The sequence below is a fragment of the Streptomyces sp. NPDC102283 genome (genome assembly GCF_044766265.1).
Taxonomy (GTDB): Bacteria; Actinomycetota; Actinomycetes; order Streptomycetales; family Streptomycetaceae; genus Streptomyces.
In genome coordinates this window covers 512,461-620,781 of the sequence record NZ_JBIWLQ010000001.1, presented here as the reverse complement: position 1 = coordinate 620,781, position 108,321 = coordinate 512,461, and the positions used below count along the sequence as shown (strand labels likewise).

92 protein-coding genes and 2 pseudogenes are annotated in these 108,321 nt (G+C 72.3%); 32 read left to right on the top strand and 62 right to left on the bottom strand.

Annotation, left to right across the window (positions count from 1 at the left end):
- Positions 1 to 189: 189 nt before the first annotated feature.
- Together ACIRJT_RS03015 and ACIRJT_RS03010 are read right to left on the bottom strand one after the other, a co-directional pair.
- The gene (locus ACIRJT_RS03015; RefSeq protein WP_403903648.1) at positions 190 to 492 is read right to left on the bottom strand and encodes a hypothetical protein; all 303 of its coding nucleotides are present in this window, start codon (positions 490 to 492) and stop codon (positions 190 to 192) included.
- Between the two features lie 134 nt (positions 493 to 626).
- Positions 627 to 1,781, bottom strand: coding sequence for an adenosine deaminase (locus tag ACIRJT_RS03010; RefSeq protein ID WP_403903646.1), 1,155 nt, complete (start codon positions 1,779 to 1,781; stop codon positions 627 to 629).
- Positions 1,782 to 1,884: 103 nt separating this feature from the next.
- Here ACIRJT_RS03010 and ACIRJT_RS03005 point away from each other — a divergent pair, with 103 nt between their 5' ends.
- Positions 1,885 to 2,646 carry an alpha/beta hydrolase gene (locus ACIRJT_RS03005; RefSeq protein WP_403903643.1) on the top strand — a complete coding sequence of 254 codons (762 nt, stop codon included), beginning with the start codon at positions 1,885 to 1,887 and terminating at the stop codon, positions 2,644 to 2,646.
- A 24-nt stretch (positions 2,647 to 2,670) separates the two neighbouring features.
- Here ACIRJT_RS03005 and ACIRJT_RS03000 read toward each other — a convergent pair whose 3' ends face one another.
- Positions 2,671 to 3,624, bottom strand: a complete 954-nt coding sequence (locus tag ACIRJT_RS03000) for a LysR family transcriptional regulator (protein ID WP_403903640.1) — start codon at positions 3,622 to 3,624, stop codon at positions 2,671 to 2,673.
- 62 nt (positions 3,625 to 3,686) lie between these two features.
- Between ACIRJT_RS03000 and ACIRJT_RS02995 the strand changes: the two genes are divergently transcribed.
- The gene (locus ACIRJT_RS02995; RefSeq protein ID WP_403903638.1) at positions 3,687 to 4,994 is read left to right on the top strand and encodes an MFS transporter; all 1,308 of its coding nucleotides are present in this window, start codon (positions 3,687 to 3,689) and stop codon (positions 4,992 to 4,994) included.
- A gap of 147 nt (positions 4,995 to 5,141) precedes the next feature.
- Here ACIRJT_RS02995 and ACIRJT_RS02990 read toward each other — a convergent pair.
- Positions 5,142 to 5,333: pseudogene (locus ACIRJT_RS02990) on the bottom strand (SAM-dependent methyltransferase); the annotation flags it as partial.
- A gap of 333 nt (positions 5,334 to 5,666) precedes the next feature.
- On the opposite strand from ACIRJT_RS02990, the gene ACIRJT_RS02985 reads away from it, so the two are divergent.
- Positions 5,667 to 6,383: a L,D-transpeptidase family protein gene (locus ACIRJT_RS02985; protein WP_403903636.1), complete on the top strand. Its 717-nt coding sequence runs from the start codon at positions 5,667 to 5,669 to the stop codon at positions 6,381 to 6,383.
- A gap of 179 nt (positions 6,384 to 6,562) precedes the next feature.
- The gene (locus tag ACIRJT_RS02980; RefSeq protein ID WP_403903634.1) at positions 6,563 to 7,588 is read left to right on the top strand and encodes a sigma-70 family RNA polymerase sigma factor; all 1,026 of its coding nucleotides are present in this window, start codon (positions 6,563 to 6,565) and stop codon (positions 7,586 to 7,588) included.
- Between the two features lie 74 nt (positions 7,589 to 7,662).
- On the opposite strand, the gene ACIRJT_RS02975 is transcribed toward ACIRJT_RS02980, so the two are convergent.
- Positions 7,663 to 8,037, bottom strand: coding sequence for an STAS domain-containing protein (locus tag ACIRJT_RS02975; RefSeq protein ID WP_403903632.1), 375 nt, complete (start codon positions 8,035 to 8,037; stop codon positions 7,663 to 7,665).
- Between the two features lie 261 nt (positions 8,038 to 8,298).
- On the opposite strand from ACIRJT_RS02975, the gene ACIRJT_RS02970 reads away from it, so the two are divergent.
- A complete protein-coding gene (locus tag ACIRJT_RS02970) occupies positions 8,299 to 11,583 on the top strand; it encodes a S8 family peptidase (RefSeq protein ID WP_403904448.1) in 3,285 nt (1,094 codons plus the stop codon).
- Between the two features lie 80 nt (positions 11,584 to 11,663).
- On the opposite strand, the gene ACIRJT_RS02965 is transcribed toward ACIRJT_RS02970, so the two are convergent.
- The 8 genes from ACIRJT_RS02965 to ACIRJT_RS02930 form a co-directional block, all read right to left on the bottom strand.
- Positions 11,664 to 12,254, bottom strand: a complete 591-nt coding sequence (locus tag ACIRJT_RS02965; RefSeq protein WP_403903630.1) for a Uma2 family endonuclease — start codon at positions 12,252 to 12,254, stop codon at positions 11,664 to 11,666.
- Positions 12,255 to 12,351: 97 nt separating this feature from the next.
- Complete coding sequence (locus ACIRJT_RS02960) at positions 12,352 to 13,629, bottom strand: thymidine phosphorylase (protein ID WP_403903627.1); 1,278 nt, start codon at positions 13,627 to 13,629, stop codon at positions 12,352 to 12,354.
- Between the two features lie 119 nt (positions 13,630 to 13,748).
- Positions 13,749 to 14,177 (bottom strand): cytidine deaminase, encoded by a 429-nt coding sequence (locus tag ACIRJT_RS02955; RefSeq protein ID WP_403903624.1) that lies wholly within the window; start codon positions 14,175 to 14,177, stop codon positions 13,749 to 13,751.
- Positions 14,174 to 15,436, bottom strand: coding sequence for an ABC transporter permease (locus ACIRJT_RS02950; protein ID WP_403903621.1), 1,263 nt, complete (start codon positions 15,434 to 15,436; stop codon positions 14,174 to 14,176). The genes ACIRJT_RS02955 and ACIRJT_RS02950 overlap by 4 nt, the downstream gene beginning before the upstream one ends.
- Positions 15,433 to 16,551 carry an ABC transporter permease gene (locus ACIRJT_RS02945; RefSeq protein ID WP_403903619.1) on the bottom strand — a complete coding sequence of 373 codons (1,119 nt, stop codon included), beginning with the start codon at positions 16,549 to 16,551 and terminating at the stop codon, positions 15,433 to 15,435. Before ACIRJT_RS02945 ends, ACIRJT_RS02950 begins: the two co-directional genes overlap by 4 nt.
- The gene (locus tag ACIRJT_RS02940; RefSeq protein ID WP_056702554.1) at positions 16,548 to 18,131 is read right to left on the bottom strand and encodes an ABC transporter ATP-binding protein; all 1,584 of its coding nucleotides are present in this window, start codon (positions 18,129 to 18,131) and stop codon (positions 16,548 to 16,550) included. The genes ACIRJT_RS02945 and ACIRJT_RS02940 overlap by 4 nt, the downstream gene beginning before the upstream one ends.
- A 352-nt stretch (positions 18,132 to 18,483) precedes the next feature.
- Positions 18,484 to 19,533, bottom strand: a complete 1,050-nt coding sequence (locus ACIRJT_RS02935; RefSeq protein WP_403903616.1) for a BMP family protein — start codon at positions 19,531 to 19,533, stop codon at positions 18,484 to 18,486.
- Positions 19,534 to 19,707: 174 nt separating this feature from the next.
- Positions 19,708 to 20,943, bottom strand: coding sequence for an amidohydrolase (locus tag ACIRJT_RS02930; protein WP_403904446.1), 1,236 nt, complete (start codon positions 20,941 to 20,943; stop codon positions 19,708 to 19,710).
- A gap of 355 nt (positions 20,944 to 21,298) precedes the next feature.
- On the opposite strand from ACIRJT_RS02930, the gene ACIRJT_RS02925 reads away from it, so the two are divergent.
- Positions 21,299 to 22,804: a N,N-dimethylformamidase beta subunit family domain-containing protein gene (locus tag ACIRJT_RS02925; protein ID WP_403903613.1), complete on the top strand. Its 1,506-nt coding sequence runs from the start codon at positions 21,299 to 21,301 to the stop codon at positions 22,802 to 22,804.
- A gap of 92 nt (positions 22,805 to 22,896) precedes the next feature.
- On the opposite strand, the gene ACIRJT_RS02920 is transcribed toward ACIRJT_RS02925, so the two are convergent.
- The 4 genes from ACIRJT_RS02920 to ACIRJT_RS02905 are packed head-to-tail and all read right to left on the bottom strand — an operon-like array spanning position 22,897 to position 27,549.
- Positions 22,897 to 23,931, bottom strand: coding sequence for a hypothetical protein (locus ACIRJT_RS02920; protein ID WP_403903610.1), 1,035 nt, complete (start codon positions 23,929 to 23,931; stop codon positions 22,897 to 22,899).
- A gap of 10 nt (positions 23,932 to 23,941) precedes the next feature.
- Entirely contained in the window at positions 23,942 to 24,874 is a 933-nt protein-coding gene (locus tag ACIRJT_RS02915) for an N-acetylneuraminate synthase family protein (protein WP_265599740.1), read from the bottom strand.
- A gap of 12 nt (positions 24,875 to 24,886) precedes the next feature.
- On the bottom strand, positions 24,887 to 26,125 hold the full coding sequence (locus ACIRJT_RS02910) for a cytidylyltransferase domain-containing protein (protein WP_403904444.1): 1,239 nt from the start codon (positions 26,123 to 26,125) through the stop codon (positions 24,887 to 24,889).
- A gap of 41 nt (positions 26,126 to 26,166) precedes the next feature.
- Positions 26,167 to 27,549, bottom strand: coding sequence for a DUF6716 putative glycosyltransferase (locus ACIRJT_RS02905; RefSeq protein ID WP_403903607.1), 1,383 nt, complete (start codon positions 27,547 to 27,549; stop codon positions 26,167 to 26,169).
- Positions 27,550 to 27,756: 207 nt separating this feature from the next.
- On the opposite strand from ACIRJT_RS02905, the gene ACIRJT_RS02900 reads away from it, so the two are divergent.
- Positions 27,757 to 28,740: a glycosyltransferase family 2 protein gene (locus ACIRJT_RS02900; RefSeq protein WP_403903604.1), complete on the top strand. Its 984-nt coding sequence runs from the start codon at positions 27,757 to 27,759 to the stop codon at positions 28,738 to 28,740.
- Positions 28,737 to 30,071 (top strand): polysialyltransferase family glycosyltransferase, encoded by a 1,335-nt coding sequence (locus ACIRJT_RS02895; protein WP_403903601.1) that lies wholly within the window; start codon positions 28,737 to 28,739, stop codon positions 30,069 to 30,071. Before ACIRJT_RS02900 ends, ACIRJT_RS02895 begins: the two co-directional genes overlap by 4 nt.
- Positions 30,072 to 30,143: 72 nt before the next feature.
- Here the strand turns inward: ACIRJT_RS02895 and ACIRJT_RS02890 are convergent, their stop codons facing one another.
- The 5 genes from ACIRJT_RS02890 to ACIRJT_RS02870 form a co-directional block, all read right to left on the bottom strand.
- On the bottom strand, positions 30,144 to 31,226 hold the full coding sequence (locus tag ACIRJT_RS02890) for an acyltransferase (protein ID WP_403903598.1): 1,083 nt from the start codon (positions 31,224 to 31,226) through the stop codon (positions 30,144 to 30,146).
- Positions 31,227 to 31,284: 58 nt separating this feature from the next.
- Positions 31,285 to 33,645 carry a polysaccharide pyruvyl transferase family protein gene (locus tag ACIRJT_RS02885; protein ID WP_403903596.1) on the bottom strand — a complete coding sequence of 787 codons (2,361 nt, stop codon included), beginning with the start codon at positions 33,643 to 33,645 and terminating at the stop codon, positions 31,285 to 31,287.
- A complete protein-coding gene (locus tag ACIRJT_RS02880; protein ID WP_403903594.1) occupies positions 33,642 to 34,997 on the bottom strand; it encodes a hypothetical protein in 1,356 nt (451 codons plus the stop codon). The genes ACIRJT_RS02885 and ACIRJT_RS02880 overlap by 4 nt, the downstream gene beginning before the upstream one ends.
- 118 nt (positions 34,998 to 35,115) lie before the next feature.
- Positions 35,116 to 36,498: a polysialyltransferase family glycosyltransferase gene (locus ACIRJT_RS02875; protein WP_403903591.1), complete on the bottom strand. Its 1,383-nt coding sequence runs from the start codon at positions 36,496 to 36,498 to the stop codon at positions 35,116 to 35,118.
- Between the two features lie 3 nt (positions 36,499 to 36,501).
- Positions 36,502 to 37,467 (bottom strand): glycosyltransferase family 2 protein, encoded by a 966-nt coding sequence (locus ACIRJT_RS02870; RefSeq protein WP_403903588.1) that lies wholly within the window; start codon positions 37,465 to 37,467, stop codon positions 36,502 to 36,504.
- Between the two features lie 182 nt (positions 37,468 to 37,649).
- Here ACIRJT_RS02870 and ACIRJT_RS02865 point away from each other — a divergent pair, with 182 nt between their 5' ends.
- Complete coding sequence (locus ACIRJT_RS02865; protein ID WP_403903587.1) at positions 37,650 to 38,111, top strand: MarR family winged helix-turn-helix transcriptional regulator; 462 nt, start codon at positions 37,650 to 37,652, stop codon at positions 38,109 to 38,111.
- A gap of 28 nt (positions 38,112 to 38,139) precedes the next feature.
- Here the strand turns inward: ACIRJT_RS02865 and leuE are convergent, their stop codons facing one another.
- On the bottom strand, positions 38,140 to 38,847 hold the full coding sequence (gene leuE / locus ACIRJT_RS02860; protein ID WP_403903586.1) for a leucine efflux protein LeuE: 708 nt from the start codon (positions 38,845 to 38,847) through the stop codon (positions 38,140 to 38,142).
- 242 nt (positions 38,848 to 39,089) lie between these two features.
- On the opposite strand from leuE, the gene ACIRJT_RS02855 reads away from it, so the two are divergent.
- Positions 39,090 to 40,184: a L,D-transpeptidase family protein gene (locus ACIRJT_RS02855; RefSeq protein ID WP_403903584.1), complete on the top strand. Its 1,095-nt coding sequence runs from the start codon at positions 39,090 to 39,092 to the stop codon at positions 40,182 to 40,184.
- A 383-nt stretch (positions 40,185 to 40,567) separates the two neighbouring features.
- Here the strand turns inward: ACIRJT_RS02855 and ACIRJT_RS02850 are convergent, their stop codons facing one another.
- The 10 genes and pseudogenes from ACIRJT_RS02850 to ACIRJT_RS02805 form a co-directional block, all read right to left on the bottom strand.
- A complete protein-coding gene (locus ACIRJT_RS02850; RefSeq protein WP_403903581.1) occupies positions 40,568 to 41,713 on the bottom strand; it encodes a hypothetical protein in 1,146 nt (381 codons plus the stop codon).
- Entirely contained in the window at positions 41,713 to 42,558 is an 846-nt protein-coding gene (locus ACIRJT_RS02845; RefSeq protein ID WP_403903578.1) for an RNA polymerase sigma factor, read from the bottom strand. Before ACIRJT_RS02845 ends, ACIRJT_RS02850 begins: the two co-directional genes overlap by 1 nt.
- Positions 42,559 to 42,880: 322 nt before the next feature.
- A pseudogene (locus tag ACIRJT_RS02840) lies at positions 42,881 to 43,243 on the bottom strand (histidine kinase); the annotation flags it as partial.
- Positions 43,244 to 43,310: 67 nt separating this feature from the next.
- Positions 43,311 to 43,982: a potassium-transporting ATPase subunit C gene (locus ACIRJT_RS02835; protein ID WP_403903575.1), complete on the bottom strand. Its 672-nt coding sequence runs from the start codon at positions 43,980 to 43,982 to the stop codon at positions 43,311 to 43,313.
- A gap of 6 nt (positions 43,983 to 43,988) precedes the next feature.
- Positions 43,989 to 46,097: a potassium-transporting ATPase subunit KdpB gene (gene kdpB / locus ACIRJT_RS02830; RefSeq protein ID WP_403903573.1), complete on the bottom strand. Its 2,109-nt coding sequence runs from the start codon at positions 46,095 to 46,097 to the stop codon at positions 43,989 to 43,991.
- Entirely contained in the window at positions 46,094 to 47,758 is a 1,665-nt protein-coding gene (kdpA, locus tag ACIRJT_RS02825; RefSeq protein ID WP_403903570.1) for a potassium-transporting ATPase subunit KdpA, read from the bottom strand. The genes kdpB and kdpA overlap by 4 nt, the downstream gene beginning before the upstream one ends.
- 8 nt (positions 47,759 to 47,766) lie before the next feature.
- Entirely contained in the window at positions 47,767 to 47,856 is a 90-nt protein-coding gene (kdpF, locus tag ACIRJT_RS02820; protein ID WP_018955984.1) for a K(+)-transporting ATPase subunit F, read from the bottom strand.
- Entirely contained in the window at positions 47,853 to 48,005 is a 153-nt protein-coding gene (locus ACIRJT_RS02815; protein WP_403903567.1) for a hypothetical protein, read from the bottom strand. Before ACIRJT_RS02815 ends, kdpF begins: the two co-directional genes overlap by 4 nt.
- A gap of 154 nt (positions 48,006 to 48,159) precedes the next feature.
- Entirely contained in the window at positions 48,160 to 49,494 is a 1,335-nt protein-coding gene (gene lysA / locus ACIRJT_RS02810; protein WP_403903564.1) for a diaminopimelate decarboxylase, read from the bottom strand.
- 38 nt (positions 49,495 to 49,532) lie between these two features.
- Positions 49,533 to 49,868 (bottom strand): SAV_915 family protein, encoded by a 336-nt coding sequence (locus ACIRJT_RS02805; protein WP_403903561.1) that lies wholly within the window; start codon positions 49,866 to 49,868, stop codon positions 49,533 to 49,535.
- 229 nt (positions 49,869 to 50,097) lie between these two features.
- Here ACIRJT_RS02805 and ACIRJT_RS02800 point away from each other — a divergent pair, with 229 nt between their 5' ends.
- Positions 50,098 to 50,610, top strand: a complete 513-nt coding sequence (locus tag ACIRJT_RS02800; protein WP_403903558.1) for a universal stress protein — start codon at positions 50,098 to 50,100, stop codon at positions 50,608 to 50,610.
- 60 nt (positions 50,611 to 50,670) lie between these two features.
- Here the strand turns inward: ACIRJT_RS02800 and ACIRJT_RS02795 are convergent, their stop codons facing one another.
- The 3 genes from ACIRJT_RS02795 to ACIRJT_RS02785 form a co-directional block, all read right to left on the bottom strand.
- Positions 50,671 to 51,249, bottom strand: coding sequence for a hypothetical protein (locus ACIRJT_RS02795; protein ID WP_403903555.1), 579 nt, complete (start codon positions 51,247 to 51,249; stop codon positions 50,671 to 50,673).
- Positions 51,250 to 51,361: 112 nt separating this feature from the next.
- Entirely contained in the window at positions 51,362 to 52,207 is an 846-nt protein-coding gene (locus ACIRJT_RS02790; RefSeq protein ID WP_403904441.1) for a DUF4328 domain-containing protein, read from the bottom strand.
- A 140-nt stretch (positions 52,208 to 52,347) separates the two neighbouring features.
- Positions 52,348 to 53,958 carry a family 20 glycosylhydrolase gene (locus tag ACIRJT_RS02785; protein ID WP_403903553.1) on the bottom strand — a complete coding sequence of 537 codons (1,611 nt, stop codon included), beginning with the start codon at positions 53,956 to 53,958 and terminating at the stop codon, positions 52,348 to 52,350.
- Between the two features lie 461 nt (positions 53,959 to 54,419).
- Here ACIRJT_RS02785 and ACIRJT_RS02780 point away from each other — a divergent pair, with 461 nt between their 5' ends.
- The 9 genes from ACIRJT_RS02780 to ACIRJT_RS02740 all read left to right on the top strand — a co-directional run bounded on the left by ACIRJT_RS02780 (position 54,420) and on the right by ACIRJT_RS02740 (position 61,120).
- Positions 54,420 to 54,989, top strand: a complete 570-nt coding sequence (locus tag ACIRJT_RS02780; protein WP_403903551.1) for a 2-oxo-4-hydroxy-4-carboxy-5-ureidoimidazoline decarboxylase — start codon at positions 54,420 to 54,422, stop codon at positions 54,987 to 54,989.
- Between the two features lie 166 nt (positions 54,990 to 55,155).
- Positions 55,156 to 55,536: a succinate dehydrogenase, cytochrome b556 subunit gene (gene sdhC / locus ACIRJT_RS02775; RefSeq protein ID WP_355871581.1), complete on the top strand. Its 381-nt coding sequence runs from the start codon at positions 55,156 to 55,158 to the stop codon at positions 55,534 to 55,536.
- A gap of 5 nt (positions 55,537 to 55,541) precedes the next feature.
- The gene (locus ACIRJT_RS02770; protein ID WP_093690555.1) at positions 55,542 to 56,024 is read left to right on the top strand and encodes a succinate dehydrogenase hydrophobic membrane anchor subunit; all 483 of its coding nucleotides are present in this window, start codon (positions 55,542 to 55,544) and stop codon (positions 56,022 to 56,024) included.
- Between the two features lie 30 nt (positions 56,025 to 56,054).
- Positions 56,055 to 57,809: a succinate dehydrogenase flavoprotein subunit gene (sdhA, locus tag ACIRJT_RS02765; RefSeq protein ID WP_403903547.1), complete on the top strand. Its 1,755-nt coding sequence runs from the start codon at positions 56,055 to 56,057 to the stop codon at positions 57,807 to 57,809.
- A complete protein-coding gene (locus ACIRJT_RS02760; protein ID WP_215110459.1) occupies positions 57,809 to 58,585 on the top strand; it encodes a succinate dehydrogenase iron-sulfur subunit in 777 nt (258 codons plus the stop codon). Before sdhA ends, ACIRJT_RS02760 begins: the two co-directional genes overlap by 1 nt.
- 140 nt (positions 58,586 to 58,725) lie before the next feature.
- Complete coding sequence (locus tag ACIRJT_RS02755; RefSeq protein ID WP_403903544.1) at positions 58,726 to 59,328, top strand: hypothetical protein; 603 nt, start codon at positions 58,726 to 58,728, stop codon at positions 59,326 to 59,328.
- Between the two features lie 112 nt (positions 59,329 to 59,440).
- Positions 59,441 to 59,875, top strand: a complete 435-nt coding sequence (locus tag ACIRJT_RS02750) for a hypothetical protein (protein WP_403903541.1) — start codon at positions 59,441 to 59,443, stop codon at positions 59,873 to 59,875.
- 5 nt (positions 59,876 to 59,880) lie between these two features.
- Positions 59,881 to 60,354, top strand: a complete 474-nt coding sequence (locus tag ACIRJT_RS02745; RefSeq protein ID WP_403903538.1) for a thiol-disulfide oxidoreductase DCC family protein — start codon at positions 59,881 to 59,883, stop codon at positions 60,352 to 60,354.
- Between the two features lie 10 nt (positions 60,355 to 60,364).
- Complete coding sequence (locus tag ACIRJT_RS02740; RefSeq protein WP_403903536.1) at positions 60,365 to 61,120, top strand: TetR family transcriptional regulator; 756 nt, start codon at positions 60,365 to 60,367, stop codon at positions 61,118 to 61,120.
- A 10-nt stretch (positions 61,121 to 61,130) separates the two neighbouring features.
- Here ACIRJT_RS02740 and ACIRJT_RS02735 read toward each other — a convergent pair whose 3' ends face one another.
- The 3 genes from ACIRJT_RS02735 to ACIRJT_RS02725 form a co-directional block, all read right to left on the bottom strand.
- Entirely contained in the window at positions 61,131 to 62,684 is a 1,554-nt protein-coding gene (locus ACIRJT_RS02735) for an ABC transporter substrate-binding protein (protein WP_403904439.1), read from the bottom strand.
- A 272-nt stretch (positions 62,685 to 62,956) separates the two neighbouring features.
- Positions 62,957 to 64,321, bottom strand: a complete 1,365-nt coding sequence (locus ACIRJT_RS02730; protein WP_403904437.1) for a metallophosphoesterase — start codon at positions 64,319 to 64,321, stop codon at positions 62,957 to 62,959.
- A 33-nt stretch (positions 64,322 to 64,354) separates the two neighbouring features.
- Positions 64,355 to 64,600, bottom strand: coding sequence for an SCO4848 family membrane protein (locus tag ACIRJT_RS02725; RefSeq protein WP_403903533.1), 246 nt, complete (start codon positions 64,598 to 64,600; stop codon positions 64,355 to 64,357).
- Between the two features lie 133 nt (positions 64,601 to 64,733).
- Here ACIRJT_RS02725 and ACIRJT_RS02720 point away from each other — a divergent pair, with 133 nt between their 5' ends.
- Positions 64,734 to 66,095 (top strand): D-alanyl-D-alanine carboxypeptidase family protein, encoded by a 1,362-nt coding sequence (locus ACIRJT_RS02720; protein WP_403903531.1) that lies wholly within the window; start codon positions 64,734 to 64,736, stop codon positions 66,093 to 66,095.
- Here the strand turns inward: ACIRJT_RS02720 and ACIRJT_RS02715 are convergent.
- Positions 66,092 to 67,033 (bottom strand): YihY/virulence factor BrkB family protein, encoded by a 942-nt coding sequence (locus ACIRJT_RS02715; protein WP_403903529.1) that lies wholly within the window; start codon positions 67,031 to 67,033, stop codon positions 66,092 to 66,094. The genes ACIRJT_RS02720 and ACIRJT_RS02715 overlap by 4 nt on opposite strands.
- Positions 67,034 to 67,206: 173 nt before the next feature.
- On the opposite strand from ACIRJT_RS02715, the gene ACIRJT_RS02710 reads away from it, so the two are divergent.
- Together ACIRJT_RS02710 and ACIRJT_RS02705 are read left to right on the top strand one after the other, a co-directional pair.
- A complete protein-coding gene (locus ACIRJT_RS02710; RefSeq protein WP_403903526.1) occupies positions 67,207 to 68,571 on the top strand; it encodes an FAD-binding protein in 1,365 nt (454 codons plus the stop codon).
- A gap of 53 nt (positions 68,572 to 68,624) precedes the next feature.
- Positions 68,625 to 69,380, top strand: coding sequence for a decaprenylphospho-beta-D-erythro-pentofuranosid-2-ulose 2-reductase (locus ACIRJT_RS02705; protein WP_403903523.1), 756 nt, complete (start codon positions 68,625 to 68,627; stop codon positions 69,378 to 69,380).
- A 38-nt stretch (positions 69,381 to 69,418) separates the two neighbouring features.
- On the opposite strand, the gene ACIRJT_RS02700 is transcribed toward ACIRJT_RS02705, so the two are convergent.
- On the bottom strand, positions 69,419 to 70,018 hold the full coding sequence (locus ACIRJT_RS02700) for a 2'-5' RNA ligase family protein (RefSeq protein WP_403903520.1): 600 nt from the start codon (positions 70,016 to 70,018) through the stop codon (positions 69,419 to 69,421).
- Between the two features lie 124 nt (positions 70,019 to 70,142).
- Positions 70,143 to 71,135 carry a tryptophan--tRNA ligase gene (trpS, locus tag ACIRJT_RS02695; protein WP_403904434.1) on the bottom strand — a complete coding sequence of 331 codons (993 nt, stop codon included), beginning with the start codon at positions 71,133 to 71,135 and terminating at the stop codon, positions 70,143 to 70,145.
- Between the two features lie 311 nt (positions 71,136 to 71,446).
- Here trpS and rocD point away from each other — a divergent pair, with 311 nt between their 5' ends.
- Complete coding sequence (gene rocD, locus ACIRJT_RS02690; RefSeq protein WP_403903518.1) at positions 71,447 to 72,652, top strand: ornithine--oxo-acid transaminase; 1,206 nt, start codon at positions 71,447 to 71,449, stop codon at positions 72,650 to 72,652.
- Positions 72,653 to 72,700: 48 nt separating this feature from the next.
- On the opposite strand, the gene ACIRJT_RS02685 is transcribed toward rocD, so the two are convergent.
- The 3 genes from ACIRJT_RS02685 to ACIRJT_RS02675 form a co-directional block, all read right to left on the bottom strand.
- The gene (locus ACIRJT_RS02685; RefSeq protein ID WP_403903516.1) at positions 72,701 to 73,888 is read right to left on the bottom strand and encodes a glutathionylspermidine synthase family protein; all 1,188 of its coding nucleotides are present in this window, start codon (positions 73,886 to 73,888) and stop codon (positions 72,701 to 72,703) included.
- Between the two features lie 5 nt (positions 73,889 to 73,893).
- Positions 73,894 to 74,166, bottom strand: coding sequence for a hypothetical protein (locus ACIRJT_RS02680; RefSeq protein WP_403903513.1), 273 nt, complete (start codon positions 74,164 to 74,166; stop codon positions 73,894 to 73,896).
- Positions 74,167 to 74,269: 103 nt separating this feature from the next.
- Complete coding sequence (locus ACIRJT_RS02675) at positions 74,270 to 75,670, bottom strand: PLP-dependent aminotransferase family protein (protein WP_403903510.1); 1,401 nt, start codon at positions 75,668 to 75,670, stop codon at positions 74,270 to 74,272.
- A gap of 47 nt (positions 75,671 to 75,717) precedes the next feature.
- Here ACIRJT_RS02675 and ACIRJT_RS02670 point away from each other — a divergent pair, with 47 nt between their 5' ends.
- Entirely contained in the window at positions 75,718 to 76,233 is a 516-nt protein-coding gene (locus ACIRJT_RS02670; RefSeq protein WP_403903507.1) for a carboxymuconolactone decarboxylase family protein, read from the top strand.
- A gap of 85 nt (positions 76,234 to 76,318) precedes the next feature.
- Here ACIRJT_RS02670 and ACIRJT_RS02665 read toward each other — a convergent pair whose 3' ends face one another.
- The 4 genes from ACIRJT_RS02665 to ACIRJT_RS02650 all read right to left on the bottom strand — a co-directional run bounded on the left by ACIRJT_RS02665 (position 76,319) and on the right by ACIRJT_RS02650 (position 80,771).
- Entirely contained in the window at positions 76,319 to 77,308 is a 990-nt protein-coding gene (locus ACIRJT_RS02665) for a malate dehydrogenase (protein WP_403903504.1), read from the bottom strand.
- 233 nt (positions 77,309 to 77,541) lie between these two features.
- Positions 77,542 to 78,759 (bottom strand): helix-turn-helix domain-containing protein, encoded by a 1,218-nt coding sequence (locus tag ACIRJT_RS02660; RefSeq protein ID WP_403903502.1) that lies wholly within the window; start codon positions 78,757 to 78,759, stop codon positions 77,542 to 77,544.
- A 513-nt stretch (positions 78,760 to 79,272) separates the two neighbouring features.
- Complete coding sequence (locus ACIRJT_RS02655) at positions 79,273 to 79,866, bottom strand: DUF3017 domain-containing protein (RefSeq protein ID WP_403903500.1); 594 nt, start codon at positions 79,864 to 79,866, stop codon at positions 79,273 to 79,275.
- A 23-nt stretch (positions 79,867 to 79,889) separates the two neighbouring features.
- Positions 79,890 to 80,771, bottom strand: a complete 882-nt coding sequence (locus tag ACIRJT_RS02650; protein WP_403903497.1) for a bifunctional methylenetetrahydrofolate dehydrogenase/methenyltetrahydrofolate cyclohydrolase — start codon at positions 80,769 to 80,771, stop codon at positions 79,890 to 79,892.
- Positions 80,772 to 80,991: 220 nt separating this feature from the next.
- On the opposite strand from ACIRJT_RS02650, the gene ACIRJT_RS02645 reads away from it, so the two are divergent.
- Positions 80,992 to 81,618: an RDD family protein gene (locus ACIRJT_RS02645; protein WP_403903494.1), complete on the top strand. Its 627-nt coding sequence runs from the start codon at positions 80,992 to 80,994 to the stop codon at positions 81,616 to 81,618.
- Between the two features lie 82 nt (positions 81,619 to 81,700).
- Here the strand turns inward: ACIRJT_RS02645 and ACIRJT_RS02640 are convergent, their stop codons facing one another.
- From ACIRJT_RS02640 to purN, 3 genes are all read right to left on the bottom strand, one after another.
- On the bottom strand, positions 81,701 to 83,233 hold the full coding sequence (locus ACIRJT_RS02640) for a DUF2079 domain-containing protein (protein WP_403903491.1): 1,533 nt from the start codon (positions 83,231 to 83,233) through the stop codon (positions 81,701 to 81,703).
- Between the two features lie 180 nt (positions 83,234 to 83,413).
- The gene (purH, locus tag ACIRJT_RS02635) at positions 83,414 to 84,967 is read right to left on the bottom strand and encodes a bifunctional phosphoribosylaminoimidazolecarboxamide formyltransferase/IMP cyclohydrolase (protein WP_403903489.1); all 1,554 of its coding nucleotides are present in this window, start codon (positions 84,965 to 84,967) and stop codon (positions 83,414 to 83,416) included.
- Complete coding sequence (gene purN / locus ACIRJT_RS02630) at positions 84,954 to 85,610, bottom strand: phosphoribosylglycinamide formyltransferase (RefSeq protein ID WP_403903487.1); 657 nt, start codon at positions 85,608 to 85,610, stop codon at positions 84,954 to 84,956. Before purN ends, purH begins: the two co-directional genes overlap by 14 nt.
- A 261-nt stretch (positions 85,611 to 85,871) precedes the next feature.
- On the opposite strand from purN, the gene ACIRJT_RS02625 reads away from it, so the two are divergent.
- Positions 85,872 to 86,909, top strand: coding sequence for a hypothetical protein (locus ACIRJT_RS02625; protein WP_403903485.1), 1,038 nt, complete (start codon positions 85,872 to 85,874; stop codon positions 86,907 to 86,909).
- Here ACIRJT_RS02625 and ACIRJT_RS02620 read toward each other — a convergent pair.
- Positions 86,899 to 88,704: a DUF6350 family protein gene (locus ACIRJT_RS02620; RefSeq protein ID WP_403904431.1), complete on the bottom strand. Its 1,806-nt coding sequence runs from the start codon at positions 88,702 to 88,704 to the stop codon at positions 86,899 to 86,901. The genes ACIRJT_RS02625 and ACIRJT_RS02620 overlap by 11 nt on opposite strands.
- A 126-nt stretch (positions 88,705 to 88,830) precedes the next feature.
- Between ACIRJT_RS02620 and ACIRJT_RS02615 the strand changes: the two genes are divergently transcribed.
- On the top strand, positions 88,831 to 90,141 hold the full coding sequence (locus tag ACIRJT_RS02615) for a helix-turn-helix domain-containing protein (RefSeq protein ID WP_403903482.1): 1,311 nt from the start codon (positions 88,831 to 88,833) through the stop codon (positions 90,139 to 90,141).
- A 128-nt stretch (positions 90,142 to 90,269) separates the two neighbouring features.
- Here the strand turns inward: ACIRJT_RS02615 and sucD are convergent, their stop codons facing one another.
- From sucD to ACIRJT_RS02575, 8 genes are all read right to left on the bottom strand, one after another.
- Complete coding sequence (sucD, locus tag ACIRJT_RS02610; RefSeq protein ID WP_018955930.1) at positions 90,270 to 91,154, bottom strand: succinate--CoA ligase subunit alpha; 885 nt, start codon at positions 91,152 to 91,154, stop codon at positions 90,270 to 90,272.
- 21 nt (positions 91,155 to 91,175) lie between these two features.
- Positions 91,176 to 92,357: an ADP-forming succinate--CoA ligase subunit beta gene (gene sucC / locus ACIRJT_RS02605; protein ID WP_403903480.1), complete on the bottom strand. Its 1,182-nt coding sequence runs from the start codon at positions 92,355 to 92,357 to the stop codon at positions 91,176 to 91,178.
- 390 nt (positions 92,358 to 92,747) lie between these two features.
- A complete protein-coding gene (locus ACIRJT_RS02600; protein ID WP_403903478.1) occupies positions 92,748 to 93,752 on the bottom strand; it encodes a hypothetical protein in 1,005 nt (334 codons plus the stop codon).
- Positions 93,753 to 93,858: 106 nt separating this feature from the next.
- Entirely contained in the window at positions 93,859 to 94,944 is a 1,086-nt protein-coding gene (locus ACIRJT_RS02595; RefSeq protein ID WP_403903476.1) for a hypothetical protein, read from the bottom strand.
- An 8-nt stretch (positions 94,945 to 94,952) separates the two neighbouring features.
- A complete protein-coding gene (locus ACIRJT_RS02590; RefSeq protein WP_403903474.1) occupies positions 94,953 to 96,317 on the bottom strand; it encodes a VWA domain-containing protein in 1,365 nt (454 codons plus the stop codon).
- Positions 96,314 to 98,758, bottom strand: coding sequence for a DUF5682 family protein (locus ACIRJT_RS02585; RefSeq protein ID WP_403904429.1), 2,445 nt, complete (start codon positions 98,756 to 98,758; stop codon positions 96,314 to 96,316). The genes ACIRJT_RS02590 and ACIRJT_RS02585 overlap by 4 nt, the downstream gene beginning before the upstream one ends.
- Positions 98,759 to 98,871: 113 nt before the next feature.
- Positions 98,872 to 99,996, bottom strand: a complete 1,125-nt coding sequence (locus ACIRJT_RS02580) for an AAA family ATPase (protein ID WP_403903472.1) — start codon at positions 99,994 to 99,996, stop codon at positions 98,872 to 98,874.
- 175 nt (positions 99,997 to 100,171) lie between these two features.
- Positions 100,172 to 100,636 carry a hypothetical protein gene (locus ACIRJT_RS02575; protein ID WP_403903469.1) on the bottom strand — a complete coding sequence of 155 codons (465 nt, stop codon included), beginning with the start codon at positions 100,634 to 100,636 and terminating at the stop codon, positions 100,172 to 100,174.
- A 154-nt stretch (positions 100,637 to 100,790) separates the two neighbouring features.
- Here ACIRJT_RS02575 and ACIRJT_RS02570 point away from each other — a divergent pair, with 154 nt between their 5' ends.
- Entirely contained in the window at positions 100,791 to 102,197 is a 1,407-nt protein-coding gene (locus ACIRJT_RS02570; protein ID WP_403903467.1) for an SWIM zinc finger family protein, read from the top strand.
- A gap of 275 nt (positions 102,198 to 102,472) precedes the next feature.
- Positions 102,473 to 104,203 (top strand): DUF5691 domain-containing protein, encoded by a 1,731-nt coding sequence (locus ACIRJT_RS02565; RefSeq protein WP_403903465.1) that lies wholly within the window; start codon positions 102,473 to 102,475, stop codon positions 104,201 to 104,203.
- 225 nt (positions 104,204 to 104,428) lie between these two features.
- On the opposite strand, the gene ACIRJT_RS02560 is transcribed toward ACIRJT_RS02565, so the two are convergent.
- The gene (locus tag ACIRJT_RS02560) at positions 104,429 to 104,842 is read right to left on the bottom strand and encodes a cobalamin B12-binding domain-containing protein (RefSeq protein ID WP_319598284.1); all 414 of its coding nucleotides are present in this window, start codon (positions 104,840 to 104,842) and stop codon (positions 104,429 to 104,431) included.
- A gap of 352 nt (positions 104,843 to 105,194) precedes the next feature.
- Between ACIRJT_RS02560 and ACIRJT_RS02555 the strand changes: the two genes are divergently transcribed.
- Together ACIRJT_RS02555 and ACIRJT_RS02550 are read left to right on the top strand one after the other, a co-directional pair.
- Positions 105,195 to 106,145, top strand: a complete 951-nt coding sequence (locus ACIRJT_RS02555) for a lipase family alpha/beta hydrolase (protein ID WP_403903463.1) — start codon at positions 105,195 to 105,197, stop codon at positions 106,143 to 106,145.
- Positions 106,146 to 106,350: 205 nt separating this feature from the next.
- The gene (locus tag ACIRJT_RS02550; RefSeq protein ID WP_403903461.1) at positions 106,351 to 108,186 is read left to right on the top strand and encodes a M23 family metallopeptidase; all 1,836 of its coding nucleotides are present in this window, start codon (positions 106,351 to 106,353) and stop codon (positions 108,184 to 108,186) included.
- The last annotated feature ends 135 nt before the right edge of the window (positions 108,187 to 108,321 follow it).

Below are 108,321 nucleotides of genomic sequence, written 5' to 3'. Positions count from 1 at the left end.
GGGGGCGGGGGGGGCGCTGGTGCGGGGGGCCTCCCCCCCCGCCGCCCCCGGGGCCTGGCGCCCCCCCGACGCTGGGGGTGCCCAACCCGCGCGGTGGGGCGCACACCCTGGATCAGGGTGTGCGCCCCACTGGCATGTACGGGTGGCGCCGGTGGCCCGGCGCGCGGGCCGGAGTGACCCGGCAGCCTCTCAGCCGCCGAGCGGGATCCCGTTGGCGGTGAGGCCCTTGGTGGGCAGTCCGCCGAGCAGACCGGCGACCGGGGCGGCCGCGTCGGTGGCGTCGCCGCCGAGGACCTTGCCGACGGTCTCCTGGACCGGCGCGTTCTGGGCCGACTTGGCGACGGTGTCGAGCGCCATCGTCGAGACGGGGAGCACCCCGGCCGCGGCCTCCAGCGGCAGCGCGGGGGCGGCGGAGGCGCTGCCGGCGGCGGCAGCGGCGAAAGCGGCGCCGAGAGCGGCGACACCGAGAGTCTTGGCAGCAGACTTCTTCATGGAGAATTCATCCTTGGGGAAGGGGATGTGAGCGGCTCTGCAAGCTAGCCACCCCGCCGCCCCTATCGCAAACGTCCCGACACGCGGAAAAGGGCCGGGATTTCACTTCCCGGCCCTTTCACCTGTTGGGACCCTCAGCCCGCCGAAACTGCGGAACCGCTGGTCACAGAGGTCTGACGGAAGAGCCACTCGGACTTCAGCTCCGCGTATCCGGGCTTGACGACGTCGTTGATCATGGCGAGACGTTCGTCGAAAGGAATGAAAGCTGATTTCATCGCATTGACTGTGAACCACTGCATGTCGTCGAGCGTGTATCCGAAGGCCTCGGTCAGCCGCTCGAATTCCCCGGTCATGCTCGTGCCGCTCATCAGCCGGTTGTCCGTGTTCACGGTGATCCGGAAGTGCAGTTTGCGCAGCAGTCCGATCGGGTGCTCGGCGTACGAGGCGGCCGCACCGGTCTGGAGGTTGGAGGTCGGGCACATCTCCAGCGGGATGCGCTTGTCCCGTACGTAGGAGGCGAGGCGGCCGAGGGTGACCGAGCCGTCCTCGGCGACCTCGATGTCGTCGATGATCCGCACCCCGTGGCCGAGGCGGTCGGCGCCGCACCACTGGAGGGCCTGCCAGATCGACGGCAGGCCGAAGGCCTCGCCCGCGTGGATCGTGAAGTGGTTGTTCTCACGCTTGAGGTACTCGAACGCGTCGAGGTGGCGGGTGGGCGGGAATCCGGCCTCGGCGCCCGCGATGTCGAAACCGACGACGCCCTGGTCGCGGTAGCTGTTGGCGAGTTCGGCGATCTCCAGCGCGCGGGCGGCGTGCCGCATCGCGGTGAGGAGGGCGCCGACGCGGATGCGGTGGCCGCCCGCGCGAGCGATGCGCTCGCCCTCACGGAAGCCCTCGTTGACGGCCTCGACGACCTCTTCGAGGGTCAGGCCGCCCTCCAGGTGCTGCTCGGGGGCGTAGCGGATCTCGGCGTAGACGACGCCGTCCTGGGCGAGGTCCTCGGCACACTCGGCGGCCACCCGGAACAGGGCGTCACGGGTCTGCATGACGGCGCAGGTGTGGGCGAACGTCTCCAGGTAGCGCTCCAGCGAACCGGAGTCGGCGGCCTCGCGGAACCAGATGCCGAGCTTGTCGGCCTCGGTCTCGGGGAGGGAGTCGTATCCCTGCGCGCGGGCCAGCTCGACGATGGTGCCCGGCCGCAGGCCGCCGTCGAGGTGGTCGTGGAGCAGCACCTTGGGGGCGCGCAGGATCTGGTCGGAATCAGGGACATTCGGGGTCTGGCTCGTCATCTTGGCACTCTAGCGCCTACGCGCGTAGAGCGCCTGGTGTCGATGCGTAACAGTGACCGCGAAGTCGGGTGGAGTACACCTCTCCTTCTGACACTGTTCTGTCATGGGACAGCGCGCACTCCCCCTGTCTGACCCCAGGCTGGGAAGGGCCGTTCAGACGGCCGGAGGAACGGACGAGGTCAGCGGCGTGGTGCTGTTGCTTCCTGACGGTCGGGCCGACTCGCTCCGTCGCCCCTCCACCCTGTCGTACGCGGCACAGCTGCCGTTCGCCCGTTCCCTGGCCCGCGCCGGGGTGGGCGACGGGCTCGCGGTGCACGTGCTGCGCTACCGCTGCCGGGGCTGGAACGCGGACGACGCGCATCCCGCCGAGGACGCCGCGTGGGCGGCCGACGAGGTGCAGCGCCGGTACGGCGACGTACCGGTCTGCCTGGCCGGCCACGGGATGGGCGGGCGGGCCGCGCTGCGGGCCGCCGGGCACGGCGCGGTCACCTCCGTCCTGGCGATGGCCCCGTGGCTGCCGGAGCAGGCGTCGGCCGAACCGGAGCCGGTGAAGCAACTGGCGGGACGGCGGGTGCTGATCGTGCACGGCACCAACGACGAGCGCACCGATCCGGAGCTGTCCTACCGGCTGGCCGAGCGGGCGAAGAAGTCCAACCGGGACACCTGTCGCTTCGAGGTCCACTCCGACGGACACGCGTTGCGTCAGCACCGGTCCGAAGTGGTGGCGCTGGCCGCCGACTTCGTGCGCGGCTCGCTCTTCGCCCGGTCCTACGCCCGTCCGGTCGCGGACGCGCTCGCCGCTCCGCCGCCGCTGGGGCTGCGGATGCCGTTGGCCGCCGGGTTCGGCCGGTCGCTGCGGCACTGAACGCCCACCCCGCCGGGTGCCCGCTCAGTCCGGCAGCAGATGGCCCCGGCGCGAGAGCAGGAAGCGCTTGAAGGCGGCGACCGGCGGGGTGTCGGGGTGCCCGTCCAGCCAGGCGACCCCGATCTCGCGGGCGGCGCGCGGTGCGGTGACCGTCAGCTCGACGACGCCGGGGCGGGCGACCGCGGGCGGTGGCAGCAGGGCCACCCCGAGCCCGGCGGCGACCAGTCCGCGCAGGGTCTCCGCCTCCTCGCCCTCGAAGGCGACCCGGGGCGTGAAGCCCGCCTCGGCGCACAGGTCGTCGGTGATCCGGCGCAGCCCGTAACCGGGCTCCAGGGTGACGAACGTTTCGTCGGCGGCCTCCGCGAGCCGGATGCGGCGGCGGGAGGCGAGGCGGTGGTCGTCGGGGACCACGAGGCGCAGCCGCTGTTCGTCGAGGCGGCGGGCGACCAGGTCGGGGGCGTCGGGCACGGGTGAGGTGAGGCAGAGGTCGAGGCCGCCCGCGCGCAGTCGTTCGATCATCGCCTCGCCGTAGTTCTGCACGAGCTGGAAGCGGACCCTGGGGTGGTCGACCCGGAAGGCGCGGATCAGGGCGGGCACGGTCTCCGAGCCCATGGTGTGCAGGAAGCCGAAGGAGACCCGGCCCGCCGTCGGGTCGGCGTCCGCCCGGACCGAGTCGGCGGCCTTCTCCACCTCGGCCAGGGCCCGTTCCGCCGAGCCGAGGAAGGTGCGGCCCGCCGGGGTGAGCGAGACGGTGCGGCCCCTGCGGGCGAACAGGGCGACGCCCAGGTCGGCTTCGAGCCGGACCATGGCCCGCGAGAGCGTGGACTGCGGGACGCCCAGTTCCTGTGCGGCGCGGGTCACATGCTCGTGCCGGGCGACCGCCTCGAAGTACGCGAGGCGAGGCGCGAGCACGGCGCGGATGTCTTCTTCGTAACTGCTCGGTGACAGCCACGGCCCTGAGCTGCGTTCATGCGCCATGGGATTGATTATCGCAGTTCTGTGCATTGGACGCATGAAACGTCCCGCTCTACTTTCGACGTATGCCTCCCGCCAGTACCGGGGCATCCACCATCGTCGTGGATGCCTCTGCCCCGCAGTCCCCCGTCACCACCACCGCCGAGCCCGCAGCCGCCCATGAGCGTCTGGAGCCCGGCCGCCCCGGCTACCGCCGGATGAGCCTCGCCCTCTTCGCCGCCGGTGTCGCGGCCTTCGCGCTCCTCTACTCCACGCAGGCACTGCTGCCCGCGCTCTCCGCGTCGTTCGACGCGAGTGCCGGACAGGCGAGCTGGACGGTCTCGGCGGCGACCGGGGCGCTGGCCCTGTTCGTACTGCCGCTGAGCGCGCTCTCGGAGCGGTTCGGGCGGCGGCAGATGATGACGGCGTCGCTGGCGATCGCGGTGCTGGTCGGACTGCTGGTGCCCTTCGCCCCGTCGATGGGCGCGCTGATCGCGCTGCGCGCCGTCCAGGGTGCGGCGCTCGCCGGACTTCCGGCCTCGGCGATGGCGTATCTCGCGGAGGAGGTGCGGCCCAAGGCGCTGATCGCCGCGATCGGACTGTTCGTCGCGGGCAACAGCATCGGCGGCATGAGCGGGCGCATCCTCACCGGGTGGGTCGCCCAGGCCTGGGGCTGGCGGGCCGCGCTGGCGGCGGTCGGGCTGCTCGCGCTGGCGTGCGCCGTCGCGTTCCACTTCCTCATCCCGAAGGCCCGGAACTTCCGTCCCGGTTCGCTGAACCCGAAGGCCCTCGCGAAGACCGTCGCCACGCATCTGGCGGACCCGCTGCTGGTCCGGCTGTACGCGATCGGCGCGCTGTTCATGACGGTGTTCGGCGCGGTCTACACGGTGATCGGCTACCGGCTGGTCGAGGAGCCGTTCAGCCTGCCGCAGGGCGTCATCGGCTCGATCTTCCTGGTCTACCTGGTCGGCACGGTCTCCTCGGCCGCCGCCGGACGCCTGGTGGCCCGCCTCGGCCGCCGGGGCGCGCTCTATCTGGCGGTCTCCACCACGGCCGCCGGGCTGCTGCTCTCGCTGGCCGACCGGCTGGCCGCTGTGCTGCTGGGCCTGGTGCTGATCACGGCCGGCTTCTTCGCCGGGCACGCGGTCGCCTCGTCGTCGGTGAGCCGCACCGCGACGACGGGCCGGGCGCAGGCCTCGGCGCTCTACCAGTCGGCGTACTACCTGGGCTCCAGCGCGGGCGGCACGCTGGGCGCGGTCGCCTTCCACGCCGGGGGCTGGGCGGCGACGGTGGCGCTGGGGCTGCTCGCGGTCCTCGGGGTCGTCTCGATCACCCTGTACGGGACCCGGGTGGCGCGTGCGGAGCGGCGGGCGCTCGTCCCCGCGGCCCGCTGAACCGCCCGAGCGGCGAGCGCGGGTCCGGGCGGCACGCGCTGCCCGGACCCGCGCCATTCGTCGGACCGTCAGGCCCTCAGCGGGCCATCAGCGTGCCATCAGGGCGAAGACCCCCCAGCCGAGGTACTCCCGGTGGTAGCGCGCGTAGCCGGTCCCGGTGACCCCGTGGTCACGGGCCCAGGTGCAGAGCATCTCGCCCGATCCGCCGACGAGGTCGAGCACCCGCGTACCGGGCGCCAGGCGCAGCGCCCGGCCGAGATCGGCGAGCTTGCCCGGGGTGAACGGGTTGTGGATGCGGTGGCTGCTTTCGCGGAGGGTGAAGACGCGGGGAAGATCCACGAGCGGTGTTCCTTACGTTCGATGAGGTCATGGCAGCTACGGGGGACGGCCGGCCGGAGTCGGCCGCCGTTGCTCGGACCGTCATCGAGAACACCTCGTCGTGAGCGCGTGGAGCTGGAACCCGGTGACCGTAGGGCTTTCCGGTCGGCCGCTCCACCGGTTTTCCCGGCTCGTCGCACGGGAGCGCGGGAGGCCCTGCCGGACCGGGACCGTGACCGGGTCGCGCCGGACCGGGACGCAACCGAGACATACCGGCGCGCAACCACCGCACCTCTTCGCACGTCTACCAGGCGTAACCAACAAAGCACTTTGGGCGAAGGGGAGTTGGCGCGCATGGGAGTCACGGCGAAGATATCCGGAAGACCTCTGCGACGAGGGGTGGCACTGTCCGTCGCCGGACTGGTGGCCGCTCCGGCGCTGGTCCTGGGCACCGGCACCGCCGCCCACGCGGCGTCCTGCACCACGTCGGTGGGACCGCACCAGAAGCAGGTCGAGAAGTTTCTGAAGCGGCCCGTGGACGGCAAGCAGTCGGCGGCCGACTGCAAGGCGATCCAGAAGTTCCAGAAGAAGCACGGGATCACCCCCACCATCGGCTACGCCGGCCCGCTGACCTGGCGCACGATGAACACGATGCTCGCCCAGAAGGCGGCCGGGAAGAACCCCAACAAGGCGAAGAAGTGCCCCACCAACAAGGGACGCATCGCCTGTGTCGACCTGACGCGGCAGCTGAGCTGGATCCAGGACGGCAAGAAGCTCACCTACGGACCGGTGCCGGTGCGGACCGGCCGGAACGGCGTCGAGACCCGGACCGGGTCCAAGAAGGTCTACTGGCGCAACATCAAGCACTGGTCGACCATCTACAAGGTCTGGATGCCGTACTCCCAGTTCTTCGACGGCGGCCAGGCGTTCCACTCGGTCACCAAGTCCATGTACAACCCCCCGGGCTCCGGCGGCTGCGTCAACATGCGCCCCGCCGACGCGAAGGCATACTGGAAACTGCTGAAGAACGGCGACGACGTGTACGTGTACGGGCGCAAGCCCGGGACCTGAGCGACACGCTCGGTACAGGCGGGACACCCGGAGGGGCGCCGGGCGGACCGTGGCCGCTGCCACGGCCGCCGGGCACCCCTTGTCCTCTTTCCGCCCCCGACTGTCAGTGGCCTGCGGTAGCTTCCGACGTACCGGGTGACGGATGCCACAGCGCGGCTGCGCGCGACAGGGGTGGAGCGATGAGCGATCTGACCACGACGACGGCCACAGGAGCGGCGGCGGACGGCGGGGGCGACGCCTCCGGGATCGACAGCCGCCTGGAAGGGCACCGGATCGAGCTGACGGGATACTGCTACCGGATGCTCGGCTCCGCCTTCGAGGCCGAGGACGCGGTGCAGGACACCCTGGTCCGGGCCTGGCGCAACTTCGACAAGTTCGAGGGCCGATCCTCGCTGCGCTCCTGGCTCTACCGGATCGCCACCAACGTCTGCCTGGACATGCTGAACGCGGGCAACAAGCGGGCCCGCCCGGTCGACCTGACGGGCCCGACACCGCTCGCCCAGGCAGCGCTCAGCCCCCGCCCGGAGAACGTCTGGCTGGAGCCGATGCCCGACGGCCGGATCCTGCCCTCGGTCCAGGATCCGGCGGAGGCGGCCGTGGCGCGCGAGTCGGTGCGGCTCGCGTTCGTCGCCGCTCTCCAGCACCTGCCGCCCAAGCAGCGCGCCGTGCTGATCCTGCGCGAGGTCCTCGCCTGGAAGGCCGCGGAGGTGGCCGAGCTGCTGGAGACCTCCGTCGCCTCGGTCAACAGCGCCCTCCAGCGGGCCCGCGCCACGCTGACCGAGACGGAGGGCCGGGCGGGCGATGCGGCGGACCCCCTCGACGAGGAGCAGCAGAAACTCCTGGAGCGCTATGTGAAGGCGTTCGAGGGATATGACATGGCCGCCCTGACCGCGCTGCTCCACGAGGACGCGGTGATGACGATGCCGCCGTTCGACCTGTGGCTCCGGGGCACCGGGGACATCACGGGGTTCATGACCTCCATCGGCGCGGCGTGCGCGGGCTCCAGGCTGGTGCCCGTCGCGGCCAACGGCTCCCCCGGCTTCGCGCACTACAAGCCCGCCGAGGACGGGGACGGGTTCGTGCCGTGGGCGGTCCAGGTCATCGACATCCAGGACGGGGCGATCACCGGCATGCACTGCTTCCTGGACGTCCCGCGCTGGTTCCCGCTGTTCGGCCTGCCGGACCGGCTCCCGGCCGACGCGTAGGAGTCACCGGCCGGGCCCGGCACCCCGAGGCGCGCGAACGGGGCGCCGGGCCCGGCATCGGTACGGGCCCGGCGTCAGCGCGGGCCCGGCACCCACTCCTCCGGGCCCTCCTCCAGGGTCACCACATCGGCCAGCCCCACCAGGTCCAGCAGTGACCGGAGTTCGGGGGGCACACGGCGCAGCCGCAGCGTGCGTCCGGACCGGCGGGCGACAAGCCCCAACCGGGCCACCGCCTCCACCAGGGTGAGATCGGGCCGGATCACGCCGCCCACATCGCAGTCCACGGCCGCGCCCGGGGCGAGGGCGGCTCCGCGGGGTTCGGCGAGAGCACGCTCCAGCTCGGCGCAGAGGTCGGGTACGGCGGCACGGCTGACCCGGCCGGTCACAGTCAGGGCGATCGGATTCTCGGCATCCACACCAGGCAGACCTGACCGGCGGGCGAAATTCATCGGCCCCCGCCGCACGACCCCCGCCACGGAGGGGCCGTTTTGCGACAACTGTGAATCCCCTGCACCTCTTCCGTGAACCAACTCTCCCAGTATTCACTCTAGTTCGATGAACCGACGGGCCGCAGTCGTCGTTCCTGCGTCTCTGCGGACCGACGGACCGAGAAGCCATCGAGTTCTCCAGGGGGAGAGTTGCGCAGACACGTGAGAAACGCGTGCATACCGGCGGTCGCCGTTGCCGTGGCCGTGGCACTGGCGGCGGGCATGACCTCGTCCGCCGTCGCCCAGCCGGATCCGAGGGGGGCGTCCGGCGCCCAGGACCGTGACCAGCAGAGGGAGCTGCGTCAGCTGACCCTCGTCACCGGCGACCGGGTCACCGTCGACGCCCAGGGCAAGCCGGTCGCCTTCCGGCCCGCGAAGGGCCGGGAGAACATCCCGGTGCAGCGGATGAGCGACGAGGGGCACACGCTCGTCGTCCCGGCCGACGCCCACCGGCTGGTCGTCTCCGGCAAGCTCGACCGGCGGCTGTTCGACGTCACCGAGCTGAGCCGCCCGGAGAACCTCCGGGCGCAGCGGGACGGCCTGAAGCTGATCGTCGGCTACCGGGGCAAGCAGGCCGCCTCCGCGAAGGCACAGGTCCGCGACGCGGGCTCCACCGAGGTGGGCCGGAGCCTGACGTCGCTGAACGCCGAGTCGGTGACCACGCCGACCGCCGACGCGCCGGCCATCTGGAAGGCGCTCACCGACCGGCGGGCGGACGGTGAGCGGGTCACCACCGCGGCCGGCATCGACCGGGTCTGGCTGGACGGGGTGCGCCGGGCGAGTCTCGACAAGAGCGTCCCGCAGATCGGCGCCCCGGCGGCGTGGAAGGCCGGGTTCACCGGCAAGGGCGTCAAGATCGCGGTCCTGGACACCGGGACGGACGCCACCCACCCCGACCTCAAGGGCCAGATCCTCGCGGAGAAGAACTTCAGCGCCGCCAAGGACACCAAGGACCGGGTGGGCCACGGCACGCACGTCGCCTCGATCGCGGCGGGCACCGGCGCCAAGTCGGGCGGGAAGTTCAAGGGCGTGGCCCCGGACGCCAAGCTGCTCGCGGGCAAGGTGCTCGACGACGACGGCTACGGCGATGACTCCGGCATCCTGGCCGGAATGGAGTGGGCGGTCGCCCAGGGCGCCGACATCGTCAACCTGAGCCTCGGCGGGACGGACACCCCGGAGGTGGACCCGCTGGAGGCCGCGGTCGACAAGCTGTCGGCCGAGAAGGGCGTCCTGTTCGCGATCGCCGCGGGCAACGAGGGGTCCGGCGCGGGCACGGTGGGCTCACCGGGCAGCGCGGACGCCGCGCTGACCGTGGGCGCGGTCGACGACCAGGACAAGCTGGCGGGCTTCTCCAGCCGCGGCCCGCGGGTCGGGGACGGGGCGGTCAAGCCCGACGTGACGGCCCCCGGCGTGGACACCACGGCGGCGATCCCGTCCGGCTCGCTGATCGCGAAGGAGGTGGGCGAGAACCCCGCCGGCTACGCGACGATCTCGGGTACGTCGATGGCCACCCCGCATGTCGCGGGCGCGGCCGCCCTCCTCAAGCAGCAGCACCCCGACTGGGCGTACACCGAGCTGAAGGGCGCGCTGACCGCGTCCACGAAGCCCGGCGCGTACAACCCGTTCCAGCAGGGCTCCGGCCGGATCGCGGTGGACCGGGCGATCGCCCAGACCGTCGTCGCCGACCCGGTCTCGGTGAGCTTCGGGGTGCAGCAGTGGCCCCACACCGACGACGAGCCGGCCACCGAGAAGGTCACGTACCGCAACCTCGGCACGAGCGACGTCACCCTCGATCTGAAGGTGACGGGCACCGGCCCGGCGGGCAAGCCCGCTCCGGCCGGCTTCTTCACGCTCGGCGCGGACCGGGTCACCGTCCCGGCGGGCGGCACGGCGGAGGTGGCGCTGACCGCCGACACCCGGCTCGGCGGCACCACCGACGGCACGTACTCCGCGTATCTGGTGGCCACCGGCGGCGGGCAGACCGTGCGCACGGCCGCCGCGGTCGAGCGTGAGGTGGAGAGCTACGAGCTCACGGTCAAGCACCTCGGGCGGGACGGCCGTCCGGCGGCCTACGCGGACAGCACGCTCTTCCGCTTCGGTACGGAGTCCGGCGACCCGTTCCTGAACCCGCGTGTCGTCGACGGCACCGCGAAGATCCGGGTGCCCAAGGGCACGTACGTGGTCAACTCCACGGTCTACGACGACCCGGACGACGTCACCAAGGGCGCCGACTGGATCGTGCAGCCCAAGGTCGCGATCACCAAGAACACCTCGCTGACGTTCGACGCCCGCAAGGCGAAGCCGGTGAACGTCACGGTGCCGGACGCGAAGGCGAAGGGCGAGCTGTTCGCACCGGACTACGTGGTGGAGTCGGGAGAGGACGCGGTCTCCTTCGGCTGGCTGACGGATTCGCCGGCCGGCATCCGCACGCTCCACGTCGGCCCGCAGATCACCGACGGTTCCCTCGCCCAGCACTGGGCGGGCACCTGGAGCAAGGGCGCCTCGACCGAGTACGACATCGCGGTCGGCGGCACGGTCAAGCAGCTCGCCACCGGCTACAACCGGAAGTTCACCACGGCGCAGCTGGCCAAGGTGAAGATCGCCATGGGCTCGGCCGCGCCGAAGAAGAAGGGTTCGATCACCGCCTTCCCCTTCCTGCCCACACAGGGCGGCGGCTGGGTGACCTCGATCGACCAGAAGCTGCCCGGCACTCGCACGATGTACGTCTCCACCGCGGACAAGGTGAGCTGGAGCTTCGACTTCGACCAGCAGGGCCCGGCCGACGCGAGCGGCTGGCCGACGTACGAGGCCAACTACCAGGCGGCCAAGGACGCGACGTACAAGGCGGGCAAGACGTACACGAAGTCCGTGAACACCGCGGTCTTCGGCCCGCTGGTGAACAAGGACTACGGCATCGTCCGTGAGGGCAACGAGATCACCGGCACCCTCCCGCTGCTGGCCGACGGCCAGGGCAACGCGGGCGGGATGCTGTTCTCGTCGGCCAAGACCGTGCTGTACCGCAACGGCAAGAAGCTCGGCCAGAACGGCGACCCGCTGGGCGGCGGCGAGCCCTTCCGGGTCCCGGCGGGCTCGGCCGACTACAAGCTGACGACCACGGTCAAGCACAGCGCGAAGATCAACCCGCTCTCCACCCGGGTGGACGCGGCCTGGACGTTCCGCTCGAAGAAGACCGCGTTCACGATGCTGCCCGTCTCCACCGTCCGGTTCACCCCGGTCGTGGGCACGGACGGCCGGGTCAAGGCGGGCAAGACCGTCTCGGTGCCCGTGAAGGTCCACGGCGCGGCCGCGGGCAAGAACCTGAAGTCGCTGAAGACGTACGTCAGTTACAACGGCGGCAAGACCTGGAAGAAGGTCACCGTCAAGAAGGGGAAGATCGCCGTCAAGAACCCGGCGAAGGGCAAGGCCATCTCGTTCGCCGCCAAGGTCTCCGACAAGAAGGGCAACACCTCGTCGGTGACGATCTACAGCGCGTACTTCGGCAAGTGACCCGATACGTCCGGTAGTTCACGCTCGCATGACGACGGCCCGTCGCACGGATCCTCTCCGTGCGGCGGGCCGTCCGCATGTCAGCTGATGGGGAGGACGCCCGTGTCCAGGACCAGCCCGAACGGATCGGGGAGGGTCAGCTTCCGTCCGTACTCGACCGTTTCCAGCACGCGGTACGTACCGCCCTCGGGATCGCCGTACAGCGTCGCGGTCGGACGGCCGGAGTGCCAGGGGTCGAGGAGCAGGAACAGCTCCACCCCGGCCTTGGCGTAGCCGTTCACCTTGCTGACGCGGTCGTGGTTGGCGTCGGCGCGGGAGGTGATCTCGACGACGAGCAGGGCCTCGGAGGCGGGCACGGTGTGACCGGGCCCGACAAGCAGCGCTCGGTCCATGACCACGAGGTCGGGAATGTAGATGCCGCCCCGCCCGGGCAGCGAGAGGCCGAGGGTCTGGTAGACACCCCAGCGCTCCGGGATGACGGTGAAGAGCCTGCGCTGGAGCAGCTCAGCGGTGGTGTTGTGGTCCTTGGACGGCGGCGGCGACACGGTGACGATCTCCTCGATGATCTCCACCTTGCAGCCCTCGGGCGCGTCCGTCTCCTCCCAGATCCGGACCAGGTCGTCCCAGTCCTGGCCGGGGCCCGGAACGGGCTCGACGGTGAGTGCGCTCATGGCGGTCTCCTCTATCGGTACGTCACCGAGTCCAGCATGCCGAACGGGACCGGTGGCAGTCCACCGATCCCGTTCACCCATATGGGGAAACCGCAGGTCAGGCGATACGTTCCCGCACCACCGGCAGCGGCGAGAACGACGTGCCGGCCGGGGCGATGTCGTACGCCTCCGGCAGCGCCTTCAGCGCGTAGTCGAACTTCTCGGGGGTGTCCGTGTGCAGCGTCATCAGGGGCTGGCCCTCGGTGACGGTGTCGCCGGGCTTCGCGTGCAGCTCGACGCCCGCGCCCGCCTGCACCGGGTCCTCCTTGCGGGCCCGGCCCGCGCCGAGGCGCCAGGCGGCGACGCCGACGTCGTAGGCGTCCAGGCGGGTCAGGACGCCGGAGGCGGGGGCGGTGACCACGTGCTGCTCGCGGGAGGTGGGGAGCTCGGCGTCCGGGTCGCCGCCCTGGGCGGAGATCATCCGGCGCCAGACGTCCATCGCGGAGCCGTCGGCGAGTGCCTTCTCCGGGTCGGCGTCCTTGAGGCCCGCCGCGTCCAGCATCTCGCGGGCGAGGGCGAGGGTGAGGTCGACGACGTCCCTCGGGCCGCCGCCGGCCAGCACCTCGACCGACTCGCGGACCTCCAGGGCATTGCCCGCGGTGAGGCCGAGCGGGGTGGACATGTCGGTGAGCAGCGCGACCGTGCGCACACCGCTGTCGGTGCCGAGCGCGACCATGGTGGAGGCCAGTTCGCGGGCGTCCTCGATGGTCTTCATGAAGGCGCCCGAGCCGACCTTGACGTCCAGGACGAGCGCCCCGGTGCCCTCGGCGATCTTCTTGGACATGATGGAGCTGGCGATCAGCGGGATCGCCTCGACGGTGCCGGTGACGTCGCGCAGCGCGTACAGCTTCTTGTCGGCGGGGGCGAGACCGTCCCCGGCCGCGCAGATGACCGCGCCGGTGGTGTCGAGGACGTGTCGCATCTGCGCGTTGGAGATGTGGGCCCGCCAGCCGGGGATGGACTCCAGCTTGTCCAGGGTGCCGCCGGTGTGGCCGAGACCCCGGCCGCTCAGCTGCGGCACGGCCGCGCCGCAGGCGGCGACCAGCGGGGCGAGCGGCAGGGTGATCTTGTCGCCGACGCCGCCGGTGGAGTGCTTGTCCGTGGTGGGGCGGGACAGCGCGTCGAAGCTCATCCGCTCGCCGGAGGCGATCATCGCGGCGGTCCAGCGGGCGATCTCGGCGCGGTTCATCCCGTTGAGCAGGATCGCCATGGCCAGGGCGGACATCTGCTCGTCGGCGACCTCGCCGCGGGTGTAGGCGTCGATGACCCAGTCGATCTGCTCGGGGGTCAGCTCGCCTCGGTCCCGCTTGGTGCGGATGACGGAGATGGGGTCCATGGGAATCCTTCCGGCCGGGTGCGTACGCAAGAGTCCGAAGTGACTCTACGCGCATAGAGAGGGGGAAGAGCGGTGGCCCTTCCGTGAAGGGGAAGGGCCACCGCCGAGAAGTGCGGGGTTCAGCCGAGGTGCTGCGGGCCGAACGACTGGGGCAGCATCTCGTCCAGTGTCCGACGCCCGTCGGGCGTCTCCAGGAGCAGCTCCGGGCCGCCGAACTCGTACAGCAGCTGCCGGCACCTGCCGCACGGCACCAGGATCGCCCCGGTGCCGTCCACGCAGGTGAAGTGGGTCAGCCGGCCGCCGCCGGTGGCCTGGAGCGTGGAGACCAGACCGCACTCGGCGCAGAGCGAGAGGCCGTAGCTGGCGTTCTCCACGTTGCAGCCGGTGATCGTGCGGCCGTCGTCCACCCGGGCGGCGACACCGACCGGGAAGCCCGAGTAGGGGGCGTACGCCCGGGACATGGCGTCCCGGGCCGCGGCCCGCAGGGCCTCCCAGTCGGCCTCGCCGAACGCCTCGGCGGGCGGGCCTCCGGCGGCGGGCGGCGTCACTTGCCCTCGCCCTTGCGGTACGGCACGCCGTCCGCCTTGGGCATCCGCAGCCGTTGCGCGGAGAGCGAGAGGACCAGCAGCGTCGTGACGTACGGGGCGGCGTCGACGAACTGGCTCGGCACCTGGTCGGTCAGGAGGTACCAGGTGAACAGCAGCGCCGAGACGGCCGCCGAGATCACCGCGGCGACGTACTTCTTCCGGTACAGCTGCCAGAACACCGCGATGACCAGCAGGATCGCCAGCAGGAGCAGCATCGCGTGGACGTTCTCCGCGCCGCCGCGCAGCTTGAGGCTGTCGGTGAAGCCGAAGAGCCCGGCGCCCAGCGCCATACCGCCCGGCATCCAGTTGCCGAAGATCATCGCGGCGAGGCCGATGTAGCCGCGGCCGCCGGTCTGGCCCTCCTGGTAGATGCCGGTGGCGACGATCGCGAGGAACGCGCCGCCCAGGCCCGCCAGACCGCCGGAGATGGTGACGGCGATGTACTTGTACTTGTAGACATTGACGCCGAGGGTCTCGGCGGCCACCGGGGACTCGCCGCAGGAGCGCAGCCGCAGGCCGAACGGCGTGCGCCACAGGATCCACCAGGTGGCGGGGATCAGCAGCAGGGCGACGACGGTCAGCAGGGAGAGCCCGGTGACCAGGCCGCCGAGGATGCCCGCGATGTCGGAGATCAGGAACCAGTGCTGCTGTTGCAGGTCCTGCAACCAGTCCGAGAGCCCTGGGATGGTGATCTTGTCGATCGGATCGATGCGCGGGGACTGCTTGGAGGAGCCGCCCTGGATGCCGTCGAAGGCGAAGTTGGAGAGGTAGCGGGTGACGCCGACGGCGAGGATGTTGATCGCCACACCGGAGACGATGTGGTTCACGCCGAAGGTGACCGTGATGACCGCGTGCAGCAGGCCGCCGAGGCAGCCGCCGAGGATGCCGAAGAGGACGCCCACCCACGGGCCCCACTGGAACCCGGCCCAGGCGCCGAACCAGGTGCCCAGGACCATCATGCCTTCGAGGCCGATGTTGACGACGCCCGCGCGCTCGGCCCACAGGCCGCCGAGCCCGGCGAGGCCGATCGGGACGGCGAGCTCCAGGGCGCCGGCGACCTGGCCGACCGAGGTGACGTCGTTGGCGCCGCTGATGAGGCGTACCAGCGAGACCAGGGCGAGCGCGCCCGCGATGATCAGGAGGACGACGGGCAGGGTGAGCTTGCGGCGGCCGCCCTTCGGCGGGGCGGGGCGTGCGGCGGTGACTTTGCTCGTGCTCACAGGGCCGCCTCCTTCTCGGTCTTGATGGCATGGCCGGCGGCGAGCTCCTCGCCGACCTTCTGCTGCTGGCGGCGGATGCCGTACCGGCGGACCAGCTCGTAGGAGACGACGACCGAGATCACGATCAGGCCCTGCATGATCGTGGCGATCTCCTTCTCGTACCCGTACTGGTCGAGCGAGGCCGACGACTTGTCCAGGAAGGCGATCAGCAGGGCGCTGAAGGCGATGCCGAGCGGGTTGTTGCGGCCCAGCAGCGCGATGGTGATGCCGGTGAAGCCGATGCCGGTGGGGAAGTCGAGGCTGTAGGTGTGGGTGTCGCCGAGCAGGGTCGGCATGCCGGCCAGGCCCGCGACCGCGCCGGAGATCAGCATCGAGGTGAGGATCATCTTCTTGGCGTCCACACCGGACGCCTGGGCGGCGCTCTCGCTGGCGCCGGTGGCGCGCAGGTCGAAGCCGAACCGGGTGCGGTTCAGCACGAACCAGTACAGGAGGCCGCAGCCCGCGGCGACGAACGTGAAGCCGTAGATCTCCCCGGCCTGGTCGCCCATCGGCAGCCCCGGGAACCAGCCGGACTCGGGGATCTCACCGGTGGTCAGGTTGTTGGAGCCGGCGGGCTGCTCGCCGAAGTTCTTCGGCAGGATCAGCCAGGCGACCAGGGCGGTGGCGATCGAGTTGAGCATGATCGTCGAGACGACCTCGCTCACCCCGCGGGTGGTCTTGAGGAAGCCCGCGATGCCCGCCCAGAACGCGCCGACCAGCATCGCGACGATCACGATCAGCGCGATGTGCAGCGGCCCCGGCAGGCTGACGCTCGCGCCGACCAGCGCGGCCATCATCGCGGCGAGGCGGTACTGCCCGTCGACGCCGATGTTGAAGAGGTTCATCCGGAAGCCGACGGCCACGGCGAGTGCGGCGAGGTAGTACGTACCGGCCTGGTTGACGATCAGGACCTGTACGTCGACGTAACTCGCCGACTCGAACATGATCCGGTACGGCTCGAAGGGGTTCCGGCCGGAGGCGAGCAGCACCACGGTCGTCAGCGCGAGGGCGACGACCAGGGCGAGCACCGGGCCGGCGAAGCCCAGGATCAGCCGGTCCTTGTCGAGTTTCTTCATCGGGCCTCGTCCTCCGGGCTTTCGAGGTGACCGGTGGCGGCGCCGGTCATGGCCGAGCCCAGTTCCTCCGGGGTGATGGTGGCCGGGTCGGCGTCGGCGACCAGTCGGCCGCGGTACATGACGCGCAGGGTGTCGGAGAGCCCGATCAGCTCGTCCAGGTCGGCCGAGATCAGCAGGACGGCCAGCCCTTCGCGGCGGGCCTCGCGGATCTGGTCCCAGATCTGCGCCTGCGCGCCGACGTCCACGCCACGGGTGGGGTGGGCGGCGATCAGGAGCTTGGGCGCGTGGCTCATCTCGCGGCCGACGATCAGCTTCTGCTGGTTGCCGCCGGAGAGGGAGGCCGCGGTGACCTCGATGCCGGGGGTGCGCACGTCGTACTCGCGCACGATCCGCTCGGTGTCGGCGCGGGCCGCCTTGTTGTCCAGCAGCCAGCCGCGGCTGTTGGGCTTCTCGGTGACGTGGCCGAGGATGCGGTTCTCCCACAGCGGGGCGTCCAGCAGGACGCCGTGGCGGTGGCGGTCCTCGGGGATGTACCCGATGCCGGCCTCGCGCCGCTTGCGGGTGGGGACCTGCGAGATGTCGTCCTGGTCGAGGGTGATCACCCCGCCGTCCGGGATGCGCATGCCGATCAGCGCTTCGATCAGCTCGGTCTGCCCGTTGCCCTCGACCCCGGCGATGCCGAGGACCTCGCCCTGGTGGATGGTGAGGTCGATGCCGGCGAGCACGTCGCGGACGGTGCCGTCGGGGTCGGTGACCGTGAGCGCCAGGTCCCGCACGCGCAGCATCGGCACATCGGTGACGGTGGACTCGCGGGTCTCCGGCGAGGGCAGCTCGCTGCCGACCATCAGCTCGGCGAGCTGCTTGGTCGTGGTGGACGCCGGGTCGGCGGTGCCCACGGTCGTGCCCCGGCGGATCACGGTGATGTCGTCGGCGACGGAGAGCACCTCGCCGAGCTTGTGCGAGATGAAGATGACGGTCAGGCCCTCGGCCTTGAGCTCGCGGAGGTTGGCGAAGAGCGCGTCGACCTCCTGCGGGACGAGGACCGCGGTCGGCTCGTCCAGGATCAGGATGCGGGCGCCCCGGTAGAGCACCTTGAGGATCTCCACGCGCTGCCGGTCGGCGACCCCGAGGTCCTCCACGAGCGCGTCGGGCCGGATGCCGAGCCCGTACGCGTCGGAGATCTCCTTGATCTTCTTCCGGGCGCCGGAGCCGATGCCGTACAGCTTCTCGCCGCCGAGGACGACGTTCTCCAGGACGGTGAAGTTGTCGGCGAGCATGAAGTGCTGGTGCACCATGCCGATGCCCCGCTCGATGGCGTCGCCCGGATTGGAGAACGAGACCTGCTCGCCGTTGATCGCGATGGTGCCCTCGTCCGGCTTCTGCATGCCGTAGAGGATCTTCATCAGGGTGGACTTGCCGGCGCCGTTCTCACCGACGAGGGCATGGACCGTGCCCTTGCCGATCGTGATGTCGATGTCGTGGTTGGCGACGACGCCGGGGAAGCGCTTGGTGATGCCGTGCAGTTCTACGGCAGGGGGACTGCTGGACGCGTTGATGACGCACTCTCCTTGGCCGGACAGGAGCGGGGGCGGAGGGGCTGGGGGTGTCGGGGACCCCCTGGGGGGCGGGGTGAAGTTATCGCGCCGGAGGGCTGTCTACACGCGTAGCGCTGCCGAATCGTGAAACACAGGTGCACGTCACGGTCCGGACGCGGGGTCCGGCCGGATGGGAGAGCACTGCGAGAGGCGGATCTTCTTCGGGTGGGGCGGGGCGAGCTCGGGGGTGCCTCGGGACGTTCGCGTTCCGCGGCGGGAGACCTGTCCGTCCGGCGGGAATGGGCCCGCGGCCCTGCCCGTCCACCGGCCGGCGTGCGGCACGGGGACGGACAGGGCCTTGGGGAAACCAGCTGTACGGCAGGAGGCTTCGAGCTGCCTACGGAGCGGTCTTGACGGTGATCTTGCCGTCGATGATCTCCTGCTTGGCCTTGTCGACAGCCGCGATGACATCGGTCATCTCGGCGAACGCCGGGTTGGACATCGACAGGCCGACGCCGTCCTTGTCCAGGCCGTAGCGGATCTCACCGGTGGTCGGCTTGCCGTCCTGGACCGACTTGATCAGGTTGAACACCGAGTCCTCGACGTCCTTGGTGACCGAGGTCAGGATGGACTCCTTGTAGGCCGCGAGGCCCTTCTGCTTGTACTGGTCGGAGTCGACGCCGATGTTCCACTTGCCGGCCTTGGAGGCGGCCTCGATGGCACCGGAACCGGCCAGACCGGCGGCCGAGTAGATCACGTCGGCCTTCTTGTCGAGCTGGCCCTGGGCCGCGGCCTTGCCGAGGTCGGGCTTGGAGAAGCCGTCGAAGTTCGGCGGCTGCGTCAGGTACTGCGGGAGGACCTTGACCGCGGGGTCGGTGTCCTTGGCGCCCTGGATGAAGCCCGCCTCGAACTTCTTGATCAGCGGCGTCTCGACACCGCCGATGAAGCCGATCGTCTTCGTCTTGGTGACCTTGGCGGCGGCGACGCCGGCGAGGTAGGAGCCCTGCTCCTCGTTGAAGACGATGTTGGCGATGTTGTCGCCGGTCACCGAGGCGTCGTCGATGATGCCGAAGGTGGTCTTCGGGAACTTCGGCGCGACCTTCTTGATGGCGGGCGCGTAGGCGAAGCCGACGCCGATCACCGGGTTGTTGCCGGAGCGGGCCAGCTCGGTGAGGCGCTGGACCTTGTCCGCGTCGCCCTCACCGTCGGAGGGCTCGGCCTCGCTGCCCTTGACGTCGAGTTCCTTCTCCGCCTTGGCGAGTCCGGCGTAGGCGGCGTCGTTGAACGACTGGTCGCCGCGGCCGCCGATGTCGTACGCGATGGCGGCCTTTTCGCCGCCCGAGTCGGAACCGGCGTCCGACGACGATTTTCCGCCACAGGCGGTGACACTGAGAGCAAGCGCCGCGGACGCAATGCCCACGGTGGTGATCCTGGTGATCCGGCGCAAGGGAAGGCTCCTTCAAACCTGACCGAAGCGCCTCTTCCGGCGCTGGTTTCGCGGCGATCGTAACGCGCGTAGATGTCAGATAAGAGCACGTACGGAAGCCGTTATCGGATCGTCGTGAACAGAAGGCCTCCCGCAGGTCCACGAACGGCCCGCGAAGACCGTGTCAACGCTCCGCTAACGGTTCCCGTCGAACAGTGCCGCGGCGGTGAACAGCTCGACCCCCACGGTGACGGCTTCCTCGTCCACGTCGAAGTCGCCGCGGTGCAGGTCGAGCCCGCGCGTGTCGCCCGGGGTCCGGACGCCGAGGCGGGCCATCGCGCCGGGGACCCGTTCCAGGTACCAGGAGAAGTCCTCGCCGCCCAGGCTCTGCTCGGTGTCCTCGATCGCGTACGATCCGCGGCGCTCGGTCATCGCGGCGTCCAGCAGGCCGATGGACTCGGCGTCGTTCACCACGGGCGGCACACCGCGCACGTAGTTGATGACGGTCTTGGCCCGATGCATTCCGGCCACCTCGTCGATGGCGGTGTGCACCAGGTCGGGGGCCGCGCGCCAGGCGTCCAGGTCCAGGCAGCGGACGGTGCCGGACAGCTCGGCGTGCTGCGGGATGACATTGGGGGCGTGCCCGGTCTCCAGCCGCCCCCAGGTCAGCGCGAGCCCGGAGCGGGCGTCGACCCGGCGGGCGAGCAGCGCGGGCACGTCGAGGGCGATCCGGGCGGCGGCGGTCACCAGGTCGGTGGTCAGGTGCGGCCGGGCGGTGTGCCCGCCGGGCCCGTCGAGCGTGACCTCCAGCCGGTCGCAGGCCGAGGTGATGGCCCCGATCCGCAGCCCGATCCGCCCGACGTCCACCTTCGGGTCGCAGTGCACGCCGATGATCCGCCCGACGCCCTCCAGCACCCCGGACTCGATGGCGTCGACCGCGCCCCCGGGCAGGACCTCCTCGGCGGGCTGGAAGATCAGCCGCACGGCGTGGGGCAGCAGCCCCTCCCGGTCGAGATCGGCGAGCACGAGCCCCGCGCCGAGCACGGTGGTGGTGTGCACGTCGTGCCCGCAGGCGTGCGCCCGGTCGGGGACGGTGGACCGGTAGGGCACGCCCGCCTTGGTGTCCGGGATCGGCAGCGCGTCGATGTCCGCCCGCAACGCCAGCATGGGCGTCACCCCGTCCCACTCCCCCACGTCGCACATGACCCCGGTCCCCACGGCGAGGACCTTCGGCTTCAGCCCGGCCTTCTCCAGCCGGTCCTTGATGGCCGCGGTGGTGCGGAACTCCTGGTTGCCCAGCTCGGGATGCATGTGCAGATCCCGGCGGAAGGCGATCAGCTCGGCACGGAGTTCGTCGGAGAGCCTGCCGGGCAGCGCACCTCCCCCGGACTGGCCGGCCGGGTGGTGGGGGCGGGAGGCGCGGGACTTCAACTGGTTCACCTTAGGAAGCGTAGGCCCCTTGCCCCCTCAACTGGCCACAGATCAACAAAACTTCAGCCGCACAGGCGAACAAAGTTCACGTGAGGACGTGTGGAAGCGGACAGTTCCGGGTATGCCCGTCTGCTTTGGGTCGAACACTCCGAGGCAAGCAGACGGAGGCAGACGGGAGCAGTGGTGTGTCCGGTCACACATCCGCCACATCTGTATCTTGCTCCCCACCGACTCATACGATGAACGATCGTCGACAGGTGACGCACACTCCTGTGCACTCCACCCGTCGCCTACGTGTCGACGCATGCGGCGAGAGGCCCGGCGTCCGGGCCCCGGAGTGTGTGCTGTGTCGAAAGTGTCCCGCCGTGTCGCCCTGGGGACCATCGGGGTCGGAGCCATAGCGGTGGCCGGCTACCAACTGCGGGGCGAGGCGGAGTCGTTGCCGAGACGCCCCGCAGCGAGTACGGGGAAGAACCCCGTCTCCCGCGAGAACCGCTCCGCGGGTTCCCAGGAGTGGCGCGTCGGGCAGGGGGGCACCCAGGCCGCCGACGACAAGGACATACAGATACAGGGGTACGCCTCGGCCACTTCGGTGGGCCACGGCGAGTCGATCGGCTTTCACCTGTCGGCGCACCGCGCGCAGGAATGCACCGTGGCGATCTACCGGGTGGGCCACTACGGCGGTGACGGCGCCCGGCACCTGCTGACCAGCGACCCGGTCCGGGTGGAGCCCCAGGAGCGGCCGGTTCCCGATCCGGACACCGGGCTCATAGCCTGCGACTGGCCGGTGGCCTGGACCCTGGACGTTCCGGAAGCCTGGATATCGGGGATCTACCTGGCCGTCTTCACCTCGGGCAACGGCTTCCGGAGCCACACGCCGTTCGTCGTGCGCGACACCGAGCGCCGGTCCGACCTGCTGATGGTGGTGCCCTTCACCACCTACCAGGCGTACAACATCTGGCCCTTCGACGGGCGCACCGGCAAGAACCTGTACAAGGGCCACACCCCCGCGGGCGAGATCGGCGGCAACGAGGAGCGGGCCTTCCGGGTCTCCTTCGACAGGCCGTACGTGAACACCGGAGCGCCCCGGTGGTTCGAGATGGACACCGCCACGGCCCGGTGGGCCGAGGAGGCCGGGTACGACATCACCTACGCGAGCAGCGTGGACCTCCACGAGGGGAGGATCGACCCGGGCGCCTACACGGCGGTCGTCTTCTCCGGGCACGACGAGTACTGGTCCAAGGAGATGCGCGACTGCGCCGAGGACGCGGTGGCGGCCGGGACCCACCTCGCCTTCCTGGCCTCGAACAACATCTACTTCCACATCCGCGTGGAGCCCTCCGCCGACGGCCGCGAGGGCCGGGTGGTCACGTGCTACAAGGAGGCTCCGGACCCGGAACCGGGTACGGCGGGCCCCACCGTGCGCTGGCGCAAGCTGGCCAAGAAGCGGCGGAAGGCCGAACAGGGCCTGCTGGGCGTGCAGTACAACGGCATCCTCGCGGAGCCCGCACCGCTCGTGGTCAAGGCGAGCGACCACTGGTTCTGGAAGGGGACCGGACTGCGGGACGGTGACGCCATCCCGGATCTGGTGGGGGTGGAGGCCGACGGGTTCGATCCCACGATGCCCCGCCCGGCGGACAGCGAGCAGACACTCCTGGCTGCCTCCCCGTACAAGGACAGCTGGGGCCGCGGCCGCCGTGAGCAGAACACCAGCCTGTGCGAGAACGCCGAGGGAACGCTCGTCTTCGTCGCGGGGACGTTCCACTGGCCGCTCGCGCTGAACGAGCCCGACCACCTCAACCCCCTGGTCCAGAGGGCCACCCGGAACCTGGTGGAGAAGATGCTGGAGCCGCGCGGCTGAGGGCTGTCCCGCGATTCCCGGCGGGCGCGCGGCCCGTCGGCTGCTCCAGGCCCCCGGGGGCTCCGTCCGCCGTCCGCGGCGGGGGCTCGTCCCTACGCGTGGGCCGTCGACGACAGCCTCTGCACCCCCCGTGCCGTCTCCGTGACCCCGCTCAGGAAGCCCTGGGCGCGGGGCGAGGCCGTGGCGCGGAGCCATTCCGGGGCGATGTCGCAGACCGCGACGTTCACGCCCGTGCCGGCCAGGGCCAGCGGGAGGGTGTGGACGACCGTGGAGGGGAAGCTGACGATCGTGCGGCCGATGGGGCCGCGGCGGGCGATGAGCTCCAGGGGGAGGTCCGGGCGGACGATCTCCAGGCCGGTGGCGGCTTCCAGGGCGTGGAGTTTCTCGGCGGACTCGCGGCGGTGGGCGAAGTAGCGGGTGGCGCCGTGGGCGCGGGCCAGGGCCGTGACCGCCTCCTGGTACGGGACGGGGTCGACGACGCCCGTCTCGACCAGGGAGGTGCCGACCAGGTCCGCGCCCTTGCCGATGCTGGGCGGGCCGAAGCGGGCGCGGGTCCAGGCGAAGGTGTTCGGGGTGACCGCGATGCCGGGCGGAGCCTCGACCGGCATCGCGGTGAACACCTGGACCGTGTGGTTCGCCGTCGGGGTGAAGCGGCGGCGGGCCGTCGCCGTCACCGGGGCCAGGACCAGTTCGCGCGGTCCGGTGCGGCCCCGGCGGTGCCAGCGGGTCAGGCGCTCGCCCCGGGCCAGCTGGGCGACGAACTCCATGGTGGCCGTGCCGTCGTCGACCACCGTGAGGTGATCGGCGCGGACCAGGGTCAGCAGGAGCTGCACATAGCGGGAGAACGGGTCGCCGATCACTATGTGGTCCGCGCGCCGGACCAGGCCGGCCAGGGCGCGCAGGGCCTTCAGGGGCGCGCCGGACTCGCCGCGCGCCTCCTGCCAGCGGACCGCGATGCCCTCGTCGCGGGCCAGCTCCGCCATCCGGCGCAGCTGACCGCGCGACATCGGGTCGACCGGGGGGAGGACGACGACCGTGGTGTCGGCCGGATCGTCTCCCCCCTGGGTGTGAACCCACTCCAGGACGTTCAGGAGCTGGACCGGGCTCTCGACGAAGGCGAGGTTCACCGGTCGGCGCTCAGACCGCGACCGGCTCGGGGGCCGCCGCGTTCTCGGTCTCGGCGACGACGCCCGCGACCCGGCGGAGCTTCTTCATCGGGCCGAGCTCGGACTCGTACACCTTCTTGACGCCGTCACCGAGGGAGGCCTCGATGGTGCGGATGTCGCGGACCAGGCGGGTCAGGCCCTGCGGCTCGACGGAGGCGGCCTGGTCGGAGCCCCACATGGCGCGGTCCAGGGTGATGTGGCGCTCGACGAACGTGGCGCCGAGCGCGACGGCCGCGAGGGTGGTCTGGAGGCCGGTCTCGTGGCCGGAGTAGCCGATCGGGACGTTCGGGAACTCCTGCTGGAGGGTGTTGATGACCCGCAGGTTCAGCTCCTCGGCCTTCGCCGGGTAGGTGGAAGTGGCGTGGCAGAGCAGGATGTTGTCGCTGCCGAGGACCTCGACCGCGTGGCGGATCTGCTTCGGGGTCGACATGCCGGTGGAGAGGATCACCGTGCGGCCGGTGGCGCGCAGGGCGCGCAGCAGCTCGTCGTCGGTGAGGGAGGCGGAGGCCACCTTGTGGGCGGGGACGTCGAACTTCTCCAGGAAGGCGACGGCCTCGGTGTCCCACGGGGAGGCGAACCAGTCGATGCCGCGCTTGGCGCAGTGCTCGGCGATGGCGGTGTACTCGGCCTCGCCGAACTCGACGCGGTGGCGGTAGTCGATGTACGTCATCCGGCCCCAGGGGGTGTCGCGCTCGATGTCCCACTGGTCGCGCGGGGTGCAGATCTCCGGGGTGCGCTTCTGGAACTTGACGGCGTCGCAGCCGGCTTCGGCCGCCGCGTCGATCAGCGCGATGGCGTTGTCGAGGTCGCCGTTGTGGTTGATGCCGATCTCGCCCGTGATGTAGACGGGGTTGCCGGGGCCGGCGGTGCGGGTGCCGAAGGTGCGCAGGCGGGAGGTGCTCATGGTGGTGCTTCCTTACGTGGTGGGGACAGCAGGGGTGTGGGTGGTGGTGAGGGTGGGGCCCAGCAGCCAGGCCGCGATCTCGCGGATGGCGCCGTAGCCGCCGGGGGTGGTCGTGACGGCGCGCGCCGCGGCGCGTACCGAGTCGTGGGCGCTCGCGACGGCGACGGGCCAGCCGGCCAGCGAGAAACAGGGCAGGTCGTTGACGTCGTTGCCGACGTAGAGGACCCGGTCGGGGGCGATGGACTGTTCGTCGCACCACCGCTTCAGCGCCTCGTCCTTGCGGTCGATGCCGTGCAGGACGGGGATCTTGAGCTTGCGGGCCCTGGCCGCGACGACCGGGTTCTGCTCGGTGGAGAGGATCAGCAGGGGCATCCCGGCCTTGCGCAGGGCGGCGATGCCGAGTCCGTCGCCCCGGTGCACGGCGACCGTCTCGCGGCCCTCGGAGTCGATCATGACCCGGTCGTCGGTCTGCGTGCCGTCGAAGTCCAGGACGACCGCGTCCACGTCCGCGAGGGAGGGCAGCGGGGAGGGGTCCAGGAGCGGGGCGAGCGCGCGGGCGCGGGCCAGGTCGTGCGGGTCGTCGATCTCCAGCACCCGCGCCGGGTCGGTGGGCACGAGGGCGGTGTGGCCGAAGAAGCGGTGGCGGTGGGTGCGGAAGCCCGCCGCGTCCATCGCGTAGGCGGCGCCGGTCTCCAGGTGGTCCTGGGGGCGGTCCTGGCGGCGGGGACGTACGGACTTGTCGTGGTTGACGCCGTACGTTCCCTCCTCGACCGCGTGCCCGTCGCGCCAGACGAAGCCGTGGAACGGGGCGACCGTGACGGCCGTGTCCGCGCCCTCGTGGGCCACCGCCCTGGCGACGCCGTCGATGTCCTCGCGGGAGACGAACGGGCTGGTGCACTGGACGAGGAGGACCACGTCGACGCTCTTGGCGCGCTCGGCCTCGTAGACGTCCATCGCGTGCAGCACGGCCGCTTCGCTGGTGGCGGTGTCGCCCGCGATGGCGGCGGGGCGCTCGACGACGTGCAGCCGGTGGGCGGCCCCGAGGTCGGCGGCGGCGGTGCGGGCGGCCTCGGCGATCGCCCCGTCGTCGGTGGTGACGGCGACGTCGGTGACCTCGGGGGCGGCGAGCGCGGCGCGGACGGCGCGGGCGACCAGGGGGATGCCGCCGACCTCGGCGAGGTTCTTGGCGGGGACGCCCTTGGATCCGCCGCGGGCGGGGATCACGGCGAGGACGGTCGGGGGCGGTTGCATCGTTGTCCCTGGGGTCATGGTGACTGCTCCTGGAGTGGTGGTCACAGCTCCCCCATCCGGCGGATCACGGGGGCGACGCGTTGGACGCCCTGGCGGTAGGCGCCCCGGGCCGCGTTGCGGACGGTTTCGCGCACCGCGCCCCGGACCCGGCCGGGCTCCTGCGGTGCGGCCGCGCCGGGCAGGGGCGTGCCGTCGGGGGCCAGGTGGTGGCGGCCGAGGATGCCGGGGAGGTAGCCGGGGGCGGTGGCGGGTGTGTAGTAGGGGTCCAGTGGCGGGAGTTGGCCGGCGGAGAGGAGGGCGGTGACCTTGGCCCGGGCCGTGTCGTAGGCAGTGGCGTACGAGCCGTCGGCGGCGACGCCCTGGCCGGCCAGCCACTGGCCGTCGGGCCGGGGCCGGATCCCGCCGTCGAGCCGGTCCCAGGAGGTGAGGAGTCCGGAGCCGACGAAGTGGTGGTTGCCGAGCGTCTCGCGGACACCGAGGTCGGTGAGGACCGCGGTCGGGATGCGGCGGTGCAGGGACTCCAGCGCGGCCGTCGAGGAGACCGTGACCAGGAGGTCGGTGCGGTCCAGCACCTCGCCCATGTGCCCGTACACCAGGCGGAAGTTGGGCGGCAGACCGCCGGGCAGCCGCTGCGCGAGCTTCTGGTAGGGCAACTCCTCGATGTGCGTGGTGTGCTCGCCCGGCTTGGAGCGCAGCTTCAGCAGCACCTCGCGGCGCGGGTGCAGCCGGGCGTGCTCGACGAGCCTGCGCAGCAGGTACGTACGGTCGGCGCGGGAGGCCGGCACGGAGGGCTGGGCGGCGAACACCACCGTGTCGCGGCCCTCTTCGGGGCGGTACGGGGCTCCGCCCAGGAAGGGCAGGGCGGCCTCCGTCACGGCCGAGGCGTCGGCGCCCACCCCCTCGTACACCGCGCGGAAACGCTCCGCGTCGTGGGCCGAGTTGGCGAGGACGACGTCGGCGCCGTGGCGCAGGAGGAGTCCGTCGGCGAGCTTCTCGTAGACGACCCCGACGTATCCGGTGACGACGACGGGCCGGCGCGGCAGGCCGAGGGCGGCGAGGCCGTGCAGCATGGCCTGGACGCCGCCGCCGACGAGGGCGAGGACGACGAGGTCGTACCCCTCGTCGCGCACGGTGTGCAGGAACTCGACGGCGGTGACCTCGCGGACCCGCCCGGCGTCGATCCCGACCTCGCCGACCTCCGCGAGCTGGCGGGGCGTCGGGGTGGCCCGGCCGCGCAGCAGCAGCCCGCTGACCTCGACGGGCCGCGTGTCCGGGCCGTCCGCCCCGGCGGTCAGGCGGCGCGCGGTGAGCGCGCCCCATTTCCACCGGGTGTCGGAGTCGGCGAGGACGGCGACCCGCAGCGCCGGTCGGAGCGCGGCGGGGGTTTCGGCCGGTTCGGCCTCGTTGCTGGTACGTGGGGGCACGTCCTAGAAGTTAGGAAGGCATTTCGATGCGCGGCCCAACGTGATGGCAACAGATGGTTAACAGCGAGCCGACGATTGGGGGCGGGCCCGAATGCGCCCTCAATTCCCCCCGGGGAAAAGGTGATTCACCTGGACGACGGGCGTTGTTCACCTGCTGGGCGCATTGCGGAAAAGGAATGATCCGGAGCCGCACCTAACGTGATGCGCGTGGTTAAGCTCTCCGTCATCGTGCCGTTCTTCAACGTGCAGGCCTACGCGCCCGACACCCTCAGAAGTCTGCGGGCCAATGCCCGCGAGGACTTCGAGTTCCTTCTCGTCGACGACTGTTCGACCGACGGGACACCCCGGCTGCTGCGCCGGGCCGCCGACGAGATCCCGGGGGCCGTAGCTCTGCGGCACGAGGTGAACGGCGGTCTGGCGACCGCCCGCAACACCGGTCTGGAGGCCGCCCGCGGCGAGTACATCGCCTTCCTGGACGGCGACGACTGGCTGGCCCCCGGGCACTACGAGCGGCTGGTGGCCCGGACCGAGGCGCTGGGCTGCGACTTCGTGCGCACCGACCACGTCCGGGCGAACGGCAAGTCGCGGACGGTGCGCCGGGTGCCGCACGGGCCGCACGGGGTGGTGAGCGACCCCCGGGCCGCGATCCTGCCCGCCCACCGCACCACGTCGGTGGACTACGCGTTCGCCTGGGCGGGCCTCTACCACCGGCGGCTGCTGGACCGGGGGCTGCTGCACTTCACCGACGGGCTGCGCACGGCCGAGGACCGGCCGTGGATCTGGCGGCTGCACCGGGAAGCGGATTCCTTCGCCGCCCTGGGCACGCTCAGCCATTTCTACCGGCGGGGGGTGGCCACGTCGCTGACCCAGATCGGCGATGTGCGCCAGCTCGATTTCCTGCGCGCTTTCGACCAGGTGATCGCCGAGACGGCCGCCGACCGTGACGCGGACGCCCTGTTGCCGAAGGCCGTACGCACGTATTGCGCGGTCATCGCCCACCATCTGGGCTCCCTCGACAAATTCGAACCGGCCGTGGCCGGCGAACTGAAGTCGCGCGGCGCGGCGGCCCTGGGACGCCTGCCGCAGGGGCTGCTGGACGAGGCTCTCGACGCCATGGACGTGACACGAGCGACCCGGGTGCGCAGGCTGCGCCGCCGTCCGGTCGCCGCGAAGGGGGCCTCGGCCGCATGACCATCCGGATCTTCCACGCCTCCTCGCCCGCCGCGACGGTGCTGCTCGCCGCGGCGATCGACGCGGGCTGCTTCACCGAACCCGACCGCCGGATCCTGCTGCTGTCCCGGACGGGGGCGGCCCCGGAGGCGGTCGCCGACGTCGCGGAGACCGCCGGTTTCGAGCGGCTGCGCGCCCGGTTCGACGAGGTCCTCTCGTGGAACGACGCGATCTTCCCCTTCCACCCGGCGGGCTGGACACCCCGGGCCGACGACGCCCCCTTGTGGGAACGCCACTTCCGGCGCGCCTGGGGTCTCGGCGACGAGGCGCTGGAGCTGGTCGTGGACTCCCCGCACGCCGGTCCCGCACGCGCCCTCACCCAGGTCTTCGCCGGCACCCCGGTCGATGTGTACGCGGAGGGGCCCGGCGGCTACGGCCCGACCGGGGAGAAGATCCCCGCGCTGACCGGGGTCCGGGTGCGGCAGCTGCTCCATCCGGACCTGATCCCGGGGGCGCGCCCGTTGTTGCTGGGCGAGTACGGGGTGGAGCCGCGGACCGTTCCCGCCGAGGCGATCACCAGGGTCATCGGCGAACTGGCGGACGCAGTTGGGGAGTTGCCCGCCGTCGAGGCGCCCGCGCTGCTGCTCGGGCAGGCTCTCGCGGGGGCCGGGATGATCCCGGCGGCCGAGGAGGCGGGGCTGCGGCTGGAGATGGTGCGCGGGGCCGCGGCCCTCGGCCACCGGCGGCTGGTGTTCGCGCCGGATCCGTACGCGCCGTGGGAGGATCCGGCGGCGCTGCGCGCCGAGGCTGACCGGCTGGGCGTCGAACTGACCGTACTGGAGCTCCCGTTGCCGGTACCTGCCGAAGTGCTGCTGCATCGACTGCGGCCCGCGCTGGTCGTCGGCTGCACCTCGGCCGCACTGTTCGGGGCGGCCCGGTTCCACGGCCTCCCGGTGGCGACCGTCGGCACGGGGCTCCTCCTGGAGCGTCTGACCCCGTACGAGAACGCCGAGCGGATACCGGCGACGCTCGCCGACGCCCTGCTGCCGGGGATCGGTGACGCGGAGGCGGTCGTCGCGCAGCCGCCGTACGCCGGGGTGGAGTTGGACGGTCTGCTCACGGCCGTCGGCTTCGCGATGCGGCCGAGGGTCCGCCCCGACCTGCGCCCGGCCGCCGAGCGCTATCTGTCCGCGCACCTGGACGACCGCACCTGGCGCTACTTCAAGCGCCGTCGCCTGGCCTCGCTCGCGCTCCCCGGAGTGGTCCCGGCCCGGCTGGCGTTCCTGCGCTCCAGCCCGACCCTGCGCCGGGTGGCCCGGCGGGCCAGGGCGTTGCGGGGCCGCCGGGGCTGAGGAGCGGCCGAGGAGGGGGGCCGGGGGCCGAGGCGCCCGCGCCCCGGTGGGCACGGCAGACGCGCGGGGCGGTCAGCCCAGCACCTTGCTCGCGCCCGCCCGGCCCCACAGCATGGCCGCGCCGAACGACAGGGCCGTCGTGGTCACCGTGATCCCGACCACGAGCGCCGCGGCGGCCGGGCCGCTCAGGTCCGCCCGGACGAAGGCGTCGGTGAGGACGCCGAGCACGAGCACGTGCACCAGGTAGGCCCCGAACGACGCGTCGGCCAGCCGGGTGAGCGCCGGGCGCATCCGCTCCGGGACACGCAGGCCGTGCAGGGAGATCAGGACGCCGCAGCCGAACAGGGCCACCAGGACATGGGCGTACGGGATCGCGTAGTGCACCTCGTGCTGGTACGCGATCACCCCGGCCAGTCCGCCCGCCGCGAGCAGCAGCCACGGAAGCCGCCTGCGGCCGAACGTCCCGGCCGGGGCGGCGAGCAGCAGCGCCCCGAGCACCGCGTAGATCAACTGGTACGGACCGAACGCCCAGCCGAAGCGGGGCAGTTCGCGGCCGGTGGCCTCGGCCAGGTCGCCGAAGAGCGACGGCGCGGACGCCAGGACCAGCAGCACCGCGCCGAGCCCCCACGGCCGCCTGCCCGACCTGACCAGCACCACCAGCCCCAGGACCATGATCACGGGGAGGTAGGCGTAGAGGTACCAGAGGTGGTAGGCGGGGCGGACCGAGGCGAACACGGAGTCCAGCGCCAGCTCGCCCACCGGGTCGTCGTTGGTTCCGCGCAGCCTGCCCCAGGCGAGGTGGAGCACGGTCCAGACGGCGAGGGGCACCACGATCCGCACGATGCGCCGCCGCAGCCGCGCGCCGTCCTTCGGCGGGGCCCCGACCAGGACCACCCAGCCGGCGATGGCGAAGAAGAGGGGCACGGCGAAGCGGCCGACGGAGTCGGCGGTCAGCCCGGCCCAGTAGGTGCCGGGCCCCTGCGAGGCCGTCCGGCCCACGGCGTTCACGAAGGCCGATCCGGCGTGCAGGCCGATCACGCCGACCGAGCAGAGCAGCCGGATCAGGTCGATGTCGTAGCGGTGTTCGCGGACGGGACGGGGCGCCTTGGGGACCGTCGGCGCATCGGCGGCGGGGGCGGGGGGTGTGGTCGGCATGGTCCTCAGGGGGTGGGCGGGGCGCACAGCGCGAATGCGGACGGGCTGGGTCCGGGCGTCACGCGCGGTCCCGGGGGCGGGTGACGTGGTCCTCGGCGGCGGACCGGGGCGCGGGGACCGCGCGGCCCGCGCCCGGACCTCCGAACGGGTCGGGCAGGCCGGTGAGTTCACGCAGTCGCGCGAGGTTGTCACGGGTCACCGACCAGAGCAGGTCCTGCCGGTCGTGGACGTCGGCCACCGCCGCCGGATGGTCGGCGAGGACCGTGCGGGCCCGTTCCGCGAGCCGGGCGCCGAGGGCGCGCTCGTGGACGGAGACGCCCCAGTCGGGGCGGTCGATGTCGGCCAGGAAGTAGGCCAGTTTGGGGTGCGAGACCAGGCTGATGACGGGGGTGCCGCAGCCGAAGGGGATCATCCCGGCGTGCCCGCGCATCCCGATCACCAGCCGGGTGCGCCGGTAGAGGTCCCGAACGGCGTCGTTGGAGAGCAGGTACAGGGGCTCCACGGGGAGGGTGAGGCCGTGCTCCCGGCGCAGGTCGTCGACGAAGCGTTCGTCGGCGGGCATGTGCGCGGCGTAACGGACCTCCGCCGACGCGGACACGGCCCGGATCGCCGCGGCCATCTCCGCGAGGAAGTGGCCGTAGTCGTGGCCGAAGCGGAGCCCGGCCCGGTCGTAGGCGCAGTTGACGAGCACGGTGTCCTCGCGCTCCGCCGGTTCGGCGAGGCGGGGGTCGAGGTGGCGGGCGACCGTGGTGGGGCAGGGCTGGTAGCGCACCTTCTCGCGCAGCGACTCGGGCAGCAGTTCCCTGACCCGTGCGACGGAGCCGTGGTTGCGCAGCCCGAAGAACGCGGACCGCTCGACCAGGGCCCGCAGGGAGGCGGCGAACCGCTCGCGGCGGTAGCGCTGGCCGTCGAAGACGTTGTAGCCGACGGCGAAGACCGCCAGCGGGGCGGTGATGCGGGCGAGGACGTCGTCGGGGATGTTCCACTGCCAGCCGCTGTTGCCGTTGGGCGCGGTGTCGGGGAGGAAGAGCCCGCCGCCGCCCACGATCACCGCCCGCCGGGCGTTGAGGCGTTCGAGGGAGGCCTCGTCGACCAGCAGGTGCGCGTGCTGCTCGTGCCAGCGGTCCGGGCCGGTGTCGGCCGTGAAGCAGGCGCGGACCGCTTCGGGCAGCACCTTGTCGCCCGCGTTCTCCTCGCCGTCCGCGAACAGGGCGACATGGGCCAGCTGTTCCTCGGGCCGGACGCTGACGGGTTTCCGCTCGGCTGTGGTCAGCTCGGACGTACGGGCGTACCAGGCACGGCAGTTGGCGTCGGTCGGGTCGGTCTCCAGGCCCGCGAGCGCATAGCCGCGGGCGTCCTCGGTGCGGCCGAGCAGCCAGGCCAGCCGGGCCAGTTGGCCGAAGGCGCGGGGGGCGAAGTCCGGCGAGGCGGTCGCCAGCAGCAGGTGCGTCTCGGCCTCCTCGTACCGGGACAGCGCCATCAGGCAGACGCCGAGCGTCTCGTGGCAGCGCGGCAGGTCGGGGCGGCCCGCGACGGCCTCGCTCAGCAGGGCGACGGCCCGGTCGTGGTGGCCGCGCCCCCGGTGGATCTCGGCGAGCTGCCGGACCAGGTCGATCGGCGGCCGGCGCCGGTCGGGGAACGGGAGCGCGAGGTGCAGCAGCAGGTCGGGGTGTTTGGCACCGGGGAGGGCGAGGAAGGCGGCCCGGAACGCCTCGTCGTCCAGGTCGAAACGGTCCCTGGCGGCCTGGGCGGGGGCGAGGCCGGTACGGGTCGCGGAAACGCCCGCGAAGTTCAGGACGACGACGTCCTCGGGGACCGGCAGGTCGTCGGTCAGCCGCCGCGCCCGGAAGTCGTCGCGGGGGTCCAGGGGTACGAGGAGGTCTTCCGGGATGTCCCCGGCGACGGGCGGCACCGGGCCGAGGTCCCGGCGCTGGATGACCAGCAGCCCGTCGCCGGGGACGCCGCCGCGCGGGTTTGGGGCGCCGTCGGGTCCGGGGCGCGGCACGGCGGCCACGCCCGTACGCAGTCTCAGCAGGGCGTCGAGCCGGCCGAGGACGACCATGGCGGGGGTGAGGGCGACCACGGTGTCGTACCCGTCGAGGCGGAACACGTCGTCGCGTCCGCCGGCCGGGCGCGGGACCAGCCGGGGGTGCAGCCGGCGGGCGGCGTCGAAGGCTGCGTCCGGCAGGCCGGGGTGCAGGACGACGACGTCCTCGCAGAGGGCCGGGTCGCTCAGCGCGAGGCTGCGCAGGAGGGTGTGGAGCCCGGGCAGTTCGTCCGCGCCGGTGAGGTGCGCGGCGAAGGCGATGCGGCGCTTTCCGGTGACGGCACGGCGGTCGTCGGCGGCGGTGGTCGCCGCGGGCACAGGGCCCGTTGTGGGTCCGGTCGCGGAATCGGGCGTGGAGTCGTTCGTCGTCATCTCAGGGTGATCCTCACCGCGGTGTCGTCCGTGTTCGCGGTCCGTGTCCCGATCCATTCCCGTTCGCGCGGGGACAGGGCCGCCGGGCCTTCGAACCCGATGAGGTCCACCCGGGCGGGGGTGCCCAGGAAGTCGAGGAGCCGCAGCACGGTGTACGCGGTGCTCGCGGGTCCCGCGCCGCCGGGCTCCTCGCCGGGCTTCTCGCCGAGCAGTGCCGGGTCGTGCAGCGGGCGGCGCAGCGTCGCGTCGCCGACGCGGCCCTGGGCGCCGGGGACCAGGCGGCTGCGCAGGGCGAGCCGCCAGTGCGGGAGCGGGTCGCCGAAGACCAGCCGGGCGCCCGCCCGCCGGTCCCAGCGGGGGCCCTTCCACGGGGTGTCGCCGCGCAGGGTGCAGGCGTGCAGGTCGGTGCGGGCGGCGGGGGCGGTGTGGCGCGGCTCGTCGCAGCGCACGACGAGGTCGTAGCCCTCGATCAGGGCGGCCAGCGGGCTGCCGGGCCGCCGCTCCTGCTCGGCGGTGCGCGGGGTGTCGGCGACCAGGCACACCGTGCGGCCCGCGACGAGCCGGCGCAGCCCGGGTACGCCGAGGGGCTCGGCCCCGCCCAGCAGCGGGTCGCCCATCGGGTCGCGGTCCGAGAGGCGGCGGTGCTCGGCGTAGAGAGCGGCGAGCCGGCGCACCGCCGGGTCCCCGGCCCCGTGCTCGGCGGTCCGGAGCCGGACGAGGTCGGTGAAGGCGGCGCGGGCCTCGGCGGCGGGCAGGTGGCGCGAGAGCCGGGCCGCGGCGCCGGAAGCCTCCGGGCCGGCCCCCGCCGTCTCCCGGAACAGCGCCAGCGCCTCGTCGATGCGGTCCCCGGCGGCGCGGAGGGTGGCGATCCGGCGTTCGACGTCGTGCGAGGCGGCGGTGTTCTGCTGGAGCGCGAGGTGGCGTCCGTACGCGGTGATCGCCTCCTCGCCCCGGCCGAGCGCGTCCAGGGCGTTGCCGCGCAGCCGCCAGGCGCCCTTGGAGCGGGCGCGCAGGGAGGTGGCCTCGTCGGCGAGGCCCAGGGCGAGGCGGGCCTCGTCCTCGCCCCCGCTGTCCAGGGCCTGGTGTCCGGTCCGCAGCAGCGCGTCGAACGCGTCGGCGCCCGGCGTGGAGCACGCGGTGGTCAGGGCGCCGATCGAGGCGATGAGCCGGGTGCGGCGGACGTCGGTGAGGGGGCCGGCGGCGGCGAGGGCGGCGAGGTGGTCGCCACAGAGCCGCAGGGCGGCCAGGAGCGCCGGGTCCGGTCCGCCGCCGGGGCGCCCCTGGGCCGGTGTTCCCGGCCGTCCCGCCATCGCACGTACTGACGTGAGCAGCCCGGTGAGGGTCTGGCCCATGCTCGTTCCGCCGTTCTGTGAGTCGGGCTGTGGGTCGGGCTGCGGGTCGGGCAGTGGGTCGGACAGTGGGTCGGGCAGTGGGTCGGACGCCGACCCGGGTCCGCGCCCCGGCCCCGGGTCAGAGGCCCAGGGTGCTGCGGGTGCGCCGTACGGTGCGGCGCAGCCGGACCGCCGCTCCCCGGGGGCCGCCGCCGGGCAGGGTGAGGCTCTGCAGGCGGCGGCGCTTGAAGTAGTGCTGGGTCGTGGGGTCGAGCCGCTCCCGCAGCCATGCCTCGGCGTCGGGGCGCAGCCCGGGGTTGAGCTTGGCCTGCATGCAGTAGCCGACGGTCCGCACCAGCGGGGCGAGGGTGTCCGGCGCGGTGCGCGGCAACAGGGGGACGGCCCCGGCACCGTGCGCGTCCAGGTCGGGCACGAGGTGGTCGGTGATCGTCAGCGGGACGCGGTTGCTGTTCTCGTACGGGGTGATGCGGTCGAGGACCAGGCGGGTGCCGACGCGGGCGACGGGGATGCCGTAGTAGGCCGCGGCGGTGAACATCGCGGTGGAGAAGCAGCCGACGACCAGGGTGGGCGAGCACCGCTCGTACAGCGTCTCCGCGAGCAGCGGGCCGTCCAGGGTGGTGAGCCGTACGCCGGCCTCGGCGGCGGCCTCGTCCAGGGCGCGGGAGTAGCCGGCCGGGGCGGTGGGGTGCGGCTTGAAGAGGATGGAGGTGTGCCCGGCGCGGGCGGCACCGCGCACCATCCGCACGTGCAGGTCCTCTTCCTCCTCCGGGGTGAGGATGTTGAGGGCGGCGAGGTACTGGCCGAGCAGCATCGCGGTGGGGGCGGCGGCCTCGGCGGCGGCGAGCTGCTTGTCCCCGTCGGCCGCGGCGGCGATCTCGGAGAGGACGGCGCGGAAGGCGTCGTCGGGGACGAGTTCCGGTTCGACGCCGGCCTCGGCGAGGAGCAGCGGGCGCAGCCCGGTGACCAGGTCGAGGTGGAGGACGCGCCGGATGCGGCAGGCGATGGACTGGGGCAGCCTGTTGCGGGTGGGGCCGTAGCTCATCAGGCCGTCGGCGTACACGTGGACGGCACTCTCGGAGAAGATCGCGGCCAGCGCGCGGGCCGGGTTGACCTGGATGGACTCGACGGCCAGGTCGACGGGTGCGTCGGGGGCGATGTCCCAGGCCAGGCGGAAGGCCCGCTGCCACAGGACGGTCTCCTCGGAGCGGGGGCCCCAGCCGCTGGGGTGGTGCGGGCTGATCGCCTCGTTCCAGTCGACGACGGCGTCGAAGCGGGCGGCGAGGGAGCCGTAACCGCGCATCTCCTCCAGCCGCAGGGCCGTCTCGGGGACGGCCGCGTTGTTGGAGACCAGCAGGATGCGGTGGCTGTCGAGGGCGCGGCCGAACTGTCCGGCGTCGAGCGCGGCGGCGAGGGTGGCCGCCCCGTACAGGGTGGACACCTGGAAGATCTGGGTGCGCGGGGGCGTACGTACGGAGGCGGGTACGGGCGTGGGTACGGACATCGGTCAGGCGGCCTTCTGCTTGGTGCGCAGACGGCTGAGGAGCGTGCCGCGCTTGTCGTCGATCATCGTCAGGGTGCGGTCGAGCACGTCCTGCGGCATCCGGCCCAGCGCGGCGGCCGACTCGGAGCGCAGCCGCCGGGCGGTGGCGGGCTCGTAGTCGTCGGCCTTCTCGTTGTGGAAGGCGATCATCGCGCAGTAGGTGCGGACGGCCTTCGGCAGCAGGACGTCCGCGTCCCGGTCCGCGCGCAGCTGGTCGAGCAGCGTGTCGTAGGCGGGGAAGAAGTCGAGCTGCCGGGAGTCCTTGATCTGGGTCAGGGAGGTGGTGACCCCGCGCCGGTAGAAGATGCCGTACAGCCCGAGCGCCGCGTAGGTGCGGGCGCGCAGATGGAGCTGCCAGATCCACAGCCGGTCCTCGGCGGTGCGCAGTTCGGTGGTGAAGCGCTGGGCGCCGTCGGCGAAGAGCCGCCGGTGGTAGATCCCGGCCCAGACGAACGGGTAGTCGACCATGGTCTCGCGCTCGGGCACCCCGATCCCGTCGCGGGGGTCCAGCAGGGTGTCCCGGAGGGGCGCGGGGGCGCGGCGCACGACCCGGGTGGTGCCGGTGGACTGGACGTGGTCGGTGCGGGCGAAGTCGCAGTCGAGGTCCTGGGCGGCGCGCACCAGCCGGTCCAGATGCCCGGGGGCGTACCAGTCGTCGCCGTCGAGGAAGGTGAGGTAGTCGCCCTCGGCGGCGTCGATGCCGCTGTTGCGGGCGGCCGCGATGCCGACGTTCGTACCGTGTCTGATCACCCGGGCGCGCGGCAGCCGCTCGGCCCAGTGGTCGACGATGTCCTGCGTGCCGTCGGTGGACGCGTCATCGACCAGCAGGAACTCGATGTCCGGGTCCGCGTTGCGGGCCAGGCTGCCCAGCGTGGTCGGAGCGTAGGGCGCGACATTGTGGAGCGGTACGACAACGGACAGTTTCGGCACGCGTGCCCTCGCCTTCGATCATGGTCCCGACAACCTAGTGAGACGGCGGGAGGATCGGGTGACGCCCGCCACGACAGCGGGTGAACTCTGCGCGTCCGCCGCATGACCGGGCACGCGCGCCGGAGAACGTCCCACGAGGGACGCTTGACCTCAACCTTGCTTGAGGTCCTACGTTCTGAGGCATGAACTACTCACACGACGACGCAGGACTCGCCCGCCAGCCGATCGGCTACTGGAGCTGGGCCGCGCACGAGGCGACGGTCACCCACATCCGGTCCGCGCTGGCCGAACACGGACTCACCCAGCCTCCCTGGTGGGTGCTCAATCAACTGGACGGTGCGGACGAGGAGGGGCGGGACCGGGCCGAGCTGGTCACCATGCTCAGCGGCTACCTCCACACCGGGGCGGACGGCATGGAGGAGGCCGTCGAGAGCCTCCTCGAACGGGGACTGGTCACCGAGGACTCCGGGACCCGGCTGCGGACCACCCCCGAGGGGCGGGCGCTGCGCGAGAAGGCGTACGCCCGGGTCGCGCGGGCGAGCGCGGAGATCCACGAGGGCATCCCCGAGGCGGAGTTCGTCGCCGCGCTGAAGGTGCTCCAGCGGATGATCCACAACGTCGGGGGAAAGGCCTGGCACCACTGAGGGCGCCCGGCTCCCCGCCCGTGCGCGCCTACACGCTGCTGAACGAGAGCTTGGCCGCGAACCCGAGGAACAGCACACCCGCCGCGGAAGTGGCCCCCGCCGACAGTCGCTTACGGCGTCGGAAGGCGGCGGCCAGGCGGGTGCCGCCGAAGATCAGCACCGAGAGGTACGCGAAGCTGGCGAGCTGGAGCAGCGTGCCGAGCACCAGGAACGACAGCGCCGGGTAGGCATAGCTCGGGTCGACGAACTGGACGAAGAAGGAGATCAGGAACAGGATCGCCTTCGGGTTGATCAGGCTGACCACCAGGGCCCGGCGGTAGGGCCTCTCCACGGGGGCCGTCGCCCCGGGAGTCCCGGGAGTCCCGGCTGCCCCAGCCGTCCCGGCCGTCCCGGCGTCCACCGTCTCCACCAGTTCGGCGGTACGCCGGTGCCGCTCGCGCCACAGGGACACGGCGGCCCGCAGCATCCCGATGGCCATCCAGGTCAGATAGGCCGCACCCGCGTACTTGACGATCGCGAAGAGCAGGGGCGTCGTCTGGAGCAGGGACGCGGCGCCGAGCGCGGAGAGCGTCATCAAGATGGCGTCCCCGGTCCAGACGCCCGCGGCGGCCGTATAGCCGGTGCGCACGCCGCGCCGGGCGGCGACGGAGAGCACGTACAGCGAGTTCGGCCCCGGCAGAAGAACGATCAGCGCCAGACCGGCGAGATAAGTCGGAAGATCGGTGACACCCAGCATGGACGGAGTCTCGCACGCCCGTACGGGGTGTCGTCCAGGGGGCTTCACCAGGCGGTATCGGTGCTCCGGCGCCGCGCGGGAGAGGGGCGGGCCCGGCAGTCCGGACCCAGCCATGATCCACCGTGCGCCCCCTCGGGGGGCTGGACGCGCGCCTTGCGTCCGGCGGAGTATTCGGGGACCGGGCCGTACGGGAATTCCGTACCGGAGGCACCGGGCAGGCGGGCGAGTCGGGGGGACCGGGCATGACGGGCACGGACAGCGGGTGGGGCGGCCGGGGAGCGAGGGACACGTGCGGGGCGCGGGCCACTGAAGCGACACCGGGGCAGGGACCGGGGCCTGGACCGCGGCAGGGGCCGGGACCTGGACCGGGGCAGGGACCGGGGCCGCAGCAGTGGCCTGGTGCGGACGCCGGGCGGCGTGCGGGCGGCAGGGGCCAGGGGCGTCGTGTCGCCGCCGCTTCCCTCGTCGCGCTGGCCGCCCTCGCGACGGGATGCGAGCCCGGGACCGCCGAAGGGGCGCAGGACGTGCCGCCGCCGGTGCGGGCCACGCAGGCCGCCGCGCCGACCCCGAGCCCCTTCCTCACCGCCCCGGCCCCCGTGACCGAGGACGCGAAGCCCAGCACCGCACCGCCGCCCAGCCCGCCGGCGTCCACCGCCGCCCCGGCCCCGACGACGGCCCGGCCGGAGCCGAGCACCGCACCGCCGCCGCGCGTCCTGATGCGTACGGGGGCCGAGAGCGACCAGGTGCGGGAACTCCAGGCCCGGCTCCGCCAGATCGGCCACTTCGGGCGCAATCCCACCGGCTACTACGGCTCCGTCACCGCCGACTCCGTACGGTCCTTTCAGGCCAAGCGGGGGCTGCCGGTCACCGGAAGCACCGACACGGTCACCTGGCAGCGGCTGCTGGCCATGACCCGGGTGCCGACGGCCGCCGAGCTGGACCCGCCGACCGAGCGGCCGGTGGCCGCGCCGGACGAACGGTGTCTGAAGGGCCGGGTCCTGTGCATCAGCAAGAAGAGCCGGACCCTGGCGTGGATGAACGACGGCAAGGTCGTCTCCGCGATGGACGTGCGGTTCGGCTCGGAGTACACGCCCACCCGGGAGGGCGTGTTCGAGGTGTTCTGGAAGTCCCGGGACCACGTGTCGACGCTCTACGACACCCCGATGCCGTACGCCCTGTTCTTCAGCGGCGGCCAGGCGGTCCACTACTCCGCCGACTTCGCGGCCAACGGATACGGCGGCGCCTCGCACGGCTGCGTCAACGTGCGGGACAAGAAGAAGGTCGCGGCCCTGTTCGACCAGGTGAAGAACGGCGACAAGGTCGTCGTCTCCTGGTGATCCGGAACGGATGGTCCGCTGCCTGCCGCCGCCTGCCGCTGATCCGGCGTACGGCGGGCCGGCGGGCGAGGGAGGAGAGGGCGCGGGCGGGACCGGGGGAACGTGTCCCGCCCGCGCCGATGCGCTGAGCCGAAGGTACGGGGGGAACCCCGGCTCATTGCGCGGCCGATGACCAGTCGGCTCACTCTCTACTGCGCCCGGCCTCCGAAAAACGTCACACCTGACCGCCCGGGCCGCGCACGGGGAGCCTGGAACCGCAGGTCAGCGAGAGGTTCAGCTCACCAGCGGGCGGTTCAGGTCACCAGCGGGCGGTTCAGGTCATCAGCAGGCGGTTCTGGCCATCCATAGGAGAGCCGACCCGTCAGCAGGCCCGAGCCGGACCGTCAGCGGGCGAGTGCGGAGGCCTCGTCGGAGGTCTTCGGGAGCGGCGGGGCCCCGGTGTCCGTCCCTGCCTTCGCCTCCGGGGCCATGCCGGAGCGCGGTACGGGGTGGAAGGAGACGGGCGGCAGCGAGCCGCCGTTGCCGTTGCCCGGCCCGCTCTGATCGTCGTCGTCATCGTCGTCGTCCCCACCGCCACCGGAGCCGCCGTTCCCACCGTTTCCGCCACTGCCGCCACTTCCGCCGTCCTCGTCGAGGAGGCGGTCGCAGAAGCGCTCCAGGTTCTTCTCGCCCTTCGCGAAGCGGATCAGCCGCTGTCGGCTCCGGTCGTCCAGAGTCCCGTCGCGGAAGGCCTTGCAGGCCTTGACGGACTGCTCGTACCAGTTGCCGGACTCCGTGTCGTCGCCCGAGCCGCCGGGCCGTTCGTCCTGGCCGTCACCGCCCCCGGACATCTCCTCGCGACCCTCGCCGCCCGGCTGGTGCGGGCTGCCCGGGCGGTCCCCGCCGGGCTCCTGGCCGGTGTCGCCGGTTCGCGCGCCGTCGGGCTCCTCGGGCCCGTCGGACTCCCGGGTGGCGGGCGAGGAGTGTTCCTCCGGCTCGTCGGGCGAGGACGGGTCCGCCGGGGACGGCGGGTCCTCGGCGGCCCCGCCGGAGATCAGCGGCCCCGGGGTCACGGCGGCCGATACGGAGGTGGCGGGCGTGGGCGAGCCCTGTCCGCCGAAGGCTCCGGTGAACACGCCCGTGCCGGCGGCGACCGCCACCCCGCCGAGCGCGCATCCCGCCAGCGAGGCGACCAGGCCGAAGCGGACCGGTCGGCTCCAGCGCGGGCGGCGGGCCGGGGCGTCGGGGGCGGCACCGATGTGGACGGCGTGCAGCAGACCGGGCCGGCCGGGGACGGCGGCGCCCGCGGCACGGCCGGCGAGCCGGTCCACGCCGTTGCCGTGGCCGGCCTGCCGGAACGCGGCCAGGACCGCGTCCTCGCCGGGGAGTTCACCTGCCGGAGGCCGCAGCTCCGCACGAGCGGCGCCGAGCGCTTCGGCGAGCCGGATGGCGTCGGTGCGGGCCTCGTCGCCGACGGGGACGACCGGTTCGCCGCGGAGCAATCTCTCCGCCGCGTCCTTGTCAAGCCACTCGTAGTGCTCGTCGGCCATCACATGTCCTTCTGCGTCCACGGTCGCAAATGCGTCACACCGGGAGTGACTCCGGCGGGCGCGGCCGGACCGCCCCGCCCGGGGCGCTGCGCGGGCACGGCACCGAGCCCGGCGCCACCGCCCGTCTCCTGTCCAGCGCCGCCGTCGGCGCCCTGAGCCGGGTCCTGGTCCGGAGCCGGAACAGGAACCGGGGCCGGGGCCGGAGCCAGGGCAGGGGCAGAAGCCAGGGCAGGGGTGCCGTCCGAGGAGGCGCCGTCCGCGGGGAACCCGCCGTCGGCCCGGTTCGTCCCGGGATGCTCCGCGCCGAGGAGTTCGGCCAGTCGCTTGAGGCCGCGGTGGGCGGCGGTGCGTACGGCACCGGGCCGCTTGCCCAGGGTCTGCGCCGCGCTCTTCGCGTCGAGCCCGACGACCACCCGGAGCACGACGGCCTCGGCCTGGTCCTGCGGCAGCTGGGCGATGAGGGACATGGTGCGGTCGGTGTCCAGCGCCTCGATGGCGTCGCCCGCGGTGTCGGACTCGGCGGCCCGCGTGGTCAGCTCGGTCTCGTCGCCGCCGATCGCGGGGCGGCGGCTGCGCATCCGCAGGTGGTCCAGCGAGCGGTTGCGCGCGATCCGCGCGGCCCAGCCCCGGAACCGGTCGGCGTCACCGCTGAAACGGTCGAGGTCGCGCGCGATCTGCAGCCACGCCTCGGACGCCACGTCCTCGGCGTCCGGCTCCCCGACCAGCGTCCGTATGTAGCCCAACAACCTTGGCTGCACCGCGCGGTACACAGCACGGAAGGCGTCCTCGTCCCCGTCCTGTGCCGCGAGCACCGCGGCAGTCAGCTCCGCGTCGTCCCCCAGCACTCCCTCAACCCGCTCTGCCGTCCTCGATCGCAGCTGGTCAACTGCTGCGCAACCCTGCGCGAACCAGCACGCTACGTGCTCGGCGGGGGCCACGTCCATGACTTGTACAACCCGCAACAATTCGCCGCCCCGTCCTCCGGTGTGACAGAAAACGCAGTCATGGCGCTGAGATGAGTACGGGGTCGTGCTGCGACCCCGTGGAAGACGGCCGGGGCCTCTCCTGTGGGGGGTGGCGGCCCCGGTCGTCGCTCCAACACGTGCTCGCTCGACCTGGCGCTCTGTGGGCCGCCTACCTCCTCCGTGACCAACGGCGTGACCAACGCGCCGCGTATTGGGCGCGCAGGTCGTGGCTGACGGCGGCGAGGAGGGCGGTGCGGAAGCGGTTGCCCTCGGCGAAAGTGCGCGCCTCCTCGGCCCGGTCGGCCGGGCGCCGGCGGTCCAGCGCCACCGCTGCCTGGGCGGCGAAGGCTCCCAGGACCCGGCGGTCCTCGGCGGGCAGCGCCCGGCCGCTCAGGACCAGCGCCGGGTTCTCCCCCACGGGTATGTCGACGTCGGCGTCCCCGGGACGTTCGACGGGGCGGGCGCCGACAGCCGCCGTACAGGACCAGGGCTCGACCTCGGCCGTCCGCTCCAGGAGGGCGACGGAGTCCATGGCGAAGGTCTCGCGGACCCTCTCCAGCAGGGCCGACCGGACACCGGTGGGGTGCGCAGGTTCCGTACCCCACCGGTGTCCGGTGTCCGAAGCGGTTCCATCAACCCTGGGTCAGGTTCCTGAGCGCGGTGTTCAGCTCCAGGACGTTCACCCGGGGCTCCCCCATGAAGCCGAGCAGCCGGCCGCTGGTGTGGTCGGCGACGAGGCCCTCGACCTCCTTGACGTCGAGGCTGTTCCGCTCGGCTACCCGGTGGACCTGGAGTTCGGCGTACGCGGGTGAGATGTCGGGGTCCAGGCCGGAGCCGGAGGAGGTGACGGCGTCGGCGGGCACGTCCGCGGGCTTCACCTTGTACGTGGAGGTGGAGTTGTCCTTGACCACGGCCACCTTGGCGTCGGTCACCCACTGGATCAGTTCCTCGTTGTCACCGGATCGGTTGGTGGCTCCGGAGAGGATCAGGGAGTACCGCGTGTTGACGCTGTTGCTGCCGAGCCCGTTGGAGGGGCGCGGCTGGAACCACTTCAGGTCCGGGGCGGGTGACTCCTCGCCGTCCTCGATCGGGAGGTCGTACCGCTGTCCGATGAGGGAGGAGCCGACGACCCGGCCGCTCCCGTCCTTGATCTCGGAACCGTTGGCCCTGTCATTGAACAGGGCCTGGGCGACGCCGGTGACGGCGAGCGGGTAGAGGACCCCGCAGACCAGGGTGAGGACGAGCAGGGCGCGGAGTCCGGCCCCGAGCACGCGCACGGTGCTGCTGACGGAGTTGTTGGTCATGGCGGATCAGCCGATTCCGGGAATGAGGGAGAGGAGCATGTCGATGATCTTGATGCCGATGAACGGGGCGACGATGCCGCCGAGTCCGTAGACGCCCAGGTTGCGGCGGAGCATCCGGTCGGCGCCGGCGGGCCGGTAGCGCACGCCCTTGAGGGCCAGGGGCACCAGCGCGACGATGATCAGGGCGTTGAAGATGACCGCGGACAGGATCGCGGACTCGGGTGAGGCGAGCCCCATGACGTTGAGCTCGTCCAGCGACGGGTACGCCACGGCGAACATGGCGGGGATGATCGCGAAGTACTTCGCCACGTCGTTGGCGATGGAGAAGGTGGTCAGGGCTCCCCGGGTGATGAGGAGTTGTTTGCCGATCTCGACGATCTCGATGAGTTTGGTGGGGTTGGAGTCGAGGTCCACCATGTTCCCGGCCTCCTTGGCGGCCGAGGTTCCGGTGTTCATCGCGACGCCGACGTCGGCCTGGGCCAGGGCGGGTGCGTCGTTGGTGCCGTCGCCGGTCATCGCGACGAGTTTGCCCCCCGCCTGCTCCCGCTTGATGAGGGCCATCTTGTCCTCGGGCGTCGCCTCGGCCAGGAAGTCGTCGACCCCCGCCTCCTCGGCGATCGCCTTCGCGGTCAGCGGGTTGTCACCCGTGATCATGACCGTACGGATGCCCATGCGCCGCAACTCGTCGAACCGCTCCCGCATCCCCTCCTTCACCACGTCCTTCAGGTGGACGACCCCGAGGACCCGAGCGCCGTCAGCGTCTTCCACAGCCACCAGCAGCGGCGTGCCACCAGCCTGGGAAATCCGGTCCGTGAGCGCCTCCGCGTCCTCGGAGACACTGCCGTTGTGCTCCCTCACCCACGCGATGACGGAACCGGTCGCGCCCTTGCGGACCTTCCGCCCGTCCAGGTCGACGCCCGACATCCGGGTCTGCGCGGTGAACTCCACCCACGCGGCGTCCGTCAGCTCCCCCTGGGTGCGCTCCCGCAGCCCGTACTTCTCCTTGGCGAGCACGACGATCGACCGGCCCTCCGGGGTCTCGTCGGCGAGCGAGGAGAGCTGCGCGGCGTCCGCCAGCGTGCCCTCGGTGACGCCCCGGACCGCGAGGAACTCGGCGGCCTGCCGGTTGCCCAGGGTGATGGTTCCGGTCTTGTCGAGCAGCAGGGTGGACACGTCGCCCGCCGCCTCGACCGCGCGCCCCGACATGGCCAGGACGTTGCGCTGCACCAGGCGGTCCATGCCCGCGATGCCGATCGCCGACAGCAGGGCCCCGATCGTGGTGGGGATCAGGCACACCAGCAGCGCGGCGAGCACGATCAGCGACGTCTGGTCGTCCGCGCCGGCGTAGATCGCGAAGGGCTTCAGGGTGACCACGGCCAGCAGGAAGACGATCGTGAGGGACGCCAGCAGGATGTTCAGGGCGATCTCGTTGGGCGTCTTCTGCCGGGAGGCGCCCTCCACCAGGTTGATCATGCGGTCGATGAAGGTCTCGCCGGGCTTCGTCGTGATCCTGATGACGACGCGGTCGGACAGCACCTTCGTACCGCCGGTCACCGCGCTGCGGTCGCCGCCGGACTCGCGGATGACCGGAGCCGATTCGCCGGTGATCGCGGATTCGTCGACGGAGGCGACACCCTCGACCACGTCCCCGTCGCCGGGGATGACGTCTCCGGCCTCGCAGACCACCAGGTCCCCGATGCGCAGGTCCGTCCCCGCGACCCGCTCCTCGTGGGGACCGATGACCCGGCGGGCGACGGTGCCGGTCCTGGCCTTGCGCAGGGTGTCGGCCTGGGCCTTGCCCCGGCCTTCGGCGACCGCCTCGGCGAGGTTGGCGAAGACCGTGGTCAGCCAGAGCCAGCCGGTGATCGCCCAGCCGAACCGGTCGGTCGGGTCGGTGAGCGCCAGCAGGGTGGTGACCACCGAGCCGACCAGCACGACGAACATCACGGGCGACTTGACCATCACGCGCGGATCGAGCTTGCGCAGCGCGTCCGGGAACGACTTCAGCAACTGCTGGGGGTCGAACAGCCCGCTGCCGACCCGGTTGGCGGCCCCGTGGCCGGCGGCCGGCGGTATGTCTCCGTGCGGAGCGCGAGTGGGGGTGACGGTGCTCATGAGGCGAGCCCTTCGGCAAGCGGACCCAGCGCCAGGGCCGGGAAGTAGGTGAGTCCGGTGATGATGAGGATCGTGCCGACGAGCAGCCCCGTGTAGAGGGGCTTGTCGGTGCGCAGCGTGCCCGCGGTCTCGGGCACCGGCTTCTGCTCGGCGAGCGAGCCGGCCAGGGCCAGGACGAACACCATCGGGAGGAACCGGCCGAGCAGCATCGCGATGCCGATGGTCGTGTTGAACCACTGGGTGTCGGCGCCCAGCCCGGCGAAGGCGGAGCCGTTGTTGTTGGCGCCGGAGGTGTAGGCGTACAGGATCTCGGAGAAGCCGTGCGCACCCGAGTTCGTCATCGAGTCGGCGGGGGTCGGCAGGGCCATGGCGACGGCGGTGAAGCCGAGCACGAGGGCCGGGGTGACGAGGATGTAGCAGGCCGCGAGCTTGATCTGGCCGGTGCCGATCTTCTTGCCGAGGTACTCCGGGGTGCGTCCGACCATCAGCCCGGCGATGAACACCGCGATGATCGCCATGATCAGCATGCCGTAGAGGCCGGAGCCGACACCGCCGGGAGCGATCTCGCCGAGCTGCATGCCGAGCATGGTGATGCCGCCGCCGAAGCCGGTGTACGAGGAGTGGAAGGAGTTCACCGCGCCGGTCGAGGTCAGCGTCGTGGCGACCGCGAAGATCGACGAGCCGGCGATCCCGAAGCGGTTCTCCTTGCCCTCCATGGCCCCGCCCGCGATCTCGAAGGCCGGTCCGCGGTGGGCGAATTCGGTCCACATCATCAGCACCGTGAAGCCGATCCAGATGATGGCCATCGCCCCGAGGATCGCGTACCCCTGCTTCAGCGATCCGACCATCCGGCCGAAGGTCCGCGTCAGCGCGAACGGGATCAGCAGGATGAGGAAGACCTCGAACAGGTTCGACAGGGGGTTGGGGTTCTCGAAGGGGTGGGCGGAGTTGGCGTTGAAGTAGCCGCCGCCGTTGGTGCCCAGCTCCTTGATGACTTCCTGGGAGGCGACCGCGCCGCCGTTCCACTCCTGCGTACCGCCCATGAACTGTCCGACCCGGTGGATGCCGGAGAAGTTCTGGATCGCCCCGCAGGCGACCAGGACGATCGCGCCGATCACCGAGATCGGGATCAGGATGCGGACGGTTCCGCGCACCAGGTCGGCCCAGAAGTTGCCGAGTTCACCGGTACGCGACCGGGCGAAGCCGCGTACGAGTGCCACCGCCACGGCCATGCCGACCGCGGCGGACAGGAAGTTCTGCACGGCGAGGCCGCCGGTCTGCACGACGTGGCCCATGGCCTGTTCGCCGGAGTACGACTGCCAGTTGGTGTTGGCGACGAAGGACGCGGCGGTGTTGAACGCCTGGTCCGGGTCGATCGAGGAGAAGGCCGGTGAACCGGGCAGTGAGCCCTGCACCCGTTGCATCAGGTACAGGAAGAGAACGCTCACCGCGGAGAAGGCGAGCACTCCGCGCAGATAGGCGGGCCAGCGCATCTCGGCGGCCGGGTTGGCGCCGATGGCCTTGTATATCCACTTCTCCGGCCGGTAGTTCTTCTCGGAGGAGTAGACCCTGGCCATGTAGTCGCCCAGCGGGCGGTACGCGAGGGCGAGGGCGGCGATCAGGGCTATGAGCTGGAGCAGACCAGCGACCTGGGAACTCATTTCCTTACTCAGAACCTCTCCGGGTAAAGGAGAGCGAGGATGAGATATCCGAGCAGGGACACGGCCACGACGAGGCCGACGACATTTTCGACGGTCACAGCTTGGTCACCCCCCGGGCGATAAGAGCCACCAGCGCGAATACCGCGATCGTGGTGGCGACGAAGGCCAGGTCGGCCATCGCGAGCTCCTGATTGACGTGAGGAAGGGAATCGGCCGTTCGGCCAATACGAGCAAACCCCGACTTCATCCCGGCGATAAGCCACCTTGACGAGGTCCATACGAATACCGGGGAACCCTTGACGCCGATCTGACACGGCCGACCGGGCCGCGGCCCGGTCGTTCCGTTCGGCACGCTGCCGCGAGCCTTTCCGGGTACCGGCCGCGTGCCGACGGGACAGCGCTCAGCCGCCGATGTCGCGCCGCAGGAGGTCCTCCTGCGTCTCGCGCCGTATCAGCAGGCGGGCCGTGCCTTCGTGCACCGCGACGACCGGCGGCCGGCCGACGAGGTTGTAGGCGGAGGCCATGGAGACCTGGTAGGCCCCTGCCACGGGCACCGCGAGCAGGTCGCCGGTGCGGATGTCGGCAGGCAGGAGGACGTCGTTCGCGAGGATGTCGCCGGCCTCGCAGTGCCGGCCCACCACCGTGGCCGCGACCGGTCCGGCGGTGGCGGCGCGGCCGATCAGGCGGGGCGCGTAGCGGGCCCCGTACAGGGCGGGCCGGGGGTTGTCGCTCATGCCCCCGTCGACGGCCACGAACGTGTTCGGGCCGGTGTGCTTGACGGAGAGGACGCGGTAGAGCGCCACCCCGGCCGGGGCCACGATCGCCCGGCCCGGTTCGATGGCCAGCCTCGGCACGGGCAGGCCCGCCGCCGCGCAACCGGTGGCGAGTTCCGCGCCCAGACGGCGCGCGAGGGCGGTCGGGTCGAGGGCGGCCTCCCCGGGCCGGTGGGCGACCCCGTGCCCGCCCCCCATGTCGAGCTCGGGGAACGTGACGCCGTGGCTGTCCTTGATCCGGGCCATCAGTCCGACCATGCGCCGCACGGCCACGAGATACGGCTTGACGTCGGTGATCTGGGAGCCGATGTGACAGTGCAGGCCGGTCAGTTCGAGCTGCGGCTGACCGAGCACCCGGGCGATGGCGTGCTGGGCGGATCCATCGGTGAGGGACAGGCCGAACTTCTGGCCGTCGGTACCGGTACGGATCTTCTCGTGGCCGCCCGCCGCTACACCGGGCACCACCCGCACCATGACGCGTCGCCGCCCGGCGGGGCCGGTCAGCGCGGCGATCCGGGCGATCTCCGAAGGGCTGTCGACAACGATCCGCCCGACTCCGAGCCGTAGCGCCGTCTCGATGTCGCGCGGTGTCTTCGCGTTGCCGTGGAGCACCATCCGCTCCGGCGGGAACCCGGCGGCGTGGGCGAGTTCGAGTTCGCCCACGGAACAGACGTCCAGCCCCAGCCCCTCCTCGTCGATCCACCGTGCCATCGCCCGGGACAGGAACGCCTTGGCCGCGTACAGCACCTGGGCTTCGGGAAAGGCGGCCCGGTAGGTCCGGCAGCGTGACCGCACCTCGTCCTCGTCCAGGACGTACGCGGGGGTGCCGAACCGGTCGGCGAGGTCGGCGAGCGAGACCCCTCCGACGCTCAGGTCGCCGTGCGGGAGCCGGACGGCGGATGCAGGGAAGACGGACAGATCGTCCAGTCCGGCCGGGGGCTCGGTGAGAACGGGAGCTGACATGGCGGCGTCTCCTCGGAAGGCGTGTGACGAAGCGCGGGTCACAGGGCGCGCGCGGGCTCTTCGGCCGCGCCCGCCCGTACGGCGGTGACGGCCGGGGCGGAGAGAACCGGGTCGACGACGAGCCGGTCGACGCCGAGAGGCTCCGTCAGGGAGCGCAGGGCGGGCTCGGCGAGCCTGATCGCGGGCTGGCCGGCGCCGAGCGTCGCGGTCAGCAGGGCGAGGCCGGTGAAGCCGACGGCCGTGCGCTCGCCCAGCGGAGTACGGAACATCCGCAGCGCGGGGCCGGCGGCTTCCGGCCGGACGGGCACGTACAGGAGCCCGGCCCGGGCCTGTTCATCGGGGTCGGGGTCGTCGTCGTACGAGAAGAGGCACATGGGGTTTCCTCCGGATGGAGCCGTGACGCGGCCGCCGTCGGGCCGCATGACGCCGAAGCTATGCCCGCCCCGGCACGGAGGGCCCGCTCGCCTGACGCGATATTGACGGGCGTCGACCGGTTCATACGGATCGCTGACGCTCACCGCCCCTCGCCCGTCCTTCAATGGAACTCCGAACAGGAACTCCGGAACAGGAACTCCGGAACAGGACGAGTCGGGAGGCCGGACGGTGCGGCAGAGAATCGTGGTCGGCGTGAGCGGCTCCCCGGGGAGCCTGGCAGCCCTGCACCGGGCCGCCGCCGAGGCGCGGGAACGCAACGCGGAGCTGTACGCCGTGCTGGCCTGGCAGTTGCCCGGCGGCGGACTGGGCGGCCGCGCCACCTACGGCACCGCCGTGCTCCGGGAGTGCCGGGAGGCCGCTGTCGAAAACCTGCGCACCGTCCTTGACGGTGCGTTCGCCGTCAGGAGGCCGGGCGTCGCCCTGTCCGGGCTCGCCGTGCGCGGCGAGCCCGGGGCGGTCCTCGTCGAGGCGGCCGGGTCGGCTGACGGCCTCCTGGTCGTGGGCGCGGGTTCACGTGGCGGATGGCTGCCGGCGCTGCGCCCGTCGGTGGCCCGCTACTGCCTGACGCACGCGGCCTGCCCCGTTCTCACGGTCCCCCCGAACCCGCTGGAAGCCGAACTCGCCGCCGCACACGGCGGTTCCTGGACCCTGCCGCCCATGACCGGGGAGCGAGAGCGCTGAGCGGTGCGCGCCCTCGACCGCCTCCTCGTCTCGACCGCCTCCTCGTGAGGCGCGGCCCGGTCAGCCCAGGCCGCGGGCCCGTCGTGACATCACCGCGCGCAGGACCCGGCGGCCCTCCGTGGACAGGTCCAGTGCCTTGCGGAGTCCGGCGCCGCTGCCCGCCGTGCCGGTGGTCTCCGCCAGGATCTCCAGGATGCGGACCTGCCGTTCCAGCTCCCCGGCGACCAGCGGGCCCACGGCGGCCGGTTCGCCGCCGCGGGCCGCCTTGAGCAGCTGCTCCTCGTCCGGCGCCACGTCCCCGGCCGGGGTGTCGAGCCGCCCGTGGATCCGGAGCGCGACCAGCGAACAGGCGTCCGCCCACTCCCGCAGTGGTCCGGCGGCGAAGTCGGAGGGGGCGGCGCCGAGCATGGTCCGCACGAGCGCGGCCGGACCGTCGGGGACGGACGCGTGCTCCATCCCCGTCCGCACCGCCGCGAGCCGGATGTCCCAATCCTGCCCGTTCTCGCAGCTCGCCCAGAGCGGGCGCAGAGGCTCCGTCTCCGGCCCGGCGAGCAGCGGCAGACATCGGTCAAGGCATGCCAGCGCACCGGCGGCCAGTGCTCGCTCGTCGGCTCGTTCGATCAGTTCCAGCAGACTCATCGACGTCTCCCTCGGTCTACCGGATACTGCGCCGAATGGCTGGAAATCGTCACTACGGGGGTGATCGTCACTACGAGGTGATCGTCGCGGCGGGCGCCCGCCCGTGCGCCCGTCACCGGTGAGCACCCGGGACCGCCGGGGCGGGAGCCAGGCGGTGCGCGGCGCGCTCCACCTGCATCCGGGTCACCGCACGCACGAAGAGGACGGCGAGCACCGCCGCCACCAGGTCCAGCGCGTCGGCGGCCGCGACGAGGGCCGCCGCGTCGGCGATCTCCTCCGGCTCCCGGCCCCGGTTCCACTGGCTCACGGCGATCCGGGAGGCGAGGACGGAGACGATCCAGCCGCCCCACCACAGGTTCAGCACCGTTTTGGGAGCCGTGCGCCAACTGCCGTCGGGGTGGGGCAGGACGCTCGCCTCCCAGATGCCGCTGGCGACGCGGTAGGGGAACCAGAGGTTGGCGACCGGGACGAACCAGCCGCCCACCGCCCAGCCCGGTCCCATCCGCTGCACGCGGAACTCGAAGACCTCGGCGTTCCGGCGGGTGCGATGGAACCAGATGACGAAGAGGACGCCGGTGGCCAGGAACGCCGCCGTCTGGACCGTCCCGGCGAGGTCGTACAGCTCCTGCGCCCGCAGGCCCGGCCCGGAGTAGATGTTGAGGGACTCGTCCGCCGCCAGCCCCTCCCACAGGCCGCGCAGGTGCAGACCGGCGCCGATGACGAACAGGTCGCTCGCGATGACGCAGCCCAGCAGGGCGATCACCGCCCGCGACAGACCGACCGGCGAACGCGGCCAGGTGCCGGCGCCCCAGCCTCCGGGCACGGGTCCGGGAAGGGGCGCGTCCGCGACGACCGGGGCCGTCGGGCCGCCGGGCATCGGCGGCCGGGTGCCCGAGCAGAAGGTGCACAGCCCCTCGTCGGTCACGGCCGTTCTGATGCGACAACGAGTACAGAGCATGGACATGAAAAAGTCCCCCCAAGGACGGGCCATCGGTGTGACCTCGCGTCCCTCCCCAGAAGCGCGCGGTCGGCGGACCGTAGCCCGTGGACGGTGTCGCTGTCCACGGGCTCACGCGCGGCCGGGTAACGCCCCTCGCCTCACCCCGCGCTGCCGGTCCGCTCCGCCAGTTCCTGGAAACGCGCCCAGCTCAGCGCGGGCTTCCGCGGGTCCCACAGCTTCTGGGAGGTCGCCACGAGCGGCATCCGGATGCCGTCCGCCACCTGCTGGGTGGTCTGTGCGTTCGCCAGGTCGCCCCAGACGGCGAACCGGCCGCCGAGGATCTGCTTCGAGTAGCGCTCGGCCACGGGTTCGGTGCCGCGAAGCACCAGCGGGGTCCACTGCTCGTAGATCCGCTCGCCGGTCGGGTAGACGAAGTCGTTGGGCTCGCCGAGCACGTAGTAGAGGAACTCGTCGTTGAGGTTCAGCATCTTGTAGCCCGCGGCGAGGTACTCCTGCGGCGGGCGGGCGCCGATCTCCTTGCCGGTCCAGTACTCGATCTCGATGTTCTCGTCGGCCTTGACCTTCGTGTCCCGGAAGAGCCCGTCGTTCCAGGCCTTGGCGGTCCGGCCCTTCGGGACGACGACGGCCGCGCGGTCGTTCAGCCAGCCGGTGGCCAGGTCCTCGATCGAGGCTCCGGCGCCGTGCTTCTCCTCCGCCGCGCGCTGGAGCTGCGGATAGGAGGCGGCCGGGTTCTGGACGGTCAGCGCCTGGTACTCGTCCGCGCCCAGGTGCCAGAAGCGCCCGGGGAACAGCTCGGTGTACTCGTCGAGGAGTTCGTCGATCAGCTTGGCCGCGCCCGGCTTCGAGATGTCGATGGAGCCCTTCGACTCGACGCCCGCGGTGTTGCGCAGCTGGAGGTCGGGGTGGGCGGCCAGCACCGCCCCGAGGTGTCCGGGCGAGTCGATCTCGGGGACGACCTCGATGTGCCGGCTGTTGGCGAGGGCGACGATGCGGCGGACCTCGTCCTGGGTGAGGGCCTCGTCGGAGACCACCTCGGGGTGCGACTTCGACTCGATCCGGAAGGCCTGGTCGTCGGAGAAGTGCAGGCCGAGCTGGTTGAGCTTGAGGTCGCCCATCTCACGTATGCGGTCCTCTATCCACTCCGCGCTGTAGTGCTTGCGCGCGATGTCGAGGTTGAGTCCGCGCTGCGGGCGGTCCGGCCGGTCGTTGACGACGCCCTCGGGGAGCGTGCCGTCCGCCTTGACCGACTGCTTCAGGGTGCGGGTGCCGTAGAAGACGCCCGACTCGTCGGGTCCGGTGATCTTCGCCTTCCGGTCGCGCACGGTGAGCGTGTACGACTCGGTGGGGCCCGCGTCCTTGTCGCCGAGCGCCAGCTCGACGTCTCCGGTCCGCGCCGGCTCGGCGCCCCGGTAGCGGATCTTCAACTCCTTGGCGAGCAGCTCCGCCTCGTCGGCGAGCACCCCGCTGCCCTTGGCGATGACGACGGTGCTGTCCTTGCCCGGCTGCCAGCCGGGGCCCCGGGCCGGGGTGTGCTCGCGCACCGCGGGGATCGTGCTCGGTGTGCTGGACATCGGATAGCTGCGGGAGGGCGACGGGGCGACGGCCTCGGCGGAGGTGCCGGAGGGCGACGCCGTGTCGCCGGACGATCCGCCGCCGGACCCCTCCGGCCAGACGACGACGGTGAGGGCGACGGCGGCCGCGGCCGTGACAGCCGCGCCGGTGACGAGGGCACCACGCGTGGGCGACATCGGACAGATTCCTCCGTTGAAGGGGGCAGGGACGGTTGAAAAGGGTGAATAGGCGAGGAAACGGGTGAATAGGGTGCAAGGTTGGCATTTTTGCCGGGGCCTCGCCCATCGGGGGCTATCCGGAACCGGACAGAACCCCGGTCGACGCAGGTCAGACGTCCATCACCGGTTCCGAAACCCTCCCGTTCGGGTGATTCTTCTGCGGTCCTCCGGACGGCCGCCGACCGATCTCGCTAGCGTTGCGGCACATTCGTCCCTCCCTTCACTCCCGCCCCGGCGGAACTCACTCCCACGCCGGGCAACCTCGGTACGTCCTGGTCTGTCTTCCCAGGGCAGAGGGTTCCTTTCGGGGCCACGGAGTCATAGCTGTCGTTGATGACGAGGAGTCCACGCTGTCCAGGTCCAGCGAGTCCCCCGCCGGCCTGCCGAAGCGACCCGCGCCCCCGGCCGGCCGTCCGACCGTGCCCGCGCAGCCGCACCACCCGGTTCCGGCCGACGGCCCGGGAGGCCCGGGAGCGCCGCCCACCGGCGCCGCGCCGGTCGATCATGCCGTCGGCCTGGCCCATTTCAACAACCTGCCCTTCGCCGCCGCCGAAGCGGCCTTCCTGGAGTGCTGCGGCAGTCTCCGCTGGGCCCACCGGATGGCCGCCCACCGCCCCTACCCGGATCTCGGCGCTCTACTGGCCGCGTCCGACGAGGCGGGCTACGACCTCGCGCCCCGGGACATCGCGGAGGCCCTGGCCTCGGAGCCGGCCCCCTGCCTGCACCACGACGCGCCGCGCGCCGCCCATCTGGCGCTGCGGGCCGCGCACGCGGCGTACGAGAGCCGGTTCGGCCATGCCTTCGTCATCTGCCTGGACGCCTGTCAGCCCTCCCAGCACGTGGACCAGGTGCTGGCCGGGATCCGGGTCCGGCTGGCGCACGACACGGACGAGGAGCGGGCCGTGACCGCCGAGGAGCTGCGGCGACTCGCCCGGAGCCGGATCGTCGAGCTGGTGACGCCGGACCCCTTGCGGCAGGGGTCGCTCTAGCCCGTACGTGCCTGTTTGATTGCCACTTTGATCACACCAGAGGCCCCGGCGAACGCGAACCGACAATGCGTCGCTACGATGGCCGGGGCCGGTGGACCGTACCCGGCCGGGTCAGACCGACAGTCAAGCCGGCCGACCCCAATCCCCGCTCCCGGAGGGTTCTTCCGTGCCGGCTGGAACGCTGTACCGCGGCCGGGAAGGCATGTGGTCGTGGGTGGCTCATCGAGTCACCGGTGTCCTCATTTTCTTCTTCCTGTTCGTACATGTCCTGGACACCGCACTCGTCCGCGTCTCCCCGGAGGCCTACGACGACGTCGTGGCCACCTACAAGACGTGGCCTGTCGCGTTCCTCGAATACGGCCTCGTGGCCGCGATTCTCTTCCACGCGCTCAACGGTCTCCGGATCATCGCCGTGGACTTCTGGGCCAAGGGCCCGCGCTTGCAGAAGCAGATGCTCTGGACCGTGGTGGGCATCTGGATCGTGCTGATGGTCGGGGCCCTGTACCCCGTCCTCGGTCACGCCGTACGCGAGATGTTCGGGAGCTGACGCCCATGTCCAGCGAGACCTCTTCCGCAGCCGCGATCGGCGATGTCGAGGGCGTGAGCCTGTACGACGTCGACCACCCGGCCCCGGTGATCGAGCCCCCGCGCAAGCGCACGGGCAAGACACCCAAGGCTTCGCGCGGCAACTTCGAGATGTACGCGTGGCTCTTCATGCGCCTCTCGGGCGTCGTCCTGGTCGTCCTCGTCATCGGCCACCTGCTGATCCAGCTGGTGCTCGACGGCGGCGTCTCCAAGATCGGCTTCGCCTTCGTGGCGGGCCGCTGGGCCTCGCCGTTCTGGCAGGCCTGGGACCTCATCATGCTGTGGCTCGCCATGCTCCACGGCGGCAACGGCCTGCGTACGGTCATCAACGACTACGCCGAACGGGACAACACCCGCTTCTGGCTGAAGATGCTCCTGTACACCGCCACGGTGTTCACCGTCCTGCTGGGCACGCTGGTGATCTTCACCTTCGACCCGAACATCCGCTAGGCGCCGGGACAGAGGGACCAGAGGAAAACCATGCAGATCCACAAGTACGACACCGTCATCGTCGGCGCCGGCGGCGCCGGCATGCGCGCGGCCATCGAGTCGACCAAGCGCAGCCGTACCGCCGTGCTGACGAAGCTCTACCCCACCCGCTCCCACACCGGTGCGGCGCAGGGCGGCATGGCCGCCGCGCTCGCCAACGTGGAGGAGGACAACTGGGAGTGGCACACCTTCGACACGGTCAAGGGCGGTGACTACCTGGTCGACCAGGACGCCGCCGAGATCCTGGCGAAGGAGGCCATCGACGCCGTCCTCGACCTGGAGAAGATGGGCCTGCCGTTCAACCGGACGCCCGAGGGCCGCATCGACCAGCGCCGCTTCGGCGGTCACACCCGCAGCCACGGTGAGGCCCCGGTCCGCCGGTCCTGCTACGCCGCGGACCGCACCGGCCACATGATCCTCCAGACGCTGTACCAGAACTGCGTCAAGGAGGGTGTGGAGTTCTTCAACGAGTTCTACGTCCTGGACCAGCTGATCACCGAGGTCGACGGGGTCAAGAAGTCCTCCGGCGTCGTCGCGTACGAGCTGGCGACCGGCGAGATCCACGTCTTCCAGGCGAAGTCGGTCATCTACGCCTCCGGCGGCACCGGCAAGTTCTTCAAGGTGACCTCCAACGCCCACACGTTGACCGGTGACGGCCAGGCCGCCTGCTACCGGCGCGGCCTGCCGCTGGAGGACATGGAGTTCTTCCAGTTCCACCCGACGGGCATCTGGCGCATGGGCATCCTGCTGACGGAGGGCGCCCGCGGTGAGGGCGGCATCCTCCGCAACAAGGACGGCGAGCGCTTCATGGAGAAGTACGCGCCGGTCATGAAGGACCTCGCGTCCCGTGACGTCGTCTCGCGCTCCATCTACACGGAGATCCGTGAGGGCCGCGGCTGCGGTCCGGCCGGTGACCACGTCTACCTGGACCTGACGCACCTGCCGCCGGAGCAGCTGGACGCCAAGCTCCCGGACATCACCGAGTTCGCGCGGACGTACCTCGGCATCGAGCCCTACACGGACCCGATCCCGATCCAGCCGACCGCGCACTACGCCATGGGCGGCATCCCGACCAACGTCGAGGGCGAGGTGCTGGCCGACAACACCACCGTCGTCCCGGGCCTGTACGCCGCCGGCGAGGTCGCCTGCGTCTCCGTGCACGGCGCCAACCGCCTCGGCACCAACTCGCTGCTCGACATCAACGTCTTCGGGAAGCGCTCGGGCATCGCCGCCGCCGAGTACGCGGTGAAGACCGACTTCGTCGAGCTGCCCGAGAACCCCGCCCAGCTGGTCGCCGACCAGGTCGAGCGGCTGCGGAGCTCCACCGGCACCGAGCGTGTCGCGACCCTGCGCCTGGAGCTCCAGGAGTGCATGGACGCCAACGTGATGGTGTTCCGCACCGAGCAGACGATCAAGACGGCGGTCGACAAGATCGCCGAGCTGCGCGAGCGGTATCTCAACGTGTCCATCCAGGACAAGGGCAAGCGGTTCAACACCGACCTGCTGGAGGCCATCGAGCTGGGCAACCTGCTCGACCTGGCCGAGGTCATGGCGGTCTCCGCGCTCGCCCGCAAGGAGTCCCGCGGCGGTCACTACCGCGAGGACTACCCGAACCGCGACGACGTCAACTTCATGCGCCACACCATGGCGTACCGCGAGGTGGCCGCCGACGGCGCCGAGTCGATCCGGCTCGACTACAAGCCGGTCGTGACGACCCGCTACCAGCCGATGGAGCGTAAGTACTGATGGCTACCCCGACCCTGGACAAGACCGACGGGACCGCGAAGCCCGAGGCCGGCTTCGCCGACTCCCCGTTCATCACCGCCACGTTCCGGATCCGCCGCTTCAACCCGGAGGTCTCCGACGAGGTCCAGTGGCAGGACTTCCAGATCGAGATCGACCCGAAGGAGCGTGTCCTCGACGCCCTTCACAAGATCAAGTGGGAGCTCGACGGAACCCTGACGTTCCGCCGTTCCTGCGCGCACGGCATCTGCGGCTCCGACGCGATGCGGATCAACGGCAAGAACAGGCTCGCCTGCAAGACGCTGATCAAGGACATCAACCCGGACAAGCCGATCACGGTCGAGGCCATCAAGGGCCTCACGGTCCTCAAGGACCTCGTGGTCGACATGGACCCGTTCTTCCAGGCGTTCCGCGACGTCATGCCCTTCCTCGTCACCAAGGGGAACGAGCCGACCCGTGAGCGTCTGCAGTCCGCCGAGGACCGCGAGCGGTTCGACGACACCACCAAGTGCATCCTGTGCGCCGCGTGCACGTCCTCGTGCCCGGTGTTCTGGAACGACGGCCAGTACTTCGGCCCGGCGGCGATCGTCGCCGCGCACCGCTTCATCTTCGACTCGCGCGACGAGGCCGGCGAGCAGCGGCTGGAGATCCTCAACGACCGTGACGGCGTGTGGCGTTGCCGCACCACGTTCAACTGCACGGACGCCTGCCCGCGTGGCATCGAGGTCACCAAGGCGATCCAGGAGGTGAAGCGCGCGCTCATCACGCGTCGCTTCTGACCCTCCCGCAGCACCCGTTACGTCGACAGGCCCCGTCCCCGCAGTCTCGACCCTGCCGGGGGCGGGGCCTGTTGCTGCGCCGGGGCCGCACGGGCGGTACGGTTCAGCGGAGCTGAAGACCGAAGAGAACGGGGATCGTCGTGAGCGAGCCGAATCCGTACGCGGACGACGCGTACAAGTGGGGCCCGCCCCAGCAGCAGCCGGGCCACCAGCCCACCGTCGCCGACGGCCAGGGGTACGGCTACCCGGCGGCGGGCGCCCCGCCCGCGTACGGCTATCCGCAGCCGCTGCCGGATTCCGCCGCCCAGCCCGGCCCCGGTTACGGGTACCCCGGCGCGGCGCAGCCGACGATGCCCGGGCAGTACCTCCCGGTGCCGCAGGGAGCGCCCGGCCAGGGCGGCGTGCCGATGCTGTCGATCGGCGACATCACCGTGATGAGCGACGCGATCGTCACCCCGTCCGGGTCGATGCCGCTCAGGGGCGCGGTCTGGACGGCCACGGACATGTCGCGCACGGAGGAGAAGATCCCGACGCACGCGGTCGTGCTGGCGATCGTCTTCGCGCTGTTCTGCCTGATCGGTCTGCTGTTCCTGCTGATGAAGGAGAAGCGGACCACCGGTTTCGTCCAGGTCACGGTCACCAGCGGTGGCCGGCACCACGCGACGATGATCCCGGCCATGGGCCCGTACACCTTCCCGGCGGTCATGGGCCAGCTCAACCAGGCCCGCTCCATGAGCGCCTGACGCCCGGGGCGCTCTGCCCACCTCCCCCAGGACCCCTTCTTGAACATGTTCAAGAAGGGGTCTATCGTTATGCCCGGAAGCATTTTTGAACGCGTTCAAGGGAGGGTGGGGCATGGACCTCACTGTTGTCGCGTACGTCCTCTACCTGCTGATCACCGTGGCGCTCACCGTCTGGGTCGCGCGCACCCTCAGCCGCAACGGGCGGATCTTCCTCGCCGACGTGCTGCACGGGAACGAGAAGCTCGCCGACGCCGTCAACCACCTGCTGGTGGTCGGCTTCTATCTGGTCAACCTCGGGTTCGTCACGCTCTACCTGAGACACGCCGACGGGGTCGCCGACACCCGCGAGCTGTTCGAGGCCCTCTCGGTGAAGGTGGGCGTGGTCCTGCTGGTGCTCGGCGTCATGCACCTGGGCAATGTGTGGGTGCTCAGCCGCATCCGCCGCCGCAGCGCCCTGGAGCGCGAACAGACCCCGCCCGTGCCGCCGCACGGCTGGACGCACCCGGGCGACCGGGGCCCGTGGGCAGCGCCCGCGCCGGGGCGGTGAGCCCGGTGACCGGATCCGCGCCCGCGGCGTCGCCGGGACCGGCCTCGTACGCCGCGGCCCGGCCCGCGCCCGTACACCGGCTCACCGTGCTCTACGACGCGCACTGTCCGCTCTGCGTCCACCTGCGGCACTGGCTCCAGCGGCAGCGGCAGCTCGTACCGCTCGACCTCGTACCGGCCGGGTCGGCCGAGGCGCGGCGGCGGTTCCCGGAGCTGGACCACGCGGCGACGGCGGCGGAGATCACCGTCGTCGGCGACCTGGGCCAGGTCTACCGGGAGGCCTCCGCCTGGATCGTCTGCCTGTGGGCGCCGGCCAAGTACCGTTCCAGAGCCCACTGGCTGACCACCCCGGCGGGGCGCCCCTTCGCCCGGGGCACCGTCCTGGCCGCCGCCCGCTACCGCTCCCTGGCCCTTCCGCCCTGCGCACCCGGGGCCCGTGAGTGCGCCGCCCCGGCCGGAGCACCGTGGGGTCCCCGATAACCTTGGCCCCGTGGTGAAGGAAGAGAAGAACGCGCAGGCGAACAAGCCGGCCAAGGCCGCGAAGAGCGAGCAGACCCGCACGCTGATTCTCGAAACGGCGCTCCGGCTCTTCGCGGAGCGCGGCTACGACCGGACGACCATGCGGGCCATCGCCCAGGAGGCGGGCGTCTCGGTCGGGAACGCCTACTACTACTTCTCCTCGAAGGAGCACCTGGTCCAGGGCTTCTACGACCGGATCGCCGACGAACACGCGGCGGCGGTCCGGCCCGTGCTGGAGGGCGACGGGGATCTGACCGTACGCATCAGGGGCGTGCTGCTCGGCTGGCTGGACGTGGCGGAGCCGTACCACCGCTTCGCCGCCCAGTTCTTCAAGAACGCCGCCGATCCGGACAGCCCGCTCTCCCCGTTCTCCGAGGACTCGGTGGCCGCCCGCGACGCGGCGATCTCCATCCACGAGCGCTGCATCGCCGGGGCGGACGTCAAGAGCGACCCGGAACTGGCGCCGCTGCTGCCGCAGTTGATGTGGCTGATGCAGATGGGGCTGGTGCTGTTCTGGGTGTACGACCGCAGCGAGAGCGCCGAGCGCAGCCGCAGGCTGGTCGAGCGCACCGCGCCGATCGCCGCACGGGCCATCGCCCTCTCCCGGTTCCGGGTGCTGCGACCCCTGGTGCGGCAGATCCACGCGCTGCTGGTGGAGTTCCTGCCGGGTACGGCGACGGCCGGGCCCCAGGGGCGGAACACCCCCGAGGCCCGGCCGGGCGACTGATCCGTTCGGATCAGATCCAGCTGAGTTCCCACAGGCGCCAGGTGCCGGTGCCGTCGGAGAGGTACTGGGAGCCGGCGACCTCGGACTTGGCGACGACGTAGTCCTTCTTCTGCCACAGCGGCAGCAGGGGGACGTCCTCGCCGACCAGCGACTGCATGTCCTTGAAGTCGTTCGAGGTCCGGCTGCGGTCGCTGAACTGCTGCGTGGCGGCGATCAGCTGGTCCATCTTCTTGCTGGAGTAGCCGCTGTGCAGGACGTTCCCGGTGCCGACGAGCGGCTGGCCGAAGGTGTCGGGGTCCGGGAAGTCGGGGAACCAGCCGACGGTGTACATCTCGTACTTACCGGCCGCGTACCCCTTCTGGTACTTCGTCCACTCCACGGCCTCGACCGAGACCTTGAACAGCCCGTCCTTCTCCATCTGACGCCGCAGCTCGGCGGTCTCCTTGGTGTACATGTCGCCCTCGCGGTAGGCGAACTTGACGGAGACCGGCGTCTCCACCCCGGCCTGCTCCAGCAGTTGCGCGGCACGCTTCGGGTCGGAGGAGGGGTAGGCGTCGAAGAAGGGCGTGCTGTGCCCGATGTAGCCGGTGGGGATCAGCGAGTACAGCGGGTCGACCGTGCCCTGGTAGACCTTCCGGACCAGAGGGCCCCGGTCGAGGAGTGCGGCGACGGCCTGGCGGACCTTCTTGTCCGCGAACGGCGACTCCGCGCGGACGTTGAAGATGATGTTGCGGATCTCGGCACTGGCCGCCTCGGTGACCCGCACGTCCGGATCGTTCACGTTCAGTTCGGCGAGCGTCTCGGACGGCAGCTGACGGTGGGCGACGTCCACGTCGCCGGCGTCCCAGGACGTCTGAAGCTCCTCGGAGGTCTTGAAGTAGCGGATGTTCACCGCCTCACCGGTCTTCTTGAGCGCGCCCTTGTACTTCAGGTTCGGCACCAGCTCGGCGCTGTTCCCCGACGTGTACGACTTGAGGACGTACGGTCCGGAGCCGTCGACCTGGTTGCCCTCGCGGAGCTTGTCCTTCGGGTAGGCGGTCGGGTCGACGATCGCGGCCGCGCCGGTGGCGATCTTCTGCGGGAAGGTCGCGTCCTTGCCGGACAGGTTGAACGTGATCGTGCGGCCCTCGGTCGAGACCGAGTCGAGCGTGGGGAAGAGACCCGCGGGACCGACGTCCGACTTGATCGTGAAGATCCGGTCGAAGGAGTGCTTGACGTCCTCGGCGGTGATCTTGCGGCCGTTGGAGAAGGTCAGGTCGTCGCGGAGCTTGCACTGGTACGTCTGGAGCTTCTGCCCGACGAATCCGCAGCTCTCGGCGGCGTCCGGTTCCGGTGTGACCGCACCGGGCTTGAAGGTCAGCAGCGACTGGTAGATGTTGCTGTAGATCGCCCAGGAACCCGCGTCGTACGCACCGGCCGGGTCGAGCGAGGTGACGACGTCCGATGTCCCGACAGTGATCGCATCGGACTTCGCCTCCCCCGACGGGAGCAGTTGCCAGGCACCGACGCCCGCTATCACCAATACCGCGAGAATCGCGAGAATCCGTACCCGGACCGACCGCATTGCCGTGCTCTCCCTTACCAGCCCCACCTCGGCGGTCGCGTTTGTGACGCGCACATCGCCGCATGTTCGCGCTTACCCAATCACACGATTTTCACATCTGGAAGAGTAAATGGGGTACTCACAGCCTTTTATTGGACACGCGCCCGAACCTCTGTCCGAAAAGGCTGTTTCGCGCCTCCTACCTGCGAGTTTCCGTAGCTGACGGTGACTCTTCGGTGTGGATTTCATGACGCGGATTCCGGGGCTCCCGGACCGTCGCACCCGCAACGTAACTAGGCCTGACGGGAGGCCAGCTCCACGACGGTGATGTCGGAGGGGGCGCCCACCCGGACCGGCGGGCCCCAGGCGCCCGCGCCGCGCGAGACGAAGAGCTGGGTGTCGCCGTAGCGTTCGAGCCCGGCGACGGTGGGGTTGGCCAGCCCGGCGAGGAGGTTGCCGGGCCAGAGCTGTCCGCCGTGGGTGTGGCCGGAGAGCTGGAGGTCGACACCGTGCTCGACGGCGTCGTGGATGACGACGGGCTGGTGGGCGAGGAGGACGGCGGCCCGGCCGCGGTCCCGGTCGCCCAGCGCACGGGCGAAGTCGGGGCCCTGGCCCTCGGTCTCGCCCGCGATGTCGTTGACGCCGGCGAGGTCGAAGCCCTCGATCTCGACCCGGGCGTTCTCCAGCGGGACCAGGCCCAGTTCACGGACGTGGTCGACCCACTGCTCGGCGCCGGAGAAGTACTCGTGGTTGCCGGTGACGAAGTAGCTGCCGTGCCGGGCGCGCAGGGCGGCCAGCGGTTCGGCGGCGGAACCCAGGTCCGCGACGGACCCGTCGACGAGGTCGCCGACGACGGCGACCAGGTCGGGCGAGGTCGCGTTGATCGTGTCGACGATCCGGCGGGTGTGGGCGCGGCCGAGGATCGGCCCGATGTGGATGTCGCTGACCACGGCGATGCGAAAGCCGTGGGCGGCGCGGGGCAGTCTGGCCAGCGGCACGGTGATCCGTCGGACGCTGGGTCCGCGCAGCACGCCGTACGTGCCGTAGCCGACGGTGGCGAGTCCGGCGGCGGCCGCGGCGCCGCCGACGACCCGGGAGACGAAGAGCCGCCGGGAGGGGCCGGGGGCGAGGGTGGCGGCAGTGGCGTCCGGGGCTTCGTAAGCGGGTTCCGCTTCCGGTTCCGTCACGGGCTCCGGGGCCGTACGCGCCACGGCCTCCGAGCCGGCGGGGGCGCTGCCCGAGCGGGACGGGACCAGCTCTTCGGTACGCGGACGGGTCTCGCCCGGGACGTCGGCGAGAGCGCCGGGAGCCGTTCCGCTTTCCGCCGTGTCCGGCCTTCCGTCGCGCCGGGCGAGGACCCGCAGGAGAAGGGGACGTACGACCTCGCCCACGAGCAGCGCCAGCGTCAGGTAGAGCAGGCAGGCAAGCCACAGGAAGCCCGGCCAGGCCAGCACCTGCTGGAGCCAGAAGGGCGCTCCCACCCGGCCGGACGTCATGGCGCCGACGCTCAGCAGCGGCAGGACGAAGGCCGCGACGGTGCCCGCCCGGCGCAGCGGGCTGCCCGGCGCCGTCGTGTCACCGACGAACCGGCGCCACAGATACCGGTGCACGGCGCCGAGCAGCGCCAGCACCACGAGCCCCACCAGAGCGAAGACCACTGCTGCCATCCGAGCTTCCCCATGTTCCCGTCGTCATGCGCGGTCGTCGCGCAAAGCTCTCACTCCGCGCAACCCGATCACGCCGACCGCCGTCCCCAGAGACAAGGACGTGACGGCGAGCAGCAGGTGCACCCAGAAGTACCCGGTCGGCTCGCCCGCGTCGTCGAAGGCGAGCCCGCTGCCGTCCTGCCACAGGTTCTTGACGAAAGTGATCCAGATGAACCAGCTCCACACCCCGAACGCGAGCAGGAACCAGGACACGCGGCGGCTGAGCTTCATGGGTCCAGTATCGCCGCCGCCTCCCGGCCCCCTCCTCCGGGGTGGCGTCCGAACGGGGCCGTCCCGGCGTTCCCTGCGGCGGGTCAGCCGGTCCGGGTCCGCATCCACACCTTCGCCCTGTACGTTTCCGACCGTGCCTGCTCTGAAAAAGATCGCCATCACGGTCACCACCGCCGCCTTGTTGTCCGGTTTCGTCCTGAGTCCCGCCGTTGCGGCCGACAAGGACAAGAGCGACGGCAAACAGCCGAAGCCGCCGAGCACGATGTCCAGCCTCGGCGGGGAGCAGCTGGCCAGGGCCGGCACCCAGGTCAATCTGGGCGCGGGGGCGCCGGTGCTGCCCAAGGAGCTGACCGGCCGGTCCTGGATCGTCGCGGACGCGGAGAACGGCGATGTCCTGGCGGCGCACAACTCGCACTGGCGGCTGCCCCCCGCGTCCACCCTGAAGATGCTCTTCGCGGACACCGTCCTGCCCACGCTCCAGCCCACCAGCCTGACCCACAAGGTGACGGAAGGTGAGCTGTCCGGGGTCGGCGAGGGCAGCAGCCTGGTCGGAATCAAGGAGGACCACACCTACACGGTCCACGACCTGTGGCTCGGGGTGTTCCTGCGGTCGGGCAACGACGCGGTACACGTCCTGTCGGAGATGTACGGCGGCGTCCCGCAGACGGTGTCGGCGATGCAGAAGCACGCCGAGGAGCTCCAGGCCCTGGACACCCGGGTGGTCTCGCCGGACGGGTACGACGCGCCGGGCCAGGTCTCCAGCGCCTACGACCTGACCCTGATCGCCCGCAGCGGTCTCCAGAAGAAGGACTTCCGGGAGTACGCGGCGACCGCGTCGGCCGACTTCCCCGGCGAGGAGAAGAAGGGGAAGAAGCGCGACTCCTTCGAGATCCAGAACACCAACCGGCTGATCACCGGGGACATCGGCGTGGACCCGTACCAGGGCATCGCGGGCGTCAAGAACGGCTACACCACCCACGCGGGCAACACCTTCACCGGCGTCGCCGAGCGCAACGGCAAGGTCCTGCTGGTCACGGTCATGAACCCGTCGGCGGAGGAGAGCCACGCCGTCTACAAGGAGGCCGCCCACCTGCTCGACTGGGGCTTCGCCGCGAGCGGCAAGGTGACCCCGGTCGGCGAGCTGGTGCCGCCGAAGTCCGTCGACACCGGCGTCGGCACCGCGACCGGCGGCAAGGGCGCGGCACCCGCCGCCGGAGCCGACCAGGGCTCGGGGGGCCGGGAGGAGGCCACGCACGCGTCGGCGGCCTCGGACGGTTCCAGCGGGGTCGGCATCGCCCTGGCCATCATCGGCGGTCTGCTGGTGCTCCTGGCCGGCGGAGTGTTCCTCGTCAACCGCCGCTGGCCGCTGGCCGGCCTGACCCGCCGCACACCGCCGACGGCCGACCCGGCCGAACCCGCGGGCACGGACGGATCCGCCGGCACGGACGGACCCGTCGAGCCGACCGCCTCGGCCGCCCCGACCGACAAGTCCTAGACGCGGGTGGAGCCGCCGGGCGCCGCGGTCCCGGCGGCATCCCCCGTCCCCGTCCCCGGCGCGTCCTCCGCCCTGTTCGCCTCCTCGTCCTTGCTGCCGGTGGCCGTCCAGGCGGCGCAGAACAGCAGCAGCTTCGCGGTGAAGTTGATCCACAGGAGCAGCGCGATCGGCACGCCGAACGCGCCGTACATGCTCTTGCCCGCGACCTCCCGCATGTAGCTGCCGAGCAGCAGCTTGAGGAGTTCGAAGCCGACCGCCCCGAGCAGGGCCGCGACCACCAGCCGCCGGCGCGGCGGCTCCACCCCGGGCAGCAGCGTCAGCAGGTAGAGCAGCAGCAGGAAGTCGGCGGCGACCGCGACCGCCAGGGCGGCCACCCTCAGCAGGATGCCGCCGGCCCCGTCCTCGGGGATGCCGATCAGGTCGGCGGTCCAGCCGACCGCCGTCGAACCGATGGTGGAGACCGCCAGGGTGGCGAGCGCCGCGCCGCCGAGGCCGACGAGCAGCACGGCGTCCTTCACCTTGGCGACGACGGGGTTGGCCTCCTGGACCTCGTCCAGCTCCCAGACCGCGCGCAGGCACTCCCGCATCGAGCCGACCCAGCCGACACCGGTGAACAGCAGCAGCGCACCGGCCACCAGGCCGACCGTGCCCGCGTTGGCGATCAGCCCGTCGATGCCCAGCTGGTCGGAGATGCCCGGCACCTGGTCGGCGAGCCTGTCCTTGACGGTGTCGACCTGCTGGTCGCTCAGCAGGGCGGCGGCGACGGCCGCGCCGACCGCGATCAGCGGGAAGAGGGCCAGGAAGCTGATGAAGGTGATCGCCGCCGCGAGCCTGGCCCAGTGGACCCGGTCCAGCCGCTCGTAGGAACGCCACACGTGCGTTTCCATCAGCCGGGCGACCAGGGGCCCGATCACCGGGAGTTTCTTCAGCCAGTCCATGACGTCACGCGTACCCTCCTGGGCCCGGAACATCGACGGCCCGCCCCAGGACTCTCCCGGACGCGTCCGGCGGAACGCCGTCACGCTTCGCTGACACTCGCTCCATCACCCGTTCCGGTGAGCGAATTCACCAATGCCGCGAAGGGGATTTCCCGGACGATACGGTCACCCTCATGTCCGTCGACCTGGTGTCCTTGACCGGCTGGGGCCGCACCGCCCCGACGACCGCCGTGCGGTTTCGCCCCCGTACCCACGAGGAGGCGGCCGCCGTCGTCCGGGGGCGCGGGCCGCGGGGTGTCATCGCGCGCGGGCTGGGACGGTCGCCCGGGGACGCGGCGCAGAACGCGGGCGGCTCGGTGCTCGACCTGACGGGGCTGGCCCGGGTCGGCGGTGTCGACGCCGCGGCCGGCGTGGTGCGCTGCGACGCCGGGGTGAGCCTGGAGCGGCTGCTGCGGGTCCTGCTGCCGCTCGGCTGGCTCCCGCCGGTCGTGCCCGGGACCGGCAGGGTGACGGTCGGCGGGGCGATCGGCTCCGATCTGTCCGGCCTCGACCACCGCCGCTCGGGCTCGTTCGCCCGGCACGTGAGCGCCCTGGAGCTGCTCACCGCCGACGGCGAGGTGCGTACGGTGCTGCCGGGCACCGCCCTCTTCGACGCGACCGCCGGGGGCCTGGGACTGACCGGGGTGATCCTGGGCGCCACCCTGCGCCTGCGGCGCGTGAGCACCGGGCTGATGTCCGTCTCCACCGAGCGCGCCGGGGATCTGGACGACCTGCTGGCCCGCTTCACCGCGGGCGGCGACCGGCTGCCGTACGCCTCCGCCTGGATCGACCTGATGGCCCGGGGCCGGGCGACCGGACGCGGGATCCTCACCCGGGGGGAGCACGCGACCCCTGATATGCGCCCGGCGCACGCGGGGCGCACTCTGCTCTCCTCGCGTTCCGGAGGACCTCGGGAGCGGTTCCGGCTCCCCGGCTTTCCGCCGGCGCCGGGAGGGCTGCTGGGCCCGGCATCGGCCGCCCTGTACAACGAGGTCCGCTACCGGAGCGCACCCCGCGCGCGGACCGGTGGGCTCCGGCCGGTCCACGCCTTCTTCCATGCCGCGGACGCCTTTCCGGACGCGAACCTGCTGTACGGCCGGGGCGGCCTGGTGCGCTACCGGTTCGCCGTCGGGTACGGCCAGGAGGAGACCCTGCATCGGGTCGTGCGGCGGATCTCGGCGCGCCGGAGCCCCGCCGTGCGGGCCGTGCTCCAGCGGTTCGGGGCGGCGGACCCCGGAGGGCTGGCGTTCGCCGCGCCCGGCTGGTCCCTGGCCCTGGATCTGCCCGCGGCCCTGCCCGGTCTGGCCCGCTTCCTCGACGACGTCGACGAGGAGGTGGCCGCCGCGGGGGGCCGGGTCTGCCTGGCGAAGGACTCCCGGATGCGGCCGGAGACGGCGGCCTCGATGTACCCGGGGCTGGCCGACTTCCGGGAGCTGCGGGCACGGCTGGACCCGACGGAGGCGTTCCGCTCCGATCTGTCGCGCCGCCTCGGCCTGTAGGACCCGCCGGTGGCCGCGTGTTCCCCACCTCCCCCTCTGATCAGGAGATTTCCGTGAAGGATGCCTTCGGCGCCCCGCAGTCCCTGCTCGTCCTCGGCGGCGCCTCCGAGATCGCCCTGGCCGCCGCGCGCCGGCTGATCGCCCTGCGCACCCGCCGGGTCTGGCTGGCCGGGCGCCCCTCCCCGGCCCTGGAGTCGGCCGCCGCCGAGCTGCGCGGCCGGGGTGCGGACGTGCGGACCGTCGACTTCGACGCACTCGACCCCGCCTCCCACGAGGTCGTCCTCGGCAAGGTCTTCGCGGAGGGCGACATCGACGTGGTGCTGATGGCGTTCGGGGTCCTCGGCGACCAGGCGCGGGACGAGGAGGAGCCGATGGCCGCGGTCCGGGTCGCCCAGACCAACTACACGGGTGCCGTCTCCGCCGGGCTGGTGTGCGCCGGCGCACTACAGGCGCAGGGGCACGGTTCGCTGGTGGTGCTGTCCTCGGTGGCCGGGGAGCGCGCCCGGCGCGCGGACTTCATCTACGGCTCCAGCAAGGCGGGCCTCGACGCCTTCGCGCAGGGGCTCGGCGACGCGCTCCAGGGGACCGGGGTGCAGGTGATGGTCGTCCGCCCCGGCTTCGTCCGGACCCGGGCCACGGCGGGACGGCCGGAGCAGCCGTTCGCGACCGGCCCGGAGGAGGTCGCGCTGGCGATCGTCACGGGGCTGCGACGGCGCTCGGAGACCGTGTGGGTGCCCGGTTCGCTCCGGGTGGTGATGGCGGCGCTGCGGCACGTACCGCGCCCGCTGTTCCGTCGGCTGCCGGTCTAGGGAGTGCTTCGAACGTCCCGCCTGCTCGCCCCGGGTGCTCAGGGCCGCAGCGACGGGGTCGGCTGCGCGTCGATCGTGTAGCCGCCCTGGGCAGGGACGGCGGGCGTGCCGCCGCCCGCTCCGAACGGGAAGTCCCGGAGCTTGCGCCAGACGGCGTCCGGGCCCTGCTCGTACAGCGAGAAGGATCCGCAGGTCCAGGCGGCCTCGTAGTCCGCGAGCTCCTCGTAGGCCCGGTCCATGGCCTCCTCGGCGATGCCGTGGGCCACGGTGACGTGCGGGTGGTACGGGAACTGGAGCTCGCGCACCAGGGGGCCCGAGGCGTCCCGGACCCGCTTCTGGAGCCAGGAGCAGGCCGAGGCGCCCTCGACGACCTGGACGAAGACGACCGGCGACAGCGGGCGGAAGGTGCCGGTGCCGGACAGCCGCATCGGGAACGGCCGGCCGGCCGCGGCGATCCTGTCGAGGTGCGCCTCGATCGCCGGCAGGTCCGCCGACTGCGCCTCGGTCGGCGGCATGAGGGTGACGTGGGTGGGAATGCCGAAGGCGGCAGGGTCCCCGAAGCTCGCGCGGCGATCCTGGAGCAGGCTGCCGTAGGGCTCCGGGACCGCGATCGAAACGCCGAGCGTTACGGTCCCCACGTCGTTCTCCTCCACCGTCGATGGTCGATTTCCGGTCATGCCGCGTGGGCCGGGTCTCCGGCCCACGCGTTCCGTCGCCGCAAGTGTGACCCCTGCGGCCATGATCTCGCCAGGGTCCTTGGACTCAGTGCTTCGCGGGCAGGAGGCCCATCCGGTCGTACGTCTGTGCCAACGTCTCCGCGGCGACGGCCCTGGCCTTCTCCGCTCCCTTGGCCAGGATGGCATCCAGCGTCTCCGGGTCGTCCAGATACTGCTGGGTGCGGGCCCGGAAGGGAGTGACGAATTCCACCATGGCCTCGGCCAGATCCGTCTTCAGCGCACCGTAGCCCTTGCCCTCGTAACTCCGTTCCAGGTTCTCGACGGGGCTGCCGGAGAGGGTGGAGAGGATCGTGAGCAGATTGCTGACGCCCGGCTTCTTCTCGGCGTCGAAGCGGATCACCGTGTCGGTGTCGGTGACCGCGCTCTTCACCTTCTTCGCCGTGACCTTCGGGTCGTCGAGCAGGTTGATGAGGCCCTTCGGCGTCGAGGCCGACTTGCTCATCTTGACCGCCGGGTCCTGGAGGTCGTAGATCTTCGCCGTCTCCTTGAGGATGTACGGCGCGGGGACGGTGAACGTCTGGCCGTACCGGCCGTTGAACCGCTCGGCGAGGTCCCGGGTCAGCTCGATGTGCTGGCGCTGGTCCTCGCCCACCGGGACCTGGTTGGCCTGGTAGAGCAGGATGTCCGCGACCTGGAGCACCGGGTAGGTGAAGAGGCCGACGGTGGCCCGGTCGGCGCCCTGCTTGGCGGACTTGTCCTTGAACTGCGTCATCCGGGAGGCCTCGCCGAAGCCGGTGAGGCAGTTCATCACCCAGCCGAGCTGGGCGTGCTCGGGCACATGGCTCTGGACGAAGAGCGTGCAGCGCTCCGGGTCCACACCGGCCGCCAGCAACTGCGCCACGGCGAGCCGGGTGTTGGCCCGCAGCTCGGCGGGGTCCTGGGGGATCGTGATCGCGTGCAGGTCCACGACCATGTAGAAGGCGTCGTGGCTCTCCTGCAGCGCCACCCACTGGCGCACCGCGCCCAGGTAGTTGCCGAGGTGGAACGAGCCCGCGGTGGGCTGGATCCCGGAGAGCACGCGCGGACGGGCGGCCGCACCGGTGCGGCCCGTCTGCGGCTGGTCGGTGGGGAGCGAAGGGCGATCAGAGGCCATGGCCCCATTGTCTCAGGTACGGGGGCGATCTCCGGCAGCCGGTGCGGGGCGGAGAGGGCGCGTACTCGTAGGAGTCCGGAGCACGGGAGCGCACGCCAGAGACGAACCCCACATTTCGGCCGCCCGGCGTGCGACGGCGGGCGCGCCGGGCGACGGAGGTTTCCCGGCGTGGGTTCCGACCGACGATACAAAGTGGGCACCACCCCCGCCCACGCCGCACGACGAACGGAGATCCCGTGTCGACCACGGAAACTGCCATCGCCTCCGCCGAGGCGCACAGCGCGCACAACTACCACCCGTTGCCGGTCGTCGTGGCCTCGGCGGAGGGCGCCTGGATGACCGATGTCGACGGCCGCCGGTACCTCGATCTGCTCGCCGGGTACTCGGCGCTCAATTTCGGCCACGGCAACCGCCGGCTCATCGACGCGGCCAAGGCCCAGCTGGATCGGGTGACGCTGACGTCCCGGGCTTTCCACCACGACCGGTTCGCCGACTTCTGTACGGAGCTGGCGGCGCTGTGCGGCATGGAGACGGTGCTGCCGATGAACACCGGGGCGGAGGCCGTGGAGACCGCGGTGAAGACCGCCCGCAAGTGGGGCTACCGGGTCAAGGGCGTGCCGGACGGCATGGCGAAGATCATCGTGGCCTCGGACAACTTCCACGGCCGCACGACCACGATCGTCAGCTTCTCCACCGACCCGGAGGCACGGGCCGACTTCTCCCCGTACACCCCCGGCTTCGAGATCGTGCCGTACGGGGACCTCACCGCGATGCGGGAGGCGATGACCGAGAACACCGTGGCGGTGCTGATCGAGCCGATCCAGGGCGAGGCCGGGGTGCTGGTGCCGCCGGCCGGCTATCTCCCCGGCGTACGGGAGCTGACCCGCGAGCGGAACGTCCTGTTCATCGCGGACGAGATCCAGTCGGGGCTGGGGCGTACCGGGAAGACGTTCGCGCTGGAGCACGAGGGCGTCGTGCCGGACGTGTACCTGCTGGGCAAGGCGCTGGGCGGCGGGGTGGTGCCGGTGTCGGCGGTCGTCTCCTCGGCGGACGTCCTCGGCGTGTTCCGGCCCGGCGAGCACGGCTCCACGTTCGGCGGGAACCCGCTGGCCTGCGCGGTGGCGCTGGAGGTGATCGCGATGCTGCGGACCGGCGAGTACCAGCAGCGGGCGGCCGAGCTGGGCGATCATCTGCACCGGGAGCTGGGCCTGTTGACGGGCGGTGGCGCGGTGGAGGCGGTGCGCGGCCGGGGGCTGTGGGCGGGCGTCGACATCGCTCCGGCGCTGGGCACCGGCCGGGAGATCTCCGAGAAGCTGATGGCGCTGGGGGTGCTGGTGAAGGACACCCACGGCTCCACGATCCGGATCGCCCCGCCGCTGGTGATCAGCAAGGAGGACCTGGACTGGGGCCTGGACCGGCTGCGGTCGGTGCTGAGCGCCTGAGCGCCGGAGATCCAGGGGCCGGACCGGGCCGGGGCCGGCCCCGGGGTCTCAGAGGATGACGTGGGGCAGGAAGCGGGCGTACTCGTCCGTGACCGGCCCGGCCGACTCCCGGATGCCGAGCCCCGCCGCCTCGTCCTCGACGACCCACGCGCCGAGCACCGCCCGGTTGCCGTCGAAGTCGGGCAGCGGGGCCACCTCCTGGTAGCAGCACGGCTCGTCGCGCGACACGGGCGGCGAGCCGGGGCCGTACAGCTCGACGCCTGCGCCCTCGCGGCCGAGCAGCGGCTTGGACACGTATCCGGCCCCGCCGGGTCCGGCCAGCTCGCGCGGACCGTCGAGGTAGGCGGGGAGCAGGTTGGGGTGGCCGGGGTACAGCTCCCAGAGGATCGCGAGCAGCGCCTTGTTGGAGAGGAGCATCTTCCAGGCGGGCTCGATCCAGCAGGTGGTGCCGGAGCCGCCGCCGTTGTCGAGGGTGTCCAGCACCTGCGGGCCGAAGCGGTCGGTGGCCAGCCACTCCCAGGGGTAGAGCTTGAAGCAGCTGCGGATGAACCTGAGCCGTTCGTCGACGAACCGGCCCGACAGCCGGTCCCAGCCGATCTCCTCGACGGACAGCGCGTGGGTGGCGAGCCCGGCCTGCTGGGCGGTCTCGCGCAGATACGCGACCGTCATCAGGTCCTCGCCCAGCTCGTCGCCGTCGGAGTGGACGAAGTGCAGCGGTCCGGGCGGCAGCAGGGGCGCCTGCCGCTTCCAGGCGTCGACCAGCCTCTCGTGCAGGGAGTTCCACTGGTCGGCCCCGGGGAACCGGTCCTCCATCCAGAACCACTGCGCGCTCGCGGCCTCCACCAGCGAGGTCGGGGTGTCGGCGTTGTACTCCAGCATCTTCGCCGGGCCGTTCCCGTCGTAGCACAGGTCGAACCGCCCGTACACGGACGGCAGTTCGTCCCGGCGGCGCCAGGACTCGGCGACCAGTCCGGCGAGGCGGGGGTCGGTGATGCCGAGGTCGGCGAAGCGGTCTCGCTCGACGATGTGCGCCGCGGCGGCCAGGCACATCGTGTGCAGTTCCTCGACGACCTCCTCCAGCGCCTCGACCTCGGGCAGCGAGAAGACGTAGTAGGCGCTCTCGTCCCAGTACGGGCGCAGCGAGTCGTCCGGGTAGCGGGTGAGCGGGTAGACGACGCCCTGCGCCTCGACGGTCTCCTGCCAGCCGGGGCGCGGCTCGATCGTGCGGCGTTCCACGGCGGTCAGCCGCCGCCGGAGCCGGAGCAGCCGAAGCCGCCGCGGTCCACGGCCGACTTGTCGAAGCTGCCGCCCTGCACCTTGCCGCTGTCGCTCTTGCCCCCGTAGTAGTACGAACCGTTGCCGCCGCTGCGGCACTCGGAGCTCGGCAGGGACTTCTGCGTCGTGCGGTCGGCGCAGCGCTTGTCCGGCTCCGAGCCGCAGGACGTGATCGTCAGGGCGAGCAGCCCCATGCCGCCGAGCACGACCGTGCTCGACCTCAGCCTTCGTGTGGCCATGTTCGGTTCTCCCCCGTGGTACGCGATCGGATCCGGCGTCCTTTTTCACCACCGGACCTCTTGTCAGATTAGTGGGAGGGGATTGTTGTTCGGAACCTGGCCGTCAAGGGAGCACCCGGCACAGGGCGTCGAGGGCGCCCGTCCAGGCGCTCTCCGACGGAGAGCCGTAGCCGATCACCAGGGCGTCCCGGGCGGCCGGGGCGTCCGGGTGGCGGTAGCGCGCGAGGCCGTCCAGCGCCAGGCCCTGGAACGCAGCCGCCTGGATCACCGAACGCTCGGCGCCCGGCGGGAGTTCGAGGACGGCGTGCAGCCCGGCCGCGATCCCGCTGACCTCGATGCCCGGCGCGCGCTCGGCGAGCGCCGCGACGAGCTGGTCGCGGCGACGGCGGTAGCGCAGCCGCATGGAGCGCACATGCCGGTCGTACGCCCCCGAGGCGATGAACTCCGCGAGCGTCAGCTGGTCGGGCGAGCCGGACATCCAGTCGGACACGCCCTTCGCCGCCACCACCTCCCCCACCAGGCTCCGGGGCAGCACCATCCAGCCCAGGCGCAGCCCCGGGGCGAGCGACTTGCTGGCGGTGCCGAGATACACCACCCGCTCCGGATCGAGGCCCTGGAGCGCCCCCACCGGCTGCCGGTCGTACCGGAACTCCCCGTCGTAGTCGTCCTCCAGGATCAGCCCGCCGGTGGACCGGGCCCAGTCGACGGCGGCGGCCCGCCGGTCCGGGTGCAGCGGTACGCCGGTGGGGAACTGGTGCGCCGGGGTCAGCAGGACCGCGCCCGCGCCGCGCATCGCGGCCGGCTCGCCGGTCCGGGACCCGTGCTCGTCCAGGGGCAGGCACGGGGTGCGCAGCCCGGCGTCGGTGAGGAGGTTCGTGTGGAGGTCGAGGTGGTACGACTCGACGGCGATCTCCCGGACCCGGCGCTGCCGCAGCACCCGGCCCAGCAGCGTCAGCCCGTGCGCGAAGCCGGAGCAGATCACGATGCGCTCCGGGTCGGCGTACACCCCGCGCGCCCGCGCCAGGTATTCGGCCAGCACGGTGCGCAGTTCGACGCGGCCGTGCGGGTCGCCGTAGCCGAAGGCCTCGTCGGGTGCGGCGGTGAGCGCCTTGCGGGCGGCCTTGAGCCAGGCGGTGCGCGGAAAGGCGGAGAGATCCGGCAAGCCGGGCCTCAGGTTGTACCCGGCCCCAGGCCGTACCGGCCGGGACCGGGCCGCCGCGGGGTCGGTCCGGCGCGGCGCGGACCGCTGGGCGACCCGGGTCCCCGAGCCCTGCCGGGCGGTGAGCCAGCCCTCGGCGACCAGTTCGGTGTAGGCGTCGGCGACCGTGTTGCGGGCCACGCCCAGGTCTGCGGCGAGCACCCGGGAGGACGGCAGCCGGGTGCCGGGGGTCAGGCGGCCGGTGCGCACCGCCTCCCGCAGCGCCTCCATCAGCCCGCTGCGGAGCCCCTGGCCGACCGGTTCCAGATGCAGGTCCGCGCCGAAAGTGGCCCAGGAATCCATCATGCCAATGGACCATACCGGGGTGCCATCGGGGCCGTAGCGTCGTCCTCATGACCTCGACGCACGAGCACCACCACGCCCCGGCCGACCCCTCCCCCGAGCACCCGCCCCGGCTCTCCGTCTCCCAGCTCCTCCCGGACGTCTACAAGGCGATGGTCCGGCTCGACATCGCCGCTCGCAAAGACCTGGACCCCGTCCTGGTCGAGCTGGTGAAGATCCGGGCCTCGCAGCTCAACCACTGCGCGTTCTGCCTGGACATGCACAGCAAGGACGCGCTCGCGGCGGGCGAGTCCGTCGAGCGGATCGTCCAGCTCAGCGCCTGGCAGGAGTCGCAGCACTTCTACACCGCGAAGGAGCTGGCGGCGCTCGCCCTGACCGAGGCGGTCACCGTCCTGACCGACGGCTTCGTCCCGGACGAGGTGTACGAGGAGGCCGCCAAGCACTTCGAGGAGACCGAGCTGGCCCAGCTGATCGCCTCGATCAGCGTGATCAACGTCTGGAACCGCTTCGGCGTGTCCGGCCGGCTGGCTCCCGGGCACTACACGCCCGGCGACTTCAAGAGCTGACCGCGTTCACGGCGGCGGAGAACGCGAAAGCGCCCCCGGCGGCCTGTGCTGCCGGGGGCGCTTTCGCGTGGTGCGGGTGCGGGTCTCAGATGAGGCCGAGCTCGCGGACCGCGTCGCGCTCCTCGGTGAGCTCCTTGACCGACGCGTCGATGCGCTTACGGGAGAACTCGTTGATGTCCAGGCCCTGGACGATCTCGTACTTCCCGTCCTTCGTGGTGACCGGGAAGGAGGAGATGATGCCCTCGGGGACGCCGTAGGAGCCGTCCGACGGGATGCCCATCGAGGTCCAGTCGCCGGCGGCGGTGCCGTTGACCCAGGTGTGCACGTGGTCGATGGCGGCGTTGGCGGCCGAGGCGGCCGAGGACGCGCCACGGGCCTCGATGATCGCGGCGCCGCGCTTGGCGACGGTCGGGATGAAGGTGTCGGCCAGCCACACCTCGTCGTTGACGACCTCGGCCGCGTTCTTGCCGGCGATCTCCGCGTGGAAGATGTCCGGGTACTGGGTGGCCGAGTGGTTGCCCCAGATCGTCAGCTTCTTGATGTCGGAGACGGCGGCGCCGGTCCTGGCGGCCAGCTGCGAGATCGCGCGGTTGTGGTCCAGACGGGTCATCGCGGTGAAGCGCTCCGCCGGTACGTCCGGGGCGGCGGCCTGCGCGATGAGCGCGTTGGTGTTGGCCGGGTTGCCGACGACGAGGACCTTGATGTCGTCCGCGGCGTTGTCGTTGATGGCCTTGCCCTGCGGCTTGAAGATGCCGCCGTTGGCGGCGAGCAGGTCACCGCGCTCCATGCCCTTGGTGCGCGGGCGGGCGCCGACGAGCAGGGCGACGTTCGCACCGGCGAAGCCGACGTTCGGGTCGTCGGTGATCTCGATGCCGCGCAGCAGCGGGAAGGCGCAGTCGTCGAGCTCCATCGCGGTGCCCTCGGCGGCCTTGAGGCCCTGCGGGATCTCCAGGAGGCGCAGGTTGACCGGCACGTCCGGGCCGAGCAGGTGGCCGGAGGCGATGCGGAAGAGCAGCGCGTAGCCGATCTGGCCGGCTGCGCCGGTCACGGTGACATTCACGGGAGTGCGGGTCATGGCGGTCTCCGTTTAGACAGCTGGCGGTGGGGGTCCCGGCCCCTGGTGCCGGACCCTGGTGCTGGACACCCTCCGCGCCCCGACGAATCTTGACGTGAAGAGATATCCAGCGGTCAGGCTATCGGACCCGGCCGGGCCGGGCCGCCCGGCCCCCTGTGGCACCGCGCACAACCGGTCACACACCGCACGCGCGGGCGACGGGCCTCCAGACCGCCGCCGCCCCGGGCCCGCCGTCACCCGCCCGGTTCGGTGCACCCCTTCGTGCCCGAGGTGAGCGTCGCGCAGGCCTTCGCGTCGGCCGCCTTCTTCACCGCGACCATCGGGGTGTACGCGTCGGTGTCCCCCATGACCTCGCCGTTCTGCGCTCCCCCGCCGGCGGTGATCCGCACGGTGTCGCCGATGGCCGCCTCGGTGAGCCGGGCCCAGGAGGCGGAGCAGACCTCGCTGTAGCGGACCTCGATCTTGCTGCCGCCGACCACGGCGCCGGCCACCGTACGGGCGAACTCGCCGCCGCAGCCCATCGCCTCGGGGTCCTGCCCGGCGCAGTCCGCGCCACTGCACTCGACGCCCACGGGCAGCTCCGTGGCGGCCTTGGTGGGGGCCGCTGACGGGGAGGGTGCGGCCTTGGCCGCGTCGTCGCCCGGTGCGAGCAGCACCGCGCCGACCACGACGATCAGGGCGCCGACGGCCCCGACGGCGAGCATGGCGGCGCCCGTCCCGCGGCCGCCGGGGGCCGTGCCCGGTCGGATGCCGCGCCTGTCCCGGCCGGAGCCGGGGCCGGAGCCGCGGCTGGAATGCTCCGCCGTGTCGCGCTGCGGCCGCTGCCCGCCCTGGTTCCGCCCGCCGTCGTACGGTCGGTCCTGGTGGCGGGCGGGATGCGGTGCGGTGCCGCGCTGGGTGGGGACGAGGAGTTGGCGGGTGTCGTCGTCGCCGGGCTCGTGGGCTCCGCCGCCGTAGGGGTCCTTGCCGTGGACGTCGCGGGGCGGGGCGTCCGTGCCGGCCGGGCCCGCGGCGGCGGGAACCCGCGCACCGGCGCCGGACGCGCTGTGCCGGCCGCCGGAGGAGGACCGGCCGGACCGGCCGCCCGCGGGGCCGCCGGAAGACGGCGTGCCGAGCTCGCCGAGCGCGGCACGGGCCTGCGTGATGCGGATGGCCTCCATCGTCATGTCGTGGCGCATCTCGGCCCGGCTCCAGGCCCGCTCCGCCAGCTCCCACATGGTCGTGAGGTGGTGCTGCGGGGTGCCCGTCACCTCGGCGAGGGCCACGACGGCCCCGCGCGGTGCGAGCAGTCGCCCGTTGAGATACCGCTCCCAGGACGTCTTGCTGTAACCCGTGCGGTCGGCTATCGCGTTGATGTTCAGCCCACTGCGGTCGACGAGCCTGCGCAGCTGGCTGGCGAACTCCCTGATCTGCGGGTCGAGCTCTTCGGGCAGTGCCTTCCAACGAGGCATCGCTTCTCCCCCCTCATGTCCCCCGGACGTACTTGCTGAGCCCCGCTGCGGCCGGCCCCCGGCCCGTACATCCCCCGGTCCGTCCGCCGGCCGTCCGGTCCGGACCGGCAGCTGGACTACCCACGAGGATGCGCGGAGCCAGGGTGTCAGTTCCTGACGAGGAGGCGCACGGGAGCATTCGGTACGGGGTGCGTGTCCTCACGCGCCCCGAACACCGCGCCGAACACCCGCCGGCCACTGCTCCGCCTGCTCCGTGCCGCTCTGTGCGCCGGACCAGTCTGCCATCGTTGCGCGGCGATCACACCGTGCCGGAATGGTCACTTCCGTGCCACAGGCCACAGTGAGCGCTTGTTCGAGTCTTTCGTGTCCGTGACGCTGGAGTCGGGACGGGGCAAGGCGGCCCGTCCCGCCGCGTACCGGGCCCCTTGCCCGGTCGCCCCGTTCCGCCGTGGTGTCCGTCCCTCCTCGGGGGTAGGGACGGACACCACGGACCGGATCCGGACGGGACGCCCGCTAGCGGATCGTGAAGCGGACCGCGTCCTCCAGGACCGGGACGTCGAGCCAGGGCCTGGGCTGTGCGACCAGCGCGAGCAGCACGATCAGCGTGCCCATCAGCCCGTACGTGACCAGGTCGGTGAAGCGGGAACGCACCGCCAGCATCCCGACCGACGGCACCATCCAGCGCAGCACGGCCCCGGTGATCAGCGCGCCGCCGATCAGGATCGTGCCGATGCGGAACGCCTGGTCGAACGGGTCGAGCACCACGATCAGCAGTCCGAGTCCCGCCGCGCCGAGCACGGTGAGCAGCGGCCACTGCCGCGCCGGGGCGGGTGCGTCGCCGGACGCCGCCCTGCCACCGCCCTCGGGCCGGGCGGTGTCCCGGGTGAACCGCGGGAACCGCCGCGACCGGCGGGGCCGCCCGCCGGCCGCGACCCCGTCCGTGGACGGGTCCGTGGACGTCGTCGGGTCCGGTCCGGTGGACCCGGCGGACCCGGTGGGCTCTGCGGCCCCGTCCACCTCGTCCCGCCCGTCCGGTTCGCGCGGCTCGTCCGCTGCCGCCGCCCGGCCGGCCGGAGCGGGGTCGGTCGGACTCGTACCAGCACCCATGAGGTTCCCTCCGGATCCGGCCGTCAGCCCGTTGCGGCGGCGTCGGCGGCCTCGGCGGCGGCCCGCTCGGCGGCCTCGACCACGTTGACCAGCAGCTGCGCGCGGGTCATCGGGCCGACGCCCCCGGGGTTCGGGGCGACCCAGGCGGCCACCTCGCGGACCCCCGGGTGCACATCGCCGACGATCTTGCCGTCCGCGTCCCGGCTGACGCCGACGTCGAGCACGGCGGCGCCCGGCTTCACGTCCTCCGGCTTGATCAGGTGCTGCACCCCGGCGGCGGCGACGATGATGTCGGCCTGCCGCAGGTGGGAGGAGAGGTCCCGGGTGCCGGTGTGGCACTGGGTCACCGTTGCGTTCTCCGACTTGCGGGTCAGCAGCAGCGGGATCGACCGGCCGATGGTGACACCGCGTCCGACGACCACGACGTGCGCCCCGTTGATCTCCACGCCGTGCGCGCGCAGCAGCTGGACGACGCCCTGCGGGGTGCAGGGCAGCGGGCCGCTCTCGTTGAGGACGAGGCGGCCGAGGCTCATCGGGTGCAGCCCGTCGGCGTCCTTCTCCGGGTCCATCAGCTCCAGGACCCGGTTGGTGTCGATGCCCTTGGGCAGCGGCAGCTGAACGATGTAACCGGTGCACTCGGGATTGGCGTTGAGCTCCCGGACGACGTCCTCGATCTCCTCCTGCGAGGCGGTGTCGGGAAGTTCGCGCTGGATGGAGCCGATGCCGACCTGGGCGCAGTCACGGTGCTTGCCGTTGACGTACCACCGGCTGCCCGGGTCGTCCCCGACGAGCAGGGTTCCGAGGCCGGGAGTGATCCCCTGGGCCTTGAGGGCCGCCACACGGACGGTCAGATCGGATTTGATCGCGGCAGCGGTGGCCTTGCCATCGAGAATCTGGGCAGTCATGCGCCCATCCTCGCGGATGACCCCGCCCGCATACCAATTGCCGGTGCCGCCCCCGTACCGCACATTGCACTTGCACAACATCCGGGGCTCCGGACTGGACAAACATATGTTCCGCTTATAACGATGAGGGCCGCGGTTGTACGGGGGGCGGGCCGCTGATCGATGTCCTTCCTCCGTGTGGCCATTTCGTCCCCACACGCCTGTTGAAGGAACACCCCTTATGAGCTTCGGCGACCCGAACAACCCGTACGGGCAGCAGCCCGGCCAGCCGCCCCAGGGACAGCCCGGTTACGGCTACCCGCAGCAGGCTCCGCAGGGTGTCCCGCCGCAGGGCTACGGCTACCCGCAGCAGCAGCCGGGCCAGCCCCAGCAGCCCGGTTACCCCCAGCAGCCCGGCCAGCCCTACGGCGGCGGCTACCCGCAGCAGCCCGGCCAGGGCGGCATGCCGGAGCTGGCCCACTGGGGGCTGCGGTTCGGCGGGACCATCATCGACGGGATCATCATCTTCATCCCGTACATCGTCTTCATCGCCATCGGCGGCGCCATGGGCGACTCGGCCGGCGGCGTGATGGTCATGATCGGCGCGCTCCTGGCTCTCGGTCTCGGTATCTGGCAGGTGTACCAGGAGGGCACCACCGGTCAGACGATCGGCAAGAAGGCCGTGGGCATCCGCCTGCTGCGCGAGGCCGACGGCCGCCCGCTGGGCTTCGGCATGGCCTTCGTGCGCCGTCTGGCCCACATCCTCGACTCGCCGTGCTACATCGGCTTCCTGTGGCCGCTGTGGGACGCGAAGAAGCAGACGTTCGCGGACAAGGTCTGCTCGACGGTGGTCGTCAAGGCCGGCTGACGCTCCCTTCCGGACACGCCGCGAGGGCCGCACCCCGTGATCGGGTGCGGCCCTCGCGGCGTGTCCGGCGACGACAGCCCGGTCAGTCGCCCCGGACGCCCGGGATCTCCGCCGGCTCCGGTGACGTGCGCTCCATCACCACGAAGCTGCCGCCCCGGTGCTTGAGCCGGTAGGACGCCTCGGGGTGCAGCTGCTGGGCGTAGGCCACCGGGTCCTGGATCGGACGGGACCAGCCGAAGTCCAGGTTGATGGCGACGATGTCGGGGGCGGTGCCGGGGGCTCCGCCGACCCAGTAGACGGTGCGGTCGGAGGTGAGGTGGGCCATCAGCGTGATGTCCGTCTCGACCCGCGCCCCGGCCGGAATGGCGTCGAGCGCCGCCCGGGCCGCCTGGCTGCGGGCGTCGCCGGTGCGGTAGGTCTCCGGGCGCAGCAGGTCGCGCAGCGGCAGGTGCTGGGTCATCGCGACCGCGATCGCGGCGGCGACGGGCACGGCGACCTTCGCGTACGAGGCGAGCCAGGGCCGGTGCGAGTCGCGGCTGCGGCGGACGCCGTCGGCCAGCGCGAGGAAGAGCACCGGCATGAGGATCGCGCTGTAGTGCCAGACCATGCCCCAGTGGTTGCTGTCCTGCGAGAGCAGCCGCCAGCCGAGCGTGGGAACGATCAGCAGTGTCAGCGGTGAACGCAGCGCCATGAACGCGGTGATGCCGATCAGGAAGACCATCATCTCGATCTTGACGGAGGAGTTGAGGACGCCGAGGACGGAGTCCAGCATCGAGACGTCCTGCTCACCGTTCTTGTCGATCTTCTGCCAGTAGTCGTAGGTGCCCGCGCTGCTGGCCGCCGGGATGAGGACCATGAGCGTGACGACGAAGGCGGCGACCCCGAAGGCGGCGAGCAGCGCGCCCTGGAGGCGGCGGCCGTACACGAAGAGCAGGAAGCCGACGACCGCCACGGTGGCGCCCAGGTCCTCCTTGACCAGGACCAGGGGGAGCGACCACAGGAGAGCGGCCGTGTACCGCTTCAGGAGCAGGGCCCGGCAGACGAGGGCCAGCAGCGGTACGGCGAACGCGATCTCGTGGAAGTCGGCCTTCACCGCTTCCTGGATCCCCCAGGAGAGTCCGTACGCGACGGTGACGCAGAGCCCGGAACGCCCGCCGAGGAGTTGCTGGGTGGTGCGGCCGACGATGACCGCGCCCAGTGCGAACAGCGCGGCCTGCGCGAACAACAGGGACTCGGCCGACGGCCAGAGCCAGTACAGCGGGGCCAGCAGCGCCACGATCGGCGAGAAGTGGTCGCCGAGGATCAGATAGCCGGGGCCCTTGATGTCGACGACCGGGGCGTTGAAGCCGGCGTACGCCCGGACCTCCTGCTCGAAGATCCCGAGGTCCCAGGAGGGCGAGCCGAAGCGGCTGTACTGGAAGTACGCGTAGAGGAAGTAGAGCGCGCACAGGATCGCGCCGGCGACGAGGTACGGGCGCAGGGGTACGCGTTCGGCGGCGTCGCCGTCGCCCGTACGCGGCGCGTCGCCGGCCGGACGGCCGTCCGGCCCCGGGCCCTGGGCGGGCAGGCGTCCCGGCCCCGACCGGTCCGTTCCACTCTTGTTCAGCTCAAGCACGGTGACTGCCCCCGCTAGGGATTTCCACGGCCGTTCATTAGAACAGAGCGGCGAGCCGATTCCGTACGACGGACACGGCCGAGGCCGCACCCGTGTCGGGGTGCGGCCTCGGGTCGGGTCGGCGAGCCGGTGGGGCCGGGTCGGCGAGCCGGTGGAAGAGGTCCGGGTCGGTGGTCCCGGTCAGTGGAAGAAGTGGCGCGTGCCCGTGAAGTACATGGTCACGCCGGCCTTCTTCGCGGCCTCGATCACCAGCTCGTCGCGGACGGACCCGCCGGGCTGGACGACGGCCTTGACGCCGGCGGCCGTGAGGATCTCCAGGCCGTCGGGGAACGGGAAGAAGGCGTCGGAGGCGGCGTAGGCCCCGCGCGCCCGCTCCTCGCCCGCCCGCTCGACGGCGAGCTTCGCGGAGTCGACCCGGTTGACCTGGCCCATGCCGACGCCGACCGAGGCGCCGCCCTTGGCGAGCAGGATCGCGTTGGACTTGACGGCGCGGCTCGCCTTCCAGGCGAAGGCCAGCTCCTTCAGCTCGGCCTCGGAGAGCGCGTCGCCGGTGGCGAGCGTCCAGTTGGCCGGGTCGTCGCCGTCGGCCTGGAGGCGGTCGGCGACCTGGAGCAGCGCGCCACCGTCGATCGGCTTCACCTCGAACGCGGCGGTCGGGGCCTCGGGAGCGCGCAGCACGCGGATGTTCTTCTTGCGGGCCAGCACCTCGACGGCGCCGTCCTCGTAGGCCGGGGCGACGATGACCTCGGTGAAGATCTCCGCGACCTGCTCGGCCATCTCGACGGTCACCGGGCGGTTGACGGCGATGACGCCGCCGAACGCGGAGAGCGGGTCGCAGGCGTGCGCGTTGCGGTGCGCGGTGGCGACGTCGTCGGCGATGGCGATGCCGCACGGGTTGGCGTGCTTGATGATCGCGACGCACGGCTCGGCGTGGTCGTAGGCGGCGCGGCGGGCGGCGTCGGTGTCCGTGTAGTTGTTGTAGGACATCTCCTTGCCGTGCAGCTGCTCGGCCTCGGCGAGACCGCCGTCGCCGGAGGTGTAGAGCGCGGCGGGCTGGTGCGGGTTCTCGCCGTAGCGCAGGACGTTCTTGCGCGTGTAGGTGTCGCCGAGGAACTCGGGGAGGCCCGAGGCGTCGGCGGCGGCGTAGTCGTCCGCGAACCAGGAGGCGACGGCCACGTCGTAGGCGGCGGTGTGCTGGAAGGCCTCGCCGGCGAGCCGCGCGCGGGCGGTGAGGTCGAAGCCGCCGGCCTTGACGGCGGCGAGGACGTCGGCGTACCGCTCGGGGCTGGTGACGACGGCGACGGAGGGGTGGTTCTTGGCGGCGGCGCGGACCATCGAGGGGCCGCCGATGTCGATCTGCTCGACGCACTCGTCGTCGGAGGCGCCGGAGGCGACGGTCTCCTTGAACGGGTAGAGGTTCACCACGACCAGGTCGAAGGGCTCGACGCCCAGCTCGGCGAGCTGCTCGCGGTGGGCGTCGAGACGCAGGTCGGCGAGGATGCCGGCGTGGACGCGGGGATGCAGTGTCTTGACGCGGCCGTCCAGGCACTCGGGGAAGCCGGTGAGCTCCTCGACCTTGGTGACCGGCACGCCGGCGGCGGCGATCCTCCCGGCGGTGGAGCCGGTGGAGACGAGTTCGACGCCCGCCTCGTGCAGACCGCGGGCGAGGTCTTCGAGCCCCGTCTTGTCGTAGACACTGACCAGGGCGCGGCGGATGGGCTTATTCACCGACATGACCGAGATGAACCTTTCGTCCCTCAATGCGATAGCCGTCACGGGCGATCCGCCCCACGGCCTCGACGAGCAGCGAGCGCTCGACTTCCTTGATCCGTTCGTGGAGGGCGGCTTCACCCTCCGGGGTGTCCTCCTCGGTCACCTCGACCACGCCCTGCGCGATGATCGGACCGGTGTCGACGCCGTCGTCGACGAAGTGGACGGTGCAGCCGGTGGCCTTCACGCCGTACGCGAGTGCGTCGCGCACTCCGTGGGCACCGGGAAAGCTGGGCAGCAGGGCCGGGTGGGTGTTGACGGTCCGGCCGCCGAAGGCGGCGAGGAACGCCGGGCCGACGATCTTCATGAAACCGGCGGAGACCACGAGGTCCGGGCGGTGCGCGGCGACCTGCGCGGCGAGCGCCCCGTCCCACTCCGCGCGGGTCGCGTGGTCCTTGAGCCGGCACACGAACGTGGGGATTCCGGCCCGTTCCGCGCGCTCCACGCCGCCGGTCCCGTCACGGTCCGCGCCGACCGCGACGATCCGCGCCCCGTACGCCGCCGGGTCGTCGCCGATGGCGTCGAGCAGCGCCTGGAGATTCGTACCCGATCCGGAGACCAGGACGACCAGCCGGGCAGGAGAGGCGGAGGGGGGCGGGGAGGCCACGTCGGGGCCCTTTCTCACGTGATGACCGCATGGTGACGCAGGCGCGGCATGCTCTTTGTAGGGTCGTACGAAAGAATCGCTTCGCCCGATACGGGGAACCCTACGAACGGGCCGACCGTCAGCAACGATACCGGCACACCCGACGGCCCCCACGGGACGGGGGCGTGACCGGGAGGTAGCGTCAGGGGACAGCGAGCCGTCCACCGGGCGGACGAACCGTCCTACGGGCGGACATGACGAGATGGGGAAGACGTTCACCACATGCCGGACCGACGCCGTCGCACCGCCTTCCGCCTCCCCCTGACCGAGCGGCCCGCTCCGCTGATGCGGGAACGCCAGTCCTCCTCGCCGGACCCCTCCTCGCCGGGGTCCTCGTCTCCAGGACCCTCGTCTTCGAAACCCTCGTCGCCGGGACCCTCCTCGTCGGATCCCGCTTCCTCGGGTTCCTCCTCCTCGGGCTCCGCACCGGGCTCCGGCTCCGGCGGGAAGCCCCAGAAGGACAACCCGTTCGCCGCGCCGCCCGCGGACCGTCCGGACCGGCCGTGGCAGCCGCGGCGCCCCGCCGGGTCGGACGGCTCGCAGGGGTCGAACGGTTCGGACGCTTCGGACGGGAACGGTGGGTCCGAAGGGAACGGCTCCGGGGACCGCCCGTCGTGGGGCAGCCAGTGGAGCAACGAGCAGCCCGGCCGGGGCAACGGCGGCTTCGGCGGCCACTCCGGCGGGAACGGCTCCGGCGGCCAGGGAGGCAAGGGCGGTTCCGAACGCGGCGGTCCGGGCGGACTGCGCTGGGATCCCACCGACCCCGCACAGCGGCGCGCCCGTTACGCGGTGCTCGGCGGCATGTGGGCCTTCTTCTTCGCCCTCTTCGACCTCTCCGAGCTCGCGCTGCTGCTGGGCGCGCTCTCGACGTACTGGGCGATCAGCGCGCTCCGCACCCCGATGAAGGGCGCCTCCGCCACGGACCGCGCCTCGGCGGGCGACACCCGGGCGGCCGGGCCCGCCACGGGGGCCGGGACCGGCACGGGAGCCACGGCGGCCGACGTCTCCGGAGCCTCGCGCACCGCGCCCGCGCCCCCCGCGCCGCCGAGCGTCAGCAGCAGGCAGCAGACCACGGCGGCGGTGAGCGGCCTGGTGACCGGCCTGCTGGCGCTGCTCATCGTGGCGACCACGTTCACCGTGCAGCTCGTCTATCGCGACTACTACACCTGCGTCAACGACGCCCTGACCAAGACCGGCGCGCTGGCCTGCAACGACCAACTGCCGAAGCCGCTGGAGCCGTTCTTCGGCGTCAAGGAGTAGGCCCCGGACGGTCCGGCCCCGGCGCGGGGCGGCCCGCGGCGGGATCGGCGGGATCGGCGAAGCCGGCGGGATCAGCGGGATCGGCGCGATCGGTGGAAGCGGCCGGATCGGCCGGATCGGCGGCGGGTTCTGCGGCGAAGTCGGCCATCAGTCCGCCGGAATTCCGCTTCAGGGAGGCCCAACGGGCCTCCCTGAAGTCTTTCTCGTGCCACGGGTCGGTCGGCAGGAAGTCGTACGGCTCGAACCCCGCGTCGCCCCGCCCCGCCCCCGCGCCGACCGCGCCGGGGGCCGCTTCGAGGGCCGCCCCCGGGACCGGAACGGAGGAAGCGGCCCGTGCCGCATCGCCGGACGCGCCCGCCGCCCGGCCCCGCCCACGCCACGGCGCCCACCAGCGGCGCGGACGCCCGACGACGGCCTCCGCCTCCGCCGCCACCTCTTCCTTCTCCTCGGGCGTCGTCGCTTTCGTCGGCGTCGGCGCCGGCACTGTCACCGGGACCTCGTCCGCTTCCGGCACGTCCCTGCGCCAGGCCCAGCCCGGCGTGCGCAGGCGCCACAGACGCAGCAGCAGGACCACCGGTACGCCGATGCCCGCGATCCACGCCAGTGCCGCCGGACCGGCCAGCCACCACACCGGGCCGAACTCCCTCAGCGCCCCGGTGCCGAGCGACCCGCCGGCCACCGCCGTGAGCAGCCCCGTCACGGCACCGCACGCCAGCGCGGCGAGCAGCAGCACCCGCACCGTCTCGCGCCGGCTCCACACCTGAGCGCGGGGCGCGTCGGCGGGCGCTGCCCTGCGGGCGGTGAACCAGGCGACCGCCAGCGCCGCCGTCACCGGCACCGCCAGGGCCGCCCAGTTCAACGGGGAGCCCGGCCCCTGGTCCGGCACGGCCGCCAGCAGGGGGAAGGGGGGTGCCACCGGGGTCCCGTCCAGGCCCAGCGGGGTGACGGTGGCTCCCGTACCGAGCGAGAAACCGGGGCCGAGCCCGTACGACGCTCCCCACAGCGCGGCGTTCGGCGCGAGCGAGGCGGCCAGCAGGAGCACGGCGAACCGTCCCGACCAGTCGCCCGCGAGCCCCAGGAAAGCGTCGTGCGCCGCCCCCGCGTTCCGGCCCAGCGCCACCGCGACCAGCAGCGCACCGCCTCCGAGCAGCACGGTCACGCCCATCGCCGCCGACCGGCACACCGCCTCGGCCCGGTCGCGGAAGAGCGTCCGGGCGATCGCCTCGTGCAGCGCCAGCGGCGACCAGGACGGCAGGGGCCCCAGTGGCCGCCCGGCCGCCGTCCACACCCCGGCCGCCGCCGCACCGGCCACCACCAGCGCCACCGGGAACACCAGCGTGTCCGGGTCCGGGCGCAGCGAACGGCCCCGGGCACAGGCCGCCGCCCCCGCCACGACCAGCAGGTATCCCGCGGTCACCGCACAGAACACGCCTGCCTGCGAAGGCCTGGGCCGCCCCTCCTCCGGCTCCGCCGCATCGCGCGCCGCGCGGTGTGCCAGCCAGACCGGGCCCACCACGAGCAGCAGCGGCACCACTCCGACGGGTGCGGGAACGCCGCTCAGGGTGTCGGGCCGCACGAGTCCCGCACCGTGCGCGAGCAGCCAGACCCCGGCGGCCGTACGCAGCGCCCCGCCCGGTCCGCTGTCGGGGTACGGCGAGCTGATCCACACCACCATGACCAGCACCGTCAGGGCCCCGAGGCCGAGCCCGGCGGCGACGGCACCCCGCACCAGGGCGGAGGCCAGGGCGAGCGTGCGGCTCCGCTCGGCCGTCGCCTTCGGGTTGCGTTGCGTCATTTGGGTCACGCGGCCCATGCTGCCAACGACACGCGCTTATTTCGCGTAACGCGCGAACAGCCGCCGTGTCGCCCAATATACGTTTATGTACTTTTTCACCCAGTGCGGCGCTGCCGGGGGTCGTCCATGACCCGGAGCGCGACCGACGAGGCCGCCGCGCCGCAGCTGCCCTCCCCCAAGGAGCGCCGCAGACTGCGCGAGGCGAAATCACTGAGCGAGGAGCAGGTGGCGGCGGCCGTCGGCGTCACGCGCGCCACCGTGCGCTCCTGGGAGACGGGGCGCACGAGCCCGCGCGGGCGCAAGCGCGCGCTGTACGCGAAGCTCATCGCTCCCGAACCGGAGACGCTCACCCCGACGCCGCCGACAGCTGCGACGGAGCCGCCGACTCCAGCCACGCCGGTTACTCCGGTCACTCCGGTCACTCCGGTCACTCCGGCGACTCCGGCGACTCCAACGGCTTCGGCGGCTCCGGAACTTATCCCGGAAACCGCTGCGGAAGCCGCCCCGGAAGCGATTCCCGAGGCCGCTCCGGAGGTGAAGGCAGTGGTGGCGGAGGCCCCGTCGACGGTGGCGGAGGCGGGCTCGGGCAGCGCTACCGAGGCGGTAGGCGAGCGGCGTCTCTCACCCGCCGAGGCATTCGACGAGCTGTACACCCGCACCGCCCCCGGCCTCGTTCGGCAGAGCTATCTCCTGACCGGCCGCCGCGCACTGGCCCGCGAGTCCGTCGAGCGAGCCTTCCAACTGGCCTGGCACCGCTGGCCCGAGGTGGCCGTCGACCGCGATCCGGCGGGCTGGGTGCGCGCGGCGGCGTACGAGTACGCGATGTCCCCCTGGCACCGGCTGCGCCGTGCGCACCGGCACCCCGACGCCCCGCCCACGGAGCCGGGGAAGCAGGCGCTGTTCGACGCGCTGCTGGAGCTGCCCCCGGCCTACCGGCGCACGCTGCTCCTGTACGACGGGGTCGGCCTGGACCTCCCGGAGACCGCGGCCGAGACGGAGGCCAGCACGCCGGCGGCGGCGGGCCGTCTGATGACCGCCCGCGCCGCCGTCGCCGAGCGGCTCCCCGAACTGGCGGCCGCCGACTCGCCCGCCGAGCAGTCGGCCCTGCTGCACGACCGGCTCGGTGGGCTCGCGCTCGCCGAGCACGTCCCCGTACCGCGGCCCGCCCGTGCCGTGCGCACCGGCAGCGAGGACAGGGCCAGGCTGTGGACCCGGGCCGCCATCGCGGGCGTCGCGGTCCTCATCGCCGTGACCGGACTGACCCTGCACACCGCGCCCACCCACTACGAGCAGCCGATCTCCCCCGCCGAGCGGGTCGGGGGCGTACCGCCCCGCGGTGGTCCGCAGAAGCTCACCGCGCAGGACCTGAAGCTCCAGAAGTCGCTGCGCGAACAGCTGGCGCGCGGCCCGGAGCGGCTGATCCCGCAGCTCCGTTGAGCCGTCGGGCGCTCGTCGCCCACCGGCTGCCGGCCGCGTACGCGAACGGCGCGGGCCCGCACCCCCGGTGATGCAGGGGCGCGGGCCCGCGCCGTTCGCAGCGTGTCTCTGCTGCCGGACCGAACGCGTCAGGCGCCGAGGATCTCGCGCGCCAGCTTGGCGGTCTCGGTCGGCGTCTTGCCGACCTTGACGCCGGCGGCCTCAAGGGCCTCCTTCTTCGCCTGGGCGGTGCCCGAGGAGCCGGAGACGATGGCGCCGGCGTGGCCCATGGTCTTGCCCTCCGGGGCGGTGAAGCCCGCGACGTAACCGACGACCGGCTTCGTGACGTTCTTCGCGATGAAGTCGGCGGCACGCTCCTCGGCGTCGCCGCCGATCTCGCCGATCATCACGATGAGGTCGGTCTCCGGGTCCGCCTCGAACGCCGCGAGGGCGTCGATGTGCGTGGTGCCGATGACCGGGTCGCCACCGATGCCGACGGCGGAGGAGAAGCCGATGTCACGGAGCTCGTACATCATCTGGTAGGTCAACGTGCCGGACTTCGACACGAGACCGATGCGGCCGGGCTTGGTGATGTCGCCCGGGATGATGCCGGCATTGGACTGGCCGGGGGTGATGAGACCCGGGCAGTTCGGACCGATGATCCGGGTCTTGTTGCCCTTCGCGCCGGCGTACGCCCAGAAGGCGGCCGAGTCGTGGACGGCGATGCCCTCGGTGATCACGACGGCGAGCGGGATCTCGGCGTCGATCGCCTCGACGACGGCGGCCTTCGAGAAGGCCGGCGGCACGAAGAGGACGGACACGTTCGCGCCGGTCTTCTCCATCGCCTCGGCGACGGAGCCGAAGACCGGTACCTCGGTGCCGTCGAAGTCGACGGAGGTGCCGGCCTTGCGCGGGTTCACGCCGCCGACGATGTTGGTGCCGTCGGCGAGCATGAGCTTGGTGTGCTTCATGCCCGTCGCGCCGGTCATCCCCTGGACGATGACCTTGCTGTCCTTGGTGAGGAAGATAGCCATGGTGGTCTGAGTCCCTCTTCCTTACTTCGCAGCCGCGGCGAGCTCGGCGGCCTTGTCGGCCGCGCCGTCCATGGTGTCCACGCGCTGCACGAGCGGGTGGTTGGCGTCGGAAAGGATCTTGCGACCCAGCTCCGCGTTGTTGCCGTCGAGACGCACGACCAGCGGCTTCTCGACCTTCTCGCCCTTGGACTCCAGCAGCGCGAGCGCCTGCACGATGCCGTTGGCGACCTCGTCGCAGGCGGTGATGCCACCGAAGACGTTGACGAAGACGGACTTGACGTCCGGGTCGCCGAGGATGATCTCCAGGCCGTTCGCCATGACCTCTGCGGAGGCGCCGCCACCGATGTCGAGGAAGTTGGCGGGCTTCACGTTGCCGTGGTTCTCACCGGCGTACGCGACGACGTCCAGGGTCGACATGACCAGACCGGCACCGTTGCCGATGATGCCGACCTCGCCGTCGAGCTTGACGTAGTTGAGGTTCTTGGCCTTGGCGGCAGCCTCGAGCGGGTTGGCTGCGGCCTTGTCCTCGAGCGCCTCGTGATCCGGCTGACGGAAGTCGGCGTTCTCGTCGAGAGACACCTTGCCGTCCAGGGCCAGGATCCGGCCGTCCTTGGTCTTGACCAGCGGGTTGACCTCGACGAGGAGGGCGTCCTCGGCGACGAAGGTGTCCCACAGGGTCACCATGGCCTCGGCGACACCCTCGGCCACGTCGTCCGGGAACTTCGCCTGGGCCACGATCTCGCGGGCCTTGACGATGTCGACCCCGTCGACGGCGTTGACCGGGACCTTCGCGAGGGCCTCGGGGGTCTTCTCCGCGACCTCCTCGATGTCCATGCCGCCCTGCACCGAGGCCATGGCCAGGAAGGTGCGGTTGGTGCGGTCGAGGAGGTACGAGACGTAGTACTCCGCCTCGATCTCCGGCGACAGCTCGGCGATCATCACCTTGTGGACCGTGTGGCCCTTGATGTCCATGCCGAGAATGTCGGTCGCCCGGGCGACCGCCTCGTCGGGGTCGGCCGCCAGCTTGACGCCGCCGGCCTTGCCGCGGCCGCCGACCTTCACCTGCGCCTTGACGACAGACTTGCCGCCCAGCTTCTCGGTCGCCTCGCGGGCTGCCTCAGGCGTGTCGATGACTTCACCGGCCAGCACCGGTACACCGTGCTTGGCGAAGAGGTCCCTCGCCTGGTACTCGAACAGGTCCACGCGCGTCCGTCCCTTTTAGTGGTATCGCGGTTCGTTCTTCTGCGTGGGCGTGCCGCGATGGGCAACGTGACTGCGCTGTCACTAGGGAGGCGTACACGGTGTCCGAGTACGCGGCATGTCCATCCGGCAGGTTATCCCCGCGCTCGGTGTGACCCTAAATCGCAGATCACACCTGAGCGGTGATAACGGTCACAGAGGGTGGCCCCTCCGGCTCCCGGGCGGGGATCGCCGGGAGCCGGAGGAGGCTGACCGGGCCCGGAGTACCCGGCCCGGGTCCCCTGGGACCGGGTACTCCGATGCGGTGAACCGCGCCGCCTCTCAGCCTGCGCGGTCCGTCCGGCTGAGGGCGCGAGCACCGCGCCCGGCTCAACGCGTGAGCGCTTCGCTCCTCTAGAGCGTGGGCAGCGCGTCCGTCGCGAAGGACGGGGCGAAGGACGGGGCGACCGAGGTGGCCTCCTGGACACCGGCGCCCGCATGAGCGACGACGGGACGGGCGTCCTCGCGGACCGTGTCCGCCAGACCGCCCGCGAACGGCCGGGTCTGCGCCCCGACGCCCTCGGCCAGCGGCTGCGCCCGGGTGGCGACCCCCTGGGCGAACGGCGCGACCGCGTCGCCGGTCAGCCCCTCGGCGAACGGCACGGCAGCACCCGTGACGCCCGCCGCCAGCGGCTGGACCTCGGTCGTGACGCCCTGGACGAACGGCGCGGCGGCGTCGCCGACGATTCCCCGGGCGAACGGCGCGACCTCACCGACGACTCCCCGGGCGAGCGTGCCGACGTCGCCGACCGCCTGCCCGACGACCGGGACGGCGGCGCCGACCGCACCCGCAGCGAGCGGCGGCAGCACGGAGTCGGAGGTCTGCCCGACCACGGCTCCGGCCTCCGCCAGCGCCCCCCGGACGGCGGCAGGCGCCTCGTTCTGCGCGTAGCCGGGGATCTCGATCGGCCCGAAGAGGTAGTCGATCTCGTCGACTACCGGCGCAGCGGGAAGCCGCACGGCCCCGGGCGCCTGCTGTACGTCGCCGAGGTCCGGGACCTCCGGGGCCTTCGGGACCTGCGGGACCTGCTGCGCGCGCACCTGTGACGGGAGCCCGTCCGACGGGAGGCCGTCCCGTACGTCGGCCGCACCGGCGGCCTTGCTCCCGACCTCCGTCAGCGTGTCCTTGACGCCATCGATGCCGTCGATGCCGTCGATGCGCGTGGGCTCCCTGAGTCCCTTGGCGTCGGTGACGTCCTTGACGGTCTCCGTCACGTCGGGGGCCTCGGCCGCCAGGTCCGGGGTGGAGAGCGGTACGGACACAGGCAGTTCGTCCGCGCTCGCCGCAGCGGTGCCGAGCGCCCACATACCGGTGGCGGTGGCGGCGACGGCTATGGATCGGCGCATGTTCTTGTGCATGGGTGTGTCAGATCCTTCGAAGATGTTCGGCAGTCCGGAGAGCTCCGGACGCGGGCAGACCTGTTCCGCCCCCGCGCGGCAGGTCGAGGCGGGGGAACGGCCTGCCCTAGCCGGGGAATTCGAGGATCTCGCCGGATCTGCCGGGCGCCGGGGAGGCGGTCGCGGGGAGGCCCGCTCCCCGGACGAGCGCGGTGTACGGACCCCCCGGGGCCCGGACCGCGTGCAGGTCGCCGCCGCGCGGCCCCTGGACATCGGCCACCGCCGTACGCACGAGTTCGCTACAGGGGCCGAACGGCGTGCGGGCCGGCGCCGGCATGGGCTCGGAGACCTGTGCGTGCCCGGCGTCCGGCGCTCCGGGGCCGTCCGGCACGGCCGACGCGGAGGCCGGTGTTCCCCTGCCTCGGTCATGGCCGACCGCAGGCTCGGCAGCGACATCCGCCCCGGCATCGCCCGGCGCCCCCGGGCCGGTCCCGGCGCCACGGCCGGTGTTCGGCACGGAAGGTGACGGAGCACCGGGTACGTCCGGCTCGCCGCCGGGCACACTCGGCAAGGGGAGCAAGGAGAAGAGCGGGGGAAGCCCCGGCAGGGACGGCACCAACGGCCGCACCACCCCGGCGACCCGGTCCACGGTGTCTCCCGCACCCGCGACCACGGCGTCGCGGATGCGAGCGGGCCTGGGAGCGGTGGGAGCAGTGGAAGTCGTGGAAGCGGCGGGTGTCGTGGAAGGAGTGGAGGCAAGGGCGTCTGCGGGGGCTGCGGGTTCGGCGGTCAGTTCCGCGGCGCATTCCACAACGGGTTCCGCAGGGGCTTCCCGTACGGCCCGCTGCTGTGCGGTCTGGTGCCGAGCGACCTGGTGCCGAGCGGCCTGTTGTCGAGCGGCCCGGTCGATCTGCTCGACCACTGGCTGGACCACCGGCCGGGCGACGGGCTCCGCTTCCCGCTCCGAGACCCGCCGGGCCGAAGACTCGACTGCCGTGCGTGCGGCGGCCTCGGTGACCGCGCCTTCCGACGCGGGTCCGCCGCGGAGACGGCGAGCAGGCCCGGGTCGGGGCGCTCCCGCGCGTCCGCCCACGAGGAGGCCCAGGGCCAGCATCCCGCCGAGGAACAGCACCACCTGTACCGCGCGACGCCCCGCCGTACCCCGCGCCGGGCGCGGGTCGACGGCCGCGCGGGCAGCGGCGGTCGCGGTCACCTCGCTGGCTATTCTTGGGCCTCCTTGTCCGGTATGGGCAGTGGCCTCTTCTCGATCGCCGCCGCCATGACGTCCGGGAAGAGATCCGGCGTACAGGCGAACGCAGGTGCGCCCAGCGCCCCGAGCGCCGCCGCGTGCTCGTGGTCGTACACGGGCGCGCCCTCGTCGGAGAGCGCGAGCAGCGCCACGAACTGCACGCCGGAGGCCTTCATCGCGGCGACCCGCTTGAGCATCTCGTCGCGTATGCCGCCCTCGTAGAGGTCGCTGATGAGGACGACGACGGTGTCAGCGGGGCGGGTGATCTTCGACTGGCAATAGGCGAGCGCCCGGTTGATGTCGGTGCCGCCGCCGAGCTGGGTGCCGAAGAGGACGTCGACCGGGTCGTCGAGCTGGTCCGTGAGGTCGACGACCGCCGTGTCGAAGACGACGAGCCGGGTCGAGACGGTGCGCATGGAGGCGAGGACCGCCCCGAAGACCGAGGCGTAGACGACCGAAGCGGCCATCGAGCCCGACTGGTCGATGCACAGGACGATGTCCTTCTTGGCGGACCGGGAGGCGCGCCCGTAGCCGATGAGGCGCTCGGGGACGATCGTGCCCGTCGGCTGCGCGCCGTCGGCCCCCGGGACGGGGAGGTAGTTCTTGAGGTTGGCCCGGATGGTGCGGTTCCAGTCGATGTCCCGGTGGCGGGGCCGACTGACGCGCGCCGAGCGGTCCAGGGCGCCGGCCAGGGTGGCTCTGGTGCGGCTCTCCAGCCGCTTCTCCAGGTCCTCGACGACCTTGCGGACCACAGCGCGTGCGGTCTCCTTCGTCGCCTCGGGCATCGCCTTGTTGAGGGAGAGCAGGGTGCCGACGAGGTGGACGTCCGCCTCGACGGCCTCCAGCATCTCCGGTTCGAGGAGCAGGGCCGCCAGGCCGAGCCGGTCGATCGCGTCGCGCTGCATGACCTGGACCACGGAGCTGGGGAAATAGGTCCGGATGTCGCCGAGCCAGCGGGCGACGGAGGGCGCCGACGCGCCGAGGCCCGCCGAACGGCCACCGGAGCCCCGGCCGCCGGGCTTCTTCCCCGCGCCCCCGCCGTACAGCGCGTCCAACGCACCGTCCATGGCCGCGTCCTGACCGGTGAGGGTGCGCCCGGTGCTGTCGGCGCTGTCCGCGCCGAGCACCATCCGCCAGCGCCGCAGCCGTTCGGCGTCGGGCAAGTGCGGGGCGGTGGGGCGCGCGGTCCCCGAGGCCTGTGCCGTCGTCCGTTCCATCGTCTCCGTCTCCCCTGTCGGGTCCGTCGTGCCCAGGTCCGTCTCCCCTGTCGAGCCCGACGCACCCGGGTCCGTCGTGGACGGATCGGTCGTGGACGGGTCCGTCGTGGTCGTCGTCATCCGGCCGCCTCCTCGGGCTCCGACCGGCGGCCGATCAGCAGGCGCAGCACCGACTCCACCGCGTCGGCCCTGGCCAGGTCCAGGCCGGGTCCGAAGCCCCCGGTCGCCCGGCCTGCGTCGTCCCGGCGGGTGCCCTCGGGCACAGGCCCGCGCCGGACCAGCTCGCCCAGAGTGCGCCGTACGCCCGGTTCGTACGCGGAGAACGTGCGGCGCAGGAGCGGCAGCACATCGGTGAACATCTCGCCAGGGACACCCGTCAACCAGGCGTCGACGAGCCCGAGCAGCCGCTCGTCATGGACCAGCAGCATGCCGCCCCCCGACGCACCGCCGACGAACCCCTCGATCCAGGCGGCGGCGTCGGCGGGCGGGGTTCCGGGCGAGAGCGCCAGGCCCATCAGGCGGGCCGCCTCGTCCTCCGCCAGCCGCCCCTCGTCCAGGAGCAGCCGAGTGGCCCGGCCCCGGATGATCCCGGCGACCGTGTCCCGGGCCGCCAGCTTGCGCAGGACGGCGTCCCAGCGCTCCCGCAGCCCTTCGGCCGGGGCCGCTCCGGCGAGCAGGAGCCCGATCGCGCCGTGCACGGCCTCGATCTGACGGCGCAGCGCCTCGGCCCCGTCCCCGTCGAGGCCGGTGCAGGCAGGCGGAAGGCCGACACAGATCCGCTCGGCGAGTCCGGCGGCGACCTCCGCGAGCGCCGCCGTGCCCGTGGAGCGCACGTCCCCGTACCGCAGGGAGCGGGCCAGGGCGGGCAGCGCGTCCGCTAGGTGGCCGACGTCCGCGTCGAGTGCGGCCCGGTCGGCGAGGGCCTTCATCACGACGGGCAGCGCGTCGGGCAGCCCGGCCAGGAGGCAGTGTTCGGCGAGTGCGGTGACGTCGGCCAGCGCGCTCGCCGCCACGGCCCCCGACTCGGCCTTCGCGGTGGCGGCGGTGAGGACGGTGGTGCCCCACACACCCGCCTCCGCGACCCGGACGTGCAGCTCCGGTTCCCAGCTCAGCCGCCAGCTCTCCCGGAAGGTGCCGGTGCTGCCCCGGCCCGCGACCGGGTCGCCCCAGCCGACGCCGAGGAGGCGCAGCCGGTGCAGGAGGCGGCTGCGGGCGGCGTCGGTCTCCTTGCGCAGGTCGAGGTCCACCTCGCGTTCCGACGCCTCCGGCTTGAGCCGGAGGGTGCGCTGGCTGCGGGTCAGGTCCCGTTGCAGCGGGACGGCCGGGGCCGCGTCCGGCACCTCGCCGAGGGTCTCGCCGACGATCAGCCGATCCCGGACGAGGGCGAGCGGGATATCGGACCCCTCGCACATGACGGCCCGCACCGCGTCGGTCGTCTCACCCTGCCCGGCCAGCGGGCGGCCGCGGAGGGCGGCGAGGGTCTCGGCGAGCCGGACGGCCTCGATGACGTGGGCGGTGGAGACGAACCAGCCCTCCTCGCGCAGCAGTCCGGCGACCTTGATCATCCAACGCTCGATCGGCCGGTCGGCGGCGTCGAAGAGGTGCCCGTACCAGCCCGGCGAGTCGATCCCCGCGCCGTATCCGCTGTGCCGGGCGAGCCGGCGGTGGGTCCACGGCACCCAGGTCAGGTCGGCCTTGACCTTCGGGAGGCCCTTGAGCAGGGCGCGGTCGGCGGCGAGAGTGGTCCGCGCCGCGAGGGCCGGAACGTGCCAGGCGCCGCACACGACGGCGACGCCGTCACCGAACTCCTTGCGAGCGGTACGGAGCTGGATCCGCATGTATGCCTCGCGCACCGCGTCCCGGGGCTGTCCGCCGTCGCCGTACGCCTCGCGCAGCGCGCTCATGGCTTCCGCCAGCGCGACGAACGGCGCGAGCGCGTCGCCCCCGTCGCTCTCGTCGCCCCCGTCGCTCTCGTCCACCGTGGTTCCGGATGAGCCGCCGGTGGGCGTCGCGCCGGTGGGTGAACGGTGCTCGACGACGTCCTCCCACCAGCGTTCGGGGTCGTCGTATCCGGCGGTCTCGGCGAGCACCCGGATCGGGTCGACGACCGGTGTGGCCTCTTCCCCGGCCCCCTCACCCGCCGCCGCCTCCTCGCTCCCCACGCCCGGCGCGGGTTCCTTGAGCGCGAGGGAGTGGGCGGCGGGCAGATCGATGAAGCGGACCGGGACGTCGTGGTCGAGAGCCCAGCGGATGGCCACCCACTCGGGCGAGAACGCGGCCATCGGCCAGAAGGAGGCAAGCCCCGGGTCGTCCACGGCGTGCGCGAGCAGTGCGACGGGGGGACGCATCCGCGGGTCGGCGGCGAGGGCCAGCAGCGCGTCGCCCTCGGGCGGTCCTTCGATGAGGACAGCGGCCGGGTGGGCCGCCGTGAGCGCGGCGAGGACCGCGCGGGCCGACCCGGGGCCGTGGTGCCGCACCCCCAGGAGCCAGGGCCCGGCAGCCGCGCGGGACCCCGGCCTGGCGGCTCCGCCCGTCGTAGCCGCCGTCACGGTGCCGGTCATCGGGGCCGTCCCGGTCCCAGCCGCTGTCCGGATCGTGGCCGCTGCCCCGGTCGCCGCTGCCATCCCGGCGGGGCTCGTCGTCCCGGCGGGGCTCGTCGTCCCGGCGGGGCTCGTCATGCGGATACCTCGCGGCAGGCGCGGTAGAAGTCCTTCCAGCCGTCCCGCTCGCGGACCACGGTCTCCAGATACTCCTGCCAGACCACCCGGTCCGCCGCCGGGTCCCGGACGACCGCGCCGAGGATGCCGGCCGCGACGTCGCCGGGGCGCAGGACGCCGTCGCCGAAGTGGGCGGCGAGCGCGAGACCGTTCGTGACGACGGAGATCGCCTCCGCGGTGGAGAGTGTGCCGGAAGGTGACTTGAGCTTGGTGCGCCCGTCGGTGGTCACCCCGTCGCGCAGTTCGCGGAAGACCGTCACCACGCGCCGGATCTCGGTCAGGCCCTCCGGCGCCGCGGGCAGGTCGAGCGAGCGGCCGATCTGGTCGACCCGCCGGGACACGATGTCGACCTCGGCCTCCGGGGTGGCGGGCAGGGGCAGCACGACGGTGTTGAACCGGCGGCGCAGCGCGCTGGACAGCTCGTTGACGCCGCGGTCCCGGTCGTTGGCCGTGGCGATGAGATTGAAGCCGCGGACGGCCTGGACCTCCTGTCCCAGCTCGGGAACGGGAAGCGTCTTCTCGGACAGGATCGTGATGAGCGAGTCCTGCACGTCGGCCGGGATGCGGGTCAACTCCTCGACCCGGGCGGTCATGCCTTCGGACATCGCCCGCATCAGCGGACTGGGCACCAGGGCGTCGCGGCTGGGGCCGTGGGCGAGCAGCTGAGCGTAGTTCCACCCGTAGCGGACGGCTTCCTCGGGCGTCCCCGCCGTGCCCTGCACGAGCAGCGTCGAGTCACCGCTGACGGCGGCGGCGAGATGCTCGGACACCCAGGTCTTGGCCGTGCCGGGGACGCCCAGCAGGAGCAGGGCCCGGTCGGTGGCAAGCGTGGTCACGGCCACCTCGACCAGGCGGCGCGGGCCCACGTACTTCGGTGTGATCACGGTGCCGTCCGGCAGGGTCCCGCCCTGCAGATAGGTGGCGACGGCCCAGGGCGAGAGCCGCCAACGGGCGGGCCTCGGGCGGTCGTCGGCGGCTTCGAGCGCCTTCAGCTCGTCGGCGAACGCGTCCTCGGCGTGCGGGCGCAGCACCTCGGCGCCCGCCTCCGGTGCGACGGCGGCGATGGTTTCGGACACGGTCATGGGTCCCCCTCCAGATCGGTCGACCTGATGTGGTTCCCACCGTGCACCATGCCACTGACAACGGGCCCTGACCCCAGGTCAGGACCCGTCCGTCGGCTCGCGGGACCGGGCCCGGCCGCCCCCCGCCGAGCCCCGCTCAGCCGAGCCCCGCTCAGCCGGTCAGCCGGTCAGCCGGTCAGCCCACGATCGGCGATACCGCGACGCAGCCGCCTGCCGTGAGCATGCCCTCCCCCTTCGCCTCCTTGATGACCTTGCCCTTGTACGTGATGGTGCAGGTGACGTCGGCGCCGCCCGCGTCCAGGGCCATCGGCATGACGGCGGGCGGCATGATGCCGCGCAGCTCGACGGTCTTCTTCCACGGCAGGGTCGGCGAGGTGACGGTCTCCAGCTTGGGCTCCATGGCCTCCCCGCCACCCCCGTGGTACGTGATCTCGTCGACGCTCTTGCCGGTGACCTCGTACGTGACCTCGTACTTCTCGTCCACGGTCGTGTCGACCGCCTTCCCGACCGCCTCGTCGACCGACTCGGCCGAGCAGGCGCCGAGACCGAGCACGAGACCGGCGACGGCGAGGGCGTGGGCAGCGGCGCCTACGGGGCGGGTGGTTCTGGTGGTGCGTGCGGTGCGGATGGTGCGGTTCATTCCGGGATCCCCCCTGGATCGGACCGGGCACGGATCTGTTCCGTACGCGGAGATCGCAGAGAAACGCAAGGGAATGGCAAAGTCAAATCCCGGTCGGGACGGCTGCTTCGCAGGTCGGAGGGGATTGTCAGTGGTGCCCCCTACCGTCGGGGACATGCTGCTATCTCACGGGGGAGAGCCCTCGCCCACCGGTGGACCGGTGGCGCGCTGGTCGGTGGAACAGGTGCTGGCGCTGGCTCCTGACGACGCTTCACGCAAGGCGGGTACGCGGCTCGGCGCGGTCGGCCCGTGGACGGGCACGGGCCGCGATGCCGCGGGCGCGCTGTGGGGCCTGTGCAAGGGGAGCGGGAGCACGCCGTACCGGACGGTGGTCGACACCACCGGCCCCGCCTACTCCTGCAGTTGCCCGAGCCGGAAGTTCCCGTGCAAGCACGCACTGGGTCTGTTGCTGCTCCGGGCGTCCGACGACGCCGCGTTCCGGCCGGGCGAGCCTGCCGACTGGGCCGTGGCGTGGATCGAGGCCCGGCATGGACGCGCGGTGCAGAAGGGCGGGCCCGCCGCGGGCGGCGACACCGCGCGGGGCCCCGCCGACACCGCTGCCGCCAGGAAGCGGGCGGAGCGCCGTGCCGAGCGCGTCACGGGCGGGGCACAGGAGCTGGAACAGCGACTGGCCGACCTGCTGCGCGGCGGACTCGCCGCGACCGACCGCTCGGGGTACGGCCTGTGGGAGGAGACCGCCGCCCGCATGGTCGACGCCCAGGCCCCCGGGCTCGCGGCCCGCGTGAGGGAGCTGGGCGCGATCAGCGGATCCGGTCCGGGCTGGCCGGTCCGCCTGCTGGAGGAGTGCGCTCTGCTCCACCTGCTGGACACGGCCTGGCTCGGCCGGCAGCGGCTGCCGGACCCGCTGGCCGCGACCGTGCGCACGAGAATGGGGCTGCCCGTGTCCGCCGAGGGCCCCCCGGTCCGCGACCACTGGCTGGTCCTCGCGCAGTACGACACCCCGGACGGCAAGATCGTCGCCCGTCGGATCTGGCTGTACGGGCGGGAGTCGGGCCGTACGGCTCTGCTGCTCTCGTTCGGCGCGGCGGGCCGGGCCCCGGCGCAGGCGCTGCCGGTGGGCGCGACGGTCGATGCCGAGCTGACGCCGTATCCGGGCGGCGGGCAGCTCCGTGCGGATCTGGGCGAGCAGTTCGGCGCCTTGGCCCCGGCCGGGCCTCCACCGGGAATCGCCGCGGCGGCCGCGCCGGCCGTCTACGGCGAAGCCCTGCGGGAGGACCCCTGGCTGGACGCCTGGCCGGTCACCCTGCGCGACGTCATACCCGTGCCGGCCAAGGACGGCTGGCAGGTCGTGGACGCGCACGCCGACTCCGCCGTGCCGATCGCCCCGGCAGCGCTGTCCCGGCCGGGTCTGTGGAAGCTCGTCGCCCTGTCCGGCGGCGGCCCGGTCACCGTGTTCGGCGAGATCGGCCACCGCGGCTTCGACCCGCTGGCGGCCTGGGACCCGAGCGAGGCGGAGGAGGGCGGACGCACTACGGGCGGTTCTGTCGTCCAACTGGTCTGACCCGCACGACCGGCCGACGCCCCGCCCCACCTGCCCGTCCGTCCGCCTGCCCGTCCCCCTTCCCGCTCGTCCGTCCCCCTTCCCGCCCGTCCGTCCGCCTGCCCGCCCGGCCGTCTGCTCGTCCGTCCGCCCGTCCGTCCGCCGCGAACTCCGGCCCGTCGCCCCGCCCGCTCACTGCCCGCCGCCCCTCCGCCGCCACCTCAGTACCGTCCCTCCCCGCCCCGATCCGCCGTCCCAGTACGACATCCGCGCATTCCTGCCGCTGGAGGGGAAAGATGCCTCGCACGACCAGCCCCACCGCCGTCACCGCCGATACCGTCACCGCCGGTACCGCCATCACCACTGCCACTGCCACTGCCGCGTCCGCTACCACCGCCGGTACCGATAGCACCGCTGCCACCGCTCGCGCCTCCGTCGACTGCCTCCCCTGGGAGGAGTTGGTCACCTCGGCGCTCCTGGGCACCGACCGCCGCCCCCCGACGCCACGCGGCGGCTCCGTGCCGGCCGATGCGCCCGCGGCCCTGCTGGACGCCGCCGCGCTGCATACCGTGCGGCAGCGGGCCGGACTGCTGCCGGCCGTGCCGGTGGCCCGGCCCGAGCCCGCCGCCCCGGATCCCCGCCCGGCGCTCCCCGACGCCGCCAGGCACCGGCTCGCCCACCTGCTGGCCGACCGTGCCGCGCCCTCGGGCGGCGGTCGGCGCGGGGCCGCCCCCGACCTCACCGAGCTGATCCCGCAGTGGCTGGCCACCGCCAACCGGCAGGGTTTCCGCGCCCCGGCGGCCCTGTTGCCGCCGCTGCTGGACGCTGCCCGCGCCCGCACGGACCTGCGCCCGCAGGCGCTCGCGTTCGCCGGGCCGCGCGGTCTGTGGCTGGCCGGGCTGAATCCCGACTGGAAGTTCGCCCTGCGGGGCGGGGCGAGCGGCGCGCTCCACCCCGACATCACGGACCCGGAAGCGGTGGGCCTGCTGTGGGAGGAGGGACTGTTCGCGGAACGGGTCGCGTTGCTCGACGCCGTACGGGCGCAGGATCCCCCCGCCGCGCTCACCCTGCTCGCCACCACCTGGTCGGCCGAACGGGCCGAGGACCGGCTGATGTTCCTGGACTCCCTGAGATCCGGGCTCGGGGCCGACGACGAGCCGTTCCTGGAGCAGGCCCTGTCCGACCGCAGCCGCAACGTCCGCGCCACCGCCGCCGAGCTGCTGTCAGCGCTGCCCGAGTCGGCGCTCGCCGGACGGATGGCGGCCCGCGCGTCATCCTGCGTGAACCCGGACCGTACGAGGGACATCGCCTCCATAGCCGTGGAGGCGCCGCACGAGTGCGACGCGGCGATGCAGCGCGACGGCGTCACAGCGGTCCCGCCGACCGGCCGAGGCGAACGCTCGTGGTGGCTCGGGCAGTTGGTGGAGGCCACCCCCCTGGGCGTCTGGGAGGAGCGGTTCGGCGGACGGTCCGCCGAGGAGATCGTGGCCCTGCCCGTCGCCGACGACTGGGCCGGCGAGCTGCACGCCGCCTGGTGCCGGGCGTCCGTGCGGCAGCAGAATCCGCAGTGGGCCCGGGCCCTGCTCGGGCACCCCTCGGCACCCCCGGCGAGCGGTCCCGGGACGGCCTCGATCGCCGAGCGTTCGAAGCTCCTCGCCATCCTGGACCAGTCCGAACGCGCGTCCTGGGTGGCCGAGTTCATAGCGGCGCACGGCCTCTCGGAGGCGTTCCAGCTGCTCGGGGTCTGCACGGTCCCCTGGGCCGGGCCGCTCGGTCGGGCGGTGGTCGACGCTCTCGACATCGCGCGGGACGGCGGGAGTTATCCGTGGAGCTTCAGCGGAGTGATGGGCCTCGCGGAACGCTGCCTGGATCCTGCCGAGGCGGACCGGCTGGAAGTCCTGACGGCCGCACAGGACGAGCAGGAGGGAGCGTCGCCCGGGGCGGGCGGCTACTGGTCGGAGGCCTTCCAGCGCCTGGTCTCCACCCTGCGGCTGCGCGCCACGATGGAGGCGGAACTGATGGCCTGATGCCGCGAAGGAGGCGGGGCCGATGTCGTGACGGTGAAGCCGAGTTCCTGACGGCGAAGCCCATGTCATGACAGCAGAGCCGATGTCATGACGCCGCCCAGGGAGCTGGGTCCGTCCGCCGCGAGGGGGGCAAGGCAGGACGGGGACTGACGGCCTGCGGCGGCGACGGACCCGCCGCCGCCCGCGCGGGCCCCGTGCGCAGCGGGCCCGCTCCGGGGTCGGTGTTCAGGCCTGGGCGGCCTGCCGGACGTTGGCGTTGACCCACGTGACGATCTCGGTCGTCGTCGCCCCCGGGGTGAACAGCTCCGCGACGCCCAGCTCCTTCAGGGGCGCGATGTCGTCCTCCGGGATGATGCCGCCGCCGAACACCTTGATGTCCTCCGCCTCCCGGTCCTTCAGCAGCTCGATCACCTTGGCGAACAGCGTGTTGTGCGCCCCGGAGAGGATCGAGAGGCCGATGGCGTCGGCGTCCTCCTGGATCGCCGTGTCGACGATCTGCTCGGGGGTCTGGTGGAGCCCCGTGTAGATCACCTCCATGCCGGCGTCCCGCAACGCCCGCGCGATGACTTTGGCCCCGCGGTCGTGGCCGTCGAGTCCCGGCTTGGCCACCACCACACGGATCGGACCGGTCACACCCATCACTGCCTCCACCTGGTCTCCCGCGCCTGAAGGGCCGGGGATGTGAACGAACGTTATCCACAGCATCCCGCAAGGCGCTGTTTCGCGGCAGGCGGGGAGGGGGAAATCACATGTGGGACATGTTCGCCAGGCGTCGCCCCCCGTTCCACGCGGTGTTCCGGCCGCGCGGGGTCCGGCGCAAGGGGAGCCGCTACGAGGTTGCCGTACCACCGCGCCGCCAGCCGCACGGCACGGTGGTACGGCACCCGTCGCCGCCCGGCCGCCACCGGCCGCGCGGCCCTCGTGCCGACACCCCGTGAGGGCGTGCGGGCACGGGAGCCGCCTTCCCGTACGCCAGTGCAGGAGGTCGGCCGTGAAGCTCCTCCCTCCCCTTCCCCCGCTGCCCCGCCTGCCGGGCCCCCGGATGTCGTCCGCGTTGCTCGCCGCCACCGCGCTGGAGCTGGTTGTCCTCGCCGGGCACCTGATCGCCTACCCCTTCGGCCTCACCCCGGAGCGCCGCCCTTCGCCCCGTCCGCCGGCCCCGCCGACGAGCACCGGCGCCGGCGGTCCCGACGAGGGCGACCCCGACGAGGGCGAGGCAGCCGCCCACGCGGCCACCGCCCGGGGCGAGGCGACTGCGACCACCGCCCTGCCGGTCGCACCCACCGTCGCGCCACCCGTCGTCCTGCTGCACGGCTTCATCGACAACCGTTCCGTGTTCGTCGTCCTGCGTCGCGCACTGACCCGGCGCGGCCATCGCCACCTGGAATCCCTCAACTACTCGCCGCTGACACGCGACATCCGCACCGCCGCCGAACTGCTCGGGCGGCATGTGGAGGAGATCTGCTCGCGCACCGGGCACAGCCGGGTCGACGTCGTCGGGCACAGCCTGGGCGGCCTGATCGCCCGGTACTACGTACAGCGACTAGGTGGTGACCGACGGGTGCGCACCCTGGTCACGCTCGGAACCCCGCACGGGGGCACTGCCGTCGCCCCCGGGGCGGGCGTTCACCCCATCGTGCGTCAGATGCGTGGCGGTTCCTCCGTGATCGAGGAACTGCGCGGCCCCGCTCCCGGCTGTCGGACCCGGTTCGTGAGCTTCTGGAGCGAGTTGGACCAGGTGATGGTCCCCGTCAGAACCGCGTGCGTCGACCATCCCGATCTCGACGCGGTGAACGTGCGCGTCACCGGCATCGGACACCTCGCACTGCCCGTGCACCCGACGGTGGCCGCCGCGATCCGTGAGGCTCTCGAGGCGCCGGAGACCGCGGAGGACACCGCCACCGCCACCGGATCCTCCACCGGAGCGACTTCCGCGGCCTGAAATAGAACACCACTCGAACGTAGGGCCAAGGCTGCGCCTGCCGTCCACCGAAAGACGGCCGATTGCCCGTTTCCTGCGAACGTAAAACCTGTCGAAGATTGTCGTCCTCACATACCGCCGGGTACAGTCGCGGCCACTGCTTCCCCCTGGGACTCCCCTGACCGGGACCCAGAACAGTCCTGCTGCCGAGGCGAGAGAGAAGTTGGTGAACGACCAGCACCCCCACGCCGGGCACGTCGGGTACGACGACCGATCGACCGGCGGCTTCGACACCGACCCGCTCTTCGGCTCCCTTCCGGGCGGCCACGAAACCGGCTACGCCGCGGGTCACCCCGCCGCCGGATACGGCGACAGCACCTACGGCGCCGGATACGACACGACATACGCGACCGGGCAGCCGGACCACAGCGGCCAGTACGACGCCTCCGCGTGGAACACCGACACCGGTGCCCAACAGACGCCCGCCTACGACGGCTACGCCGCCCAGGAGCAGTCCCCGCAGCAGTGGGACACCTCCGGGGCCTGGCAACAGGTCGTCGAACAGGACCTGACCGGCCAGTGGGCGACCGCCGACACCGGCGCGTTCCCCACCACCGGCTTCCCCGCCGCCCCGTACGGCACGGACACCGCGTACGCCACGGAGGCGTACGGCACCGGGGCCTACGGGACGACCACCTACGACACCGGTTCGTACCCGGACGACACCGGTGCGTATCCGGCCGGCACCGCGTACGGAACCGGCGGCGTCCACGGCGCCGACGCCTACGAGACCGGTTCGTATCCGACCGGCGCGTACGGCACGGCGGCCGTCGCCGCCGACACCGGGACGTACGCCACCACCGCCTTCACCACCGGCACGTTCGACACGGGCGCACATGACACCGGGGCGCATGACTTCGGGGCGCACGGCAACGGATCGCACGACAGCGGGTCGTACGACCTCGGCACCTACGACCTCGGCGCCCACGAAACCGGTGCCTACACCGCGGCCGCGTACGACACGGGCGCCTACGACGCCACCGCGTGGAACTCCGGCGCCACGCCCGGGGACACCGCATACGAACCCGAACAGACGTCGCACCCGCTGTACGAACAGCAGTCGGCCGACGCGACCGCTCCCGGGGCGGCAGCCGAACCGGACGTTCCGGCCGGGGAGCCGGAGACCGGCCACCACACCACCGCCGAGTTCGCCGCCCTCGCACCGGACGCCGCGCCGGAGCCGGACGCCGGGGACGACTCCCCCGCCCCGTACTCCGTGAACCGCACCGCGGTCCGCCCTCCCGCTCCCCGCAACCGCGCCCGTCGGCGTACTCCCGCCAAACGTTCCGCCCTGCTCACCGTCGCGGTGCCGTCCGCCTGCGTGATGAGCGTCGCGGGCATCGCCGCCGCCTCGGTCGGCGGGATGCCCGGCGGCGAGGATAAGCAGGAGGAGACGACCACCTCACTGGCGGTCGCCGACCCCAGCACAGTCAAGCCGGTCGCCGCGAACAACCGGTTGGACAGCCAGCTGGAGCAGCTCTCCGCGGGCAGCGACGACTTCCGTGAGCGCGCGAGCCGCACCCAGGAGCGCATCGACCTGCGGGAGCGGCAGGCGGCGGAGAAGAAGAAGCGCGAGGAGGAGGCCGCACGCCGCGAGGCGCTGCGCCCCAAGTTCGTCCTGCCGGTCAAGCAGCACGGGCTCAGCGCCTACTACGGCCAGGCGGGCGTCAACTGGATGTCCGTGCACTCGGGCATCGACTTCCCCGTCTCGTACGGCACTCCCGTGATGGCCGCGACCGATGGCACCGTGCGCACCCAGCTGAACAGCGCCTACGGTGTCATGGCCATCGTGACCGCGGCCGACGGCACCGAGACCTGGTACTGCCACCTCAGCAGCACCAAGATCCGCTCGGGCCCGGTGAAGGCCGGTGACGTCATCGCGTACTCCGGGAACTCGGGCAACTCCACCGGTCCGCACCTGCACTTCGAGGTCCGGCCCGGCGGCGGCTCGGCGATCGACCCGCTGGCGTGGCTGCGCAGCAAGGGCATCGACCCGAGCTGAGACGGAATCACCGGCCCGGGCGCGCCGGGGGGGGGGGGGGGGGGCCCCCCCCCCAAACAGGCGCGCGGGTGGGCCGCGATGCAACCCCCGGCATCGACTGGGACGCCCACGAACCCACCCCCCAGGCCAAGGGGA

Bases quoted from the DNA above. Each gene is read 5' to 3' on its own strand.
- ACIRJT_RS03015 (WP_403903648.1), bottom strand. From the start codon at position 492: ATGAAGAAGTCTGCTGCCAAGACTCTCGGTGTCGCCGCTCTCGGCGCC.
- ACIRJT_RS03010 (WP_403903646.1), bottom strand. From the start codon at position 1,781: ATGACGAGCCAGACCCCGAATGTCCCTGATTCCGACCAGATCCTGCGC.
- ACIRJT_RS03005 (WP_403903643.1), top strand. From the start codon at position 1,885: ATGGGACAGCGCGCACTCCCCCTGTCTGACCCCAGGCTGGGAAGGGCC.
- ACIRJT_RS03000 (WP_403903640.1), bottom strand. From the start codon at position 3,624: ATGGCGCATGAACGCAGCTCAGGGCCGTGGCTGTCACCGAGCAGTTAC.
- ACIRJT_RS02995 (WP_403903638.1), top strand. From the start codon at position 3,687: ATGCCTCCCGCCAGTACCGGGGCATCCACCATCGTCGTGGATGCCTCT.
- ACIRJT_RS02985 (WP_403903636.1), top strand. From the start codon at position 5,667: ATGGGAGTCACGGCGAAGATATCCGGAAGACCTCTGCGACGAGGGGTG.
- ACIRJT_RS02980 (WP_403903634.1), top strand. From the start codon at position 6,563: ATGAGCGATCTGACCACGACGACGGCCACAGGAGCGGCGGCGGACGGC.
- ACIRJT_RS02975 (WP_403903632.1), bottom strand. From the start codon at position 8,037: ATGAATTTCGCCCGCCGGTCAGGTCTGCCTGGTGTGGATGCCGAGAAT.
- ACIRJT_RS02970 (WP_403904448.1), top strand. From the start codon at position 8,299: ATGACCTCGTCCGCCGTCGCCCAGCCGGATCCGAGGGGGGCGTCCGGC.
- ACIRJT_RS02965 (WP_403903630.1), bottom strand. From the start codon at position 12,254: ATGAGCGCACTCACCGTCGAGCCCGTTCCGGGCCCCGGCCAGGACTGG.
- ACIRJT_RS02960 (WP_403903627.1), bottom strand. From the start codon at position 13,629: ATGGACCCCATCTCCGTCATCCGCACCAAGCGGGACCGAGGCGAGCTG.
- ACIRJT_RS02945 (WP_403903619.1), bottom strand. From the start codon at position 16,551: ATGAAGAAACTCGACAAGGACCGGCTGATCCTGGGCTTCGCCGGCCCG.
- ACIRJT_RS02915 (WP_265599740.1), bottom strand. From the start codon at position 24,874: ATGAGCACCTCCCGCCTGCGCACCTTCGGCACCCGCACCGCCGGCCCC.
- ACIRJT_RS02910 (WP_403904444.1), bottom strand. From the start codon at position 26,125: ATGCAACCGCCCCCGACCGTCCTCGCCGTGATCCCCGCCCGCGGCGGA.
- ACIRJT_RS02895 (WP_403903601.1), top strand. From the start codon at position 28,737: ATGACCATCCGGATCTTCCACGCCTCCTCGCCCGCCGCGACGGTGCTG.
- ACIRJT_RS02890 (WP_403903598.1), bottom strand. From the start codon at position 31,226: ATGCCGACCACACCCCCCGCCCCCGCCGCCGATGCGCCGACGGTCCCC.
- ACIRJT_RS02885 (WP_403903596.1), bottom strand. From the start codon at position 33,645: ATGACGACGAACGACTCCACGCCCGATTCCGCGACCGGACCCACAACG.
- ACIRJT_RS02880 (WP_403903594.1), bottom strand. From the start codon at position 34,997: ATGGGCCAGACCCTCACCGGGCTGCTCACGTCAGTACGTGCGATGGCG.
- ACIRJT_RS02875 (WP_403903591.1), bottom strand. From the start codon at position 36,498: ATGTCCGTACCCACGCCCGTACCCGCCTCCGTACGTACGCCCCCGCGC.
- ACIRJT_RS02865 (WP_403903587.1), top strand. From the start codon at position 37,650: ATGAACTACTCACACGACGACGCAGGACTCGCCCGCCAGCCGATCGGC.
- leuE (WP_403903586.1), bottom strand. From the start codon at position 38,847: ATGCTGGGTGTCACCGATCTTCCGACTTATCTCGCCGGTCTGGCGCTG.
- ACIRJT_RS02855 (WP_403903584.1), top strand. From the start codon at position 39,090: ATGACGGGCACGGACAGCGGGTGGGGCGGCCGGGGAGCGAGGGACACG.
- ACIRJT_RS02850 (WP_403903581.1), bottom strand. From the start codon at position 41,713: ATGGCCGACGAGCACTACGAGTGGCTTGACAAGGACGCGGCGGAGAGA.
- ACIRJT_RS02835 (WP_403903575.1), bottom strand. From the start codon at position 43,982: ATGACCAACAACTCCGTCAGCAGCACCGTGCGCGTGCTCGGGGCCGGA.
- kdpB (WP_403903573.1), bottom strand. From the start codon at position 46,097: ATGAGCACCGTCACCCCCACTCGCGCTCCGCACGGAGACATACCGCCG.
- kdpA (WP_403903570.1), bottom strand. From the start codon at position 47,758: ATGAGTTCCCAGGTCGCTGGTCTGCTCCAGCTCATAGCCCTGATCGCC.
- ACIRJT_RS02815 (WP_403903567.1), bottom strand. From the start codon at position 48,005: ATGAAGTCGGGGTTTGCTCGTATTGGCCGAACGGCCGATTCCCTTCCT.
- lysA (WP_403903564.1), bottom strand. From the start codon at position 49,494: ATGTCAGCTCCCGTTCTCACCGAGCCCCCGGCCGGACTGGACGATCTG.
- ACIRJT_RS02805 (WP_403903561.1), bottom strand. From the start codon at position 49,868: ATGTGCCTCTTCTCGTACGACGACGACCCCGACCCCGATGAACAGGCC.
- ACIRJT_RS02795 (WP_403903555.1), bottom strand. From the start codon at position 51,249: ATGAGTCTGCTGGAACTGATCGAACGAGCCGACGAGCGAGCACTGGCC.
- ACIRJT_RS02790 (WP_403904441.1), bottom strand. From the start codon at position 52,207: ATGCTCTGTACTCGTTGTCGCATCAGAACGGCCGTGACCGACGAGGGG.
- ACIRJT_RS02785 (WP_403903553.1), bottom strand. From the start codon at position 53,958: ATGTCGCCCACGCGTGGTGCCCTCGTCACCGGCGCGGCTGTCACGGCC.
- ACIRJT_RS02770 (WP_093690555.1), top strand. From the start codon at position 55,542: ATGTCCAGCGAGACCTCTTCCGCAGCCGCGATCGGCGATGTCGAGGGC.
- sdhA (WP_403903547.1), top strand. From the start codon at position 56,055: ATGCAGATCCACAAGTACGACACCGTCATCGTCGGCGCCGGCGGCGCC.
- ACIRJT_RS02760 (WP_215110459.1), top strand. From the start codon at position 57,809: ATGGCTACCCCGACCCTGGACAAGACCGACGGGACCGCGAAGCCCGAG.
- ACIRJT_RS02750 (WP_403903541.1), top strand. From the start codon at position 59,441: ATGGACCTCACTGTTGTCGCGTACGTCCTCTACCTGCTGATCACCGTG.
- ACIRJT_RS02735 (WP_403904439.1), bottom strand. From the start codon at position 62,684: ATGCGGTCGGTCCGGGTACGGATTCTCGCGATTCTCGCGGTATTGGTG.
- ACIRJT_RS02725 (WP_403903533.1), bottom strand. From the start codon at position 64,600: ATGAAGCTCAGCCGCCGCGTGTCCTGGTTCCTGCTCGCGTTCGGGGTG.
- ACIRJT_RS02715 (WP_403903529.1), bottom strand. From the start codon at position 67,033: ATGGACTGGCTGAAGAAACTCCCGGTGATCGGGCCCCTGGTCGCCCGG.
- ACIRJT_RS02710 (WP_403903526.1), top strand. From the start codon at position 67,207: ATGTCCGTCGACCTGGTGTCCTTGACCGGCTGGGGCCGCACCGCCCCG.
- ACIRJT_RS02680 (WP_403903513.1), bottom strand. From the start codon at position 74,166: ATGGCCACACGAAGGCTGAGGTCGAGCACGGTCGTGCTCGGCGGCATG.
- ACIRJT_RS02675 (WP_403903510.1), bottom strand. From the start codon at position 75,670: ATGATGGATTCCTGGGCCACTTTCGGCGCGGACCTGCATCTGGAACCG.
- ACIRJT_RS02670 (WP_403903507.1), top strand. From the start codon at position 75,718: ATGACCTCGACGCACGAGCACCACCACGCCCCGGCCGACCCCTCCCCC.
- ACIRJT_RS02665 (WP_403903504.1), bottom strand. From the start codon at position 77,308: ATGACCCGCACTCCCGTGAATGTCACCGTGACCGGCGCAGCCGGCCAG.
- ACIRJT_RS02660 (WP_403903502.1), bottom strand. From the start codon at position 78,759: ATGCCTCGTTGGAAGGCACTGCCCGAAGAGCTCGACCCGCAGATCAGG.
- ACIRJT_RS02655 (WP_403903500.1), bottom strand. From the start codon at position 79,866: ATGGGTGCTGGTACGAGTCCGACCGACCCCGCTCCGGCCGGCCGGGCG.
- ACIRJT_RS02650 (WP_403903497.1), bottom strand. From the start codon at position 80,771: ATGACTGCCCAGATTCTCGATGGCAAGGCCACCGCTGCCGCGATCAAA.
- ACIRJT_RS02645 (WP_403903494.1), top strand. From the start codon at position 80,992: ATGAGCTTCGGCGACCCGAACAACCCGTACGGGCAGCAGCCCGGCCAG.
- purH (WP_403903489.1), bottom strand. From the start codon at position 84,967: ATGTCGGTGAATAAGCCCATCCGCCGCGCCCTGGTCAGTGTCTACGAC.
- ACIRJT_RS02625 (WP_403903485.1), top strand. From the start codon at position 85,872: ATGCCGGACCGACGCCGTCGCACCGCCTTCCGCCTCCCCCTGACCGAG.
- ACIRJT_RS02620 (WP_403904431.1), bottom strand. From the start codon at position 88,704: ATGACGCAACGCAACCCGAAGGCGACGGCCGAGCGGAGCCGCACGCTC.
- ACIRJT_RS02615 (WP_403903482.1), top strand. From the start codon at position 88,831: ATGACCCGGAGCGCGACCGACGAGGCCGCCGCGCCGCAGCTGCCCTCC.
- sucD (WP_018955930.1), bottom strand. From the start codon at position 91,154: ATGGCTATCTTCCTCACCAAGGACAGCAAGGTCATCGTCCAGGGGATG.
- ACIRJT_RS02600 (WP_403903478.1), bottom strand. From the start codon at position 93,752: ATGCACAAGAACATGCGCCGATCCATAGCCGTCGCCGCCACCGCCACC.
- ACIRJT_RS02590 (WP_403903474.1), bottom strand. From the start codon at position 96,317: ATGACGACGACCACGACGGACCCGTCCACGACCGATCCGTCCACGACG.
- ACIRJT_RS02585 (WP_403904429.1), bottom strand. From the start codon at position 98,758: ATGACCGGCACCGTGACGGCGGCTACGACGGGCGGAGCCGCCAGGCCG.
- ACIRJT_RS02580 (WP_403903472.1), bottom strand. From the start codon at position 99,996: ATGACCGTGTCCGAAACCATCGCCGCCGTCGCACCGGAGGCGGGCGCC.
- ACIRJT_RS02575 (WP_403903469.1), bottom strand. From the start codon at position 100,636: ATGAACCGCACCATCCGCACCGCACGCACCACCAGAACCACCCGCCCC.
- ACIRJT_RS02570 (WP_403903467.1), top strand. From the start codon at position 100,791: ATGCTGCTATCTCACGGGGGAGAGCCCTCGCCCACCGGTGGACCGGTG.
- ACIRJT_RS02565 (WP_403903465.1), top strand. From the start codon at position 102,473: ATGCCTCGCACGACCAGCCCCACCGCCGTCACCGCCGATACCGTCACC.
- ACIRJT_RS02560 (WP_319598284.1), bottom strand. From the start codon at position 104,842: ATGGGTGTGACCGGTCCGATCCGTGTGGTGGTGGCCAAGCCGGGACTC.